We start from the raw sequence: 113,719 nt of genomic DNA, 5'->3' as shown, positions 1-113,719 counted from the left end.
TCCTCGCCAGCCTCGAGCGGGCGCGGGACAGCGGCGTAGTGGTCGTGGCGGTAACCCAATGCCATGAAGGTGGCGTCGAGCTGGATGTGTATGAGGCTGGCAGTCGTTTACGCGGCGTGGGCGTGCTCTCCGGCGGCGGCATGACCCGCGAGGCCGCGTTCGGCAAGTTGCAGGCGTTGATTGGCGCGGGGCTGCCGGTGGAAGAGGTTCGGCGGCTGGTAGAGCTGGACCTGTGTGGCGAGCTGAGCTGATCGAACCTGCATCGACTTGTGGTGAGGAGCTTTTGTGGTGTCCTGGCAAACACCGCTCGGCATGCAACTTGCTCCATTTCCAGCCTCCCCAGGCTGGAAACGGACATGCTGCATTCCCACCTCACCACCCTCAACGCCGTTTCACTGGTACTGAGCACCTTTAAAAGCGAAGGGCTGTCCAGTGATGCCTTGTTGGCCGGCAGCGGCATCAGCGCCGCGGACCTGAGCCGGGCCGATACGCGCATCACCACCAACCAGGAGATGCAGGTCTGCGCCAACGCCGTGGCCCTCAAGCGCGACATCGGCCTGGAACTGGGCCTGCGCATGCACGTTTCGTCCTACGGCATGCTCGGCTATGCCCTGCTCACCAGTGCCACCTTAGGTGACGCTTTGCGCCTGGCACTGCGTTATCCGGCGCTGTTGGGAACACTCTTCGAATTGAACCTGGACGATGACGGCGAGCACATCTGGTTCAGCGCCAGCGACTATCGGGAGAACCCGGCCCTGGCGGTGTTCAATGCCGAGTTCTGCATGGTTTCGTTGAGGGTGATCTGCAATGACCTCCTCGGCCATGCGCTGCCGTTGCACGCGGCTCGCTTCGAACACCCGGCGCCCGATTACCAGGCACGCTACACCGAGCTCTTCGACTGCCCGGTGCGCTTCGACTGCGTCGACAATGCATTCGCCTTCGAGCGACATTGGCTGGAACACCCCTTGCCCCTGGCCGACCCCATCACCCATCACGCCATGGCCGAACGCTGTCGCCGGCAGAACACCGAGTTCACCGGACGCCAGGCCTGGCTGGGGCGCATCCGCCAGTTGCTCGACGCCCAACTCGACGCCGCCCCAGGGCTGGAGGGCCTGGCCGAACAAATGAACTGCTCGGCGCGCACCTTGCGTCGCCACCTCAAGGACCTGGGCTGCAGCTACCAGGAGCTGTTGGACGAACTGCGCTTCGAGCGGGCCAAGCAGATGCTCTGCGAGGACCAACTGCCGATCTATCGAATCGCCGAACGACTGGGCTTCAGCGAAACCGCCAGCTTCCGCCATGCCTTCGTGCGCTGGAGCGGCGTGGCGCCCAGCCAGTTCAGGGCCTGAGGCGTCGCGTTCATCTATACCCCCTTTGTGGACCGGGATAGGGTTAACCCCTGTGGCGAGGGAGCTTGCTCCCGCTGGGCTGCGCAGCAGCCCCAAAAAGACAACGCATTTCCACAGACAAACCGCATCAGCGAGCTTACGACGGCTGCGCCGCCGAGCGGGAGCAAGCTCCCTCGCCACCAGTGGACGCCTTGAGGTCGGGGGTGTCTGTGCTGCCGCCATCGCGATCCAGTCAACGCCGCAAAAACGCTTGGTGCAACTCATCCACCGTCTGGAAGTGATACGCCGGGCCCTCGATGCTGAGTTCTTCGTGGCTGCCGAACCCATACCCTACCGCCGCCGCATCGAGGCCATTGCTGTGGGCGCCGATCAGGTCGTGTTTGCGGTCGCCGATCATCAGGGTGCTGGCCGGGTCGAGGCCTTCTTCGGCCAGCAGGTGGGCGATCAGCTCGACTTTGTCAGTGCGGGTGCCGTCCAGTTCGCTGCCGTAGATCACCTTGAAGTGCCGGGCGAAGTCGAAGTGGCGGGCGATTTCCCGGGCGAAGACCCAGGGTTTTGAGGTGGCGATGTACAACTGGCGCCCTTGGCCACCCAAGGTATCCAGCAACGGCATCACGCCGTCGAAGACGCGGTTTTCGTAAAGGCCGGTGACCTTGAAGCGCTCACGATAGAAATTCACCGCCTCCCAGGCCTTCGCTTCGTCGAAGTCGTAGAACTGCATGAACGCCTGCAACAGCGGCGGGCCGATGAAGTGTTCGAGGCGGGTCAGGTCGGGTTCGTCGATGCCCAGTTTGCTCAAGGCGAACTGGATCGAGCGGGTGATTCCTTCCCGGGGGTCGGTGAGGGTGCCGTCGAGGTCGAAGAGTACGGTCTGGTAGTGCATGGCAGGTCCTGGCAGTGGCATCACGTGGCGAGGGAGCTTGCTCCCGCTGGGCCGGTCCGACGCTTCGGACGCGGCAGACCCATTATTTGTGAGCGCTTCGCGCTCAAGCGGGAGCAAGCTCCCTCGCCACGATGAATCAAACAAGTAGGAACAGTAACGAACCCATCAAGGCTGGTCGTAACCTTCGGCTAAGTGCAGGTCCTTGAGCTTCACGTAGTTCGCCGCGCTGTAGGTGAAGAACGCGCGCTCCTTGTCTGTCAGCGGCCGGGCCTGTTTCACTGGACTGCCCACATACAAAAAGCCGCTCTCCAGGCGCTTGCCCGGCGGTACGAGGCTGCCGGCGCCGATGATCACATCGTCTTCGACCACCGCGCCGTCCATGACGATGCTGCCCATGCCGATCAGGATCCGGCTGCCCACCGAGCAACCGTGGAGCATGACCTTGTGGGCGATGGTCACGTCGTCGCCGATCAGCAACGGGAAGCCATCCGGGTTGAACGGCCCGGCGTGGGTGATGTGCAGCACGCAACCGTCCTGGACGCTGGTGCGCGCACCGACACGGATGCGGTGCATGTCGCCGCGAATGACCGTCAGCGGCCAGACGGAGCTGTCTTCGCCGATTTCGACGTCGCCGATCACCACCGCGGTGCTGTCGACAAAAGCCCCACGGGCAAGCCGCGGGCTGTGGTTCTGGTACGTGCGAAGGGTCACGATAGGCTCTCTCTTATCCGGTGATAGGCGCTGCTAGCTGCGGTGAACGCCGATTGTAATTAAGATGGGCCGATGTTTCTTCCAGCCAAGGTGTCGACCGTGAGCGTGAACAACCCTCTTTTGCAGCCCTATGACCTGCCGCCATTCTCGGCGATCCGTGCCGAGCACGTGCAACCGGCCATCGAGCAGATCCTGGCGGACAACCGCGCGGCCATTGCCGAAATTCTCAAGACCCAAGTCCAACAGCCTACCTGGGCCGGCCTGGTATTGGCCATGGACGAGCTCAATGATCGTCTCGGCGCGGCCTGGAGCCCGGTCAGCCATTTGAACGCCGTGCGCAACAGCCCGGAACTGCGCGAGGCCTACGAGGCCTGCCTGCCGGCGCTGAGTGCCTACTCCACCGAGCTGGGCCAGAACCGCGAGCTGTTCCAGGCCTTCGAAGCCCTGGCGAACAGCCCCGAAGCCGCCGGCTTCGACGTGGCGCAGAAAACCATCCTGGAACATTCCCTGCGCGATTTCCGCCTGTCGGGCATCGACCTGCCGCCCGAGCAGCAGAAGCGCTACGCCGAGGTGCAGAGCAAACTGTCCGAGCTGGGCAGCCGCTTCTCCAATCAACTGCTGGACGCGACCCAGGCCTGGACCAAGCACGTCACAGACGAAGCCGCCCTTGCCGGCCTGACCGACTCGGCCAAGGCCCAAATGGCCGCCGCTGCCCAGGCCAAGGAGCTGGACGGCTGGCTGATCAACCTGGAATTCCCCAGCTACTACGCGGTGATGACCTACGCCGAAGACCGCGCCCTGCGTGAAGAAGTCTACGCCGCCTACTGCACCCGCGCCTCGGACCAAGGCCCGAATGCCGGCCAGAACGACAACGGCCCGGTGATGGAGCAGATCCTCGACCTGCGCCAGGAACTGGCCCAACTGCTCGGTTTCGCCAACTTCGCCGAGTTGAGCCTGGCGACCAAGATGACCGAATCCAGCGATCAGGTCCTCAGCTTCCTGCGTGACCTGGCCAAGCGCAGCAAGCCGTTCGCCGCCCTGGATCTGGAACAGCTCAAAGCCTATGCCGCCGAGCAGGGCTGCCCCGACCTGCAAAGCTGGGACAGCGGTTTCTACGGTGAAAAACTGCGCCAGCAGCGCTACAGCGTGGCCCAGGAAGCCCTGCGCGCCTACTTCCCGATCGACAAGGTATTGAGCGGCCTGTTCGCCATCGTCCAGCGCCTCTATGGCATCGAAATCGCCGAACTGAAAGGCTTCGACGCCTGGCACCCGGACGTGCGCCTGTTCGAGATCAAGGAGAACGGCCAGCACGTCGGCCGCTTCTTCTTCGACCTCTACGCCCGCGCCAACAAGCGTGGCGGAGCCTGGATGGACGGTGCCCGCGACCGTCGCCGCACCTTCGACGGCGTGCTGCAAAGCCCGGTCGCCAACCTGGTGTGCAACTTCACCCCGGCCGACAGCGGCAAACCGGCGCTGCTGACCCACGATGAAGTCACCACCCTGTTCCACGAGTTCGGCCATGGCTTGCACCACCTGTTGACCCGCGTCGAACACGCTGGTGTGTCCGGCATCAATGGCGTGGCCTGGGATGCCGTGGAGCTGCCGAGCCAGTTCATGGAAAACTGGTGCTGGGAGCCTGAAGGCCTGGCGCTGATTTCCGGCCACTACGAGACCGGCGAACCGCTGCCCCAGGACCTGCTGGAAAAAATGCTCGCGGCGAAAAACTTCCAGTCCGGCCTGATGATGGTTCGTCAGTTGGAGTTCTCGCTGTTCGACTTCGAGCTGCACGCCACCCACGGCGATGGCCGCAGCGTGCTGCAAGTGCTCGAAGGCGTGCGTGACGAGGTGTCGGTCATGCGTCCGCCGGCCTACAACCGCTTCCCCAACAGCTTCGCCCACATCTTCGCCGGCGGGTATGCGGCGGGCTACTACAGCTACAAGTGGGCGGAAGTGCTCTCGGCGGATGCGTTCTCCAAGTTCGAAGAAGACGGCGTGCTCAATGCCGACACCGGTCGCGCCTTCCGCGAGGCGATCCTGGCCCGTGGCGGCTCCCAGGAACCGATGGTGCTGTTCGTCGACTTCCGTGGCCGTGAGCCGTCGATTGACGCACTCTTGCGCCATAGCGGCCTGACCGAGGACGCGGCAGCATGAGTGAGGGGCCTGTGATTACCAAGCGACGCTTTATCGCCGGGGCGGTCTGCCCGGCCTGCAGCGAACCGGACAAGTTGATGATGTGGAACGAAGACGGCGTGCCGCACCGCGAGTGCGTGGCCTGCGGTTATTCCGACACGCTCAACGAGCAAGGCCTGTCGGTGCCCAAGGAATTGGGCACCCGGGTCAACACCTCGGCGCTCAAGGCGCCGGACGCCAAGGTCCAGGCGGTGCAGTTTTTCCCCAACCCCAAGTTGAAGAAAAAAACCGACTGAATGATCCAGTATCACCTTCCGGGCCCCACGGCCCGGAAGCGATACATATATACCGCCATGCCGTCCCCCGGCCTGCCCAGACTGTTCATCCCGTTCAGTCCATGGAAGGCTTCCGATGCCCGCCGATGACAATCCGCTGTTGCAGGCCCATGACCTGCCGCCCTTTTCCCAGATCCAAGCCAGGCACTTCTCACCCGCCCTCGACCAGATCATTGCCGAGAGCCGCGCTCAAGTGGCCGAGATCATCAAGACCCAGACACCGTTTCCCACCTGGGACGACCTCGTGCTGGCGATGGACGAAATCCACGCCCGCTTGAAGAGCTTCGGCTATGTGCTGGAGCGGCTGACCTTGACCCGGACAGGCGACGCCTGGACACAGGCGTCGCTCGACTGTCGCGAACGACTTCACGATTACCAACGGTCGCTGAGGCAAAACCCCGAACTGTTTCACCTCTACCAGCGCTTGGCGAACAGCCAGATCGCCCGGCATTTCTCACCGGCGAGAACAAGAGCGCTGGAAAAGATCCTCCGGGAGCTTCGCCACAATGGCTTCGGCGCTACCGCCCAGGCCGACCTGCAAGACGTGAAACTACGTATCCAGGGCGCCCGCAGCCTATTCATGGAACACCTGCACGAAGCCAATAAAACCTGGAGCAAGACCTTTGACGATGAGGCCCGCTTGATTGGCCTGCCGGCATCTTTCAGACAACGCCTGGCCGACCAGGCCCGTGAAGCCGGGCGCAACGGCTGGTTGCTGACGCTCAATGAGGAATCGTTTCGCGTCGTCACCCGCTACGCTGACGATCGCCTCTTGCGCCGACAGATGTATGTCGCCTACAGCACACGGGCATCGGATCAAGGGCCACTGGCCGGCGTGTTCGACAACGGCGAAGTGCTCGCGCAATTGCTCAGGGATCGTCACCAGTACGCCGCGTTATTGGGCTATTCGAATTACGCGCAAATGGCCATCGAGCCAGAGCAGGCTGAATCGCCGGAACAGGTCATGGCGTTCCTGCACGAGCGGCTCGCACGGCAGCGCCAGGTCTTTACTCGGGACGCCCAGCGACTGGAGGCCTTTGCCGTAACGCAAGGTTTCAGCGGGCTGCAGCCTTGGGACTATCAATACCTGGCCGAAAAGCTGCGGCGGCAAACGGCAGGAGTTTCAGAACAGGCCGCCAGCGCCTGGTTTGCGCTGGAATCGACGTTTTCACAGCTGCTGTTGATCGCCAAGGACCTGTTCGGCGTGGACATCGTTGAACGCCGGGATGTGGCGACCTGGCACCCAGACGTGCGGCTTTTTGAAGTTCGCGAACGGGACGAGACCCTTGGCTACCTCTATTTTGACCCGTTTGAAGTGGCGCACCAGGACGGTTTTCCCAACACCACCACCCTGCGCAACCGCCGCATCACCGCCGAAGGCCGACCGCGTCACCCTATCGCCGTTTTACATGGCTGGTTGCCGCGCGGCTCAGGTACAAATCCCGTGTTGCTGGATCATCGGCAATTGCGAATCCTTTTCCATGAGTTCGGCCACTGCCTGCATCACGTCTTGACCCAGGCCGAATACCGCGACGTTTCGGGCATCACCGAGCTTTCCCGGGATACCGCCGAGTTTGCCGGGGTACTGTTCGAGCAATGGTGCTTTACCAAGCCCTGCCTGCTCCGTGTAGCGAAACATCACCAGACCGGCGAGCCCCTGCCGGACAACATCGCCGATCAGTTGCTGCTTTACCTCAATACCCAGACCAGTTGGGACACCGCACTGTTCTTGCGCGATGCGCTGTTCGACATGGAATTGCACCGCAGCCACGACGACGGACGCACCGCCCAGCAGGTGTTCGATCATGTCAGCGTGCAAATAGGGCATCTGCCGGTATCCGCAAACGAGCGCTGGCCCAATGGCCTGGACTATCTGGTGACTGGCTATGGGGCCGGAATCTATGCCTATGCCTGGTCGAAAGAACTGGCCAGAAACGTGTTCCAGAAGTTCGAACGCGACGGGCTGTTCAATCCAGCAACCGGGCGGGCGCTGCGCGAGATGATTTTCGGGCCGGGCGACTCGCGACCGCTGGCGGAATCGATCCAGGCGTTTCTCGCGCATGACGATCATCGCTCGGGAAGCACCGCCTGAGGGTCCAGGTGATGGGCCATGGTGGTCGAGTTGACCCAACTTTTCAGGGAGCAAAGGGCAAACACACTGGTGCTGCAATCACCGTTCGCCAACGCCACGCGGAGTTTGTCGACATCGGCCTGCATCATGTAGCGCACCCCGTCCTTGAAGTGATGGCTGTCACCGAAGCCACCTTCGGTCATTTCGTTCAGCGCGTCCTCTTTGCTCCAGCCCTGGACCACCACCCGGTACATGGCGGCCACCAACCCGGTGCGGTCCGAGCCATGCTTGCAGTGCATCAACACCGGCCCCTTGGTTTCGGCCGCCTGGACAGCGCGCAGGGCCCTGAGGATGTCGCTGTCGTCGACGTGATTGGTGCGATAGGGCAATTGCACCTGCTCGATGCCGGGGGCGGACAACCAGCGCTGGTCCGACTCCGGCAGGAAGGTGATGACCGTGCCGATCCGGAGCTTGGTCAGCAAGGGCACCGCGCCGCCGTCCGGTAGCGAGCTGCGGTAGAGCGTCGGCGACATCTGGTAGAGGTTGTATTGCTTACCCACTGGCTGCGCCCACTCAGCGGGCCTCGCCTCAGTGGAATCGGCCGCTTGGGCGGGCGCCTCGGCCAGCCCGATGAGCAGGACCAGGCAAAGCAGTGAACGGGAACAGAGCTTGAGCATGCACGGACGACCGAGAACGAAGGGATACGGGAGATGGAGTGTCGGCTCGCTCCGGTTAAAAGCCCGTGAGCGGAACGTCAAAGCGTTGTGAAGGTTGATCCGCTATTTGCGCTGCCGAATGGCACTGGCCTTAATCGAACACAGCGAATACTGTATGTACATACAGCCTACGGAGTACTCCCATGCCAGCCTCCCTTCCACCGCGCGGCCGCGGCACCGCCGCCAACCCGCACAACCGCTTCGCCCCGAGTCGCTCGGTGGTCGAAGATGACGGCTGGTATCAGGAAGTCCCGCCGACCCAGGGCACCGAAGTGCGCATCGAAACGGCGAAGACCATCATTACCCGCAACACCTCATCCGATATCCCGTTCGACCGCTCGATCAACCCGTACCGAGGCTGCGAACACGGTTGCATCTACTGCTATGCGCGGCCCAGCCATGCCTATTGGGACCTGTCGCCAGGGCTGGATTTCGAAACGAAGCTGATCGCCAAGACCAATGCCGCCGACGTGCTGGAAGAGCAATTGTCCCGCCGCGGCTATCAATGCGCGCCGATCGCACTGGGGTCCAACACCGACCCCTATCAGCCTATCGAACGCGAACAACGGATAACCCGCCGGATCCTCGAAGTGCTGCTGCGTTATCGGCATCCGGTGACCATCGTCACCAAGGGCTCGCTGATCCTGCGCGACCTGGACTTGCTAACCGAGCTGGCGCAGCAACGCCTGGTGCATGTAATGATCAGCCTCACCACCCTGGACGATGAGCTCAAGCGTATCCTCGAGCCCCGCGCGGCGGCGCCCAAGGCGCGATTGCGGGCGATCAAGGTCATGCGTGAGGCAGGCATCAACGTGGGTGTGCTCTGCGCACCGATGATCCCGATGATCAACGACAGCGAGATCGAAAGCCTGCTGGCCGAAGCCCACGCCGCCGGCGCGCAGAATGCCGCCTACGTCATGCTGCGCCTGCCGCTGGAAGTCGCGCCGCTGTTCGAGGAGTGGCTGCAGGCGCACTACCCGCAACGCGCCGCCCATGTGCTGAGCCTGGTGCGCCAGAGCCGCGGTGGCGAACTGTACGACAGCCGCTTCGGGGCGCGAATGCGCGGCGAAGGTCCGTTCGCCGACTTGCTGGCCCAGCGATTTGCCAAGGCACTCAAGCGCCTGGGGCTGGAGCGCCGCGACGGCTACAATCTCGATTGCGATGCCTTCTGTCCGCCGGGCCGACAGATGTCGTTGATTTGATTAAAGTTGACTCTGGAAAGGCCACTGGACATGAGCTGCGCCAGTGTTTCGCCACCTCTGGAATCGTTGTCCTAGAGCCTTCGATTTCAGTTTGAGTTAAGTTTCGGCCGCTACCTTGTTCAGCGAGTGACTGACGGGTCGAAGATGTCGACCTGGATGTTTTAGCCACTGGCGTCATACCGTCAAAAGAGGATGAATCATGAGTGACAAGGATAAACAGCCGTTGGCTGCGTCGGCTTCAGCCCAACCTGTGGCGGAAACCGCCGATGCAGCGCTGCAGCATATTGTTGACGGCTTTTTGCATTTCCATCACGAGATCTTTCCCCAGCAGGAAGAACTCTTCAAGAAACTCGCCACCGCCCAGGCGCCCCGGGCGATGTTCATCACCTGCGCCGATTCGCGCATCGTGCCCGAGTTGATCACCCATAGCTCCCCCGGCGACCTGTTCGTGACCCGTAACGTCGGCAACGTCGTTCCACCTTATGGGCAGATGAACGGCGGCGTCTCCACCGCCATCGAATACGCCGTGCTGGCCCTCGGTGTGCAGCACATCATTGTCTGTGGCCATTCCGACTGTGGCGCCATGCGTGCCGTGCTGAACCCGGACACCCTGGAAAAAATGCCCACGGTAAAAGCCTGGCTGCGCCACGCCGAAGTGGCCAAGACCATGGTCCACGACAACTGTCCGTGCGGCGATGAAAAACAGACCATGCCCATCCTCACCGAAGAGAACGTGATCGCGCAGTTGCAGCACTTGCGAACGCATCCCTCGGTCGCATCGCGCATGGCCAGCGGTCAGTTGTTCATCCATGGCTGGGTGTACAACATCGAGACCAGCGAGATCAAAGCCTTTGACGCGGACCAGGGACGTTTCCTGCCGCTCGATGGCAGCCATCCGATACCGGTGGCGACGCCCAAAGCGCGCTTCTAACCACTCCTAATCATCCTTGTGTGGTTCAAGCCTTACCGCTATTTGCGCGGTAGGGCCTCGCCATGCCTGAAGAAACTTCGGGAGAGTCGCCATGCGTGCTGCTCAACTAAAAGCTGTTCTGCCACGGGAGCTATTGGCTTCGGTGGTTGTGTTCCTGGTGGCGCTGCCCCTGTGCATGGGCATTGCCATCGCCTCCGGCCTGCCACCGGCCAAGGGCCTGATTACCGGCATCATCGGTGGTCTGGTAGTCGGTTTCCTGGCCGGCTCGAAGCTGCAAGTCAGCGGCCCGGCCGCCGGGTTGGCGGTGTTGGTCTTCGAATTGGTGCGCCAGCATGGCGTGGCCATGCTCGGGCCAATCCTGTTGCTGGCCGGTCTCCTGCAATTGCTGGCCGGGCGCTTTCGCCTGGGCTGCTGGTTCCGGGTCACCGCACCTGCCGTGGTGTACGGGATGCTCGCCGGTATCGGCGTGCTGATCGTGTTGTCCCAGGTCCATGTCATGCTCGACGCCGCGCCCAAGCCGTCAGGGCTGGATAACCTGGCGGCGTTCCCGGCGGCAGTGGCCCAGGCATTGCCGTCCTTCGGCTGGCAGGCCGGCCTGCTCGGTCTGTCGACGATTGCGGTGATGTGGCTGTGGGAAAAGCTTCGCCCCCACAGCCTGCGCTTCATTCCGGGCGCCTTGCTGGGTGTGGGCCTGGCGACCGTCGCCAGCCTGATGCTGGCCTTGCAGGTCAAGCGCGTGGAGGTTCCGGAGAACCTGGCCGAAGCCATTGATTGGCTGCGCCCGGCGGACCTGCTGAACCTGGCTGATCCGACGCTGCTGATCGCCGCGTTCGCGGTCGCCTTCATCGCCAGCGCCGAAACCTTGTTGTCGGCAGCCGCCGTGGATCGCATGCACAGCGGCGAGCGTGCGGACTTCGACCGGGAACTGTCGGCGCAAGGCATCGGCAACATGCTCTGCGGCCTGCTCGGCGCCTTGCCAATGACCGGGGTGATCGTGCGCAGCTCAGCCAACGTCCAGGCCGGCGCCACCACGCGGATGTCGACGATTTTCCACGGCCTGTGGTTGCTGCTGTTCGTGCTGTTGCTGTCCAGCGTGCTGCAAAGCATTCCGGTGGCGAGCCTGGCGGGTGTGCTGGTCTACACCGGTTTCAAACTGGTGGACCTCAAGGCGTTTCGAAGCCTGGGCCGTTATGGCCGGATGCCGATGTTTACCTACGCCGCGACGGCGCTGGCGATCATCTTCACCGACCTGCTGACGGGTGTGCTGATCGGCTTCGGCCTGACCCTGGTGAAACTGGCCTGGAAAGCCTCGCGCCTGAAAATCAGCCTGATCGACCTGCCCCAGGAAGGCGAGATGGAACTGCGACTGGTCGGGGCCGCCACCTTCCTCAAAGTGCCGGCGCTGACCCAAGTGCTGGGCACCATCCCGACGGGCGCGACCGTGCATGTGCCGCTCAATAACCTGAGCTACATCGATCACTCGTGCCTGGAGTTGCTGGAAGAATGGGGCCGGGCGAATGCCAGCAAGGGGTCGAAGCTGCTGATCGAATCCCGCGGGCTCAAGCGCCGGTTGGAAGGGCGGTTGCGGACTACCGTAGGGGTGGGTGCAGCGGCGGGGTAATCCACAGCCCTTGTGGGAGCGAGCCTGCTCGCGATGGCGGTGGATCAGTCGACATCAATGTTGAATGTCCAACCGCTATCGCGAGCAGGCTCGCTCCCACAGGATTTTGCGGTGAACACAATGATTGTGAACACCCTCAGGGGTTGTGTGTTTCAGCAGGATCAAGCCGCCGGCTGATCCAGCTCCAGCCCAACGCCCAACTGGCGCGACAGGCAAGGCCAGCGCTTCCAGGCCGCGCCCGTGTCCGGGCTGCCGAGTTTCTCCCGGTAAGACTCCACCGACTCCAGCGCAAAGCTGTCTTCGTCGAGCATTTCATCCACGGCGTGATGCACGGCTTCGTCCAGCTGGTTGGCGAACGGTTCGCCGATCAGGTGGTGAGCGATCAGGTTGGCGACCGTCATGTCCAGCGGGATCAGCGGCTGGCTGAAGTGCTTGATGTACAAATCGTTCACCTCCTCCACCAACCGGTGGGCCAGGTAGGCCTCGTCCAGCAGGCTGTCCAGGCCCACGTGGCCCTCCATCAACTTCGGTGGCTGCAGGAAAAACTGTTCGGCGATTTTCAGCACGGGCTTGATCTGCGATTCGATCCCGGCTTCGCGGGCCACCTCGTTGGCGGCGTCCAGCAGGTCCGGCACTTGCTCGATGTAAGCGGTGACAAAACGGGTCATGACGCCCTTCGCGTCGATGTCTGGCAATTGGATCGCGGCATGCAGATGCGGTAACTGGGCCTCCAGCTGACGGGTCAATTGGCCGGTCTCGGCTTCGTGTTGTTGGGCTTTTTGGATCTGCTCGCGCAATGCGGCGGTGTTCATGACAACTCCAGGAAACAAAGGCAATGAAATAGGGAAGACATAACTTAGCTGGCGCAAAAACACTCCTAAGACCTATTTTTCATAACCGCCTCATCCTTGCTGCGTCACAGTTATATCGGTTTGCCATCACACAGTTCGCATCCTTCTCCATTCGTGGGCTCTAGCGCAAGCCCCGGCTGTTTCAAACGATTTACGCCATCGCGTTGCGAGGTTGCAGGTGCTGTCTATACTCGGTTTGGAATGGAGTTAGCTGATGACACCCGATTGCATGTGCAGCAAGGCGCGGCGAGTCAATTAAGCAGTCTGAATAGCCGATCCCTTGCCGCAGGCTTTACGCCTACGGGATAACAAGAACGATAAGGGGAACCCGCAATGACGCGACATCCACACGTATGGATGGGCCTCCTGTTGTGGTCGATTTTCAGTCAGGCGCAAGCGGCCTGGACTGTGAATATGGCGCCTGGAGCGACACAGATCAGCAACGCAGTGTTCGACCTGCACATGACCATCTTCTGGATCTGTGTGGTCATCGGCATCATCGTCTTCGGCGCCATGTTCTGGTCGATGATGATGCACCGCCGCTCAACCGGCCAGAATGCCGCGCACTTCCACGAAAACACCCGCGTCGAAATCCTCTGGACCATCGTGCCCTTCGTGATCCTGGTGCTGATGGCGATTCCTGCCACCGCGACCCTGATCAAGATGTACGACTCCAGTGAGTCGGACATCGATATCCAGGTCACCGGCTACCAGTGGAAGTGGCACTACAAGTACCTGGGCCAGGACGTCGAGTTCTTCAGCAATCTGGCGACCCCCGCCGAACAGATCCATAACCAGAGCGCCAAGGGCGAGCACTACCTGCTGGAAGTCGACAAGCCGCTGGTGCTGCCGGTCGATGCCAAGGTGCGTTTTCTGGTGACGTCCGCCGACGTGATCCACTCCTGGTGGGTGCCGGCCTTCGCGGTCAAGCGCGATGCAATCCCCGGGTTCGTCAACGAAGCCTGGACCCGCGTCGACAAGCCCGGCCTGTACCGCGGCCAATGCGCCGAGCTGTGCGGCAAGGACCACGGCTTCATGCCGATCGTGGTGGAGGTCAAGAGCAAGCCCGACTACGAGAAATGGCTCGGTGAACGCAAGGCCGAAGCCGCGCAGCTGAAAGAGCTGACCAGCAAGGAATGGACCCGCGAAGAACTCGTCGAGCGTGGCGACAAGGTCTATCACACCACCTGCGTGGCCTGTCACCAGGCCGAAGGCCAGGGCTTGCCGCCGATGTTCCCGGCGCTCAAGGGCTCGAAGATCGCCACCGGACCGATCAAGGATCACCTGAACATCGTCTTCCACGGCAAACCCGGCACCTCCATGGCCGCCTTTGGTAAACAGTTGTCGGAAGTCGATATCGCCGCGGTCGTGACCTATGAACGCAACGCCTGGGGCAACAACAAGGGCGACATGGTGACGCCTAAAGAAGTGCTGGAACTCAAACAGGCAGAAAGCCAATGAGCCGGCCTGACGATCGTTCTCGCAACCGGTCGGGGCTCAGCGCCCCGGGCCGCCCAGCCCACTCGTTCGAAGGAGACAGGACATGAGTGCTGTGATCGATGACCACGGTCATGCCGACCACGCCCACGGCCCCGCCAAGGGCCTGATGCGCTGGGTACTGACCACCAACCACAAGGATATCGGCACGCTGTACCTGTGGTTCGCCTTCTCGATGTTCCTGTTGGGCGGCTCGTTCGCCATGGTGATCCGCGCCGAGCTGTTCCAGCCCGGCCTGCAGATTGTCCAGCCGGAATTTTTCAACCAGATGACCACCATGCACGGCCTGGTGATGGTCTTCGGCGCGGTGATGCCGGCGTTCGTCGGCCTTGCCAACTGGATGATCCCGCTGATGATCGGCGCGCCGGACATGGCCTTGCCGCGCATGAACAACTTCAGTTTCTGGCTGTTGCCGGCGGCGTTCCTGATGTTGGTGTCGACGCTGTTCACTCCGGGGGGCGGGCCGAACTTCGGCTGGACCTTCTATGCGCCACTCTCAACCACCTATGCGCCGGAAAGCGTGACGTTCTTCATCTTCGCCATCCACCTGATGGGCATCAGCTCGATCATGGGCGCGATCAACGTGGTCGCCACCATCCTCAACCTGCGTGCCCCCGGCATGACCCTGATGAAAATGCCGCTGTTCGTCTGGACCTGGCTGATCACCGCGTTCCTGCTGATCGCGGTGATGCCGGTGCTGGCCGGCTGCGTGACGATGATGCTGATGGACATCCACTTCGGCACCAGCTTCTTCAGTGCCGCCGGTGGCGGTGACCCGGTCTTGTTCCAGCACGTGTTCTGGTTCTTCGGCCACCCCGAGGTGTACATCATGATCCTGCCGGCCTTCGGTGCGGTCAGCTCGATCATCCCGGCGTTCTCGCGCAAGCCGCTGTTCGGCTACACCTCGATGGTCTACGCCACGGCCGCCATTGCGTTCCTGTCGTTCATCGTCTGGGCGCACCACATGTTCGTGGTCGGCATCCCGCTGGTGGGCGAGCTGTTCTTCATGTACGCCACCCTGCTGATCGCCGTGCCCACCGGGGTGAAGGTGTTCAACTGGGCCAGCACCATGTGGCAAGGCTCGCTGACCTTCGAGACGCCGATGCTGTTCGCCGTGGCGTTCGTGATCCTGTTTTCCATCGGCGGTTTCTCCGGGCTGATGCTGGCCATCGCCCCGGCGGACTTCCAGTACCAGGACACCTACTTCGTGGTCGCCCACTTCCACTATGTGCTGGTGCCCGGCGCGATCTTCGGGATCTTCGCCTCGGCCTACTACTGGCTGCCGAAATGGACCGGCCACATGTACGACGAAACCCTCGGCAAGCTGCACTTCTGGCTGTCCTTCATCGGCATGAACATGGCGTTCTTCCCGATGCACTTCGTCGGCCTGGCGGGCATGCCCCGGCGGATTCCCGACTACAACCTGCAGTTCGCCGACTTCAACATGGTCTCGTCCATCGGCGCGTTCATGTTCGGCACCACGCAGATCTTCTTCCTGTTCATCGTGATCAAGACCATCCGCGGCGGCGAGCCGGCACCAGCCAAGCCGTGGGATGGGGCCGAAGGGTTGGAGTGGAGCGTGCCGTCGCCGGCGCCGTATCACACGTTTACTACGCCGCCGGAAGTGAAATGAACACCGCAGCTTTTGTGGGAGCGAGCCTGCTCGCGATAGATGCGACTCGGTGTGTCAGACATACCGCCATCGCGAGCAGGCTCGCTCCCACAGGGCTCGGTGCAAGGAGCTGCATCCATGGCTGATTCGATTTCGCTGAAGAAACTGGTCACCCGCCTGCTGCTAGTGGTGGTGGCCATGTTCATCTTCGGGTTTGCCCTGGTGCCGATCTACGACGTGATGTGCAAGGCGTTCGGTATCAACGGCAAGACCGGCGGGCAGTACGAAGGCGAGCAGGTCGTCGATGAGTCACGGCAGGTGCGCGTGCAGTTCCTGTCGACCAATGCCGTGGACATGGTTTGGGATTTCTACCCCAAGGGCGACCAATTGGTGGTCAAGCCCGGGGCAGTCAACGAGATGGTGTTCGTCGCCCACAACCCCACCGACCGGCCGATGAGCGCCCAGGCGGTGCCGAGCATCTCGCCGAGCACGGCGGCGGCGTATTTCCACAAGACCGAATGTTTTTGTTTTACCCAGCAAGTGCTGCAACCCGGCGAACGCATCGAAATGCCCATGCGCTTCATCGTTGACCGGGACATGCCCAAGGAAGTGAAGCATCTGACGCTGTCCTACACGCTGTTCGACATCACCGCTCGTCATCCACCGGTGGCTCTAAACACTGACCGATAGCGTGCCCGATAAGGAGAACAATAAATGGCAACTCACGAACACTATTACGTTCCGGCCCAGAGCAAATGGCCGATCATCGCCACGGTCGGGATGTTCGTCACGGTGTACGGCCTGGCGACCTGGTTCAACGACCTGAAGGCGGCGCGCCCGGAATCCCACGGCCCGCTGATCTTCTTCGTCGGCGGCCTGCTGGTGGCCTACATGCTGTTCGGCTGGTTCGGCGCGGTGATCAAGGAAAGCCGCGCCGGGCTGTACAGCGCCCAGCTCGACCGCTCGTTCCGCTGGGGCATGAGCTGGTTCATCTTTTCCGAAGTGATGTTCTTCATCGCCTTCTTCGGTGCGCTGTTCTACGTGCGCACGATCTCCGCGCCGGGCTTGGCCGGTGAAGGCAGCAAGGGCTTGTCGGAGATGCTCTGGCCGAACTTCGAATACGTCTGGCCGTTGTTGAACAACCCCGATCCCAAACTCTTCCCGCCGCCCAAGGATGTGATCAGCCCTTGGGGCTTGCCGCTGCTCAACACCATCCTGCTGGTCAGTTCCAGCGTCACCGTGACCATCGCCCACCACGCGCTGAAAAAAGGCCATCGCGGCGCGCTGAAAATCTGGCTGGCGATCACCGTGCTGCTGGGGTGCGCCTTCCTGGGCTTCCAGGCCGAGGAATACATCCACGCCTATAAAGAGCTGGGCCTGACGTTGGGCTCGGGGATCTACGGCGCGACGTTCTTCATGCTCACGGGCTTCCACGGCGCCCACGTCACCATCGGCACGATCATTTTGTTCGTGATGCTGATGCGCATCATGCGCGGGCACTTCGACAACGAGCATCAGTTCGGCTTCGAGGCGGCGAGCTGGTATTGGCACTTCGTCGATGTGGTGTGGATCGGCTTGTTCTTCTTCGTCTACATCCTCTGAGGCAGCCGTTATCAGGGCGGCTCTTTACCAAGGAGCATGCGACACCAACTGGCCGCTGAAAAAACCCCAGGCAATCAAGCCGACGGTGACAGCGGCCAAGGCGACACGAATCGCCAGGGCGATGACCAGGCGATTGGAACTGCTGTCGTCCTTGACCAGAAAAAACAGGCCGCTGAACAGGCTGGCAACCGTGGCGATCAGCATCAGGGCGATGGCTGCTTTAAGCATTAGGGACACTCCGGGGGGACGCGATGCACGTGAGTATAGCTATCCCGATGAACCGCTTTCGGGCGACGCCATGAAAGGCTTCCGGCCAGGCATCGTGCCGTCATTGGTGGTGGCCGTGCTGGTGCCGATGATGGTGTGCCTGGGGTTCTGGCAATTGAGCCGGGGCGAGCAGAAGCGTGTGCTCATGGACACTTACGCCGAGCGCCGCGTGGCGCCGCCGATGGACAGCGCCGAGCTGGCGCACACCGCCGACCCGGCCTTTCGACCGGTCACGCTGCAAGGCCAGTTCGACGCCGAGCACAGCATCCTGCTGGACAACCGCCAACACGACGGCAAGGTCGGCGTCGAGTTGCTGCAACCGTTCCTCGACCACCGCACCGGGCTCTGGCTGCTGGTCAATCGCGGTTGGCTGCCGTGGCCAGACCGGCGCACGCCGCCAGTGTTCACCACGCCGGAACAACCGGTGAGCCTTCAGGCCTGGGTCTATGTCGCACCGGGCGCGACGTTCCAGCTCCACGCCGACCCGGCCGGCGCGCCCTGGCCGCGACTGGTCACCGCCATCGAACCGGACAAGCTCTGGGCCGACCTCGACCGCAACGGCTTCGCCTATGAATTACGCCAACAAAGCGGCCCTGGCGCCTACCGGACCGATTGGCCGGTGGTGGCCATGGGGCCGGAAAAACACCTCGGTTATGCCGTGCAGTGGTTCGCCATGGCGGCGGCGCTGTTCGGCCTGTTCCTTTATCTCGGATGGCACAACGCAGGGAGACACCATGGGAAGCACCATGAATCCAACCAACACGTCTGAGGCGCCTGCGGTGCCTAACCGTCGCAAGGGCCGCGTGCAATTGCTGCTGATCGTGCTCGGGGTGATCGGCCCGATGATCCTCGCCACCGGCATGTACAAGTTCCAGTTCTGGGTGCCCGACAGCCGCAGCTACCACGGCGAACTGATCGGCAACGGCCAGACCCGCGCCGAGATTGGTGTGCAGGCCGATGAACAGCGCTGGCAGATCCTCGTCACGGCGCCGCAGGAATGTTCGGTGGATTGCCGACAACTGGTGTACCTGGCCCGCCAAGTCCAGATCGGCCTCGGTCGCGAAGCCGGCCGCGCCAGCCATGCCCTGGCGATCGCACAACCGCTGGACGCCGAGTACGACGCCCAACTGCAGCGCGAATACCCACAACTGCAACGCTATCCACTGGACATGCCGGCGTATCAGAAAGGCGCCCAAGGCTCCGGCGGCGCCCAACTGTGGATCATCGATCCCCACAGCAACCTGGTGCTGCGCTACGACGCCCGGGTCAAGGGCAAGGACCTGCTCAACGACCTGCGCCATCTGCTGAAACTGTCGAACATCGGATGAGGGCATCGACATGGCCAAACCTGGATTTCGCCTCGCGCTGTTTGCCACGCTGCTGGCACTGATCGTCGTCCTGCTGGGCGCCTATACCCGGCTCACCCACGCCGGCCTCGGTTGCCCGGACTGGCCCGGTTGCTACGGTTTCATCAGCGTGCCCAAGAGCGAAGCCCAACTGGCCCATGCCGAACTTCACTTTCCCGACACCCCGGTGGAAGCCCACAAAGGCTGGAACGAGATGGTCCATCGCTACTTTGCCGGGGCCCTGGGGCTGATGATTACCGTGCTGGCCGCCCGGGCCTGGATGAACCGTCGCCACCCCGGTTTGCCGTTGAAACTGCCGCTGTTCCTGCTCGCCGTGGTCTTCGCCCAAGCGGCGTTCGGTATGTGGACCGTGACCCTCAAGCTTTGGCCGCAGGTGGTCACCGGCCATTTGCTGGGCGGGTTCGCGACGTTGAGCCTGCTGTTCCTGCTGACGCTGAGATTGTCTGGCGTATTACCCGCGCTGACCGTGCCCAAGCGCCTGCAACATTGGGCCACCGCCGGACTGCTGTTGGTGATCGGCCAGATCGCCTTGGGCGGTTGGGTCAGCTCCAACTATGCCGCCGTGGCCTGCATCGACTTCCCCACCTGCCACGGCCAATGGCTGCCACCGGCCGATTTCGCCAATGGCTTCCACCTGACCCAGCACATCGGCCCCAACTACCTGGGCGGGCAACTGGACAGCGACGCCCGCACCGCCATCCACCTGACCCACCGCATCGGCGCCTTGCTGGTGACGGTGGTGCTGCTGGGGCTGGCCTGGCAGTTGAAGAGCGTCGGCATGACCCGGCTCGCCGGGCTGGTGCTGGCTGCATTGGCGGCGCAGATCACCCTTGGCATCAGCAACGTGCTGTTCCATCTGCCCTTGCCGGTGGCCGTCGCCCACAACGCCGGGGGCGCCGCATTGCTGCTGACCCTGGTGCTGGTCAACTATCACGCCCGTACCAGCCTGGTCCGGGTCAAGCATCAGGTCCCGCTGCGCTGGCGGTTCAACCCGCATAAACACAGCGTCAGCCCTATAACAATAAAAGGAGAGATGCCATGGCAACCTTGACCGGTGAACGCCACAGCCAAGCGATCTGGCGCGATTACCTGGAGCTGACCAAGCCGAAAGTGGTGGTGTTGATGCTGATCACCTCGCTGGTCGGCATGTTCCTCGCCACCCGTGCCGGCGTGCCGTGGACGGTGCTGGTGTTCGGCAACCTCGGCATCGCCCTGTGTGCCGGCGGCGCGGCGGCGGTCAACCACGTGGTGGACCGGCGCATCGATGCAGTGATGGCGCGCACCCATAAGCGACCTTTGGCCGAGGGCCGGGTCTCGCCAGCCGCCGCCCTGACCTTCGCCCTGGCCCTGGCCGTGGCCGGCCAAGCCATGCTGCTGGCGTTCACCAACCCGCTGACGGCCTGGCTGACCCTCGCCTCGTTGCTGGGGTACGCGGTGGTCTATACCGGTTTCCTGAAACGGGCAACGCCACAGAACATCGTCATCGGCGGTCTCGCCGGCGCCGCGCCGCCCCTGCTGGGCTGGGTCGCGGCCACCGGTCATGTCAGCGCCGAACCGCTGTTGCTGGTGCTGATCATCTTCGCCTGGACCCCGCCCCACTTCTGGGCCCTGGCGATTCACCGCAAGGAGGAATACGCCAAGGCCGACATCCCGATGCTGCCAGTGACCCACGGCGAGCACTACACCAAGATCCATATCCTGCTGTACACCCTGGTGCTGCTGGCGGTGAGCCTGATGCCGTTCGTGATCCAGATGAGCGGGATGCTCTACCTGATTTGTGCCCTGGTACTGGGCGCCCAGTTCCTGCAATGGGCCGTGGTGTTGTACCGTGGCAGTCGGCCGCACGCGGCGATCAACACCTTCAAGTACTCTATCTGGTACTTGTTCCTACTGTTCATCGCCCTGCTTGTAGATCACTACTTACTGTTGAGCCTATGACTCGAACCCAGAAAACCGTCTTCATCCTCGCGGCCGTGATCGCAGTGATCCTCGGCCTGACCATCAATAAAGTGCTTTCCAGCAAAGGCCAGGGCGACCCGACCGCGCTGATCGACGCCGGTATCATCCTGCTCCCGCAAAGCCGCAACCTGCCGGACGTGAAAATGACCGACCAGGATGGCCAGCCCGTGGCGATGGACGGGTTGAAAGACAAATGGAGCCTGCTGTTCTTCGGCTACACCTTCTGCCCGGACATCTGCCCAACCACCCTCGCCCAACTGCGCCAGATCAAAAGCGAACTGCCGCCCGAGGCTGTGGCCAAGTTGCAGATCGTACTGGTGAGCGTCGACCCGAACCGCGACACGCCCAAGCAACTCAAGCAGTACCTGGGTTACTTCGACCCGCAATTCAAAGGCCTGACTGCCGCTTCGGTGGAAGACCTGCAGAAACTGGCGAATGCGGTGAGCATCCCGTTCATCCCGGCGGACACCAGCAAACCCAACTACACGGTTGATCACAGCGGCAACCTCGCCGTGATTGGCCCGGACGGCACCCAACGTGGGTTTATTCGGGCGCCGTTGAATAATCAGAAGCTGGTGGCGCAGTTGCCGGAGATGCTCAAGCGTAAATAACGGGCGCACCCGTTGTAGCGTGGGGACTCGCCCCACCTGTAGGAGCTGACGAGTGAAACGAGGCTGCGATCTTGCCCCAGACAATTGAGTCATGAGTGAAAGATCAAAATCAAAAGATCGCAGCCTCGTTTCACTCGACAGCTCCTACCAGCCCCTACCAGCGCCTGCCAATCCAGTTGTTTCAGGAACACCGTCATTTCCGCTAGATAGCTATCGCGAGCAAGCCCCCTCCCACCCCGGACGGTGGTGAACACAGTCTCCGCCCCCCCCCAATCCCCTGTGGGAGCGAGCTTGCTCGCGATGACGCACGCCCAGACAACCCCGTGGCGAGGGAGCTTGCTCCCGCTCGGCTGCGCAGCAGCCGCAAAACCGGACAATGCAGTTTGCCTGGAAAAATGCAGGGGCCTGCTGCGCAGGCCAGCGGGAGCAAGCTCCCTCGCCACGGAGGGTTGGGTTCCCCTCTTCAGTCTCGATATTCCAAGCCTTCCTCAAATGAATATTTAGAAATCAACAGTCCCCGAAAACTTCACCAACCGCGGATCACCCTGCGAGAGGTAGCCGCCGTTCGCCGAGGCCCAATAGTTCTTATCGGTAATGTTTTCCACATTGACGCGCAACGTCAGGTCTTTCTCCACGAATTTCATCTTATAACGTGCGCCGGCGTCGAAACGGTTCCAGGTCGGCAAGCTCAAGTTGTTAGCCTGATCAGCGTACTGTCCGCCAGTGCGCAACATCCTCGCGCTGAGCGCGGCACCTTCGATACCCGGCACATCCCAATCCACGCTGGCATTGAGCTGAAACGTTGGCACGCCAATGGCGTGGTTGCCATCGTTGAGGCCGCCTGCGGTGTTTTTGAGTTCGGACGTCATGCGGGTACCGCCGGCCATCAACCGGAGGCCTTCGATGGGCTCGCCGAAAACGCTGATCTCCAGTCCTTTGTTGACCTGCTCACCATCACGCACATAGAGGTTCTGCGCGTTGTCGACGTAACCATCGGACGGTTTCTCGATGCGGAAAACACCCACGTTGGCGCCGAAGGTTTGCATGTCCAGCTTGATGCCCGCTTCCAACTGTTTTGTGCGGCCAGGGGGAAAGGCTTGGCCCAGGTTCGTAATGCCTGTACCGGACGCCACGGGCCCTTTGGCAAGGCCTTCGATTCGGTTGGCGTAGAGCGACACGCTTTCCACAGGCTTGTAGACGATGCCGTAGACCGGCGTGGTAACGGCTTCATCGTAGAGCGTGCTACGGCTGCCATCGTTTGCTGGATTGGCGACACCGTTTGAAGTGGTGCCATCGTACTTATAGTTTTCGACACGCAACTGCTGACGACGGACACCGTAAGTGACCAGCAATTTGTCATCGAACAAGCCCACCGTGTCGGAAATCGCCAGGCTACGGTTGCGGGTTTTGCCGGTCACCCCGGGATCGCCCATTTCACCGCCGGTGCTGGACACCGCAGTCGGCTTGGGAAGCTTCGGGGTGTCGTAAATATTGCTGTTGCCGGTAACAGAGCGATAGAACGTGTAGGCGTTTTCCTGCTCGGTCCAGATCGTTGAGCCGCCGATCGCAACCTGGTGAGAAACAGGGCCCGTGTCAAAGCGCCCGTTCAACCCTCCACTGAACGTTGTGTTGTCTTCATTGTGAGGAATTTCCGAGCCACCGATCGTAGCCACGCCGTTATTGCCGACCAGTGTTGGTGTGGCGTACACCCCAGTTTCTCGGGTGTGCTTTACACCGCCAGCCAGGTAGGCGGTCCAGTTTTCGTTCAAATCCCAATCGCCACGAACCATGCCGAAGGTGTCTTCGGTTTCGGAGTAAGTCCAATCCTGGCCAAAATTGTGGCTCGCGTGCGGAGCCGTGGGAATGCGGGTGGCGCTGCCGATATTCACCGAGTTACGCAGGCCGTTGATACGCTGTTTCTGATAGCCGAAATCGGTGGAAACGCGGAAATCATCACCTCGATAGTCCAAGCCCGCCACGAACAACTTTGTCCGCTGGTCCTGGTTGTCGATCGCTGTTTCACCTTCCCGCTGGCTCAGATTCAACCGGGCACCAAAGCGGTTATCTTCGCCGAATCGCTGCCCGATATCCAAATGCTCGCCAATGCGGCCATCGGTGCTGATGTCCTGGGTATAACGACGAGTCGGGACATCCCCTGCGCGTTTGGGCTGCAAGTTGACGCCGCCCCCAAGCCCCGAGCCCGTCGGACTGACACCGTTGATAAACGCGTTCGGGCCTTTGAACACTTCGACACGCTCGATCGCATCCGTCGACAGGATTTGACGGGGTAAAACGCCATACAGCCCGTTATAGGAAATGTCGTCGCTGGCAAGCGGCAGGCCTCGAATCACGAACACCTGGGATTGGTTACCAAACCCATAGGACTGACGCACCGACGGATCATTGAGCAGCACATCGCCCACGTCTTCAGCTTGTTGATCTTCAATCAACTGCGAGGTGTAACTGGTCATCACGAACGGGACATCCATATTGTCCTGATTACCCAGCACCCCCATCTGGCCTCCGCTCGCCACCTGACCGCCCGCGTAGGGCGCTGGTAGTGTGTTGGAGTTGGGTTTGATCGCATCGGCAGTCACGTCGGTCACGCCCAATTCAATAGGCTCTGCCGCCTGGGCAAGAAAACTGACTGAGCAGCACATAGCAAGCAAGGTAAGGCGAGATGGAAATAGCATGAAGTGAATACCTACGGAAACGGGAAGCCAATGCCGCTAATGCTAATGATTCGCAGATGGATTATCCATACCAATGGCTCGTTGCCATAAACATTTGGACAGCGGTTTGGTCAGCCCAGACAGCCCCCGTGGCGAGGGAGCTTGCTCCCGCTCGACTGCGCAGCAGTCGCAAAAAAGGGCGATGCGGTTTGCCTGGAGGAATGCAGGGGCCTGCTGCGCAGGCCAGCGGGAGCAAGCTCCCTCGCCACAGGGGTTAGTGTCGAGCCGAACATCCAGCCCAACGCCACCCTGTGGGGAGCTTGCTCGCGAAAGCGGCGGGTCAGCTAGCTTCAATATTGAATGTGCCACCCTCTTCGCGAGCAAGCTCGCTCCCACACCGGGCAGCGGTGAACACAGTATCTGCAACAGCCCCGATTCCCTGTGGGAGCGAGCCTGCTCGCGATGACGCCAGCCCAGACACCGCCCGTGGCGAGGGAGCTTGCTCCCGCTCGGCTGCGCAGCAGTCGCAAAACCAGGCGGTGCGGTTTGCCTGGAGATTTCCCCAACAAAAAAACCCGACGTTTTGCGTCGGGTTTTTGGTTCTTCTCGAAGAGCCGCTTTACGTGGTCATCCTTTTGAACTGCCTTGTGCCGCTTCAATAATCAGCTCTGCAACTTTCTGCGGATTGGACGTCATCACCACATGGGAAGCCCCTTGAACGGTAACGGTCTTTTTTGAGCCGGCGCGTTCGGCCATGAACTTCAGGGCCGCCTCGGGGATGTTCTTGTCCGCCGAGCCGTAGATGAACCAGGACGGCAGTTTTTTCCAGGCCGGGTCGCCAGACGCTTCCTTCAATGCCGCCTCGCTGATGGGGCGTTGGGTCGCGGCCATCAGGGCGGAGTCCGCCGCTGGGACGTCGGCGGCAAACTGTTGGCCGAATTTGTCCTGCTGGATGTAGAGATCCTTATTGCCGTCGTCCAACTGCACCGGAGCCGCCAAGGTCGGTCCAAGGGTGCCGCCAGGGTAGCGACCGGACAGTTCGATGGCGGTTTCGCCTTTGTCCGGCGCGAAGGCCGCGACGTAGACAAGCCCCTTGACCTTGGGGTTGTTATGCACGGCGTTAGTGATCACGGCGCCGCCGTAGGAATGACCCACCAGGATCACCGGGCCGGCGGTTTGCTCGACGATATCGGCGACATAATCGGCGTCCTGCTTCACGCCCCGCAGCGGGTTGGCCGCGGCAACGACCGGATAACCCTGGGTCAGCAATTGGGCAGCAACGCCATTCCAGCTGGACGATTCGGCGAAGGCGCCATGCACCAGCACGATGGTGGGCTTGGTGGCGTCGGGTTGCGCGGCGGTTGCGTTTTGAACGGATGTCAGTGCCAGCGCAGCGGTGATGGTAACGGCCAACAGCGATTTGATAGTGAGCATGATCATTCCTTTTTTCATTGATTAGTGGGGTGACGCTGCAGCGATGGGTTCACTTGGCCAGGAAGTCCAACAGATCCTGGTTGAGGCGGTCCTTGTGGGTGTCGGTCAGGCCGTGGGGCGCACCCGGATAGACGATCAACTCGGCGTTCTGCACCCGCTCGGCGGCGGCATGGGCGGAGGCGTCGATGGGGACGATCTGGTCGTCGTCGCCATGTACGATCAGTGTCGGTACATCGAACTTGGCCAGGTCGGCGCGGAAGTCTGTCGCCGAGAACGCCGCGATGCAGTCATAGGTGTTTTTGTGGCCCGCTTGCATGCCCTGCACCCAGAACGAATCGATCAACCCCTGGGAGACGTTCGCCCCGTCGCGGTTGAAGCCGAAGAACGGGCCAGACGCGATGTCGCGATACAGCTGCGAGCGGTTGTCCAGCGAGGCCTTGCGCAGGCCGTCGAACACCTCGATCGGCAGGCCGCCTGGGTAGTCTTCAGTCTGGAGCATCATCGGCGGAACGGCGCTGATCAGTGCGGCCTTCTTCACCCGATCGGTGCCGTGGCGGCCGATGTAGCGGGTGATTTCCCCACCGCCGGTCGAGAAACCCACCAGGGTGACGTCGTTAAGGTCCAGGGTGTTGATCACAGCGGCCAGGTCATCGGCATAGTGATCCATGTCGTTGCCTTCCCACGGCTGGCTGGAACGGCCATGGCCGCGGCGGTCGTGGGCGATGACCCGATAGCCTTGGTCCGCCAGGAACAGCATCTGCGATTCCCAGCTATCCGAGTTCAGCGGCCAGCCGTGGCTGAAGGTGACAACTGGCCCATCTTTCGGACCCCAGTCCTTGTAATAGAGCTGTACGCCGTCCGGGGTGGTGATGTAGCTGGCTGCTTGAGCGCGGGAGGACTGGGTATTCATGGCAAGATCTCCTTAGGTCAGGGCTCGCCACCGGGGATCCGATGGCGACTTGATGGGGAGCATTCTTGCAGCGGCATGTATACCGGAAATGTTCGACACCCGGCCGTTATGCGTTGTTTTGAGTCTGTAGATGCGCTGGATACAGTGGCTTACAAATGCATGCCACTGGTCCTGACGTTCAGCCAGCGCGGCCTACTGATCGCCGCCGAAGTCGAGGGTCACGCAAAGCCCGCCGCCGTCGCGGTTGCGCAGGCTCAGCGTTCCACCAATCGCGACGGTCAACTGCTGGGCGATGGCAAGGCCCAAACCGGTGCCGCCAGAGCTGCGGTTGCGTGAGCTTTCCACCCGATAGAACGGCTTGACCACCTCGGCCAGGATCTCCTCGGGAATGCCCGGCCCTCGGTCAAGCACACTGATGGAAACGCCGGTGCTCGCATGGCCGCCGATTTCCACCTCGGCGGTGCCGGCGTACTTCAGCGCGTTATCCACCAGATTCACCAGAATACGCCGCAGGGCATGGGGCCTAGTCTCGATGATCGCGCCGTTCTGGCCGCGCAGGCTGACCTCGCGGCCGGTGTCCTGGTAATCGCACACCAGGCTGTCGAGAAAAGAATCCAGGCTGATGCGGCAACTGGTCTCCGTCGCACCATGGACACTGCGCGCATACGCGACACCCTCGCGCACCAGGTGCTCGATTTCGTTCAGGTCGTTGCCCAGTTTGTCTTTCTCGACCGAGTCGTCCATGAACTCGGCGCGCAGCTTCATGCGCGTGATGGGCGTCTGCAAGTCATGGGAAATCGCCGCGAGCAATTGCATGCGCTCTTTCAGGTAAGCGGCAATGCGTGCCTGCATGCTGTTGAAGGCGCGGGCGGCGTAGGCCACTTCCCGTGGACCGGTTTCATCCAACGGCACGGGATGGGCGTTCGGGTCCAGGTTCTCGACCGCCTCGGCCAGGCGACTGAGCGGGCGTATGGCGATGCGCACGGCCAGCCAGGTGCAGCCGATCATCAACAGCAACTGACCGAACAGGACAAAGGGCAACCAGGGCGACAACGGCCTGACCGAGGGGCGCACATCGATGGTCACCGGGCTGCCGTCAGCCAGTCGCACCTGGGCTTGGAAATGCTGGCGCGGCTCCGGGATCTCGACAAAGGTCAGGTCATAATTGCTGCCCAGCGCGACTTGCAGGGATTGCGCCGCCGTCGCCGCGAGATCGTTGGAGGTGAGCGGAATGCCGGGATCGTGTTCCCGCAGCAAATAATCATAGTTGCGACGCTGCAGGCGTTTGGTCCATGCCAGGCGCTCGTCGGCGGGCAGGCGGTCGAGGATGGCGATGGAGGTCGCTGTGTCGTGCTCGAAGTTGCCCAACATCGCCGTCTTGGTGCTTTCGTAGCGTTCGTAGTACTGGGCTGCGAAGGTCAAGGCCTGGGCGAGAATCAGACCGACCAGGAACACCAGCCACAGCCGCGAGGCCAGCGTGCGAGGCCATTGCAACGCGAGTTTCATGCCTGCTCCTCAAGCATTTCCACCGCAAAGGTAAAGACGTAGCCTTCATTGCGCACCGTCTTCAAGTAGAGCGGTTCGCGGGCGTCATCCAGCAAGCGCTGGCGCACGCGGCTGACCAGCAGATCGATGGAACGGTCGAAGATGTCCGCGTCACGGCCCTGCGTCAGGTTGAGCAATTGGTCGCGGCTCAGCACCCGCTGAGGATGATCGAGAAAGACCCGCAGCAGCCTGTATTCGGCGCCACTCAGCGAGACCAGCGTGTCGTCTTCATCGAGCAGATGGCGGGCGGTGGTGTCGAGGCGCCAGCGGCCGAACTTGAGCATGCGGCCGCTTTCGCTGACAACAAAGTTGGGCGGCAGCATGCGGGTGCGCCGCAGCACCGCGTTGATGCGCGCCAGCAGCTCCCGGGCCGCGAAAGGTTTCGCCAGGTAATCATCGGCGCCCATTTCCAGGCCAATGATGCGGTCGGTCTCGTCGCTGCGAGCCGTCAGCATCAGCACGGGCGTCGCCTTATGCTTGCCGGCGCGCAGCTCGCGGCACAACAGCAGCCCGTCATCCCCCGGCATCATGATGTCGAGCACGATCAGGTCCACCTGATTGGCTTCGAGAAAGGCCCGCATCTGACGACCATCGGCGACCACCGTGGTGCGCAGGCCATTCTTCACCAAGTAGTTGCCGACCAGCTCCCTGATTTCCCGATCATCATCCACGATCAATACGTGATCGACATGTTCCATGCCCTGCTCTCCGAAATGCGCGCATCGATTGCGCAGTGTGACGATGCCCGGTTGCCGGTTGGCTACGCACCGTGCGTTCAGCTTATCCAGCCTTGAATCAAGCCAGAGCGAAGCGAAAACAGTGGCGATTGTATCGATCTGTATCGCTATTCACCTCAGATACGTACGCATCCAATCACGGCGTTTTTCGACATAGCCGGGATACCTCACGGGCTTTTAATGAGCGCCATCGAGACAACAAGCATCGCCTCGACGACGCCATCGAACTCATTGAAGGGAAACGACCATGAACCTGAAAACCATCGCTACCGCTTGCCTGATCACCGCCCTGAGCGCCGGCGCATTACCCGCCTTGGCCCAGGACAAAGCAGCCAGCGAAAGCTATTCCTACGGCACCCACCTGGACATCGACAAAGTGATCTCGCTGACTGAAGACAGTGGCCAGACCTGCGGGTTGGTGAACGCGCAAATCACCTACCTTGATTCGATGGGAGAGGAGAAAGCCCTGACGTATCTCAAGCACGGGGCCAACTGCAACAATCAAGGGGGCTGAGGGGTGGCTCAGGGGTGGCGATCCGGTTTTTTCAGGAACGCCCTCATTTTCGCAGATAGCTATCGCAAGCGAGCTAGCTCGCATTCTGATCAGGAGGTGAGTTCGATTTCCCTGGCTACCGCAAATCCCCTGTGGGAGCGGGCTTGCTCGCGAATACGGTGGGTCAGCTTGCATCAATGTTGAATGTGCCGACGCCTTCGCGAGCAAGCCCGCTCCCACACTTTTTCGGTGGTGTTCATCAATACTGTGTGCCACACAAAACCCTGTGGGAGCGAGCCTGCTCGCGATGAAATCACCCCAGTTCCAGCGCAGAACACCCCACCCGCATCGCCAAAAAACCTCCCTCCTACAGCCCCCACCTACACCCTACTATCAAGCTACGCATCCTTGCGCCTTTGCCTACAACTACGCCAGAATCCGCCCGCTTGTGCGCCTTGTCCCGGGGTTCTATTGTCTTCCTGCCACTGCCCATCAGTGGTCGGGTTTAGTAGCCCAGATGACATATCGGCTGCATGAGTCTCATCAGTTAGGCATTCGCCTGCACTCGATGGTGGCTGTGCGCATGGCGCCCTCGGGCGCGCCGGTTTTAGGTATGTCACCGGTCTACTAACCTGCGCACAGCCGCCACCCTATCGTTTAGTAGCGAAATGGTTGCGGCCTAACTAAGGAAGACATACCTATGTACAAAATTACCCCGAATCCGCCAGAAGCAGATTCCACCTCGCAATCCGCAAAATCCAAAGCCAAGCAGCAAGACGAAACCACCAAACGGGTGCTCGATCACTACCTGCTACCGAAACCGGATAAATCCCAAGACGACCCCAAACCGGGGCAGCTGTACGCCGTCGTGAAAGGCCTCGATAACGAATGCTTGCTTGCCAACCTCACTGAGACGTTGGCTTCGGCTGATGCGATGGTGAGTGATTTGGCGTTTGATCTGGAGGGATCGAGACGTCATGTGGCACAGGGGATTCAGCAGTTGATTGAGCTGAGTTCGTTGTTGGCGAATCGGGTGTTGGATAACGTGGAGCCTCGGCAGTAGGATTTTACTCCGATGAAAAAACCCGACGTTTTGCGTCGGGTTTTGGTTTTTCTATCCGCAGAAGCGGAAGAATAAGCTCTAAATATTCTCAGACTCCTTTCCGCATATCCCATCCCCTTCCTACCTAGCGATAGGCCGCAACGGCCAAAAGCTGTCTCACCCAAGCACTCGACAGAACTAGGTAGATTCAATTTTTTAAGTAGCCGTCTCCGACATAACCAGGAGATAAAAATCTTATTGGTGTCTTATCTATAGTGATTATGGTTGCCACAGGGTGGCTTTCTGGCTCTCGTGGAAAGTGAACAACTAACGCTTTATCTTCAAAAATTGTCAGAACTGACCATTTCTTGGAACCAATATCTACTGACGGAAGATTACCTCCGTAGTTTCGCATCGTCTCAATTGCTCTAACCTCACCTTTCAAAGAAGACGCGGTGTAAAAAATCAAAATCGTGGAAATAACCATTATTACCCCCAAGAATTTATTGCTGAGAAAGTCCTCGTATTTAACTACGACTGCAGCGATGCCAAGGCCAACTACGTAAGTCGACGGACCCAAAATTATGTTGCACAAGTTCATTGCCTCAGATGCAAATTGATAGCTTTTTTCACGCATGAAATATGTTGTGATGAGCATTAACGCCAGATAAATTAATATTATAATTTGGGCTACTTTATCAAGGAAATAAGAAGAGATAATTTTGAGCGAGACCCCAAAGGCTAGACTCATAAGCATGATGCCGCTCATGGTCGCTGCTGAGTGCATAGAAAAATAGCTTGTCGGTAAAAATGGCGTGTACCACTTCAACCCAAGCGCCGCGTAGAAAGTTTGTATTTCAAGAAAACCATAAATGAAGGATGCCAAATAAAGTAAAGCTGCTGCCCCGCCAAGCTCAGCCACTTTTGCTAATATATTTGCCTCGGTATTCATATATTATTTGACCTTAATGCTACTTAAATTCGCGAGCGCTATGAATTACCTAGGCTTCATCCCAATACAAAACAGTGCCTTTTGGCACTTGCGCCGCAGCCCTTATTGCAGAGCTTGCTTCACAGCCGCAACAAATTGTCGAGGAAGCGCATCATCTTCTCGAATCCAAACCTTAGTCACGCCTTTAACAAACGTTGGCTGCTCCAAGTTCAGTGCCCTCGATACAGTTCGAGCCCAGTCATGAAAGTCTACGCCAGCAGCTGAAGCTGCAGCAACTAAGAGATCTTGTCGATCCACTCGAAGTTCTCGAGCGACGGCTTCTTGGTCCAAGCGACCAAAATTATCTTTTAAGATTTTATCCGGGGCATCAGTTCCAGGTAAAAAAACATGAGGCCATGGTAAGTTAAGCCCTTTATGGCGTTGCCGCTGATCTCCGTCAAAGCATCCTATTATGGTTGCCCAGCCTTTAACACGTGGCATAGTACTAAGTATCTTAACTATTTCAGATTCGCCATCCCCGGTTATTGCATAGCTTATTTGCCTAGCAAAGTCAGGATCTATATGCTCAACAATGGTTTCACAAAAGATCTTTGCCGTATCATCTTCTGTCACGATTAGCGCTTTATATGAAACTCCACCTCCTAGTAAAGAGGAGATATGATGTGAGCGTGGCGGAGTTAAAATACTTGAGCGTGCACCGTTCGCCAACAACAAATAAATATTAGGTAATGGTATATTTTGGAGAATGACCGGCGAATGCGTAGTTAAAAAAAAGCTAATTCCCCGCCCCCTCCCTTCTCGTGCTAAAAAATCCATAAAGGCAAGCTGCGATCGCGAAGATACGTGAGTTTCAGGCTCTTCCAAAATCACGAGAGAATTATCCGGTGATCGTTGAATGGTCCATAACGCAGAAAGCAAAGCCAATTCTCCCTGCCCCATAGTTTCGCTACCATAAGTAACGCCGTTAGTCGTAACTTTAAAGTACGGCCAAACTTCGAACGGACCATATTCTGAAATCTCCCACACCTCACAAGAGTCGTAGTCTTTTCCTACGACGTAGGATGCTAGTTGAAGCTGCTCATCTGTAAAAACCTTTGCGGTAACGCCATCTAATACTTCCTCAAAAGCTTTGTCTCCATGAACTTGTTGACGGCACATAGTTGAAAACATGGATGGATCAATCCAAATACAGCTTACTGTTTCTGCACCCTCTATATCCTTTAAGCCATTATCAAAAGATACCCGTCGCGTGTAAATGATCCCATTTTTGTTAATCGCGAAACTTATAACTGAACCGTAAATTCTCCCCTGCTGAGCTAAAAGATCAGGCGTACCCAGGGAGTTCAGCAATCCCTCGACGACAGTATGGGCAAACGTAGATTTTCCGACTCCGTTCCCCCCAACAAGAGCCACGATTCCTTTCTCTAAAACAATATTAGTATCTGCAATTGTTTGAGAGTTCGAGATCGAAACAGATTGAACGCGTTCTGGGTAGTTTCGCTGATAGACGCGCCGCCAATCATCTCCGAAACTAGCTGCACGAACGCTCATTTTAGTTCTCCCCACCCAGAGCTCAAAATATGGCGCCCTAACACATCAGGGTCGAGCCCTGCACTAGAGAGAATGCTGCTTATCGTTTCATCAATACTCTCAAGTTCCGCATTGTCGAATGCCACCACGTTAGCAAAGTCTAAGAACGCGCACCAAATAATAAAGTCGCGCAAGATGATTGAAGACACATCTGCCACACGGGAAGTCGCACGATCATCGTGAATAGGTATTAATAAATGCAAAGGAAAGCGGCTTGAGTTGGTGTCATCTTGACCAAGATTTAGACTGATGTAGAAAAAATAACGAAGGAAACTTGCAATAATTTCAGAGTTCGAGAGGTCAAACACGCCTAAAGAAATTCCTCGGACCGAAAAAATCAACCAGGAATACAAAGTTGCCTTGTTGAACTTTGGCTTTGGATCAGTCATGCATGCTTCAGCAAATATACCTAAGCATTGTTCTAGGTGCTGATAATCTCGTTCACTCAAGGCCTCTTCACTTCTGTAGAGCTCAACTAAATCGTTACCAATAATTTTCGTAGCAATCGTACCGCGCTTTACGGTCAAGGCAACTCTACAAATAACATCGTCGTAAGCCATGCGCGCATTAGAAAAGCCAAACTGCTCTTTCCCGATGCCGCGAGATTCGAGAGAATGCACTAGCTCTCGAATTTGATCTCTGACAGGTCCATAAAATGCATTTCTCTGTTCAGCGCCTGTGAGATTAGATGGCTGATTAAGTCGGTAGAAAAGCTCTGCGGGTTCCGATGGTTTGAAGTCAACAATTCGGTATAGACGAAGTGTGAATTGATCAAATTGGCGCTGGACTTCATCTGGAAGGGATCTATATTTCACTCCGTCAAGGTTCTGAATTTTAGAGTCCAACGGCTCTATCGATCCGTCTACTGCGAACTCCCCCCTAACGAAGTCCCTAATAGCGACGAGGCGTTGCTGACCGTCCAAAACCTCTTGCTTTCGCGTGTCTGGGTTTTCTATAACGTGAATTGGCGGAACGTGCCATTCACGCAATACACTATCAATTAACCTCTGTTTTTTAGATTTAGGCCAAACTTCACCACGTTGGAAATTTGGTTGTAGGTCCAAAGCAGCTGACTCGATGCGAGTCATAACAGTTTGAATATCTGGATCCCATGGCACCAGCCGCATACATTCTCCTTAAATGGATGAAATTTGACATGCGAGCATAACCGATTCCCAAGATAAAACTCATATGCGATCAGCAGGCCTGAGGGACTGAAAAACGTAGGGATGGTGGACGATGCAATATTTTTTCTGCGCATAGCATTTCCCAGCCTCCAGAATAAGGAGACAGATTTATTTTCCGCAGATTTCGCCCCTTCAATAGCACTCGCAATGGATGCTTGCTCCTGCTTCTCCACCTTTTTGTGGGCCAAGTCAGGACCTGACCACCGCACAAGCCACGTATTCTCGCGCCTTTGCCTACAACTGCACAGAATCCGCCGGCTTTGCAGCCTTGCCCTCAGGCTCTATCGTTTCTTACCACTGGCCGAGCCGGTATCGATAACACACAGGTACGCTAGGGTCTGTACGAAATGTGTTCGCGCGAAGGCCAGACAAGGCGAAACGGGGCGAGGAAGCGGAGTGTACTGGAGTACATGAGCATTCCGAGCCCCGTTTCAACGCAGTATGGGTGAGTGCGGATACATTTCGTACAGAGCCTAAGAGCCCTCGGGCAAGTTATTGGCCCGGGGGAGTGGGAGGACGCCGACCCTTTTGTCCGTGACGCTAATGTGGCCTAGCTTGGGCAAAGAAGCGCTGCTATCCACTCTCGTACACTGCCCATCTGCGACCTTAATACCTGTAGTAAAAAGGAGGTTTACATCGCCATGGAAATCCAGGAAATCAAGCAACGCCTGGCCCGCCCCGCCGTGAAGCTCATTGCCGGCGGCTTTCGTCCTGCGGGCACCGATGAAGAAAGCTGGCTGGGCAATGTCTTCCTGTTCCGGCCGGATGAAGAGGTGCCCACTAATCAGGCGGGGCAACAGTTGCTCCCCTATGCGCAGTTTTACCTACCCGCCCTGCCCATCAACAGCCCTCTGCTAGCAGGCGTTCGTGTGCTGACGGTGTTCATTTCAAACCCGTTCCCCGAGCACTTTGAGCCGATGGGGGATAATTGGGTTATCCGCGAGTACGGGCCGGATGATGTGTTGGTGCGCAAGTCTCTGTCGGTGGCAGGTACATTCCTCAAACCCTTCCCACTGACAGCGCAAGCGGTGCCGGAGGACTTTCCATTGTGGGATGGCGGTGGTGTCCCGGAAGACCTTGAGCAAGCAATCCTCACGCTGGAACGCGCGGGCAAGATTCAGAGCTATTACGACTTGGTCACCCATACCTACGAACACAAGATCGGCGGTTATCCCTCGTTCTGCCAGTCGGGTGTTGATCCGGGTGAAGGCTTCGAGTTTGTGTTCCAGATCTCATCGGACTCGAAGATCAATCTGAACGTGGTCGACAGTGGGAGCCTGATGTTCTGGAAGCACAACAAAACTGGGGAGTGGGCGCTTTATTACGACTTTTACTAGGCGTCGGGGGGCAGATTTATTTTCAGGTTCAATCAGCCCCTTTCTTCCCTACACCAACCTCCTCAAACCGCCGCCGCTTCATGAACAACCCCATCCCTATCGGCACGGCAAAAACCGACAGCAACCCCAGATCAAACCCCAACACGCGGGTCTGACCGGCCAAAACGCAGCCAACCGCACCCGCGACCACCATCACCACGCCTAGCCACTTGCGTAGCAGATACGGCTTGAGAAACTTATCGAGCAAAAAGGACAACACCAAGGCAATAACCAATTGAGTAATTTCGGACATGTACGGTTCCAGTCAGGTCTTGGTGATCAGTGTCGAGAGGGTGCGTTGGGGGCCGATGCCGCCGTTTACCTGCGCCTCGATGCTGACTAGCGCGTCACTACAGCGAGCGGATTGGGTTCAGATTGTTTCATTTTACTGGACCGGGGAGCGGGGGAATGCCGGTCAGTTCAGCCGCAAACCCTGTGGGAGCAAAGCTTGCTCGCGATTGGGGCAGGTCTGTCGATAACGGGTTTGGCTGGTCTACCGCTATCGCGAGCAAGCTTTGCTCCCACAGATTTTGCGCTGGCTGAGCTTTTAGCGGATTGGCAGTGGGTTGGGGGGCTTTTTTGTGAGTGCTGCGCACTGGAGCGCCAGCCCGGTCAAGCGGGAGCAAGCTCCCTCGCCACAAAAGCAGTTTTGTGTGAAGTCAGGGGTGGCGGTCCAGTTTTTTGAGGAACACGGTCATTTCTTTTTCGGCTTGTTTGTCGCCGTGGGCGCGGGCGGCTTCCAGGCCTTGTTCCCAGGCTTGGCGGGCTGCCGGTAGGTCGCCTTGGCCTTGGTGGGCCTTGCCTAGGAGTTTCCAGGCTGCCGAGTACTTGGGGTCGAGTTCGACGCAGCGCTGGAAGTGTTCGGCGGCGCGGGCGAATTCGCCGAGGTCCAGGTAGCCCTTGCCCAGGCCGAAGCGCAGCAGGGCGTTATCCACACCCTTGGCGAGCATTTTTTCCAGGGAATCGAGCATTTTAAAAACTCCTCATGACTAAGATCGTTCCCACGCTCTGCGTGGGAATGCAGCCCGGGACGCTCTGCGTCCCCTCAAGAGCCGAACGCAGAGCGTCCGTAGAGGCATTCCCACGCAGAGCGTGGGAACGATCCGTGGTGGTCAGAAGAAACTCAACCCCACATGAAACAGCTTCTCGACATCGCGAATGTGCTTCTTGTCCACCAGGAACAGGATCACATGGTCGCCGGTCTGGATCATGGTGTCGTCGTGGGCGATCAGCACTTCTTCGTCGCGGATGATCGCGCCGATGGTGGTGCCGGGCGGCAGGCCGATGTCGCGGATGGCTTTGCCGATCACTTTGCTGGACTTGGCGTCGCCGTGGGCGATGGCTTCGATGGCTTCGGCCGCACCGCGGCGCAGGGAGTGGACGCTGACGATGTCGCCGCGGCGTACGTGGGCGAGCAAGGTGCCGATGGTTGCCAGTTGCGGGCTGATGGCGATGTCGATGTCGCCGCCCTGGATCAGGTCGACGTAGGCCGGGTTGTTGATGATGGTCATGACCTTTTTCGCGCCCAGGCGCTTGGCCAGTAGCGAGGACATGATGTTGGCTTCGTCGTCGTTGGTCAGGGCCAGGAAGATGTCGGCGTCGGCGATGTTTTCTTCCAGCAGCAGGTCGCGGTCCGAGGCGCTGCCTTGCAGCACCACGGTGCTGTCGAGGGTGTCGGAGAGGTAGCGGCAGCGTGCCGGGTTCATCTCGATGATCTTGACCTGGTAGCGGCTTTCGATGGCTTCGGCCAGGCGTTCGCCGATCTGGCCGCCGCCGGCGATGACGATGCGTTTGTAGTTCTCGTCGAGGCGGCGCATTTCGCTCATGACGGCGCGAATATTCGCTTTGGCGGCGATGAAAAAGACTTCGTCGTCGGCTTCGATCACCGTGTCGCCCTGGGGCAGGATCGGCCGGTCACGGCGGAAAATCGCTGCGACCCGGGTCTCGACATTGGGCATGTGCTCGCGCAACTGGCGCAGTTGCTGGCCCACCAATGGGCCGCCGTAGTAGGCCTTGACCGCCACCAGTTGCGCCTTGCCTTCGGCAAAGTCGATCACCTGCAAGGCGCCGGGGTGTTCGATCAGGCGCTTGATGTAGTTGGTCACCACCTGCTCGGGGCTGATCAGCACGTCCACCGGGATCGCTTCGTTGTCGAAGAGGTCGGCGCGGGTCAGGTAGGCGGCTTCGCGCACCCGGGCGATTTTGGTCGGTGTGTGGAACAACGTGTGGGCGACCTGGCAGGCGACCATGTTGGTTTCGTCGCTGTTGGTCACGGCCACGAGCATGTCGGCGTCGTCGGCGCCGGCCTGGCGCAGCACGGTCGGCAAGGAGCCGCGCCCTTGTACCGTGCGAATGTCGAGACGGTCGCCGAGGTCGCGCAGGCGTTCGCCGTCGGTGTCGACCACGGTGATGTCGTTGGCCTCGCTGGCCAAATGTTCCGCCAGCGAACCGCCGACCTGCCCTGCACCCAGGATGATGATTTTCATCCATTCACTCCTATCGAATCGGTTTTAACCGCGTGCGGCGGCGATTTTGATCAACTTGGCGTAATAGAACCCGTCGTGGCCGCCTTCCTGGGCCAGCAACTGCCGGCCATGAGGCTGCTTGAGGCCGGCCTGGGTGGCGATGTCCAGCTCCCGGGCGCCCGGCGTGCGGGCGAGGAAGGCTTCGATCACTTCGGTGTTTTCGGTCGGCAAGGTCGAGCAGGTGGCGTAGAGCAGCATGCCGCCCACGTCCAGGGTCGACCACAGGGCGTCGAGCAGTTCGCCTTGCAACACGGCCAGTGCGGCGATGTCGTCCGGCTGGCGGGTGAGCTTGATGTCCGGATGCCGACGGATCACGCCGGTAGCCGAGCACGGCGCGTCGAGGAGGATGCGCTGGAACGGCTTGCCGTCCCACCAGGTCGCGGTGTCGCGGCCATCGGCGGCGATCAGTTGGGCTTCAAGGCCCAGGCGTTCGAGGTTTTCCTTCACGCGCACCAGGCGCTTGGCTTCCAGGTCCACCGCCACCACGCCGGCCAGCTTCGGCTCGGCCTCGAGGATGTGACAGGTCTTGCCACCCGGTGCGCAGCAGGCGTCCAGCACTCGTTGGCCGGGCGCCAGCTCCAGCAGGTCGGCGGCCAGTTGCGCGGCTTCGTCCTGGACGCTGATCCAGCCTTCGGCAAAACCCGGCAAGGCACGCACATCGCCCGGGGTTTCCAGGACGATGCCGTCGCGGCTGTACTGGCACGGGATGGCCGGGATGCCCGCCTCGCCCAGCAACGCCAGGTAGCCATCGCGGCTCTGGTGGCGACGGTTGACCCGCAGGATCATCGGCGGATGGGCGTTGTTGGCGGCGCAGATGGCTTCCCATTGCTCGGGCCAGAAGGCCTTGAGGGATTTCTGCAGCCAGCGCGGGTGCGCCGTGCGTACTACCGGGTCGTGCTCCAGCTCGGCCAACAGGGTTTCGCTTTCCCGCTGGGCGCGGCGCAACACGGCATTGAGCAGGGCCTTGGCCCACGGTTTTTTCAGCTTGTCGGCACAGCCCACGGTTTCGCCGATGGCGGCGTGGGCGGGCACGCGGGTGTAGAGCAATTGATAGAGGCCCACCAGCAGCAACGCTTCGACGTCGGCATCGGCGGCCTTGAACGGCTTCTGCAACAGCTTCGCCGCGAGGGCCGACAGGCGCGGCTGCCAACGGGCGGTGCCGAACGCCAGGTCCTGGGTGAAGCCGCGATCACGGTCTTCGACCTTGTCCAGTTGGGTCGGCAGGGAACTGTTCAGCGAGGCTTTGCCGCTGAGTACGGCGGCAAGTGCCTTGGCGGCGGCCAGACGCGGGTTCATGAGGCGTCCGCCGCTTGGCCGAGGACGGTGCCGACGGCGAATTTCTCACGGCGGCTGTTGAACAAATCGCTGAAGTTCAGCGCCTTGCCGCCGGGCAGTTGCAGACGTGTCAGGCACAAGGCCTGATCGCCACAGGCGACGATGAGGCCGTCCTTGCTGGCGCTGAGGATTTCTCCCGGCGCGCCCTTCCCTTCAGCCAAGTCGGCGGCCAAGACTTTCAAGGCTTCGCCGTTCAAGGTGCTGTGGCAGATCGGCCAAGGATTGAAGGCCCGCACCAGGCGTTCCAGCTCGACGGCTGGGCGGCTCCAGTCGATGCGCGCTTCGTCCTTGTTCAGTTTGTGCGCGTAGGTGGCGAGGCTGTCGTCCTGCACTTCGCCCTCCAAGGTGCCAGCGGCCAGGCCGGCAATCGCCTGGACCACGGCCGGCGGGCCAATGAGCGCGAGGCGGTCGTGAAGGCTGCCACCGGTGTCGTCGGCGCTGATGGGGGTGCTGACCTTGAGCAGCATCGGCCCGGTGTCCAGGCCGGCTTCCATGCGCATCACGGTCACGCCGCTCTCGGCATCGCCCGCTTCCACGGCGCGCTGGATCGGCGCGGCACCGCGCCAGCGCGGCAGCAGCGACGCGTGGCTGTTGATGCAACCCAGGCGCGGGATATCGAGCACCACTTGCGGCAGGATCAGGCCGTAGGCGACCACCACCATCAAGTCCGGCTGCAGCGCGGCCAGTTCGGCTTGGGCCTGGGCATCGCGCAGGGTCGGCGGTTGCAGGACTGGCAGGCCGTTTTCCAGAGCCAATTGCTTGACCGGGCTGGGCATCAGTTTTTGTCCGCGACCGGCAGGACGGTCCGGCTGGGTGTAGACCGCGACGATTTCATGGGGGCTGGCCAGCAGGGCCTTGAGGTGTTCGGCGGCAAATTCGGGAGTGCCGGCAAAGACGATGCGCAGTGGCTCAGTCATGGGAAGCTCTCAGTTACAAAGCAGTCGCAAAAAGAAAAAGGCTTGCCGCAGCAAGCCTTTGAAGAAGGGCATCAAGCGTTCTGGCGATGGATCTTTTCCAGTTTTTTCTTGATCCGGTCACGCTTGAGATTAGACAGGTAATCGACGAACAACTTGCCGTTGAGGTGGTCGCATTCGTGCTGGATGCACACCGCCAGAAGGCCTTCGGCGATCAGTTCGTAAGGCTGGCCGTCACGGTCCAGGGCCTTGATCTTGACCTTTTGCGGGCGATCGACGTTTTCGTAGAAGCCCGGCACCGAGAGGCAGCCTTCCTGGTATTGCTCCATCTCGTCGGTCAGGGTTTCGAACTCGGGGTTGATGAACACCCGCGGCTCGCTGCGGTCTTCGGAGAGGTCCATGACGACGATACGCTTGTGCACGTTGACCTGGGTCGCGGCGAGGCCGATGCCTGGCGCCTCATACATTGTTTCAAACATGTCATCGACCAGCTGACGCACTTCGTCGTCCACTACGGCCACCGGTTTGGCGATAGTGCGCAGGCGCGGGTCCGGAAATTCGAGAATGTTCAAAATGGCCATAAGCTTGATAAATGCACGTGTGAGGTAAAGTCGGGTGGCTGGCCTGGCGTGTCTTGGGATGCAGGCTACCGTTGTAAAACGTTGCTCTTTTGCAGAACAGCTCCGCAAGGTAGCGAGCCACGGGGGCTCTGGCGTTTTACGCGAACGCACATAATAAAGGGATTCACCGCATGAGGAAATCACTACTCGCCCTGCTGCTCCTGGCCTCGGCCGGTATCGCGCACGGGCAAGTGCAACTTCGGGAAGGTTTTCCCCAGCAATACACGGTGGTGACGGGGGACACACTGTGGGACATTTCCGGCAAATACCTGCGCGAGCCGTGGAAATGGCCGGAGCTGTGGCAGGCCAACCCACAGATCGAAAACCCCAACCTGATCTATCCGGGCGACACCCTGTCGCTGGTCTACGTCAACGGCCAGCCGCGCCTGACCCTCAATCGCGGCGCCTCGCGCGGCACCATCAAGCTGTCGCCGCGCATTCGCAGTTCGCCGGTGGCCGACGCCATCCCGAGCATTCCGCTGCAGGCCATCAACAGTTTCCTGCTGAGCAACCGCATCGTCGACACGCCTGAAGATTTCAACAAGGCCCCGTACATCGTCGCCGGCAATGCCGAGCGGGTGCTCAGCGGCATGGGAGACCGGGTCTTTGCCCGGGGCAGCTTCGACGCGAATCAGTCGGCCTACGGCATCTTCCGCCAGGGCAAGGTCTACACCGATCCCGAGACCAAGGAGTTCCTCGGCATCAACGCCGACGACATCGGCGGCGGCGAAGTGGTCGCCAGCGAGGGCGATGTCACCACCCTGGCCCTGCAACGCACCACCCAGGAAGTGCGCCTGGGCGATCGGCTGTTCAGCGGCGAAGAACGCTCGATCAATTCGACCTTCATGCCCAGCGCGCCGAAATCGGACATCCAGGGGCTGATCCTCGACGTGCCCCGGGGCGTGACGCAGATCGGCGCGCTGGACGTGGTCACCCTGAACAAAGGCCGGCGCGACGGGCTGGTCGAAGGCAACGTGCTGGCGGTGATGAAGACCGGTGAAACCGTGCGCGACCGCATCACCGGCGAACCGGTGAAAATCCCCGATGAGCGCGCCGGCCTGCTGATGGTGTTCCGCACCTACGACAAGCTCAGTTATGGCTTGGTGCTGTACGCCTCGCGCTCGCTGGCGATCCTCGACAAGGTGCGCAATCCGTAACGGGTCTCACAAGTTACCAACAGAGTTATCCACAGCTTGTTCCCGTTTCAACGGGACGATAATGATCAAGGATTGATCACATGCCATTGCCTGAATCTGCTTCGGTTCCGCCTGCGGAACTGGAGGCCCGTCTGCGCTTGCATCGCTTGCCGGAGCTGGGCCCCAAACGTTTCATGACCCTGATGGAGGCCTTCGGCTCGGCCTCCAAAGCCATCAGCGCCCCGGCCAGCGCATGGCGGGCGCTCGGGTTGCCGGCCAAGTGCGCCGAGGCCCGGCGCGCCCCGGAAATACGTGACGGCACCGTCCATGCAATGGCCTGGCTAAAGGGCCCGGCCCAGCATTTACTGATGTGGGACCAGCCTGACTACCCGGCGCTGCTGGCACAGATCAGCGACGCGCCGCCGCTGCTGTTCGTCGCGGGCGACCCCTCGATCCTGGAAAAACCGCAGCTGGCAATGGTCGGCAGTCGCCGGGCATCACGACCCGGCATGGACACTGCGGCGGCGTTTTCCCGCAGCCTGGCCGGGGCCGGTTTTGTCATCACCAGCGGCCTGGCCCTAGGCATCGACGCGGCGGCCCATCAGGCGGCGTTGGACGTCGGGGGCTGCACCGTCGGCGTGCTCGGCACTGGCCTGGAAAATTTTTATCCACAGCGCAATCGGCGGTTGGCAGACGCGATGATTGCCCAGGGTAGCGCAGTGTTGTCGGAGTTCCCGTTGGACGCACCGCCCCACGCCAGCAACTTTCCGCGCCGCAACCGGATCATCAGTGGTTTGTCCCTGGGGGTGCTGGTGGTCGAGGCCAGTGTCGCCAGCGGCTCGCTGATCACCGCCCGGCTGGCGGCGGAGCAGGGTCGCGAGGTCTACGCCATCCCTGGATCGATCCATCATCCTGGAGCCAGAGGCTGTCATCAACTGATCCGCGACGGTGCGGCGCTGGTGGAAACCGTCGAGCACATCCTCGAAGCGCTGCGGGGTTGGCAACGACTGCCGCTGGCTGCGGAGCCCGTGCCCGTGACTCATCCGCTGCTGCGCCTGCTGCATGCCGCGCCGCTGAGCAGCGAGGCGTTGGCCGACGCCAGTGGCTGGGGCTTGCCCAAAGTGCTGGCGGCATTGACCGAGCTGGAGATGGAGGGACGCGCCACCTGTGACAGCGGACGCTGGTTTGCGCGCTAGGTTTTATGGGGAAGATCGGTAAACTGCCCACAGCCTTATTTGCGTTGCGGGAGAATCTTTCATGGTCAACAGTTGGCGTGTGCAACAAGCCGCGCGAGAAATTCGTGCCGGGGCGGTGATTGCCTATCCAACCGAAGCGGTCTGGGGCCTGGGTTGCGACCCTTGGAACGAGGAGGCGGTGGAACGCCTGCTGGCGATCAAGTCGCGGCTGCCCGACAAAGGCTTGATCCTGGTGGCGGACAACATCCGCCAGTTCGACTTTCTGTTCGAAGACTTCCCCGAAACCTGGATGGACCGCATGGCCAGCACCTGGCCGGGGCCCAACACCTGGCTGGTGCCGCACCAGAACCTGTTGCCGGAATGGATCACTGGCGTGCACGACACCGTCGCGCTGCGGGTCAGCGACCATCCCACCGTGCGCGACTTGTGCTCGTTGGTCGGGCCGCTGGTGTCCACCTCGGCCAACCCGCAGGGGCGCCCGGCAGCGCGCACGCGGATTCGCGTCGAGCAGTATTTCCGCGGGCAGATCGACCTGGTGCTGGGCGGCAACCTGGGCGGGCGCAAGAACCCCAGCGTGATTCGCGATCTCGCTACCGGCAAGGTAGTGCGCCCGGACTGACTTTTTGCCAGTGCACAACCCACTGTGGGAGCATCATGCTGTTCACTTAGGAAAAACGATGAACCCGTGGCGAGGGAGCTTGCTCCCGCTGGGCTGCGTAGCGGCCCCTTTTTGTGAGCGCTTCGCACTCAAGCGGGAGCAAGCTCCCTCGCCACGGGTTTTTCGACAGCCTTAAATGAACCGCTCCCACAGGTTCTTTGGCAGCCTTTTAATCAAGGCAACAGGATGGTCGACCCCGTCGTCCGCCGCGCCGACAATTCGGTATGGGCCTTGGCCGCTTCCGCCAGTGAATAACGCTGGTTGATGTCCACCACAAGCTTGCCGCTGGCGATCATCCCGAACAGTTCATCAGCCATGCGCTGCAGGTTCTCGGCGTTGTTGGCGTAAGTCGCCAATGTCGGGCGGGTGACGTACAGCGAGCCCTTGGCCGAGAGAATCCCCAGGTTCACACCGTCCACCGCACCCGAGGCATTGCCGAAGCTCACCACCAGGCCACGAGGGGCGACGCTGTCCAGGGAGGTCAGCCAGGTGTCCTTGCCAACCCCGTCGTACACCACGGGCACTTTCTTGCCGTCAGTCAATTCCAACACCCGCTGCGGGACGTTTTCCTTGCTGTAGTCGATGGTTTCCCAGGCGCCGTGGGATTTGGCGATGGCGGCTTTTTCCGGCGAGCTGACGGTGCCGATCAGCTTCACGCCCAAGGCCTTGGCCCACTGACAGGCCAAGGAGCCCACGCCACCGGCGGCGGCGTGGAACAGGATGGTTTCACCGCCCTTGAGTTCATAGGTCTGGCGCAACAGGTATTGCACGGTCAGGCCCTTGAGCATCACCCCGGCCGCCTGTTCGAAACTGATGGATTCGGGCAGATGCACCAGGTTGGCTTCGGGCAACACATGCACATCGCTGTAAGCCCCCAGCGGGCCGCTGCCGTACGCCACCCGGTCGCCGACCTTGAACCGCTTGACGTCCGAGCCGACCGCCTCGACCACGCCAGCGCCTTCGGCGCCCAGGCCCGAAGGCAGCGCCGGTGGCGGATACAGACCGCTGCGGTAGTAGGTGTCGATGAAATTCAGGCCGATCGCCTTGTTGCTGACGCGCACCTGCTGCGGGCCAGGCTCGGCAGGCGAATAGTCGACGTACTCGAGCACTTCGGGACCGCCGTGGGAACTGAACTGGATACGTTTGGCCATCTTCACTTTCTCCTTGTCGCAGGACTTTTTACCAAGCCTGCTATCGGACTCCTAAGCTTGACCGTCGTCAACTGTGGTGTGGGCAAGTGCGGTGGTATCCTGTGCGCCCATTTGCCACCGGCCCGCTATACGCCGCGTAGCGTAGCCCTGATCAAGGTGATGTCATGTCCACTCGCACCGAGGCCGTGAAAGCCTATCTGCTCGACCTGCAAGACCGTATCTGCGCCGCCCTGGAAACCGAGGATGGCGGCACGCGCTTCGTCGAAGACGCCTGGACCCGGCCTGCCGGCGGTGGCGGTCGTACGCGAGTGATCGAAAATGGCACGGTGATCGAAAAGGGCGGCGTCAACTTTTCCCACGTCTTCGGCAGCGGTCTCCCACCTTCGGCCAGTGCCCATCGACCGGAACTGGCCGGACGCGGCTTCGAAGCCCTGGGCGTGTCGCTGGTGATCCACCCGCACAACCCCCACGTGCCGACTTCCCACGCCAATGTGCGCTTTTTCATCGCCGAGAAGGAAGGCGAAGAGCCGGTCTGGTGGTTCGGCGGTGGCTTCGACCTGACGCCTTACTACGGCGTGGAGGAAGACTGCGTGCATTGGCACCGTGTCGCCGAGCAGGCCTGCGCGCCGTTCGGCCCCGAGGTGTACCCGCGCTACAAGGCTTGGTGCGACAGCTACTTCCACCTCAAGCATCGCAACGAACCCCGGGGCATCGGCGGCCTGTTTTTCGACGACCTGAACGCGTGGGATTTCGACACTTGTTTCGCCTTTATCCGCGCCATCGGCGACGCTTACATCGATGCGTACCTGCCGATCGTGCGTCGCCGCAAGCACGACGCGTTCACCGCCCAGCAGCGGGAATTCCAGGAATACCGCCGTGGGCGCTACGTGGAATTCAACCTGGTCTACGACCGCGGCACCCTGTTCGGGCTGCAGTCGGGTGGACGTACCGAATCGATCCTGATGTCCCTGCCGCCGCAAGTGCGCTGGGGCTACGACTGGAAAGCCGAGCCGGGCAGCGAAGAGGCACGGCTGACCGAGTATTTCCTGCAGGATCGCGATTGGCTGGCAACGGCCTGAACGGGGATTATCCATGGACCGCTACGTTGTAATGGGTAACCCGATCGGCCACAGCAAGTCGCCGTTGATCCATCGCCTGTTTGCCGAGCAGACCGGGCAAAACCTGGACTACAGCACGCTGCTGGCTCCCCTGGAGGATTTCGCCGGTTGCGCCCAGGCATTTTTCCGCGAGGGGCGTGGGGCGAACGTCACGGTGCCGTTCAAGGAAGACGCCTATCGCCTGGCCGACGACCTGACCGAGCGGGCCCAGCGGGCCGGGGCGGTCAACACGTTGAGCAAGCTGGCGGACGGTCGTCTGTTGGGTGACAACACCGACGGCGCCGGGCTGGTCCGAGACCTGACCGTCAATGCCGGCTTCAGCCTCAACGGCAAGCGCATCCTGTTGCTCGGCGCCGGCGGTGCAGTGCGCGGTGCCCTGGAACCGCTGCTGGCCGAAGCGCCGGCCTCGGTGATCATCGCCAACCGCACAGTGGAGAAAGCCGAATTGCTCGCCGAGTTGTTCGCCGACCTGGGGCCGGTCTCGGCCAGTGGCTTCGACTGGCTGCAAGAGCCGGTGGACCTGATCATCAACGCCACCTCCGCGAGCCTGTCGGGGGATGTACCACCGATTGCCGCCAGCTTGATCGAGCCTGGCAAAACGGTTTGCTACGACATGATGTATGGCAAGGAACCGACGTCGTTTTGCCGTTGGGCCAAGGAACACGGGGCGGTGGTGGCGATGGATGGCCTGGGCATGCTCGCCGAGCAGGCGGGCGAAGCCTTCTACCTGTGGCGCGGGGTACGCCCGGACACCGCGCCAGTACTGGCCGAACTGCGCCGCCAGTTGGCGCTGTAGGAGCTATTTAGGAGCTGTGTAGGAGCTGTGTAGGAGCTGTGTAGGAGCTGTCGAGTGCAACGAGGCTGCGATCTTTCCCCAGACACTTGAATCTCAAGCGAAAGATCAAAATCAAAAGATCGCAGCCTTCGGCAGCTCCTACAGAGGTTGAATCAATTCAATCCTCGAAGTGAATCGGGCACTTCTGCGCCCCCTCCAGCTTCAACAACTCCTCCACCACCTGTGGCCGGGCCATGCGCAAGGTCAGGCTTCGCCCCTGGCTGCGCAGGCGCCGGGCTTCCTGGTGGAGCATTTCCACCCCGGAATAATCGATGAAGTTGATCTGCTGGGCATCGATGACCACCCGTTGCGCCTGCAACCGTTGCAGGCGCACTTGCAGGTAATGGCTGGCGCCGAAAAAGATCGACCCGCCGACCCGCAGGATCTCCGCCTCCCCTTCGCGAAAATGCTGCACCCGCGGCTGCGAGGTGCGCTTGAGGTAAAAGAACAGCGAAGCCAGCACGCCGGCATAGATGGCGGTTTGCAGCTCCAGCAGCAACGTGGCCAGGCAGGTCAGGCTCATTACCACGAATTCGGCGCGGCTCACACGGTACAACGCCCGGATACCCCGGTGGTCCACCAGCCCCCAAGCGATCAGCAGGATGCTGCCGGCCATGGCTGGAATCGGGATGTGCGCGATCAGTTTCGCCCCGGCGACGGCAAACAACGCCACCCACAACGCTGAGAACACCCCAGCCAGGGGCGAACAGGCCCCGGCCTCATAGCTGAGGCCGGAACGGGTAAAGGAGCCGGCTGACAACGATCCGGAGAAAAATCCGCCAACGATGTTGGAAAGCCCCTGCGCCCTCACCTCCTGATTCGCATCGAGCAATTGCCCTGACCGTACCGACAACGAGCGGGCGATGGACAGGCTGGTGACCAGCCCGAGCATGCCCACCGCCACGGCGCCGGGCAGTAGACGCAGGATCAGCTCCAGATCCAGCGGCAGCAGCGTGAGCGGCGGCAGGCGCCCGGCGAAAGCGCTGACCAACGCCACATGCCCGAACATCGCCGGCCACAACCAGACCACCAGACTGCTGATGATTAGAGTTATCAACAGGCTCGGCCAACGCGGCAGCAAGCGCTTGAGCACGACACCCAGGACCAGCGTCCCCAACCCCAGCAACAGCGAAGGCTTATCCACAGCCCCGATGTGCTCGACCAGCATCAGCAGGCCCCGCAGCGCCGTGGCTTCGTTCGGCAGGTCGAGGCCCAGCAGGTTCGGTAGCTGCCCCAGGGCGATGACCACCGCCGCACCCAGGGTGAACCCCAGCACCACCGAGTGGGAGACGAAATTCACCAGCGCCCCGAAACGCAACAAGCCCAGCAACCATTGGAAGATTCCCGCCAGCACCGTCAGCAGCAGGATCAAGGTGATGTAGTCCTCGCTGGCGGGGACGGCCAGCGGGCTGACGGTGGCGTACAAGACGATGGAAATCGCCGCCGTGGGACCGCAGATCAGGTGCCACGACGAACCCCACAGGCAGGCGATCAGCACCGGCATGATCGCCGCGTACAAGCCGTACTCGGGGGGCAGACCGGCAATCAGGGCGTAGGCAATGGACTGCGGCAACGCGAGAATCGCGCCGCTCAGGCCGACGATCAGGTCACGGCCGACACTGGCGCGGGTCTGCCGGGGCAGCCAGCTCAGGAAAGGAAAGAGTGAATGGCGCGTGGGGATTGCCATGGGGCCTCAAGGAATGGGGTTTGGCGCAAGAGTACCAGCTGAGCCCACGTGGCGAGGGAGCTTGCTCCCGCTGAGCCTGTAGGAGCTGTGTAGGAGCTGTGTAGGAGCTGTCGAGTGTAACGAGGCTGCGATCTTTCCCCAGACACTTGAGTTTCAAGCGAAAGATCAAAAGATCGCAGGCTTCGCCAGCTCCTACAGAGTCCAGCGGGAGCAAGCTCCCTCGCCACAAGAGCTTGTCAGAGCTTGGCCTTCACCGCCGCCAACGCATCCTTGCCATCCAGGGTCTTCACACCGTCGAGCCATTTATCCAGCACCGCCGGGTTGGCCTTGATCCACGCCTTGGCCGCGTCGGCATTGCTGACCTTGTTGTTCACTACCTCGGCCATGATGCTGTTTTCCATTTCCTGGGTGAAACTCAGGTTGGTCAACAGCTTGCCCACGTTCGGGCAGGCCTGTGCATAACCCTTGCGGGTCAAGGTATAGACGCTGCCGGTGTCACCGAAGTATTTCTCGCCGCCCTTGAGGTAGTGCATTTTCAATTGCACGTTCATCGGGTGCGGGGTCCAGCCGAGGAAGGTCACGAATTTCTGCTTCTTCACCGCCCGGGAGACTTCCGCCAGCATCGCCTGCTCACTGGACTCCACCAGCTTCCACTCGCCCATGCCGAAGTCATTGGTCTTGATGATTTCTTTCAGTGAGAGGTTGGCCGGGGCGCCGGAACCGATGCCGTAGATCTTCTTGTCGAACTTGTCGGCGAATTTGTTCAGGTCGGCAAAGTTATGCACACCCGCATCCCAGACGTAGTCCGGGACCGCCAGGGTGAACTCGGTGCCGTCCAGGTTCTTCGCCAGTTGCGTGACGTCGCCATTGGCCACGAATTTATCATAGAAGCCTTGCTGTGCCGGCATCCAGTTACCCAGGAACACATCCACCTGGCCGTCCTTGAGGCCACCGAAGGTGATCGGCACGGCGAGGGTGTCGACCTTGGCCTTGTAGCCCATCCCGTCCAGCAGGAAACCGGTGATGGCGTTGGTCGCGGCAATGTCGCTCCAGCCCGGATCGGCCATCTTCACCGTTTCGCAGCTCTGCTCGGCCCAGGCCGAAACACTGCTCAACGCCAACAGTCCAGCGGTCAGTACTGTGGATAACTTTTGCATGTGCGTGCCCCTTACGTTATTGGTTTTGGCAGGGTTGTGGATAACGGGCCTTGCGCTCCAGATCGTCGAGGTCGATGTGGTTGCGCATGTATTGCTGGCTGGCGTCCACCAGCGGCTGGTGGTCCCAGCTCTTGAGTTTGCCCAGGGTCAGCGCCTGGGCGACAAAACGGCGGCGGCGCTGGCTGGCGAGCACCTGTTGGTGAATCGTCGGAATATCCCATTTAGCGCGGGCTTCGGCGAGAAAATCGGCGAACAGGGCTTGATGCTCCGCAGATTGGCTGAGATTTTCCAATTCCTTGGAGTCATTGCGTACATCGAACAGCAGGCACGGATCGTCTTCGCTGTAGATGAATTTCCACGGGCCACGACGGATCATCATCAACGGGCTGACGGTGCCCTCGGCCATGTACTCACCGAAGACTTCGTCATGGCCGCCCTGCCCTTGCAGATGCGGCACCAGCGAACGGCCATCCAGCGGCAAGCCCGGTTCCAGCGTGCCACCGGCCAGTTCCACCAGGGTCGGCAGTAAGTCGGCGGTGGACACGGCCGCGCTCACCCGGCCGCTGGCGAACTGCCCCGGTGCGCTGATCAGCAACGGTACGCGAGCGGCCATTTCGAACCAGTGCATTTTGTACCAGAGGCCCTTTTCGCCGAGCATGTCCCCGTGATCGCCGGAGAATACGATGATCGTGTCGTCCAGCAGACCGGTGTCCTCCAAGGTTTGCAGGAGCTTGCCGACGTTGCTGTCAATGTAGCTGCACGCGCCGAAATAGGCGCGGCGGGCGTCGCGAATATTATCCACAGGCAGTGGCTTGTCCCACAGGTCATAGACCTTCAGCAGCCGCTGGGAGTGTGGATCAAGGTCCACTTGCGCCGGGGTCTGGGGCAACGGGATGTCATTGTCGTCATACAAATCCCAGAAGGCCTTGGGAATCGTGTACGGGTCGTGTGGGTGGGTCATCGACACGGTCAGGCAGAACGGCTGGTCACCGTCCTCGCGGATGTGATCGAACAGGTACTGCTGGGCCTTGAACACCACTTCTTCATCGAAATCCAGCTGGTTGGTGCGCACGCAAGGCCCTGCCTGCAACACCGACGACATGTTGTGATACCAGCTCGGCCGCACGTCCGGCTCGTCCCAGTTCACCGCCCAACCGTAGTCGGCCGGGTAAATGTCACTGGTCAGGCGCTCTTCGTAGCCGTGCAGTTGGTCGGGGCCGCAAAAGTGCATCTTGCCGGACAACGCCGTGCGGTAGCCGAGGCGGCGCAGGTAATGGGCGTAGGTCGGCACGTCTGCGGGAAAGTCCGCCGCGTTGTCGTAGGCGCCGATCTTGCTCGGCAACTGGCCGCTCACCAGGGTAAAACGCGACGGCGCACACAACGGGCTGTTGCAATAGGCGGCGTCGAACACCACGCCCTCGGCGGCCAGGCGCGACAGGTTCGGCAGCTTGATCGGCGAAGGACCGTAGATCGGCAACATTGGCGCGGCCATTTGATCGGCCATGATGAAAAGAATGTTCTTGCGCTTCATGTAATCGCGGCATTCCATAGTAGGCAGTTATGCGACATTGCTGCGATTGAGCATGTAGCCCCCGGGTTTTGGGGTAAAGCCCATGCAGGATAATGACTAGGATAAGCACAGCTTATGTATGACGCCCTGGGTAACCTGTCCCTGGAACTGTTCCGAGCCTTTGAAGCCGCCGCCCGCCAACAGAGCTTTACGGCGGCAGCGATTGAGCTGGGCACCACGCAACCGGCCATCAGCCAGCAGATCAAGCGCCTGGAAGAGCAACTGGGTACGCGATTATTCGACCGCATCTACCGCGGCATCGAACTGACCGAGGCGGGCACGATCCTGTTCGAGCAGGTACAGGCCGGTTTGCAGAGCATCGACGCCGGACTGAGCGCGATCACCGCACAGCACCAGCATGAAGTGCTGCAGGTCGCCACGGACTTTGCCTTCGCCGCCTATTGGCTGATGCCGCGCCTGCATCGCTTTCATGCCGCCAATCCGCAGGTGGATGTCAGCCTGGTGACCAGCGAACGCAACCACAACATGCTCCGTACCGATATCGACGTTGCCGTACTGTTCGGCGACGGTCGCTTCAAACAAGGCGAAAGTCGCTGGCTGTTCAGCGAAGAAGTCTTTCCCGTATGCAGTCCGCTGCTGCTCAAGGAGCGTCCCCTGCCCTTGCCCGCCCAAGCCTTGGCGGAATTTCCATTGCTGCACCTGCGCGCGGGCAACAGCAACAGCTGGTTCGACTGGAGTGGCGTATTTCGCGAATTGGGCATTACCTCGCCGCCGGCACCCGGGCAGTTGCGCTTCGACAACTACACGCTACTCATCCAGGCAGCGATTGGCGGCCAAGGTGTCGCCATCGGCTGGCGACACCTTGTGGATAACTTATTGGCCCAGGGCCTGTTGTGCCGTCCGATTGCGGAAACGGTGTTGTCGCGACTGGGCTATTACGTGGTCTTGCCCCAGCGTAAACGGCGCGGTGTGTTGATCCGGCAATTCGTCGATTGGCTGATGGAAGAACAGGCCAACAGTGCCGAATCGTTGACGGGATTGCCGTTGCCGTCGATTGCCGTATGAGATTGCTCTGATTTTCGAGGGCCGCTACGCGGCCCAGCGCGAGCAAGCTCCCTCGCCACAGGGTTTGCCTCTAGATGGCGGGCACGAAATCCACGTGCTCACCCACATGCAGGTTCAGGCGCAGTTCGTCGGCGATACCGACCGCCACACGGTTGAGCCGCTGCAGGGATTCGGCCAGGCCCGGTTCGAGGCTGGTGCTGACCTGGCTGAAATGTTCGATGCCCAGGCCAGGCGCGGCATAGGGCGCGTTGATCAAGGTCCACTGCAACGTGCTGTGCTTCAGGGCGTCGAGCACTTCTTCGGCGGCATGGCGCTGCAAATCGTCATCGGCCTGTTCTTCGTCGAGCATCGCAAAGTCGCCCACCAGGAACAGCCGTGTAATGTTCACCGCTTGCATGCCAGCGATCAGTGCGTCCACCGCCAGGACTTGCTCCACCGGGCCGGGAATCAAGGTGCGCTCCACGTGCTCGCTGTTCATCGGCAGCCCCGGTGCGTTCAATAGACACACCACGGCGCTGGCACCGGCGACACTTTGCTTGACCCGCTCCGGGTCGAACAGATCGCCGGTCTTGGTCCGCAGGCCCGGGCGTGGAGCCAGGGCAGTAAGATCGTCGAGAATGGCGATGACCTCATGCTGGCGCCGCAGCAATTCAGCCATCAACGCACTGCCGAGGCTGCTCATGGCACCATAGAGCACCACTTTGATGACCGGGGTTTCGGCGTTTTTCATGGCTGTTTTTCCTCGTTGTCCCGCCTGTAAAGGCTCTGACCCGCAGGAAACCAAGAGGGTTCGCCTCTTTATCAAGGAGTGACCGATGCAACGGATCAAGGGTTACCACGCCCACGTGTATTTCGACGCCAACACCCTCGACCAGGCGCGAGCCCTGTGTGAGGAAGCGGCGCAGTTGTTCCCGCTGAAAATGGGCCGCGTCCACCAACGCCCGGTCGGCCCGCACCCGGACTGGAGCTGTCAGTTGGCGTTCGATCCGCAGTACATCGGCGTGGTCCTGCCGTGGCTGGCGCTCAATCGCAAGGGCCTGGTGATTTTCCTGCACCCGGAAACCGGCGATGACCTGATCGACCATACCGAACATGCGATCTGGATGGGCGCGGTGCGACCGTTGAATCTTTCAGCCTTCAAAGCAAAAACCTGATTTACCCCTTGTGGCGAGGGAGCTTGCTCCCGCTCGGTCGCGCAGCGGCCGCAAAATCCTGGGGCCGCTTCGCAGCCCAGCGGGAGCAAGCTCCCTCGCCACAAAAGCACTGCAACCACCAGCAACATCAGCAACATCAGCAACATCAGCAACATCAGCAACATCAGCAACATCAGCAACATCAGCAACATCAGCAACATCAGCAACATCAGCAACATCAGCAACACAGCAACACAGCAACACAGCAACACCAGCAACACCAGCAACACCAGCAACACAGCAACACACAGCAACACAGGCTCGCTTGGCCAGCCATCAGCCATTGCTGCGGCGAAAGGCTGCTGAAAGCTTGCGCGATTAGGATCGCCCCACCTACCGGCAATAGACCGGTGGCCTACAGCGAGCTTTCCTGATGCTCGTGCGGCCTTTTTAACAACAACAATGGTGATTCCGATGTCCGCTGCTACCCGTCCCGCTGCACCCACTCCATCCGTCCGCCCCGTGCTCTGCATCCTGCGCTGACCTGTCCGGTTCGCATTTCATAGCCGCGCCACGCCTGGAGTATTTCCCATGCTGACTTTCCTTGGCTTCGCCATGGTCATCACGTTCATGTTCCTGATCATGACCAAGCGCCTGTCCGCGCTGATCGCCCTGATCATCATCCCGATTTTGTTCGCCCTGTTCGGTGGTTTCGCGCCGAAGATCGGCCCGATGATGCTCGAAGGCATCACCAAGCTCGCCCCGACCGGGGTGATGCTGATGTTCGCAATTCTCTATTTCGCCCTGATGATCGATTCCGGCCTGTTCGACCCGGCCGTGCGCAAGATCCTCAAGCTGGTCAAGGGCGACCCGTTGAAAGTTTCGGTCGGTACCGCCGTCCTGGCGCTCGTCGTTTCCCTTGATGGTGACGGCGCGACCACTTACATGATCTGCGTGGCCGCGATGCTGCCGCTCTACAGCCGCATCGGCATGAGCCCGCGCATCATGGCCGGCCTGATCATCCTCGCCGGCGGCGTGATGAACATGACCCCGTGGGGCGGCCCGACGGCCCGGGCAGCCAGTGCGCTGCACGTGGACCCGTCCGACATCTTCGTGCCGATGATCCCCGCCATGCTGGCCGGTGTTGCCGCGATCCTGGCGATTTCCTACATGTACGGCAAACGCGAGCGTGCGCGCCTGGGTGAATTGCACCTGGCGGGCGACGAGATCGATCACAGCGAAATCAGCGTGTCCCAGTTCCCGGACGCCCGCCGTCCGAAGCTGATCTGGTTCAACGGCGCGCTGACCCTGGCTCTGATGTGCACCTTGATCGCCGGCTTGTTGCCGTTGCCGGTGCTGTTCATGGTGGCCTTCAGTATCGCGATGATCGTCAACTACCCGTGCCTGCAACAGCAGAAAGACCGCGTCGCGGCGCACGCCGGCAGCGTATTGGCGGTGGTCGGGCTGATTTTCGCGGCGGGGATCTTCACCGGCATCCTGTCCGGTACTGGCATGGTCGACGCCATGTCCAAGAGCCTGTTGGCGGTCATCCCGGATTTCCTCGGTCCTTACCTGGCGGTGATCACCGCATTGGTGAGCATGCCGTTCACTTTCTTCATGTCTAACGATGCATTTTATTACGGGGTGTTACCGGTTTTGGCCGAAGCAGCCAGCCATTACGGCATCACCGCCGTGGAAATGGCCCGTGCCTCCATCGTCGGCCAGCCCGTCCACCTGTTGAGCCCACTGGTTCCGTCGACTTACCTGCTGGTAGCCTTGGCCGGGATCGAGTTCGGCGATCACCAGCGCTTCACCTTGAAGTGGGCAGTACTGGTTTGCCTGTGCATAATGTTCGCCGCCTTGCTGATGGGGATTTTTCCGCTGTTCAGCACTCTATAAAAGCAATGCCCGCTGCGCCGCCCCTGTCGGGTCACCGAAGGCGCGGCGCGGCCTAACACTCGCTCAAAGGAACTCACATGGAATGGCTGACCAACCCGGAAATCTGGGTTGCCTTCTTTACCCTGACCGCCCTGGAAATCGTCCTGGGCATCGACAACATCATCATGATCTCGATCCTGGTCAGCCGCATGCCCAAGCACATGCAGGCGCGCACCCGAATCTTCGGCCTGGCGCTGGCCATGGTCACGCGGATCCTGTTGCTGCTGTCCATCACCTGGGTCATGCGCCTGACGGCCGATTTGTTCGAAGTGTTCGGCCAGGGCATCTCCGGTCGTGACCTGATCCTGTTCTTCGGTGGCCTGTTCCTGCTGTGGAAAAGCTCCCAGGAGATGTACCACGCGCTGGAAGGCGAAGATGAAAGCAACGACGAGCCTTCAGGCAAGGGCGGCAATTTCATCTACACCATCATCCAGATCGCGATCATCGACATCGTGTTCTCCCTGGACTCGGTCATTACCGCGGTCGGCATGGTCTCCCACGTACCGGTCATGGTCGCGGCAATCGTCGTCGCCGTGCTGGTGATGATGCTGGCTTCGGGCACCATCAGCACGTTCATCGACAAGCACCCGTCGCTGAAGATGCTGGCGCTGTCGTTCCTGCTGGTGGTCGGTACCGTCCTGATCGCCGAGTCGTTCGACGTGCACGTGCCAAAAGGCTATGTCTACTTCGCCATGGCGTTCTCCCTGGCGGTGGAAGCGGTCAACATCAAGATGCGCACCGCGATTGCACGCAAGCGCAAGCAGCAGGATCCGGTGAAACTGCGCAAGGACATGCCGGGTCAGTAACGGTATGGGGCAGTGAATGAAAGGGGCTCTTGGAGCCCCTTTTTCATGCCAGCAGGAAAGCGGCCGGAAGCAATACCTGTGGGAGCGAGCTTGCTCGCGATGAGGCCATGACCGTCAATATCTTCCTTGGCTTTCAGACCGCTATCGCGAGCAGGCTCGCTCCCACAGGGGGTTTGGGTGTTTTCGAGGAATGTATTTTCATGACAGTTTTGTTTCAATCGATTCTTTAGCTGTGCAATGCTGGCGCCCGAACCGTTCGCCAACTACAGCTTAAGTACAAGAACGAAGAATGTGGCATCGTCAATTTGTTCCTTTGGGACGCTAACAGGGGGCCTCTCATGCTGACCCTGCTCAATTTGCTCTCCGCCGTGGCCCTGCTGATCTGGGGCACGCATATCGTGCGTACCGGCATCCTGCGGGTCTACGGCTCGAACCTGCGCCATGTCATTGGCCAGAATATGTCCCGGCGCTGGCTGGCGTTTATCGCGGGGATCATGGTCACGGCCATGGTCCAGAGCAGCAACGCCACGGCCATGCTCGTCACCTCGTTCGTCGGCCAAGGCCTGATGGCGCTGACCCCCGCCCTGGCGACCATGCTCGGCGCCGACGTCGGTACCGCGCTGATGGCACGGGTGCTGACCCTCGACCTGTCGTGGCTGTCACCGCTGCTGATTTTCCTCGGGGTGATTTTTTTCCTCTCGCGCAAACAGACCCGCGTCGGGCAAATGGGCCGGGTCAGTATCGGGCTGGGCCTGATCATCCTGGCGCTGCAATTGATCGTCGAAGCCGCCGCGCCCATCACCCATGCCCAAGGCGTGAAAGTGATCTTCGCCTCGCTGACCGGCGACATCCTGCTCGATGCCCTGGTCGGCGCGCTGTTCGCGATGATCTCCTATTCCAGCCTGGCCGCCGTGCTGCTGACCGCGACACTGGCCGGCGCCGCGGTGATCAGCCTGCCGGTGGCCATCGGTCTGGTGATCGGTGCCAACATCGGCAGCGGCATCCTGGCGTTCCTCAGCACCAGCATGCAGAACACCGCCGGACGCCAAGTGGCGCTGGGCAGCTTGTTGTACAAGCTGATCGGGCTGGTGTTGATCATTCCGGTGCTCGATCCGCTGGTGGGCTGGCTCGATAGCCTGGATTTCAGCCCCCAGGAAACGGTGATCGGCTTTCATCTGCTCTACAACTCCGTGCGCTGCCTGGTGTTGCTGCCCAGCGTCGGCCCGATGGCCCGGCTCTGTGCCTGGCTGCTGCCGGAACGGCCCGAAACCAACGGCACGGCCAAGCCTCGCCACCTTGACCCTACGGCGCTCGCCACCCCGAGCCTGGCCCTGGCAAACGCGGCCCGGGAGACCTTGCGCATTGGCGACCTGATCGAAAACATGCTCGAAGCCATGCTGGACGTGCTGCGCGGTGCGCAAACGGCGGTGACCCAGGACGTGCGGCGCATGAGCGATGACGTCGAGGCGCTGTGCAGTGCCATCAAGTTGTACATGGCGCAGATGCCCCGTGAGGACCTCAGCGAACAGGACAGCCGCCGCTGGGCGGAAATCATCGAGTTGGCGATCAACCTCAAGCTGGCCAGCGACCTCATCGAGCGCATGTTGCGCAAGGTCCAGCAGCAGAAAACCTCGCAGCGCCGCTCCTTTTCCGAGGTCGGCCTGGAGGAATTGGCGGGGCTGCACAGCCACTTGATCGCCAACCTGCGGCTGGGCTTGTCGGTATTCCTCAGCGCCGACCGGGAAAGCGCCCGGCAGTTGCTGCGTGAGAAACGTCGCTTTCGGGCGCAGGAACGGCGCATGGCCCACGCCCATGTCAGCCGCTTGCAGCGCAAAGTCGTACAAAGCCTGGAGACCAGTTCCCTGCACTTGGAGCTGATCGCCGACATGAGGCGCCTCAATTCGCTGTTTTGCGGCAGTGCCTATGTGGTGTTGGAAACGTCCGAGATCGGCGCGCTGGCGGTCGATGAAATTTCCGACATTACCCATTCGCCGTGAACGACTGGCGCATTGGTCAGTCAGTAACAATGTCAGTCAAAAACAGTGGCCCGGGCCTGAAAGCGTTCACCGGCCCGCCTGCTCCCGTTGTCATGAACACCGCATAGATTCGATAGGGGGAGCGAGCCGACTCCGGGCGACACTCCGCCGATGACGGCCCGCCCGGCACCATGGACCACTCAGCCGCCAGGAAGCCCTTATGCGTTGTCTGTTGCTCGCCTTTCTTTTGCTCGGCTCACTGCCCGTGGTTGCCCTGGACCGGTTCCAGGTCGAAGGCTATACGCTGCCCAACGGCATGCAACTGCTGCTCAAGCCTGGCACCGAGCGCGGGCATGTGGCGATCCGGCTGGTGGTCGGCGTGGGCCTGGACGATTTCAATTGCGCCGACAAAGAGCTGCCGCACCTGCTCGAACACCTGCTGTTCAGCGGTGTCGACGAAAGTGGCGAAGGCGGCCTGGAAGAGCGCATGCAGGCCTTGGGTGGCGAGTGGAACGCCTTCACCAGCAACGCCGACACCACGTTCGTCATCGAGGCGCCGGCACGCAATCAACGCAAGGTCCTGGACCTGCTGCTGGCGCTGTTGACCCGCACCCGTATCGATGAAAAGGCCCTGGAAGCAGCCAAGCGGGTGGTGGAACGCGAAGACGGCGGCCACTACACCCACCTGCAACGCTGGCTCGATCACCAGGATCTGGGGCACAAGGCCAGCAACCAGCTTGCGGTTGAGTTGGGCCTGCGCTGCGCGGAACGGGCCGAGGTCCAGCGCCATACCCTCGCCCGCCTCGAACACGTGCGCAAGACCTGGTACGCACCGAACAACATGACCCTGATCGTGGTCGGCGATCTCGACCGCCTGCTGCCGGCCTATCTGGAACGCGCCTTTGGCGAACTCGAGCCGGTGGAGCCCAGCGCCCACGAGGCGCTGTCGCAGATCCGCTACAAGGCGGTCACCAAGCGCAACCTGACCCGTGGCCTGGTCGGCGACAGCGCCAAGCTGCATTGGCTGTTCCCGGAACCGGTGCTGGACGAGCAGCATGACGAGACGTTCGACCTGCTCAAGGATTACCTGGATTGGGCGCTCTATCGCCAATTGCGCCTGGACCGCAGCCTGTCCTACGGACCGTGGACCGAACGTGAAGTGTTCGGCGGCGTCGGCTTTTTCAGCCTGAACGCCGACCTGTCCCGCGAAGACTTGCCCGAAGCCGAGCAGGCGCTGGAGGAAATGCGCAAGGCCTTGCTCAAGGATGGCCTGGACCCCGCCAGTTTCGTGCGCATCAAACGCGCGGCCATTGCCCATCAGTCCTGGGCGGTTCAAGGCAACAGCGCATTGGCCGATTACTACTGGGGCGCACTGGGGGACTACGAAGACGGCCGCTTCGCCAACCCGGCCGTCCGCCTGCAGGAGGTGAGCCTGGAACAGGCCAACGTGGCCCTGCGCGAACTGCTCAAGGACCCGGGTTACCTGCGCATCGAGAAGCCGTTGCTCAGTGATGACGAGTTCGTTTGGGGGATGGCTGGTTTGCTGGGGTTGTTGTTGCTCGGATTGGTGATGTGGAGGGTACGCCGGCGTAGGAGCTGACGAGTGCAACGAGGCTGCGATCTTTCCCCTGACGCTTGAATCTCAAGTGAAAGATCAAGATCAAAAGATCGCAGTCTTCGGCAGCTCCTACAGGGCGGTGCCAAGCCACAAGAGCACTCGTCACATCGCTGTCCTGGCGATACTCTGTCAGGGATATTTCCTACGACTTACTGTGAAACCACTGAATGCAAAACCTGACGGTCTATATCCAGCGCATCCTTGAATTGATGAAGCGCTACCCAGGGGTCATTGCGCTCGGGGGGTTCATCTCCGGGGTCGGCAGTTTCATGCTGGTGGACCGCCAGCAGGGCCTGGCGACCTGGATCGCCATCATGATGCTGGTGAGCTGGCTCTGGCTGATGGTGGAGAACAGCATGACCCGGCTGTTCACGCGGATTTTCAAGCGAGAAATTCCCCAGCCGCTGTTGCGCTACGCCACGCAGATGATTCACCAGGAAAGCCTGTTTTTCGTCCTGCCGTTTTTCTTCATCACCACCACCTGGAACAGCAGCCAGCTGCTTTTCACTGGCCTGCTGACGATCGCGGCGCTGATCTCGATCACCGACCCGCTGTATTACAAATGGCTGGCGCCCCGGCGCTGGGCGTTCCTGGCGTTGCACACGCTGACGCTGTTCGCCGCCCTGCTCACCGCGTTGCCGGTCATCTTGCACCTGACCACCGACCAGAGCTTCAAGCTGGCCCTGGGCATTGCCATGCTGCTGTCGTTCCCCAGCCTGGCCTCGATCTTCCCGATCCGCACCGTGCGCAACGCCCTGGCGATCCTCTGCATCACCGTGGGAATTGGCGCCGCCGGCTGGGTGCTGCGCTCCTGGGTGCCGCCGGCCACGCTGTGGATGACCGAAGTGGCGATCAGCACTCAAGTGGAGGACCGCACGCCGGGCGCCAGTCTCAAGCAGGTCAGCGCGGCGCAGATTCGCGGCAATGGCCTGTACGCCTACACGGCCATCAACGCACCGCGTGGGCTCGACGAGCGGATTTATCACGTCTGGCAGTTCAACGGCAAAGAAGTCGACCGCATCGCCCTGGACATCCACGGCGGGCGCAAGGAAGGCTATCGCGCCTGGACCCACAAGCAGAACTTCCCGGACAACCCGACCGGCAAATGGCAGGTGCGGGTGCTCACGGAAAACGGCCAGATGATCGGCGTGCTGCGTTTCGAGGTGACGGACTGAAGGTCCTTCGGACCCTATCGCGAGCAAACCCACCGGTCAGCCAAAGAACCAGTAGCAAACGCCAATCGCTGCCACGACCCCGGCCAACTCCGCCAGCAGCGCACAGCCCACGGCATGCCGCGCCCGCTGGATGCCCACGGCGCCGAAATAGACCGCCAGTACGTAGAACGTGGTCTCGGTGCTGCCCTGGATGGTCGCCGCCACCAGGGCCGGGAAGCTGTCCACGCCGGAGGTTTTCATGGTCTCGATCAACATCGCCCGGGCGGCGCTGCCGGAGAACGGCTTGACCATGGCAGTCGGCAAGGCATCGACGAAACGCGTGTCCAGGCCGGCCCACTGCACCAGGTGGCGAATGCCGTCCAGGCCGAAATCCAGCGCCCCCGACGCCCGCAACACACCGACGGCGCAGAGCATGGCCACCAAGTAGGGCAGCAAGCTCTTGGCAACGTCGAACCCTTCTTTGGCGCCTTCGACAAAGGCTTCATACACCTTGACCTTGCGCAGTGCGCCCACCACCAGGAACAGGATGATCAGGCCAAACAGCGTCAGGTTGCCGAGGATCGATGACAGCCCGGCCAGCGCCGTGGCCGAGAGCGTCGCCAGCAGTGCCATGAAACCGCCCAACACCAACGCGCCCGGAATCAGGTAAGCGAGCACCACCGGGTCCCACAGGCGCAGGCGCTGCATGAACGCCACGGACAGCAGCCCCATCAGGGTCGAGGCGCTGGTGGCGAGCAGGATCGGCAGGAACACCAGGGTCGGGTCCGGCGCGCCTTGCTGGGCGCGGTACATGAAGATGGTCACCGGTAGCAGCGTCAGCGACGAGGCGTTGAGCACCAGGAACAGGATCTGCGCATTGCTGGCGATGGTCGGGCTGGGGTTGAGGTCTTGCAGGGCGCGCATGGCCTTGAGGCCGATGGGGGTGGCCGCGTTGTCCAGCCCCAGGCCGTTGGCGGCGAAGTTGAGGGTGATCAGGCCGATCGCCGGGTGGCCGGCGGGCACTTCCGGCATCAAGCGCAAGAACAGCGGGCCGAGGGCCTTGGCCAGCCAGTCGACGATGCCGGCTTTTTCAGCGATGCGCAGGAAGCCCAGCCACAGGGTCAAGGTGCCGAACAGCAGGACCATCACCTCCACCGACAGCTTGGCCATGGCGAAAATGCTTTCCACCATGGCCGCGAAGATCCCGGCGTTGCCGCCGATCAACCACTGCGCCAGCGCCGACACGGCTGCCACGATAAAGAAGCCAAGCCACAGGCCATTGAGCATCGGTTAAATCCCCCGGAAGATGCCGCGAATGATAGCGGGGCTGGCAGAAACGACAAACCCCGGATTGCTCCGGGGTTTGCTTGGCTTGATGTTGAATGTGCCGCCGCCATCGCGAGCAGGCTCGCTCCCACAGGGAACACTCGTCAGTGTGGGAGCGAGCCTGCTCGCGATGGCGGCCTCAAGGCAGGCATCAATTGCTGGAAGTTTCCCCCGCCGGCAGCGGCTCCTTGCTGCGCCAGTGCGGCAGGGAGTTCCAGTAGCGCTGACCCTTGGCATCGTCGTACATGCCTTCCCAACGGGCGATGACCAACACGGCCAGGGCGTTACCGATGACGTTCAGCGCGGTACGGGCCATGTCCATGATGCGGTCGACACCGGCGATGAAGGCCAGGCCTTCCAACGGAATGCCCACGCTGCCCAAGGTGGCCAGCAGCACCACGAACGACACGCCCGGCACGCCGGCGATGCCTTTGGAGGTGACCATCAAGGTCAGCACCAGCAACAATTGCTGGCTGATGGACAGGTCGATGCCGTATAGCTGGGCGATGAAAATCGCCGCGATGCTCTGGTACAAGGTCGAACCGTCGAGGTTGAACGAATAACCGGTCGGCACCACGAAGCTGCAGATGGCTTTCGGCGCACCGTAGGCTTCCATCTTCTCGATCACCCGTGGCAGCACGGTTTCGGAGCTAGCGGTGGAGTAGGCCAATACCAGCTCATCCTTGAAGATGCGCATCAGCTTGAGCACCGAGAAGCCGAACAGGCGAGCAATCAGGCCCAGCACCACGAAGGCGAAGAAGGCGATGGCGACGTAAACCAGGATCACCAGTTTCGCCAACGGCAGCAGGGACGCGAAGCCGAAGTTGGCGACCGTCACCGCGATCAGGGCAAACACGCCGATCGGGGCGTATTGCATGATCATGTGGGTGACCTTGAACATGCTTTCCGACACGCCCTGGAACATTTTCACCAGCGGGTCACGCAGGTCCGATTGCAGGCTGGACAGACCCAGGCCAAACAAGACGGAGAAGAAAATGATCGGCAGCATCTCGCCACGGGCGACAGCGGCAAAGATGTTCGACGGGATCAGGTTGAGGAGGGTCTGGATGAACGCGTGTTCATGCTGGACTTCCGCCGCCGTGGCCTGGTACTTGGAAATATCCACCGTGCCCAGGGTGCTCATGTCGATGCCACTGCCCGGTTGGAAGAAGTTGGCCAGCAGCAGGCCGACGACGATGGCGATGGTGGTGACGATTTCGAAGTAAAGAATGGTCTTGAGACCAATACGCCCGAGCTTCTTGGCATCACCCACCCCGGCGATCCCGACGATCAGCGAGGAAATCACGATCGGGATCACGATCATCTTGATCAGACGGATAAAGATGTCGCCCGCCGGTTGCAACACGTTGCTGATCCACCAGGCCTTCTCGGCACTGAAATGGTTGAGCAGCGCGCCCAATGCAATCCCCAGCACCAGACCGATGAGGATCTGCCAGGCGAGGCTTAGTCGTGCCTTCTTCATATCGTTACCCTTACTTCAGTTGGACTCGGGCAGTGGCGCGAATGGCTCGTCGATGACGAAAAACATTCACGCCGCTGCCCCCGTATAAGGTCACCCCGAGCGCGCGAGCGGCTTACTGGCAGGCGAAAAAAGGCGCAACTATTGCGATGCCAGGGAGGCCCGTCTAATGCCGTAAACGCCTACCCCATGCCGAATCGGCATGAGATTTTCCAAACGAAACCCGCGCTACAAGCGGTTCGAATGCGACATTTGTGCAGGCATAAGTGCCGTGAAGCGGCCATTTCAGCGTAGCTGGGCTATTTCAGCCAAGGGTGAGAAACCGATGAAACGGCGACGAATCGAGGCATGACCGACGAGATAAATTCTCTCGGCATTCTCCGATATACGGTCAGGGAAAGGGCAATAAATTGGCGGGAGGAGACAAAATGCCGCATCACGGGCCGAACCAAGCTCTCCGCAAGTTCGCCAAGCCGTGAGGGCTTCGCGAACCTGCGTCGCAGCTTTTACCTGACCCGGCCCTTTCGCAGGCACCCCTTGTGCCCGTAGGTCACTCCGACGCTCATCCGTCAGAACGTCCCGGCCCCCTGGTCATGCACCGGCCCTCCTCGGGCTGTGCAGCAGAGAAAAGCAGGGCTGCTTTTCCCATTTTCAGAATCAGTACCAGTTCGGATCTTTCTTGAGTTGTTCCATTAACAGTTTCTGCATACCTTCATCGGGCTTGCCGAGAAACCGGTAGTTGGCATGACGGGTCGGGGACTTGTCGGCCGGTAGCCCCGCAGGGACTTCCACCAACATGGCATAGGCCTCGTCCTTATCGAAACGGAAGGCGACGAACAGGCGTGCGCTGCGGCACGTCGCCTGGGTTTCACACAGTGGGCCCACCAGGTACTTGTCGCCGTCTTCCTCGACAGCATTCATCTGTTCCGAATCGCCTGTCAGGTTCATTACCCATTCGGGCAGGCGTTCTTCTTTTTTCACGACGTGCTGCCAAGTCTCGCGGTACTGCGGGTCTGCCTGCAGCAACTGGTTGACGCGCATCTGTCCGTCATTGGCAGCCATTGCCATGGCACTGCCGCCCAGTAACAGGGCGGCGGCCAGTCCTTTTAATGAAACGCTCATGGTCAGCCTCGGCCACGACGGCCAAAGAAGAAGGAAGCGATGAACATCACCAGAAACACGACAAAGAGAATCTTGGCGATGCCCGTGGCGGTGCCTGCGATACCACCGAAGCCCAGTACGGCGGCGATGATGGCAATGATCAGGAAGGTAATTGCCCAGCTCAACATGGTGATTCTCCTTACGCTTTTCTATTTAGTGAGGGTCTGGCGGTGATGGTTCCGGCGCGGTGGACGACCGGTACATCGGGGTTAAAACACCCAGCGCTCTTCACGCGGCATGTCGGTCACCGGCTGAACCTGATCGACATCCATCATGCGCATGGAAGCGGCAGCATCCTTGAGGCTGCTGACGGCGCTGAAATGGGTTTGTGGGGCACGCTGGATCGACACTTGCGGCGCCTCTGGTTGTTGACGCTCATGCCAGAGCAGCCATTGCTGGCCAATCACGAGCGTGACCAGCAATGCCAGGGCAGCCCATAAGCCCTGCTGGAGGTGCAGAGAAGAGATTCTGAATAGGGCGGCACGTTGACGATTCATCCTGGAATTCCTCCCCACCCGGGTGTGGTGATCTGGTTGAGGCGCTCTTACGCCACGTTGACCAGAGTATTGCAGCCGGCGTGCCAGGAATTTTTATCGGTAAAATATCTTTAAAATCAATAAGTTATAAAAATACCAGAGAACGATGGGAAAGCATCCTGCACGATGCCCCATGCGAACGTCGTGCGTATTGCACGAATGGAAGGAAAAAGACGTTAGGTTGTTTTGGAATTGCCTGTCAGACGCAGCCGTCGGAATCAGCGATACGAACCGTCCGACCCGCAGGAATCATAAAAAAAGGAACTCAAATCAGTCTTTTAGGAGTCAGACGTCCACAGAGGCATTCTCGGTGGGTAATATCCCCTCAGAATTGACCATGCAACTTGCCCGATTTTTCTGACACTAACCAACATCATTCATTAAAGGAGCGTAGGAAAAATGGAATCCGCCACTGAGCACCAAGGCCGCATTCTGCTGGTAGACGATGAGTCTGCCATCCTGCGTACGTTCCGTTACTGCCTGGAAGATGAAGGCTATACCGTCGCCACCGCCAACAGCGCCGCCCAGGCCGACACATTGCTGCAACGCCAGGTGTTCGACCTGTGTTTTCTCGACCTGCGCCTGGGGGAAGACAACGGCCTGGACGTCCTGGCACAAATGCGTATCCAAGCGCCCTGGATGCGGGTGGTGATCGTCACCGCTCACTCGGCCGTCGACACTGCAGTCGATGCCATCCAGGCCGGCGCCGCCGACTACCTGGTCAAGCCTTGCAGCCCGGATCAACTGCGCCTCGCCACCGCCAAGCAACTGGAAGTGCGCCAATTGTCAGCAAGGCTCGAAGCCTTGGAAGGGGAGGTGCGCAAACCCAAGGACGGCCTCGACTCCCACAGCCCGGCAATGAAAGTCGTCCTGGAAACCGCACGCCAGGTCGCCAGCACCGATGCCAACATCCTGATCCTCGGCGAATCCGGCACCGGTAAAGGCGAGCTGGCCCGGGCGATTCATGGCTGGAGCAAGCGCGCGAAGAAATCCTGCGTCACCATCAATTGCCCGTCGCTGACCGCCGAATTGATGGAAAGCGAATTGTTCGGCCACAGCCGTGGGGCCTTCACCGGCGCCAGCGAAAGTACCTTGGGGCGCGTCAACCAGGCTGACGGCGGCACGCTGTTTCTCGACGAGATCGGCGATTTTCCCCTGACGTTGCAACCCAAGTTGTTACGCTTCATCCAAGACAAGGAATATGAGCGGGTAGGGGACCCGGTCACGCGCCGGGCCGATGTGCGGATTCTCGCTGCCACCAACCTCAACCTCGAAGACATGGTGCGCGACGGGCGTTTTCGCGAAGACCTGCTGTATCGCCTGAACGTCATCACCCTGCACCTGCCGCCGCTGCGTGAGCGCGCCGAAGACATCCTGACCCTGGCCGACCGCTTCCTGGCCCGCTTCGTCAAGGAGTACGCGCGCCCGGCCCGGGGCTTCAGCGACGAAGCTCGCGAAGCGCTGCTAGGCTACCGCTGGCCCGGCAACATCCGCGAACTGCGCAACGTGGTCGAACGCGCCAGCATCATTTGCCCACAGGAAAAAGTCGAAATCAGTCACCTGGGCATGGCCGAGCAGCCGGTCAACAATGCACCGCGCATCGGTGCCGCGTTGAGCCTCGACGAATTGGAAAAAGCCCACATCGGCGCGGTGCTGGCCACGGCCGACACCCTCGACCAGGCGGCCAAGACCCTGGGCATCGATGCCTCCACGCTGTATCGCAAACGCAAGCAGTACAACCTGTGAGCGACACCTTATGAAACTGGCGATGAAGCTGCGCACACGACTGTTTCTCAGTATCTCAGCCCTGATCACCGTGGCGTTGCTGGGGCTGGTGCTGGGCCTGGTCAGCGTGATGCAGATGGCCAATACCCAGGAACAATCGGTACGCGACAACTTCATCTTGCTGGACCTGGGCCTCAAGCTGCGCCAGACCCTTGGCGATCAGTTGATGATCATGCTCGACGACAAGCCCGACTTGACTGCGCTGGAGGCATCCAAGCAGCAATACCTGGCGTTGATCGACGAAGGGATCGCCCACGAACGGCAATTGGATGATTCGGCGGTCAGCTTCAGCCGGGCCAAGGCCGACTATGTCGAGTTTCTCGAAGCCTTCACCGCATCGCGCCAGCAGCCGAGCCAGCTCACCGGAATCAAGGAACTGACGGAAAAATTCAACGTGCTGCGTAACGGACTGATCGAGGGTTATCGCGAAGCCTTGACCAACATCAGTGAAACCCAGGACCGCGCCCGTGAACGTGCGATGTGGATTTCCGGACTGCTGGGGCTGGTGGGGTTCGCGGTGCTGATCATCGGCTTCATCACGGCCCATGGTATTGCCCGGCGCTTTGGCGCGCCGATCGAAGCCCTGGCCGCGGCGGCGGATGACATCGGCCAGGGCAATTTCGAGGTCACGCTGCCCATTTCTTCCGCCGCCGAGTTGAATCTGCTGACCCGTCGTTTCGGGGTCATGGCCCAGGCACTGCGCGAACACCAGGCCACCAATGTCGATGAACTGCTCGCCGGCCAGCAACGTTTGCAAGCCGTGCTCGACAGCATCGACGACGGCTTGCTGATGATCGACCGCCAAGGGCGACTGGAGCACCTCAACCCGGTGGCCCAGCGCCAACTGGGCTGGGATGAGGCGCGCTTGGGCCAAGGGCTGGGCGAAGCGCTGGAACGCCTTGAACTCGATGAGGAGTTGCAGCTGGTGCTGCGGGGCGGAAGCCTGGAGCGCGCGCCGGAAGACTTGAGTATCGAGGTCGATGGCGAGTCGCGGGTGCTGACCTACAGCCTCACGCCGGTCTGTCATACCCAGGGTCACATCCTCGGCGCGGTCATGGTGCTGCATGACGTCACTGAACAGCGCGCCTTCGAACGGGTGCGCAGCGAGTTCGTCCTGCGGGCGTCCCACGAGCTGCGCACGCCCGTGACGGGCATGCACATGGCGTTTGGCCTGTTGCAGGAGCGCCTGCATTTTTCCCAGGAATCGCGCGAAGCGGACCTGCTCAACACCGTCACTGAAGAAATGCAGCGGCTGATGCAGCTCATCAATGACTTGCTGAACTTTTCCCGCTACCAGAACGGCCTGCAGAAACTGACCCTGGCGCCTTGCTCCATCGACGATCTGTTGGAAGAGGCCCGGTTGCGCTTCGCCGAACAGGCCCAAGCCAAGGGTGTCGAGCTGCTGGTGGCGATCCAGGGCCCGCTGCCGCGATTGCATGCCGACGCTGCGCAACTGGAGCGAGTGCTCGATAACCTGATCGACAACGCCCTGCGCCACACCGGTGAAGACGGCCAGATCCGCTTGCAGGCCCGGCGCCATGGTGAGCGGGTGATCATCAGTGTCGAAGACAACGGTGAAGGCATTGCCTATGGCCAGCAGGGCCGGATCTTCGAACCGTTCGTCCAGGTCGGACGCAAGAAGGGCGGCGCCGGCCTCGGCCTGGCCCTGTGCAAGGAGATCGTCCAGCTCCATGGTGGACGCATGGGCGTTTATTCAAGGCCGGGGCAGGGCACGCAGTTCTATATGGCGCTGACGGTCTGAGCGGATTCAGGCCTCGTCATCGAGACGGCGCCCGCGCAGGCGCCGTCCCCGAGTAATCAACTCAATGAGCTGCACCGCACTGAGGGCATGGGCGAACAGCCAGCCCTGGCCGAACCTCACCCCTTCGCTGCTCAAGTAGGAGGCCTGGGCTTCATGCTCGATGCCTTCGGCAATCACCTTGAGCTCCAGCGCGTGGGCCATACGGATGATGTGCGGGGCCACACCGCTGCTGGCGGCGTCGTGCCCCAAGGCATCAATGAAGGCCTTGTCGATTTTCAGGCAGTCCACCGGCAGGGTTTGCAGGTAGGCCAGGCTGCAATAACCGGTGCCGAAATCGTCGATCAGCACCTGATGCCCAACGTCACGCAGCGATTGCAGGTTATCCCGGGCGACCAACACATCGATCAGCCCGCGCTCGGTCACTTCGAAAGCAATCTGGTTCGCCGAGACCCGATGCAGGGCCAACAGGCGCGCGATGACTTCGCCAATGCGCGGCACCATCACGTCGCAGGCCGCCAGATTGACCGAGATATACAGCTGCGGATTGGCCCGCAGCAGTTGGCCCAATTGGTCGAACAGTCGTTGCAGCACGAAATCGGTGATCTGGCGGATCTGCCCCGTGTTTTCCGCCATCGGGATAAACAAATCCGGGCTGGTCAGGGTACCGTCCGGTCGTCGCCAACGCAGCAAGGCCTCGGCACCGACGCAGTTGCGGCTGTTCAGGTCGAAAATCGGCTGGTACAGCACCTGCAATTCGCCGCGCCGGATGGCCCCGTGCAGTTCGGCATCGATGGACTGGCGATGGCGTGCCAGCAGAAATACCTGGAAACCAATCCCCAGGCCCAGCACCAGGCTGACGGGCAGCATCCACCAGGCATTGGCCGGGACGTCGAAACCTTTGCGCTGGGCAATCAGCACCAGTTGATATTCCGGGCTGTCGGTGGGCATCCGATAGATCAAACGGGTTTGCGTCACCTGCAAGGCATTTTTGCTTTTCGGTGGCCAAGGCTCCGCGGGCGGCCAGCGTTGTTGGGTGCCCAACACGGGAATGGCTCGCTCGCCGTGATCCAGGACTACCAACAGGCTGCTGCCCGGTGGCAGGTCGACCACGTCGGCCAAGTGCCCACGGGAGGTGGCGACGCGGAAATTGCCACGCCCCAGCATCAAAGCGGCGCGGTCTTCATCGGGTTCGGTGGTGGTATTGAGCCAATAGCTGTAGGTCGGGCCTCGGAGGTCGGGCGGGCGGGTCACCGACAATCCGCTCGCACGCGGACGATTGGTACAGACGCCACTGCCATCGATGTACACCGCTTCATAAACGAAACGGTAATTGAAGCTGACCTCTCGCAACGTCGCGATCATGTCATCGTTGCACCCGCGCAACGGCTGGTTTTGCAGGTCGTCGAGACTTTCACGCAATTGCCCGAAGAGCTGTTCCAGGCGGTGCAGGAAGCGCTCGCCCTGGGCATTCATCTGGTCGCTTTCACGCTGCTGGATCTGCTGCACGACCACGAACAGACTGCCCGCCAGCAGCAGGACGGTACTCAGGGCAGCCGCCACCATCGCCAGGAACAGGGGGCGATGGAGCCAGCTCTGCAGGGTTTCACGGGCAGCCGTCATCATGGGTAATCCGAAAGTTACCAATGAGTTATAGCTTCTGATTTGGATTTGGCCCGATAAGTCGGACGGGCGTCATTATTTTGTCTGGTTGAGCACCTGCAGGATCGCTGCGCTTTGCGCATCCGGCGTGCCATCGAAGCGGGTCGGCCGGTAGTGCATTTGGAAGGCGGCCAGCACATGGTGAGTGGCCACGTCCCATTCGCCGCTCTGGGGCGTCGGGTAGCCCAGGCGGGCCAGTTCGGCCTGGAACCAGCTGGCAGGCGGCACCTGCGCTGCGAAGAGAGCCTGCTGGCGCGCGACTGCCTGCTCGTCCGGCCATACCCCCAAGCCCGCCTGCGCCAGGCGCTTCCAAGGGAACAGCGGCCCGGGGTCGAGCTTGCGCAGGGGCGCGATGTCGCTGTGGCCGATGATACTGCGCGGATTGAGCCCGTTGCGCTGGACGATGTCCTTGAGCAAGACGGTCAAGGCCTGGACCTGGGCTTCGCTGTAGGGATACCAGAGGCGCCCGGTGGGCGTGTCGACGAAACCCGGATTGACGATTTCAATGCCGATGGAGCTGGAATTGAGCCAGGTCCGGCCTTCCCACTCACTCTCACCGGCGTGCCAGGCGCGTCGGCTCTCATCCACCAGTTTATAGATGGTCGCGTCTTTATCGTCGCCGATCAGGTAATGGGCACTCACCTCGCCATGGGTCAGCAGGGCCAGGGACCGCTCCAGGGAAGCCGAGGTGTAATGCACCACCACGAATTGGATGCGGTTGTCATGATTGACGGAAGGGTGGCTTGTGTCGAGCCGGGGGCCGCTGGTGCAGCCGGCCAGGATAAATAAAGCAGCGATGAGCGAAAAGAATTTCATGGCGGAAGGCATTACGCGCTGGAAGTAATGCAACAGTGTAACGTATCGCCCCGCGATGATCCGGTGCGCGGGACGATAATAAACAAATTGGAACAATTAGCCCTCAGCCCAGCTCCACACGGTTGCGTCCGGCATTTTTCGCCCGGTAGAGCGCCTGATCGGCTCTTTTAAGCACCGAATCGCTGTGTTCGCCCGGTTTGAAGGCCGTCATGCCCACCGACACCGTCACGGTCACCGGCTCGCCCTTGAAATGGAATGGGCAGGCTTCGATGGCCAGGCGCAACGCCTCGGCCAGTTTCGCACCGGCCGCCAGGGGCGTATCCGGCACCAGCAGGACAAACTCTTCGCCACCAAAACGCGCAATGAAATCGCTGCCACGCAGGCGCTTGCGCAGGACCGAGGCGATCAGTTTCAACACCCGGTCACCGGCCAAGTGGCCGTAGTTGTCATTGATGCGCTTGAAATGGTCGAGATCGAGCATCGCCAGCAGCAAGCTGTTGCCGTGCTGCTGCCACTGGACGACTTCATGCTCCAGGCGCTCGGACCAGGCGGCGCGGTTGGGCAGCCCGGTGAGCGGATCGATCAGCGCTTTTTGCCGCTGCTCTTCGAGATTCTCCCGTACTACCTGGGCGTCCTGCTCCATCAGCGCGACGCGATCGGCCAGGCTTTTCAAGCGCGTCGAGACTTCCTGCTCGCGTTGATCACGTTGCTGGCGGTGCTGGTCCATCGTGCCGAGCAAGCCTTCGAGGTGATTCTCCAGCACCTGCTTGAGGCCTTCCAAGTCGTCGGCCTGTTGAACGCTGCTTTGCAGGCCGTCCACCTGTTCGCGAATCTGGGTGTCCATTTCCCGGGAGGCTGACAGGTTGTCGGCGTGGTCTTCGCTGGCGGCTTGCAGGCTGCTCTGGAATGACTCCAGCCGATCGTTGAGGCGTTGCAGGTATGCTTCGAATTCATGCTGGCCGGTGTCGGTAATGGCCAGCATCAGCACCGCAAGATCATCGAGGATCGGCAGCAGTTCGTACCAGTTCAAGCCATTTCGCAGCCGCTCACGCATGGCTTCGGCTTGTGGCCGATGGCGCTCGGGCAAGGTCAGGTCACCCAACAGGCCCAACAAGGTGTCTTCGATGTGCTTGGCGACGGAGCTGTAGGACGGCTCCGGCGAGTCGGGCAGGGCATATTGGGCGTCAGCGGCATCGGCGGCCGTCAGGGGCGCGTCGGGCTCGGCTTCTGCTGGAGGCGGCGAAGGGTGGTCGAGGAAGGCCTGTGGCGCCTCCTCGGGCATCAGTTCGTCGGGATTCTCCGGGGTGGGTGTCACTACCGGGGGTTCGTCAGCGACCGGCGACTGCAATGGCGCCGCCTCAGGGACTTCGTCCGGTTCGCTGATCGGCTGGACCACTTCGGCTGTTGGAGCGGGCGCTGGAGCGGCCTCGATCTGCGGCGCAGCCAGATCGACCGGTTCAGATTTCATCTCCAACGAGGGCGCTTGCTCCGCAACCGATGGCTGCGGTACTGGTGCTGGCGCGATAGACGCTGTATCAGTTACCGGCTCAACGGCTATCGGCAGGGTCGTTTCTGACGAAGGCGCCACGCCGGCCTGGGCAGGCTCGTGGGGCTGCAGTGTCGCGTCCTCATGGCCATGACCACCAAACAACCGTTGCAGCAGGCCGGGTCGATTCGGTTCGACAGGGGCGTCCAGGACGCTCAGGGCCTTGCCTTGCAAGCCGCTCAATTCGCTGAGCAGCAACGGAATCTCCCGGGCCTGGCTGGCCCGATCCTCCAGTTGCTTGGCAAACTTCTTCAACGACCGGCTGACTTCCTTCGGCAGCGGCAGCCTCTGCAACTGGGTAACCAGGGCCGTCAACGCGGCGCTCGTCTGCTCGACCCGGGTTTCGCGGCGTTGCTCGGAATCGAGTACGGCTTTCTCCAGGCGCGGTAGCAGGGCGGCGAGGCCGGCGTCCATGTCATCGGTGCGCACCACCTCGCGCATCTCTTTCATGCATTGGTCGACGGCCCGGTCAGTGCCCTCGGCGGCCAGGGTGCTGCGCACCAGGCCACGACGCAGCAGGTCGAGCCGAGCATCCCAGCGGCGCTCGAGTTTTTCCTGTTGTTCGATACTCTTGAGGTACTTCTCTCTCCAGCGTTCGGCGTCGTCGCTCATTCATCGGATCCGCGAGGGGCAGTATTCAGCGCGGGAAATGCATCGGCCGTGAGCGAACCCGGCAAACGAATTTCTACCGCGACCGGCAGGTGATCGGAAATGGGTTGGGCCAACACCTCGACGCGTTCGAGGGTCAGGGTCGGGCTCAACAGGATATGGTCCAGGCAGCGCTGGGGGCGCCAACTGGGGAACGTCGCTTCCACTTGTGGCGCGAGCAGACCGAGGTCGCGCAGGGGCGAGGTCTGCAGCAAGTCGGTGGCGTGGGTGTTCATGTCACCCATCAGTACCTGATGCTTGTAGCCGCCGATCAGCTCGCGAATGTACGCCAGTTGCATCGTCCGGGTACGCGCCCCGAGCGCCAGGTGCATCATGACCACGATCAGCGCCTCCGGACCTTCACCGAAACGCGCCAGGATCGCCCCGCGCCCCTTGGGGCCCGGCAACGGATGATCTTCGATCGCCCACGGGCGTAGGCGACTCAGCACACCATTACTGTGCTGGCCGAGGCGGCCGAGGTTGCGATTGAGCTGCTGGTACCAGTAGGGGAAGGCGCCCAATTGGGCCAGGTATTCCACCTGATTGACGTAGCCTGACCGCAAGCTTCCGCCGTCGGCCTCTTGCAGGGCCACCAGGTCGAAGTCCTTGAGCAGGTCGCCGATTTTCTGCAGGTTGCCGGCACGCCCGGTGTGCGGCAGCAAATGTTGCCAGCCGCGGGTCAGGTAATGCCGGTAGCGTTCGGTGCTGATGCCCACCTGGATATTGAAGCTGAGCAGCCGCAAGCGGCTGTCGCCAGGCAGGCCCGTGGACGTGACATGATGCTCGTTGACCCGTGGTTCATGCAGGCCAACGATGCGTTCGGTACTCCAGCGGGCCATGGGCGTGGACCGCGCTTAGTTGGCGGCAGCCTTGGTGGCCGCTCGCTCTTTGGCGATCAGTTGGTCGGCCAGTTGCAGTGCTTGTTCGGCACCGCCGGCAGAGCCGATGTCAAAGCGGTATTTGCCGTTGACGATCATGGTCGGTACGCCGGTGATTTCGTATTTCTTCGCCAGTTCGCGGGCCTTCTTGATCTGGCCCTGGATGGCAAAGGAGTCGAAGGTGGCGATGAACTTGTCTTTATCGACGCCTTGGGTCGCGAGGAAATCCGCCATGTCGTCTTTCTTGACCAGCTTCTTGCCTTCCTTCTGGATCGCATTGAATACCGCCGCGTGAACCTTGTGCTCGACGCCCATGGCTTCGAGGGTCAGGAACATCTGGCCGTGGGCGTCCCATGGGCCACCGAACATCGCGGGGATGCGGACGAAGTTGACGTCCGACGGCAACTTCTCGACCCATGGGTTGATGACCGGTTCGAAAGCGTAGCAATGCGGGCAGCCGTACCAGAACAGTTCCACGACTTCGATCTTGCCTGGCGCTGCCACCGGAACGGGGTTGGTCAATTCGACATAGGGGGCAGCGGGCTTTTCAGCCGCTTGGGCAGTCATGCCGAACAGGCTGGCGGCGACGAGCGCGGCGCTGATGATCAGATTACGCATGCTTTACTCCTGGACAATGAGGGGGCCTCGCGAGGCCTGTTTCTAAGACAGAGCGTCGCGGGTTCAAGTTCTCTAGTGTAACGGCAGCGGCCACAAAAAAGGGCGGCCAAAGCCACCCTTTTGATGCTCGCATCGACAGATTAATCGAGCGTTAACGTTGCAAGAGGTGTATCCCCTCGCAACGGCCTTAGTGCAGGCCCTGGATGTAGCTGGAGACGGCCGCGATATCTTCGTCGCTCAGCTTGCGGGCAATGGTGCGCATGGTCATCGCGTCACCGTCGTTGGCACGACCGCCTTCTTCCTTGCGGAAATCGGTCAGTTGCTTGGTGATGTACTGGGCATGCTGGCCGCCCAAGTGCGGGAAACCGGCAGCGGCGTTGCCCTTGCCGTCAGGGGAGTGGCAGCCGGTGCAGGCTGGCAGGCCTTTTTCCAGGTTGCCGCCGCGGAACAGCGCTTCACCGCGAGCCACGAGTTTTGGATCGGCGGCGCCGACGCTGCCCTTCTGGCTGGCGAAATAGGCCGCGATGTCTTCCAGGTCCTGATCGCTCAGGTTGGTCAGCAGGCCGGTCATTTCCAGCACGACACGCTTGCCGTCCTTGATGTCCTTCAACTGCTTGGTCAAGTAGCGCTCGCCCTGGCCCGCCAGTTTCGGAAAGTTGGGCGCCATGCTATTGCCATCCGGGCCGTGGCAGGCCCCGCATACGGCCGCTTTCGCCTGACCGGCAGCGGCGTTGCCAGCGGCGTGGGCTACGCCGGATATCCCCAAGGTCAACAGCAGACTCACGATCAGTTTGTTCATCAGCTAATCCAACTACGGCTAAGGGTTAAAGAGTTATGGACCGGGTTCACTCGCTCATCCACTGGATGATGGCGCGGTAATCCTCGGCACTGCAGTCCATGCACAAACCACGCGGCGGCATCGCCTTGAAACCCTGGGTCACGTGTTGCACCAGCGTCTCCATACCTTTCGCCAACCTCGGCGTCCAAGCTTCCTGATCGCCCTTGCGGGGCGCCATGGGGAGTTGGCCGGAATGACAGGCACCACAAACACGGTTGTACACAGCTTCCGGATCCTGTGTAGCCTGAGCGCTGTAAAGCGGCATCAAGACACCGGCAGCTAGCAGCCATTTCGTCATAAAACGACCTTTTCAGGGTTGGGAACGAGCTGCGTTCTAATGCGCAATTTCGGTCGGTCGCTCCCGTGAGCTTCATCCTACGCTGGGACAAAGCGCACACAAAATCTGCGGCATTATATACTGGCGTCACTGAAACGGAAACGACACAGCTTGCCGCGTCCATTCCCGACGCCGCCCACATCGGAAATCCCATGCAACTGAAGAACCCCATCCTTGGCCTGTGCCAACAGTCCACCTTCATGCTCAGCGCCGCCAAAGTCGATCAATGCCCAGACGACGAAGGCTTCGAAGTGGCTTTTGCCGGGCGCTCCAACGCCGGTAAATCCAGCGCGCTGAACACCCTGACCCATGCGAGCCTGGCACGCACCTCGAAAACGCCGGGGCGCACGCAGCTCTTGAACTTCTTCAAGCTAGACGATGAACGGCGTTTGGTCGACCTGCCCGGCTACGGCTACGCCAAGGTACCGATCCCGCTCAAGCAACACTGGCAGCGTCACTTGGAAGCCTACCTGGGCAGCCGCGAGAGTCTGAAAGGCCTGATCCTGATGATGGACATTCGCCATCCGATGACCGACTTCGACCTGTTGATGCTCGATTGGGCGGTCGCCAGCGGCATGCCGATGCACATCCTGCTGACCAAGGCCGACAAGCTCACCTACGGCGCGGCAAAAAACACCTTGCTCAAAGTGCAGTCGGAGATTCGCAAGGGCTGGGGCGACACGATCACCATCCAGCTATTTTCGGCGCCCAAGCGCATGGGCCTGGAAGAGGCCTATACGGTGCTGGCCGACTGGATGGAATTGGCGGACAAGGGCAGCGAAGAGGCCGAGTAAGCCAAATCGCAGGCAAAAAAAACCCCGGACTTCTTATGGGGAGGGGGAAGTTCGGGGTCCAAGTTCCGGACCGCTAGGGCGGGGTCCAGATATCTGCCAACACTTAACACAACATAGGAGCATTGAAGGGCTTCACCAGCCATTCAGAATCTCTGAGTGGCGATTCACGGGTTTAGTTCAGATTATTTTTGGAAATAACCTTAGGAATTTTCCGAGCTAACGAAGCCGCGCCTTGGTTTGCGGCGACTGCATACGGCATGGGTGTCTGGGCTGACGCTATCGCGAGCAAGCTCGCTCCCACAGTGGGTTGGCGTTGAACTCGATATCCGGCTCGACGCAAAGCCCGTGTGGGAGCGAGCTTGCTCGCGATGGCAATCTCCATCCCTCTGCGGATAGATCAGCCGCCACCAATCCCCTGTGGCGAGGGAGCTTGCTCCCGCTGGCCTGCACAGCAGGCCCCCTGCATTTTTTCAGGCAAACCGCATCGCCCGGTTTACGGCTGCTGCGCAGCCGAGCGGGAGCAAGCTCCCTCGCCACAAAAGCTCGGAGGCCTCAGGATGAAAAGATCAGTGCGCCTCGTCCCAGTTATTGCCCACGCCCACTTCCACCAGCAGCGGCACGTCCAGTGTGGCGGCGGCGCTCATGTGCTGGCGGATCTCTTCGCGCACTTGGTCGACCAGGTCTTCACGCACTTCCAGCACCAGTTCGTCGTGGACCTGCAGGATGACTTTTGCATCCAGCCCTGACGCGGTCAGCCAGCGGTCCACGGCAACCATGGCTTTCTTGATGATGTCAGCCGCCGTGCCTTGCATCGGCGCGTTGATGGCGGTGCGCTCGGCGCCTTTGCGCAGGGCCGGGTTTTTCGCGTTGATGTCCGGCAGGTACAGTCGGCGACCGAAAATGGTTTCGACGAACCCTTGCTCGGCGGCCTGGGCGCGGGTGCGCTCCATGTAGGCCAGCACTCCCGGGTAGCGGGCAAAGTAGCGGTCGATATAAGCCTGGGATTGCTTGCGATCGACGCCGATCTGCTTGGCCAGGCCGAACGCACTCATGCCGTAGATCAAGCCGAAGTTGATCGCCTTGGCGCTGCGGCGCTGGTCGTGGGTGACGGCTTCCAGATCGACGCCGAATACCTCGGCCGCCGTGGCCCGGTGCACATCCAGGTCATTGCGAAACGCGTGGAGCAGCCCTTCGTCCTTGGCCAGGTGCGCCATGATCCGCAGTTCGATCTGCGAATAGTCCGCCGCCAGCAGCTTGTAGCCTTTGGGCGCGACGAACGCCTGGCGGATGCGTCGGCCTTCAGCCGTGCGAATCGGAATGTTCTGCAGGTTCGGGTCGATGGACGACAAGCGCCCGGTCGCGGCGACAGCCTGCTGGTAATTGGTGTGGACGCGACCGGTGCGGCTGTTGATCTGTTCCGGCAGGCGATCGGTGTAGGTGCTCTTGAGCTTGCTCAGCGAGCGGTACTGCATCAGCACCTTCGGCAGCGGATAATCCTGCTCCGCCAACTCGGCGAGCACCGCTTCGGCGGTGGAGGCCTGGCCCTTGGCGGTTTTGCTGAGCACCGGCAAGCCGAGTTTTTCGTACAGGATCACGCCCAATTGCTTCGGCGAACCCAGGTTGAACTCCTCACCGGCGATGGCAAACGCCTCACGCTCCAGGGCGACCAGTTTCTCGCCCAACTCGACGCTCTGTACCCCAAGCAGATTGGCATCGACCAGCGCGCCCTGGCGCTCGATACGTGCCAGGACCGGCATCAGCGGCATTTCGATGTCGTTGAGCACCGGACCCAGGCTTGGCGTAGCGGCCAGTTTTTCCTGCAAGGCCTGGTGCAGGCGGAAGGTCACGTCGGCGTCTTCGGCGGCATAAGGGCCGGCCAGTTCCAGGGAAATCTGGTCGAAGGTCAGTTGCTTGACCCCTTTGCCCGCGATGTCCTGGAAATCGGTCTTGCTTTGGCCCAGGTACTTGAGCGCCAGGCTGTCCATGTCGTGACGGGTCGCGGTGGAGTCCAGCACGTAGGACTCCAACATGGTGTCGAAAGCGATGCCCTGGACCAGGATGCCGTTGTTCTGATCGCCACCGATGGCGCAGTTGGCCAGAATGTTGGTTTCGAACTTGGCGTGCTGGCCGACCTTGAGCTTGTCCGGGTTTTCCAGCAGCGGCTTGAGCGCCTTGAGCACCGTGTCGCGGTCCAGTTGCTCCGGCACGCCCATGTAGGAGTGGGTCAACGGGATGTAGGCCGCCTCGAAAGGGGCCACGGCGAACGACAGGCCGACGAGTTGCGAATGCTGGGCATCGCCGCCGTTGGTTTCGGTGACAAAGGCAAACAGCGGCGCTTTGTCGAGTTTCGCCAGCCACGCTTCGAAGCGCGCCTGATCGAGGATGACTTCGTACTTGGCCTCGGCAGCGCCGGGCTGTTCTTCGGCAACTTCGACGATGTCCTGGCCGGCACGCTTGGCGTCCCGCTGGTTTTCTTCGAACCAGCTCTTGAACTCCAGCAAGGTGTACAGCTCGGCGAGTTTCTCGTGGTCGGGCATGCCCATTTGCAGGTCGTCGAGGCCGACATCCAACGGTACGTCGGTCTTGATGGTCGCCAGCTCGTAGGACAGGAATGCCATTTCCTTGTGCTCTTCGAGTTTGGCGGCCAAGGTCTTGGCGCCACGAATCGGCAAGGTGGCGACGATGTCCAGTTGCGCGTACAGCTCGGTCAGACCGCCATTGACGCCCACCAGCAAGCCGGAAGCGGTCTTCGGCCCGATGCCCGGGACGCCCGGGATGTTGTCGGACGAATCGCCCATCAACGCCAGGTAATCGATGATCTGCTCGGGAGCGACGCCAAACTTCTCCTTCACGCCAGCCACGTCCAGGGCGCTACCGGTCATGGTATTGACCAAGGTAATGTGCCCATCGACCAACTGCGCCATGTCCTTGTCGCCGGTGGAGATCACCACCGGGCGATCGGCCGCCGCGCTGCTGCGGGCCAGGGTGCCGATCACGTCATCGGCTTCGACGTTGTCCACGCACAGCAGCGGGAAGCCCAGGGCCTTGACGCTGGCATGCAGCGGTTCGATCTGCACGCGCATGTCGTCGGGCATGCTCGGGCGGTTGGCCTTGTATTCGGCGTACAGCGCATCGCGAAACGTCCCACCCTTGGCGTCGAACACCACGGCGAACGGACTGTCCGGATACTGCTTGCGCAGGCTCTTGAGCATGTTCAGCACGCCCTTGACCGCACCGGTCGGCAGGCCTTTGGACGTGGTCAGCGGTGGCAGCGCGTGAAAGGCGCGGTACAGATAAGAAGAACCGTCCACCAGGACGAGGGGGGCTTGGCTCATGAGCAGGATCAACCTTTTCGGCGGGTCCGGGGCTAGAATAGCGGGACCGTTGACGACAAAGGGACAAGGTTATCATGCGTACACTAAATCGCCTGTTACTGGCTGGCTTGTTTGCATTCACCCCGTTGGCCGTCATGGCGGCGGATGACGCGCCCTCGGCGGACCCGGACGTTACCATCCGCACCGAAGGCGATAAAACCATTCAGGAGTATCGGCAAAACGGCTTTTTGTACGCGATCAAGGTCACGCCCAAGAACGGCAAGCCGTATTTCCTGGTACGCGCCGATGGCACTGATGCAAACTTCATCCGCTCGGACCAGCCGGATATGCTGATCCCTTCGTGGAAAATCTTTGAGTGGTAGTCCCGCTCGCGACTTCAACCGGCGCCCGCTGAGGGGCGCCCGTACTGGCAGTTTTAACCATGTCTGTGTTCACGCCCCTGGCTCGGCCCGAGCTGGAAACTTTTCTCGCCCCTTACGGGCTCGGCCGCCTGCTTGATTTCCAGGGGATCGCCGCTGGCAGCGAAAACACCAATTTCTTTATCAGCCTGGAGCAGGGCGAGTTCGTCCTGACCCTGGTCGAGCGCGGCCCGGTCCAGGAAATGCCGTTCTTCATCGAGCTGCTGGACGTGCTGCACGACGCCGACCTGCCGGTGCCTTACGCCTTGCGCACCACCGATGGCGTCGCACTGCGGGAACTGGCGGGCAAGCCGGCGCTGCTGCAACCGCGCCTGGCCGGCAAGCACATCAAGCAGGCCAACGCCCAGCACTGCGCCCAAGTCGGCGAGTTGCTGGCGCATCTGCACCTGGCGACCCGCGACAACATGATCAAGCGCAAGACCGATCGCGGCCTGGACTGGATGCAGGAGGAGGGCGGCAAACTGCTGTCGCACCTCGACGCCGAACCGCGTCAGTTGCTGGAGGCGGCGCTGGAAGAAATTTCCTTGAAGAAGGTCGGCATCCTGGCGCTGCCTCGGGCCAACATTCATGCCGATCTGTTTCGCGACAACGCGATGTTCGAAGGCACGCACCTGACCGGGCTGATCGACTTCTACAACGCCTGCTCCGGGCCGATGCTGTATGACGTCGCCATCGCCTTGAATGACTGGTGCTCGGATGACGACGGCGTGCTCGATGGCGCCCGGGCGCGGGCGTTGCTGGGCGCCTATGCGGCGCTGCGGCCGTTCACGGCTGCCGAGGCCGAGCTCTGGCCGACCCTGCTGCGCGTGGCGTGCGTGCGATTCTGGCTGTCGCGGTTGATCGCCGCTGAGTCGTTTGCCGGGCAGGATGTGTTGATTCACGATCCGATGGAGTTCCAGCAGCGCTTGGCGCAGCGGCAGGCGGTTCACACGGTGTTGCCTTTCGCCCTCTGACCCCTCGGTGGATCTGAATGCCTTTGTGGCGAGGGAGCTTGCTCCCGCTCGGTTGCGTAGCGACCGCAAGATTTTGGGGCCGCTGCGCAGCCCAGCGGGAGCAAGCTCCCTCGCCACAGGTTCTGTGTTGGCAGGCTATAGCGACTCCAGGCACCCCGCCAAATCATTCCCCAACTTCTCCAACAACAGCTCATACCCCTGCGCCGTCGCCGGGGTATAGCCGCCCAGTGCATCCAGCTCAGCCAGCTTCACCGGCAACCCGGCCACCAGGGTTTCGGCCAGGCGCGGGCGCAGGGGCGGTTCGCTAAAGACGCAGGTCTTGCCCACCGCCTGCAAGCGCGTGCGCATCGCCGCCACATGTTGGGCACCGGGCTGGACTTCGGCGGCCACGGCGAATACCCCGGCGTGCTTGAGGCCGTAGTTGTCTTCGAAATAGTCGAACGCTTCGTGGAACACGAAATACGGCTTGCCCGCGACCCCGGCCAGGCGCGTCTTGAGGCGCGAGTCCAAGGCATCGAGGCGCTCGTTGAAGCCCTTGAGGTTGCTCTGATAGCGAGCCGCGTTGGCCGGATCCGCCGCGCTCAGGTCAGCCGCCATTTTCGCAGCGATCACCCGCGCATTGAGCGGCGATAGCCACAGGTGAGCATCCACAGTGCCAGGGCGATGGTCGTGATCGTGCTCATCGCCGTCATGGTCATCATCCTCGTGGGACGCGCTGTCCTGGGCGAAGTGACGCAACTTAAGGCCCGGCAGCTCCTGCACTGCGACCGACGGCAGGGTACGACCGTTCAACACGCGCGGTAGGAAACCTTCCATGTCCGGCCCGATCCAGTACAGCAGGTCCACCGATTGCACCTTGCGCACATCCGATGGCCGCAACGCATAGTGATGCGGCGAAGCGCCTGGCGGCAGCAGCACTTCCGGAACGGCCACGCCATCCTGCACGGCGGCGGCAATCAACTGCAGCGGTTTGATGCTGGTGAGCACCTTGACGTCGGCCTGGGCCGAACCAATCAGTAGGAAACTTGCGACAAAAGCGACAAAGAGCGAAAAAAATCGGGACACGATGACCACTCGTAGAGGCGAGAACGGGTAACATAATAACGTCTCTCACTAAACTCGTCGCTGCCCATGCCTATTACACCCCTTGCCAGTCGTCCCCACGATCACTCCCACTGCGTGCACAGCGCGCTGTCCGAGGCCGACGCCATCTGCGCGCGCCAAGGGTTGCGCCTGACCGCCCTGCGTCGGCGCGTGCTGGAATTGGTCTGGCAAAGCCACAAGCCGCTGGGCGCCTACGACATCCTCGCCGTGCTCAGCGAGCAGGACGGCCGCCGTGCCGCGCCGCCAACCGTCTATCGGGCGCTGGATTTCCTCTTGGAAAACGGCCTGGTGCATCGCATTTCGTCGCTGAACGCCTTCGTCGGCTGCAACCATCCGGAGCACGCCCACCAAGGCCAGTTCCTGATCTGCCGCGAATGCCACGCGGCCATCGAGCTGGAACAGAAGTCCATCAGCGATGCCATCGTCGCCAGCGCCAAGGACGTCGGCTTCGTCGTCGACACTCAGACCGTCGAAGTGGTCGGCCTCTGCTCCGGCTGCCAGGGGGCCTGATGAGCAACGCGCTGATCCGCCTCGAGCAGGTGGCCGTGACGTTCGCCGGGCAGAACGTGCTGGACAACATTCACTTGAGCGTCGAGCCGGGGCAGATCGTGACCTTGATCGGCCCCAACGGTGCCGGCAAGACCACCCTGGTGCGCGCCGTGCTGGGTTTGCTCAAGCCCGACAGCGGCAGCGTCTGGCGCAAACCCAAGTTGCGTATCGGCTACATGCCGCAAAAACTCCACGTCGACCCGACGCTGCCACTGTCGGTGCTGCGCTTCCTGCGCCTGGTGCCTGGCGTGGATCGCGCACGGGCCTTGGCCGCGCTCAACGAAGTCGGCGCCGAACAGGTGATCGACAGCCCGGTGCAAAGTGTTTCCGGCGGTGAGATGCAACGGGTATTGCTCGCTCGCGCCCTGCTGCGTGAGCCGGAGCTGCTGGTGCTCGACGAACCGGTGCAAGGCGTCGATGTGGCGGGCCAGGCCGAGCTGTACAGCCTGATCACGCGTCTGCGCGACCGCCACGGTTGCGGTGTGCTGATGGTGTCCCACGATTTGCACCTGGTGATGAGCACCACCGACCAAGTGGTGTGCCTCAACCGCCATGTCTGCTGCTCCGGGCATCCCGAGCAAGTCAGCGGCGATCCGGCCTTCGTCGAGCTGTTCGGAAAGAACGCACAGAGCCTGGCGATTTATCACCACCACCATGACCACGCCCATGATCTGCACGGCTCGGTGGTCAGCGCCCCTTCTGCTTCCAAACATGTTCATGGAGACGGCTGCAAGCATGGCTGATTTTCTGTTGTACGCCCTGCTCGCAGGCCTTGCCCTTGCCCTGGTAGCCGGTCCGCTGGGTTCGTTCGTGGTCTGGCGGCGCATGGCCTATTTCGGCGACACCTTGTCCCACGCGGCGTTGCTCGGCGTGGCCCTGGGGTTTCTGCTGGATGTCAGCCCGGCCATCGCGGTGACCGTTGGCTGCCTGTTGCTGGCGGTGGTGCTGGTCACCCTGCAGCAGCGCCAGCCGCTGGCGTCCGACACGCTGCTGGGCATCCTGGCGCCGAGCACCTTGTCCCTCGGGCTGGTGGTGCTGAGCTTCATGCGTGATGTGCGGATCGACCTGATGGCCTATCTGTTCGGCGATCTGCTGGCGATCAGTCCGACGGATCTTGACTGGATCCTCGGCGGCAGCGCGGCGGTGTTGCTGTTGCTGGTGGCGCTGTGGCGGCCATTGCTGGCGGTCACCGTCCATGAAGAGCTGGCACGGGTCGAGGGTTTGCCCGTGGTCAGCCTGCGCTTGGCGCTGATGCTGTTGATCGCGGTGGTCATCGCCGTGGCGATGAAGATTGTCGGCGTGTTGCTGATTACTTCGTTGCTGATCATTCCAGCGGCTGCGGCACAGCGTCACGCCCGCTCGCCCGAGCAGATGGCCTTGGGCGCAAGCCTGCTGGGCATGCTCGCGGTGTGTGGCGGCCTGGCGCTTTCCTGGTTCAAGGACACCCCGGCCGGCCCATCGATCGTGGTCAGCGCCGCGGCGTTGTTTCTGCTGAGTTTTGTTCTGCCCCGTCGAGGGGTGTAGACTTGCTCGCTTTTTGCGCAAATAGAGAGTCGCAGGAATGAAGCCGTTCGCCTCCCGTTATCTGCTCCTTGTCGCATTTTCCCTGCTGCTGGGCGCGTGCCAGAGTACACCGCCGGTCACCCAGGCCCCCGATACACGGGGCCCGGCCATCGCGCAGCTCGAGCAAAGCCTGGCCAGCAATGAGCTAGCCACCGCAGAAGACCAATTGGCCGCCTTGCAAGCCCAGTCGCCTGAAGACCGCTCGCTGGAACCCTACCAGCGGCAACTGGCCGAGGCGTACTTGCGTCGCAGCCAGATCGACTTGCAAAAAGGCGATGTCAACGCCGCCGCCACCGCCCTGAGCCGTGCCCGAGCGTTGATGCCCAAGGCCCCCGCCCTCACCGGCGAGGTCAACAGCGCCATCGCCGAAGCCCGCAAGGCCGAGCTGGAAAAAGCCGAGGCCGACCTCAAGGCTGCCGAAGCCAAACCGGTCGCCAAAGTGATCGATCCGAGCGCTCCCAGCACCACGATTGCGCTTAACCTCGCCGATATCCAGCAAATGCGTCGGCAATTGGACGCCATCGCTGCCGATGTGGTGAATTATCAGTGCGACGTCAGCATCCAGGCGCCGCGTACTGATGACTATCCATGGTTGGCGACGTTCCTGAGCAAGCGGGTCAAAAAACTGGACCCGGGATTTGACCTGAAGCTGCAGAAGCAGATTTTGCGCAGTGTGCCGGCGCAGGTGGTGTTGACACCGCGTAAGCCCTAAGAAGCTTCGCGAGCAGGCTCGCTCCCACAATGGTTTTGTGTCGATCACAAAATCTCATGTGGGAGCGAGCCTGCTCGCGAAGGCGTCCCTACTAGCAACAAGCTTCTTTCAGGCAGCCATCAAGCCGGAACCGCCTTCGCCTTGGGCTCCCGCGCCCAAACCCGATGCTGAGCAATCGCCGCGAAAAACCGCGAAAAACCGCTCGCATCCGCATCTTCGATCAACCCCGCATCCACCTCCAGCTTCAGCTCGACCAACAACTGCCGGGCCTCACCATGAAGCCCAATGGCTTTCAGATGCTTGTAGGCCTCCAGCACGTAATGCAACGCCACGCCATCGCGACTCAAGGCCCTGATCGACTCCGCGCCGCCCGGTACGAACACCGCGTCAAAGGCAATGGACGGCAAGCCTTCCATGGACGCATCCACCGCCAGCTTTTGTCCATCGACCGTGGTGACCGGCGCCGAAGTCGGCCCCAGCACTTTAGCGTGGGCGCCCTCAGCCTCCAGAGCCTGCTTGAGCGCATCGATGATCGCCCCATCGACACCGTTGGCCACCAACACCGCCACTTTGCGCGTCTTGATGTCCCCGGACAGCAGGTTCGCCTGGCTCAAGGCCGGGGATTGTTCCAGCGATGGCGTTGGTACATCGACGGTACCGGCGGTAGGCTCCGGCAAACCCAGGTTCTTGGCGACCCGCCCGGCCAATTCCAGGTCAATGTTGGCGAGGATCTCATTCACCTGTCGCGCCCGGATGAACTCCCGTTCCACCTTGCCCAGCTCGAAGCTGTAGGCGGCGATGATGTGCTCCTGCTCATGCGGGCTCATGCTCTTGTAGAACAGCCGCGCCTGGGAGAAATGATCAGAGAACGAATCACTGCGCTGGCGAATCTTGTAGGCGTCGATGCGCTCTGGATAACTTTCGAAACCACCGTCCTGCGGACCAGGCGGGGTTTCCTTCGGCCAACCGCTGTCGATGGAGTTCGGCTCGTAGGACGCCCGCCCCTTGTCGATGGTGGTGCGGTGCATCGCATCGCGCTGGCCGTTGTGCACCGGCGTGATCGCCCGGTTGATCGGCAGCTCATGAAAATTCGGCCCACCGAGTCGGCTGATCTGTGTATCGGTGTAGGAAAACAGCCGGCCTTGCAGCAGCGGATCGTTGGAAAAGTCGATGCCCGGCACGATGTGCCCAGGGCAGAAGGCAATCTGTTCGACTTCAGCGAAGAAGTTATCCGGGTTGCGGTTCAGCACCATCTTGCCCAGGGGCGTGATAGGCACCAGCTCTTCAGGGATGATCTTGGTCGGGTCGAGCAAGTCGAAGTCGAACGTGTGCTCGTCTTCCTCGGCAACGATTTGCACACCGAACTCCCATTCCGGGTAGTCGCCCATCTCGATCGACTCCCAGAGGTCGCGACGGTGGTAGTCGGTGTCCTTGCCCGCGAGTTTCTGGGCTTCGTCCCACACCAGGGAACAGGTCCCGGCCTTGGGCCGCCAGTGGAACTTGACGAAGCTGCTCTGGCCTTCGGCGTTGATCATACGGAAGGTATGCACGCCAAAGCCCTGCATGGTGCGTAGGCTTTTTGGGATGGCCCGGTCAGACATCGCCCAGATCACCATGTGAGCCGATTCCGGCACCAGCGAAACAAAATCCCAGAACGTATCGTGGGCCGAACCGCCGGTAGGAATTTCGTTATGAGGCTCGGGTTTTACCGCGTGGACAAAGTCCGGAAACTTCACCGCGTCCTGAATGAAAAACACCGGCATGTTGTTGCCCACCAGGTCGAAGTTGCCTTCGTCGGTGAAGAACTTCACCGCAAAGCCACGCACGTCCCGCACGGTGTCACCCGAGCCGCGTGGACCTTGCACGGTGGAAAAGCGCACGAACACTGGCGTCTTTTTACTCGGGTCTTGTAGGAAACCGGCCTTGGTCAGGGCCGCATGTGATTCATAGGCCTGAAAGTAGCCGTGGGCGCCGGTGCCGCGGGCATGGACGATGCGCTCCGGGATCCGCTCATGGTCAAAGTGCGTGATTTTTTCACGCATGATGAAGTCTTCCAGCAGCGAGGGCCCGCGGGGGCCGGCGCGCAATGTGTTCTGGTTGTCGGCGATCTTCACGCCCTGGTTGGTGCGCAGGGCCTGTTCAGTGGCGTCGGAGCGAAACTGTTCCAGGCTGTCGAGCTTGGCGTTGGTGTTGCCGCGATCCAGGGTGTCGGTCCCGGCCAGTTGGCTCTTGTCGACCGTGGGCTTGTTGGTACTCATCAGGCATGACTCCTCTTTGCGTTCCCTGTGGCGAGGGAGCTTGCTCCCGCTTGAGCGCAAAGCGCTCACAAAGGGCTGCTACGCATCCCAGCGGGAGCAAGCTCCCTCGCCACGGTCATTTCATTCAATGAACAACGTCTACGCCGTAGACTGGACTGTGGAGTTCGACGCAGTTTCGAGTGGCTTAATGAGTGACCCATGCCGTTTGGCTGTGTTCCTTTTTTATGGCCTTTGATCGCGTTATTGCCAAATGACTGGTCCGATCGCAAATAAATGCTAAGAACCTCTATACGGACAGGCTAAAATGCGCGCCCGGCTAACCGCTGATCCTTTTCCAACGCGCCCCACAAGGTTCGCTACGTGATCGAGTTTCAAGACGTCCATAAAACCTACCGAGTCGCCGGTAGGGATATCCCCGCCCTGCATCCGACCAGTCTGACGATTGAGAACGGTCAGGTCTTCGGCCTGATTGGCCATTCCGGTGCAGGAAAAAGTACCCTGCTGCGCCTGATCAATCGCCTGGAAGATTCCACGGGCGGCAAGATCATCGTCGACGGCGAAGAAGTCACCGCCCTGGACGCCAGCGGCCTGCGCCGCTTCCGCCAGCAAGTCGGGATGATCTTCCAGCACTTCAACCTGCTGGCCTCCAAGACCGTGGCCGACAACGTCGCGCTGCCACTGACATTGGCCGGTGAATTGTCCCGCAGCGAAATCGACCGCCGCGTCGCCGAGCTGCTGGCGCGGGTAGGGCTGTCCGACCACGCTCGCAAATACCCGGCGCAACTGTCCGGCGGCCAGAAGCAGCGCGTCGGCATTGCCCGCGCCCTGGCGACCAAACCCAAGATCCTGCTGTGCGACGAGGCCACCAGCGCCCTCGACCCGCAGACCACCGCCTCGGTCCTGCAACTGCTGGCGGAGATCAACCGCGAGCTGAAGCTGACCATCGTGCTGATCACCCATGAAATGGACGTGATCCGCCGGGTTTGCGATCAAGTGGCCGTGATGGACGCCGGCGTGATCGTCGAGCAAGGTCCGGTGGCCGAGGTGTTCCTGCACCCCAAGCACCCGACCACCAAGCGTTTCGTCCAGGAAGACGAGCAGATCGACGAAAGCGAACAGCGCGACGATTTCGCCCACGTCCCAGGGCGCATCGTGCGTCTGACGTTCCAGGGCGACGCGACCTACGCGCCATTGCTCGGCACCGTCGCCCGGGAAACCGGCGTGGACTACAGCATCCTGGCCGGTCGCATCGACCGCATCAAAGACACCCCCTACGGGCAACTGACCCTCGCCATCACCGGCGGTGACATGGAGGCGGCGTTTGCCCGCTTCACCGCGGCCGATGTCCACATGGAGGTGCTGCGCTAATGGAACTGTTGAGTTCGTTCTTCTCCAACATCGACTGGCTGGAAATCTGGCTGGCCACCGGCGATACCTTCCTGATGCTGTTCGGCTCGCTGTTGTTCACCGTGCTGCTCGGCTTGCCCCTGGGGGTTTTGCTGTTCCTCTGCAGCCCGCGTCAACTGCTCGAAGCCCGGGGCGTTTATGCGCTGCTGTCGCTGATCGTCAACATCCTGCGTTCGCTGCCGTTCATCATCCTGTTGATCGTGATGATTCCGTTCACGGTGTTGATCACCGGCACCTCCCTGGGCGTGGCTGGCGCGATCCCACCGCTGGTGGTCGGCGCCACACCGTTCTTCGCCCGCCTGGTGGAAACCGCCCTGCGCGAAGTCGACCGCGGCATCATCGAAGCCACCCAAGCCATGGGCGCGACCACGCGGCAGATCATCGTCAACGCCTTGCTGCCAGAAGCCCGCCCAGGCATTTTTGCAGCGATTACGGTGACAGCGATTACGCTGGTGTCCTACACGGCCATGGCCGGTGTGGTCGGCGCCGGTGGTTTGGGCGACCTGGCGATCCGCTTCGGTTACCAGCGTTTCCAGACCGATGTGATGGTGGTTACGGTGGTATTGCTGCTGGTGCTGGTCCAGGTCCTACAGACCGTGGGCGACAAGTTGGTTGTGCATTTTTCTAGAAAATAAGGCCTCGCGGCCAATAAACATGAGCCGGCCATTCGCTGGCAGGCGCCAAGAGCAGGCGCCCCACAAGGAGTTAGCTGAATGAAAAAACTACTGGTTGCCTTCGCTGCCGCCGCAGCGTTTTCCGCCCACGCCGAGACACTGACTGTCGCTGCCACCCCGGTGCCGCACGCGGAAATCCTCGAATTCGTCAAACCGGCCCTGGCCAAAGAAGGCGTGGACCTCAAGGTCAAGGTCTTCACCGACTACATCCAGCCGAACGTACAAGTCGCCGAAAAGCGCCTGGACGCCAACTTCTTCCAGCACCAGCCGTACCTGGATGAGTTCAACAAGGCCAAGGGCACGCACCTGGTGAGTGTGGCCGGTGTGCACCTGGAACCACTGGGCGCGTATTCCAGTAAGTACAAGACACTCGCCGAATTGCCAGGTGGTGGCAACGTGGTGATCCCGAACGACGCCACCAACGGCGGCCGTGCGCTGTTGCTGCTGGCTAAGGCTGGGGTGATCGAGTTGAAGGATTCGAACAACATCCTGTCGACTACCAAGGACATCACCGGAAATCCGAAGGATCTGAAATTCCGTGAGTTGGAAGCGGCGACCATTCCGCGGGTGCTGACTCAGGTGGATTTGGCGCTGATCAATACCAACTATGCGTTGGAAGCCAAGCTTGATCCTTCCAAGGATGCGCTGGTGATTGAAGGTAACGACTCGCCTTATGTGAACATCTTGGTGGCCCGTCCGGACGACAAGGACAGCGAGGCGATGAAGAAACTGGTTGCGGCGCTGCATACGCCGGAAGTGAAGGCTTTTATTCTTGAGAAGTACAAAGGCGCGGTTTTGCCGGCGTTTTGAGCTGATTAGGTGATGAAAGAACGGGGCTGCGTGGGAATGCAGGCCCGTTTTTTTTATGCTCGGAAATGTACCCGTCGCGCAAAGATCTGCAAGATCACGGGCATTCATCAAATTTGATTGACCTAGTGATTGTCCCGCAACAATACTTATCCCAACGCATGAGGGGTGACTCTCGTGCCTACCTTCCGAGGCCCGCTTGAGAGAAATCTCTGCGGGCTTTCGTGTTTCTGGAACATTAATAGAGCGAACCCGACACACAAGATGTCGGGTTTGCTTTTGGGAAGGATATATACCTGCTATCGCGGATCAACGTTATCCAACACCCGATTCGCCAGCAATGAACTCAATTCAATCAACTGTTGAATGCCGAGGAGGATGTGACGGCGCGGACCTTCCAGGTCGAAGGCCAGGTTGCTGACCATCGCATCGGCTGCCGCCAGGGTTTCGCTGAGGTTGGCGAGGAGGGATTCGTTGTCGGCGTTTTTGGCGACGGTGAAGAGCTGACCCGGTTGGGACGCATCTTCGGACTTTTCCGGTTTTGGTAGCAGGTAGTAATCCAAGGCGCGATTGGTGGCTTCGTCGTGTTTCTTGGCTTTGGATTTGGTTCGCGGGGTAGCTTGGTCCGCCTCTGGCGGATTCGGGGTAGGCTTGAACATGTGCTAAGTCCTGTAGGTGACGCCGCAACCCTCTAGCTACTAAACAAGGGGTGGCAGCTGTACGCAGGTTAGTAGACCGGGGACTTAGCAAGCCGGCGCGCCCGAGGGCGCCCTGCGCACAACCGCCATCAAATACAGGCATGGAAATACCTGACTGATAGGAGCCTTGCACCTTACTAAATACCAACGGGCTACTAAACCCGACCACTGATGGGCAGTGGCAGGAAAACAATAGAACCCGGGGGCAAGGCACACAAGCGGGCGGATTCTGGCGTAGTTGTAGGCAATGGCGCAAGGATTCGTAGCTTGATGGAAAGGTGGCTGTGGCGAAATAAACAAGGCTGCGTTTTGCCTTGGAATTCGGAGCCAGGGGGCCGGTTTTCGCTATGGCACCTGACGTTGTTGTAACGCATCACAAAACGCTGCAAGTCGACCTGCCCCTCATGATTTACTGACGTCCTGTCACGTCCAAGCTGTAACGTTTGCTCACGCACCGAGAGCCGTATCAATCATGTCCTTCGCCGAGCTGAAATCCTTCCACATGGTCGCCCGCCTGGGCAGCATCACCCAGGCGGCGAAGAAGCTCGGCCTCAGCCAGCCCACGGTCACCACGCAGATCCGCAACCTCGAAGGACAATACGGCGTCGAGCTGTTCTACCGTGGCGGTCGGCGTCTGACCCTGAGCGATGAAGGCGTGCGCCTGCTGCCCATGGTGCAGCAGTTGCTGCAGCAGGAGGCGGACATCGAGTTCTTCTTGCGCAACTGCGGTCAGGTACAGGGCGCCCTGCGCATCGGCGCCACTGCGCCTTATTACATGCTCGACCTGGTGCGGCGCTTCCGCGAGCAACTGCCGCAGTGTGAGGTGACGCTGGAGATCGGCAACTCGCAGCAGGTGATCGAAGCGCTGGAGGACTACCGCGTCGACCTTGCCGCTTCCTCGCTGCTGGTCGAGGACCCGCGACTGACTCGCCTGTTGTTGGGCCACGATCCACTGGTGTTGGCCGTACACCGCAGTCATCCACTGGCCGCGCGGGAGCGTGTGCCGCTCGCGGCCCTGGCCGGGCACTGCCTCTTGATGCGAGAGAAAGGTTCGACCACTCGCGTGCTCACCGAGCAGTTGCTGCGCGACGCCGGTGTGGCGCTCGGCTCGTTGCTGGAGATTGGCAGCCGCGAGTCGATCCGCGAAGCGGTGCTGCGCGATATCGGCATCAGTATCATCGCCCGCCACGAAGTACCGACCAGTACCGAGTTGCGGGTGATCGAGCTGGAAGGGGCGCCGCTGATTGCCGAATACCTCTACTGCCTCAAGGAGCGCCGCAGCGCGCGCCTGCCGGCGGTCTTTCTGGCGTTGGCGCGGGAAGCCGCGAGCACCTCGTAGGGTGCCTTGCGCTCGCCTTTTGGGTGAAAGCACTGCATAAATCCACCGATACCACTATCGGCAGCTTTTGCCCAATTGCCATAAAGCCTTAGCACCCCGTGTCCAAAATGAGCCTCGTATTCCACCGACGAGGTTCCGCCATGGCTACGGTCAGCTTGCAATTGCGCGACATCCACAAGGCCTTCGGTGCCTTTCAGGCGCTGGATGGCGTGTCGCTGGACGTCTCTGCCGGTGAGCTGGTGTGCCTGCTCGGCCCCTCGGGCTGCGGCAAGACCACGCTGCTGCGCTGCATCGCCGGGCTGGAGCGCCAGGATGGCGGCAAGATCTTCTTTGGCGATCGGGATGTCTCCACGCTGCCACCGCAGGCCCGCGACTACGGCATCCTGTTCCAATCCTACGCGCTGTTTCCCAACCTCACGGTGGCGCAGAACATTGGTTACGGCCTGGCCGGCAACAGTCGCGAGACGATACGTGCGCGGGTCGCCGAGATGCTCGAACTGGTCGGCCTCAAGGGCAGCGAGCAGAAATACCCCGGACAGCTCTCCGGGGGTCAGCAACAGCGTGTGGCCCTGGCCCGCGCCTTGGCGCCGGCGCCCAAGTTGCTGCTGTTGGACGAACCGATGTCAGCGCTCGACGCTCGCGTGCGCGAACACCTGTGCGGCGAGCTGCGTCGATTGCAGAAGAGCCTGGGCATCACCACCGTGATGGTGACCCACAACCAGGACGAGGCCATGCTCATGGCCGACCGCATCGCGGTGATCAACCACGGCCGGGTCGAGCAGTACGCCACGCCCCAGGAGATCTATCGCGCGCCGGCCACACCCTTCGTCGCCGAGTTTGTCGGCCAGGGCAACTGGCTGCCTTACGAGCGCGACGGCGAGCATGCTCGGGTCGGCGCGCTGAACCTGCGTCTGCATGGCGTCCGGCCGGCTGAGCGCGGCCGTTTGTTCTGCCGCCCCGAAGCGGTGGTGATCAATCCGTCGATGCACGAAGACAACCTGTTCAGCGCACAGATGCGCGAGATCACCTACCTTGGCAATCGCTGCCGCCTGAGTTTCGAGCTGGACGCCCTGCCGGGTCACACCCTGCTGGCCGAGCTGGCGCCGGAAGCCATGCCGCGCCTGGCTGCTCCGGACATCTGGGTGGCCCTGCCGCCGCGCAGCTTGCAGGTGTTCGTCTGATGGAACAGGTGTTGCTGGGCAAGCCCCGGGCCGGCGCGCGGCGCATGCCGGCCGACCTGGCCGACCGTCTATTCATCCACGGTGGCCAGTGGTTGCTGCTGGTGCTGCTGATCCTCGCCGTGCTGCTGCCGTTGCTGGCCATGCTGTGGCGCGGCTTCGCCAGCGAGCCGGGGCAGGGCGGTGGGCTGACGGCGGCGGCCGAGCTGTTCGGCAGCGCCAACTTCCGCTGGTTGCTGGGCAACAGCCTGACGGTCTCGCTGACCGTGGCCGCCATCGTCGTGCCGCTGGCCTACGCCTTTGCCTATGCGTTGCAGCGGACCTGCGTGCCGGCCAAGGGCCTGTGGCGCGGCATTTCCCTGCTGCCGCTGCTGGCGCCGTCGATATTGCCGGGCATCGCGCTGATCTACCTGTTCGGCAACCAGGGCGTGCTTCGGCATCTGCTCACGGACAATATCTATGGCTTCTGGGGCATCGTCATCGGCGAGGCCATCTACACCTTCCCCCATGCGCTGATGGTGCTGGTTTCGGCCCTGGCCCTGGCCGATGCGCGGCTGTTCGACGCCGCCTCGAGCATGGGCGCTTCACCGTGGCGGGCCTTTCGCAGCATCACCTGGCCGGGCAGCCGACAAGGCGTGTTCGCTGCCTTCTGCCTGGTGTTTACGCTGTGCATCACCGATTTCGGCGTGCCGGTGGTGGTCGGCGGCGATTATCAGGTGCTGGCGCTGGAGGCCTATAAGGCGGTGGTCGGGCAGCAGCAGTTCGGCCGCGGCGCGCTGATCGGCATGGTCCTGCTGCTACCGGCGCTGTTCAGTTTCGCTGTCGACCTGTGGCTACGCCGCCGTCAGCGCGAAGCCATGAGCGGTCGCGCCCAGGTTTATCACCCGCATCCGTCACGCCGTCGCGACCTGGCCTTCCTCGTTGTGGTGCTGCTGACTTGCGCGGCGCTGCTTGGGGTATTCGGCATGGCGGTGTACTCATCGCTGGTCAAGTTCTGGCCCTACGATCTGTCGCTGTCGCTGCACCACTACGCCTTCGCCGAACTGCCCGGCGGCTGGCAGGTGTACCGCAACAGCCTGTTGCTGGCCGGTTGCACGGCCGTGTTCGGCAGCCTGCTGACTTTCACCGGCGCCTACCTGCTGGAGAAGACCCGGCAGAGCCCGCTGACCCAGGCACTGCGCCTGCTCAGCTTCGTGCCGATGGCGGTGCCGGGGCTGGTGTTGGGCCTGGGCTACGTGTTCTTTTTCAACCTGCCGGGCAACCCGCTGCATGGCTTGTATGGCAGCCTGACCCTGCTGGTGGCGTGCACCATCGCGCACTTCCTGACCACCGCGCAGTTGACCGCCAGCGCCGCGCTGCGCCAGTTGGATGGCGAGTTCGAGGCCGCCGCGCTGTCGCTGAAGGTGCCGCTGCTGCGCCACTTTCTGCGCGTCACCCTGCCGATCTGTCTGCCAGCGTTGCTCGACATCCTGCGATACCTGTTCGTCTCGGCGATGACCACGGTGTCGGCGGTGATCTTCCTCTACAGCCCGGACAGCCTGCTCGCCGCCATCGCCGTGCTGAACATGGACGACGCCGGCAACGTCGGCGGCGCCGCCGCCATGTCCACCCTGATTCTGCTCACCTCGGCTGCGGTGTCGCTGCTGCTGGCGGGAGCCTCGCGCGGCTTGCTGCGTCGGGCCCAAGCCTGGCGCGCAACCGCCGGCCATTGATTACCCTGGAGACTGCCATGCACTACCAACACCCCGACCGCCTGCACGCCGCCATTCTCGACTGGGCCGGCACCGTGGTCGATTTCGGCTCCTTCGCGCCGACCCGCATCTTCGTCGAGGCCTTCGCCAGTTTCGACATCGAGATCAGCCTGGACGAGGCACGCGGGCCGATGGGCATGGGCAAGTGGGACCACATCCGCGCCCTCTGCGACCTGCCGACAATTGCCGAGCGCTACCAGCGCCGCTTCGGCCGTCTGCCGAGCGATGACGATGTGACGGCGATTTATGAGCGCTTCATGCCCTTGCAGATCGCCAAGGTCGGCGAGCACTCGGCGTTGATTCCCGGTGCGCTGGCGTGCATCGCCGCCCTGCGCGAACGCGGTCTCAAGCTCGGCAGTTGTTCCGGCTACCCCCGGCAGGTGATGGACAAGGTCGTCGAACTGGCCGCCGCCAATGGCTATAGCCCGGACCATGTGGTCGCCACCGACGAGGTGCCGAAAGGTCGGCCGAGCCCGGCCCAGGCGCTGGCCAACGTCATCGCCCTGGGTCTCGACGATGTCGCCGCCTGCGTCAAGGTCGACGACACCGAGCCGGGCATCCTCGAAGGCCGCAGCGCCGGCATGTGGACGGTGGCGCTGCGCTTCTCCGGCAATTTCCTCGGCCTCGACTGGGCGCAGTACCAGGCCCTGACGCCCGTCCAGCGCGCAGCCGAACGCACGCGCATCGATGCGCTGTTCGCGCCGAGCCGGCCGCACTACCTGATCGACACCCTCGCCGAGTTGCCGACGGTGATAGACGCGATCAACGCCCGCCTGGCCCGGGGCGAAAGCCCGCAAGCCTGCTGAATTCGAACAACCAACGCCACGCAATGCCAACCCAGGAGCTTCCCATGTTCAAACGTACCGCTCTGGCCGCAGGCCTGCTCGCCGCTTGCGCCCTGCAGGCCCAGGCCAATACCGAGCTGACCGTGTACACCGCCCTCGAAGTGGAACAACTGGCCGCCTACAAGGCCGCCTTCGAGAAGCTGCACCCGGATATCGAGATCAAGTGGGTACGCGACTCCACCGGCATCGTCACCGCCAAGCTGCTGGCCGAGAAGGATCGCCCGCAGGCCGACGTGGTCTGGGGCCTGGCTGGCTCCAGCCTGGCCGTGCTCAAGCAGCAGGGCATGCTCCAAGCTTACGCCCCGGCCAACCTGGACAAGATCGGCGCCAATTACCGCGATGCCGCCAACCCGCCGGCCTGGGTGGGCATGGACGTATGGGCCGCGACCATTTGCTTCAACACCGTCGAGGCCGAGAAACAGGGCCTGCCCAAGCCGACCAAATGGGAAGACCTGACCAACCCGGTGTACAAGGGCAAGATCGTCATGCCCAACCCAGCCTCGTCCGGCACCGGCTACCTCGACGTCAGCGCCTGGCTGCAGACCTTCGGCGAGCCACAGGGCTGGGCCTACATGGACAAGCTGCACCAGAACATCGGCCAGTACACCCATTCCGGCTCCAAGCCGTGCAAGCTGGCCGCCGCCGGCGAGTTCCCCATCGGCATCTCTTTCGAGTACCCAGCCGTGCAGCTCAAGCGCAAGGGCGCACCGCTGGACATCGTGCTGCCCAAAGAGGGCCTGGGTTGGGAGATCGAGGCCACTGGAATCATCAAGGGCACCGAGCAGTTGGACGCGGCGAAGAAGCTTGCCGACTTTTCCGCCAGTCGCGAGGCCATGGACCTCTACAAGGCGAATTTCGCAGTGCTGGCCCAGCCGGGCATCGCCGAGCGCTTTCAGGAACTGCCGGCCGACTATGAGCAGCGCCTGATCAAGAACGACTTCGCCTGGGCCTCGGAGAATCGCGACAAGATCCTTGCCGAGTGGCGCAAGCGTTACGACGGCAAGTCCGAGCCGGTCGCCAAGTAAGCGGTCGCAGTTACTTCCTTCTTGGCGCAAGGGTTCGTCCCGTGGAAAACCATAGCGCGTTTTCCACCTTCGCCCGGTGGATGGACTTCGCGACATCCACCTGCGCCATTCATCTTCGGCGGCCTCGTTTGGTGGGCGCCGTGATCGCTTCAGGAGTTTCCTCATGAGTCAGCACAACTGCGATTTATTGATCGTCGGCGCCGGCATGCTCGGCCTCGCCCATGCCTGGGCTGGCGCCAAGCGTGGCCTCAAGGTACGCGTGTTCGAGCGCAGCCACACGCCGCTCGGCGCGTCCATCCGCAACTTCGGCCAGGCCCTGGTCACCGGCCAGGCGCCAGGGGTGATGCTCGACCTGGCCCGCCAGTCCCACCGCCTATGGGCCGAGCTGGGCCAGGCCGCCGGCCTGCAGCTCAAGCAACAGGGCTCACTGCTGTTCGCCCGCAGCGAAGCCGAAGAAGCCTTGCTCGAAGCGTTCTGCGCCGGCCGCGCCCGCGAGCAAGGCTACCGCGTCGAGTTGCTGCGCGGCGCCGCGCTGGACGGGCTCTATGGTGGCCGTTTCGCCCACCATCGCGCCGCCCTGCACGGCCTCGATGACCAGCAGTTGTATTCGCGTGAGGCGCTGCCGCAGATCGTCGATTACCTGCGCACGCTGGGCGTGCAGTTCCACTTTTCCACCCTGGTGCGTGACGTCGAGCCAGGCAGCGCCCTGACCAGCACCGGGCGTTTCAGTGCCAGGCACATCGTGGTCTGCTCCGGACACGACTATCAGACCTTGCTGGCCGAGCCGCTGGCCGCGCTCCAGCCTTCAGTGTGTCGCCTGCAAATGCTGCGCGCCCGCTTGCAACAGCCGCTGGACCTGCAGCACGCGGTGCTCACCGGTCTCAGTTGCGTGCATTACGGCGCCTTCGCCGACCTGCCGGAAGCCGAGGCCATCCGCGCGCAGATCCGCCGCGAGCAGCCGGAACTGGAAACCCACGGCATCCACCTGCTGGTCAGCCCGACGCCCCATGGCGAGTTGATCATCGGCGATTCCCACGACTACGGCAGCGACGCCTCGCCATTCAACGCCGAGGGCGTGGACGACATCATGCTGGCGCTGGCCGAGCACACCCTGGGCGGCAAGCTGCACGTGCTGGAACGCTGGCAGGGCGTATACGGTTCACGCGGGCCCGGCCCGTTCAGCGTGTTGCAAGCCGGAGCAGGGGTCAGCGCGGTATTGATGCACACCGGCCTGGGCATGAGCGTCGGCCTCGGACTCGGCGAACGCAGCCTGTCAGCCTTGCTCGGCGAAGGAGAATGGCCACAGGCCAGCGTCGCATAGGATCTGCTTCATTGTTCTACGACCCTCATGATAAATTCGCGCCGCGACCTCTAATCAATAGAGGGCATTCAGGGAGAGAAGTAAGTGATCAAGTCTTTGTTGGTTGGGGCATTGCTGGCAATGGCATCCGCATCGGCATCTGCGATGAGTTGCGATAACCCTAGAAACGCCTATGACAGAACCTATTGCGCATCGCTGAAAATGGTTCAGTCGGATCAGGACATCAATGATCAATACAAGAAGACGATGAGTGCCCTGAACCCGGATCAAAAGAAAAAAGTGAAAGCAGCTCAAATCCAGTGGATCAAAAATCGTGACAGCGCCTGTTCCAACGATGGCCTGCTCTACCTGGATTGTGCCAACGAGAAGACCGAGGCGCGTATCGTCATACTCAAGGCTGTCGAGCGCGAGTGCCGTGCTGCCGGTTGCGACGACGCCAAGCTGTCGCAAGTCGAGTAACCCGATAAGCGGGTCGGGCTTGCAGTCGTACGCCATGAAAAACCCGACGTAAAGCGTCGGGTTTTTCTTTGGCGAATTCATCCGCTGTCACGGCTCAGCGCCACGCTCGACCATCGCGCGCCATACCTGGACGCTGGGGCGCTCCTGCAGCCTGGCGTGCCAGGCTCGAAGCGCCACGCACTCTTCAGGCACGGGGAGTTGCACCAGCGAGGCGAAGATCATGCCGCCCAGCACTGCAATGTCCGCCATCGAGAACCTGTCCCCCGCCACAAACGGCTGGTCTTTGAGCAGGTTGTCGAAATAGCGCATGCCTCTGATCGCCTTATCGCGCATCCGACCGCCCCACTCGGCATTCTGGTACAGCTCGACCTCTGGGCCGAGGCCCGGCGTGGCATGGTGGAAGTATGTGCTGACGGCATCGAGAAACTCGATCTCGGCGCGCTTGGTCATCATGTGGATGAGGCCTTTTTCAACAGGCGTTTCGCCCGTCAGCGTCGGATGACCGTCCAGGCTATCCAGGTATTGGGTAATCGCCGTGCACTCGGCGATCCGCGTTCCATCGTTCAGCTCCAGCACGGGCAATGTCCCGGAGTAGTTGATGGCCAGGAACTCGGGTTTCTTGTGCTCACCGTTCCAGAGATCCACCGGCACGAATTCGATGTTCGGTAGCAATCCTTTTTCCGCCAGCGCAATGCGTACTCGGGCGGGGTAGGGGCCGTTGAACCAGTCGTAGATTTTCATTGTAGGAACAGTGGAAACGTCAACGCGCTGCTGTGAAGAGGTCATGAGTCGATCACCTGCCTGTCAATTGGTAGGTAAAGATTGAGCCGGCGATTTAGCGCTGTCAATCCCCTACCTGACAATTGGCAGGTAAACGGATCTGCGCGTAGAATCGCGGTTATCTGAGTGAATCGATTTCGAAACGAGGCTGCAACGTGAACGAAAATGCTCGAGAAGCCATCCTGGCGGCGGCGAAATCCGCTGCCCAACTGCACGGTTACAGCGGCATCAATTTCCGTAGCATTGCCGACCAGGTGGGCATCAAGAACGCCAGCATTTACTACCACTTTCCGAGCAAGGCGGGGCTGGCCGCGGCGGTTGCTGAACGCTACTGGCAGGACGTGCAGCGGGTACTTGACGGGATACGCGTCGCCAATGCCGAGCCGAAAGTGTGCGTGCAGTTGTATCCGTCCGTTTTTCGCAAGTCGCTTGAGGACGGTAACAAGCTTTGCCTGTCCAGCTTTATGGCAGCCGAATACGAAGACCTTCCTGAAGAGGTGTCGCGGGAGATCAAGGCATTTGTGGACGTTAACGTGACGTGGCTCGCCCAGGTGTTGGCGGATGCTGGAGTGGGCAGAGCAGAAGAATGTGAACGCCGGGCGCGCGCTATTTACAGCGCCGTTGCGGGTGCGCAGTTGATCGCGAGGACTCGGGCGGATGTCGGGCTGTTTGATGATTTGATATTGAGCTATCGGGAAGCGGGGTTGATTCCTGCCTGATTCCTGTAAAGAAGATGATGCCGTTTGTCTGTAGCAATGGTTGGGGCTGCTTTGCAGCCCAGCGGGAGCAAGCTCCCTCGCCACGAGGCTCGGTTCAATCGGGGCCGTGGACGTAATTCAGTTGTTTGCGTTGGTGGCAGGGTGCCACAATCGCCGTTTTCGTTGCGTCACGATCAGGTGGATCAAATGGATGGCCCAAGATCTCGGAACGGCCAAGATTTTTGCATAAACGAGCAGGTGCGAACTGACCGATTGCAGCAACTGTTTCGCCAGTCCGTTTCTGCGGTATTCGGCAGTTACCTGGCTGCCATCATGCTGAGTTGGCTGTGTTGGGATCGGTTCGAGCACAGCGTCATTCTTTGGTGGCTGGCCATCCTGACCGCATCGACGCTGTTGCGTATCGCGATGTTCGTCGCCTATTTCCGCAGCAACGAAAGTGAGCGTACACCTCAACGCTGGGAGCGCAGGTATTGGATCACCCTGGTGTTATCCGCCAGCATCTGGGGCGGCGGCGCGTTTGTGGTCATGCCGGCGGACGATCTGTTGTCCCAGGCGTTGGTCATGCTCTTCACTGTCGGGATGTCCGTCAGCGCGGTGTCCTGCTACTCGGCTTACCGCGATATGACCCTGGTCTCCATTGGCGTGGTGTTGTTGCCGTGCACGGTCTGGCTGCTGTTTCAACCGTCGCCGATTCAAGTCGGCATGGCCCTTTCGATTCTGGTGTTCGCGGCATTTGCGGCCCGTGCCACACACAAAATGTCCCAGGCATTGGAAATCGCCTTTCGTCTTACCCGTGAAATGGAACAGGCGAACAGCATTTCGACCCGTGCCGCACAAACCGATGAACTGACCGGCCTGAAGAGTCGACGGGCTTTTTTCGAGCATGCCCAGCAGCTTTATGACGAATGTAAGAGCAACCGGTTGGGGTTGTGCGCGGTCATGTTGGACATGGATCACTTCAAGCACATCAACGACACCTACGGCCATCAGGTCGGGGATCAGGTTTTACGCGAGATGGGAACGGTGATCAGTTCGTCGTTTCGGGCGACGGATATACATGGCCGGCTCGGTGGGGAAGAGTTCGCCATTCTGCTTCCGGACACGTCTATTGAGGTCGCTACCCAGATTGCAGAACAGCTCATCGATACGATCGCGGGTTTGATGATCGAGCCTGTTCACTGCATAACCGCCAGCCTTGGCGTCGCGTCGACGGAGGCCTGTAATAAGGATCTTCACAGCTTGATGAACGATGCGGATAAAGCCCTGTATCGGGCGAAGGCGTTGGGGCGTAATCGGGTGGCTGTTGCTTAGTCGGGTTGGCTTTACATCGTTAATCAGGTGCTGATCGTTCCCACGCTCTGCGTGGGCATGCATCCCGTGACGCTCTGCGTCACACGCCAGAAGCGGAACGCGGAGCGTCCCTGACGGCATTCCCACGCGGAGCGTGGGAACGATCCAGAAGAGCGTCATTCTGCTTTGAACTCCCTCTCTCCGAAGGTCTGCAATTGCGTTGGACCTGCTGATCTCCCTGGCACCTCCTTCCCCTTGGCTTACCTCGCGGCCCACGCGGGCTGGCGACACTGCTTTGCCTGAAAAATAAATCTCTTTTTAGATCAAACAGTTAAATCAAAACCGATAATTTTTTAAAAATTTATCTTGCGCGCTAATTATTCATCCGTTAACTTTATCTCAACTGGTTAGCGCACAAACATTTAGCGCAATCCAAAACGATCAAATCAATCAGCAAAAGAGGAAACACCATGAACGTTCTTTACACCGCAGTCGCAACCTCCACCGGTGGCCGTGATGGCCGTGCTGTTTCAAGCGATAAGATTCTCGACGTGAAACTGGCCACGCCAAAAGCCCTGGGCGGCGCCGGTGGTGAAGCCACCAACCCTGAGCAGTTGTTCGCCGCTGGCTACTCCGCCTGCTTCATCGGCGCATTGAAGTTTGTCGCCAGCCAGAGCAAACGCAGCATTCCTGCTGACGCTTCGATCACGGCCCACGTTGGCATCGGCCAGATTCCTGGCGGTTTCGGTCTGGACATCGACCTGCACATCAGCCTGCCAGGACTGGATCAAGCCGATGCTCAAGCGCTGGTCGACGCGGCTCACCAGGTTTGCCCGTACTCCAACGCGACTCGCGGCAACGTCGACGTCCGTTTGCACGTCACCGTCTAACTCACTTCATCTACGAATAAAAAGGATCAGGACATGAACACGCTCAGCAAAACGCTCGTTGGCTCGCTTCTGGCTCTGTCGCTTAGCAATGCGTTCGCGACTTCTTTTGTTCAACCTACGTTCGCTGAGGGCGGTTCGGATCGACTGATCGAAAACCGTGTCGCTGAAGGCGGCTCGGATCGACTCATCGAAAACCGTGTAGCCGAAGGCGGCTCGGATCGACTGATCGAAAACCGCGTAGCTGAAGGGGGCTCGGATCGACTAATGAAAAACAGAGTGGGCTGAACAATCCCTTCACCGCTCCAAAAGCGAGTCGAATCAACCCGTGCTGCTTCCAAAACAAAAAACGCCGCTTACCTTTCATAAGGAAGCGGCGTTTTTTGCAGCGTGTCCCAGGGCCCTAAACGATGCTATCCACCACACCCCCATCAACACGCAGCGCCGCGCCAGTGGTGGCCGAGGCCTGTTCCGAGCTGGCGTAGATGATCATGTTGGCGACTTCCTCGACCCGTGCCGCACGCTGGATGATCGAAGTGCTGCGGTGCTCGTTGACGAAGTCTGCCGCGACCTTTTCCAGGCTTTCCCCGCTGCGCTCGACGTCTGCCTGGAGCATCTGGGCAACACCTTCGGAAAGCGTCGGCCCAGGCAGCACCGAGTTCACCGTCACGCCCGTGCCGGCGAGGCGCTTGGCCAGGCCGCGAGCGATGGACAGTTGGGCCGTTTTGGTGAAGCCGTAGTGGATCATGTCGGCGGGAATGTTCACGCCGGATTCCGATGAGATAAACACAATCCGCCCCCAACCGCGCTCGACCATGCCCTGGGCGTAGGCCCTGGAAACACGCACGCCCGACATCACGTTGGTTTCGAAGAAGCGCTGCCATTCGCTGTCCGGCGTTTCAAAAAAATCTTCCTGTTTGAAGATGCCCAGGTTGTTGATGACGATATCGAAGCTTGGGTGCTGGGCGATGAGTGCCTCGCAGCCAGGCGCATCACTGAGATCGCCGACAAAGCCAGTTGCCCTTGAAGAGAGGGCACCCAAACGCTGCATCGCGTCCTCCACGCTGCTCTCGCTGCGACCATTGATGACCACGTGGGCGCCGGCTTCCAGAAAGCCTTTGGCGGTCGCAAAGCCGATACCGCTGGTGGAACCGGTGACCAGTACGTGACGTCCGGTGAAGTCGATGTTCATGAGGGGACTCCTTGATTAATGAACCATAGGAAGTGCGATCGTTCTGGCTGGACGCTCGTTCAACGAACTTGGAGATGACCTTGCCATCTCAACGTCGCCGATATCGCAGGCCCTTAATCATGGACACGATTGAGGCTTTGCGCCTCTTTGTGATCAATCAGTCATCAGGAAGCGGACCACACCGCCAGCTCATAGCCATCCGGATCGATGAAGTGGAAACGTCGGCCACCCGGGAAAGCGAATACTTCACGGCTGATGGTCGCTCCCGCCGCTTCGAGCCTGAGTTGAGTAGCTTCGAGGTCATCGGCGTACAGGATGATCAACGGGCCACCCGGGCGCACGGGTTCACCGGTCGTGAAACCACCGGTCAGGCGACCGTCGCTGAATTCGGTGTAGGTCGGGCCATACTCGACGAAATTCCAGACGAATACATCGCCATAGCAACAGGCCCTCAGTACCACCGCGCCTCGCCCGGCGGGCGTTTCTTGAAGCGTTTCATGCTCCACATGTACTGGCTCGGGTAGGCCCGTACGTAGCGCTCAACCACTTGACTCATGGCTGCGCAGGAGGTTTCGGTGTCGGTGCTGTACATCGCCTCCGGGGCGGCTTCGAGGATGACTTTGTAGCCCGAACCGTCCGGCAGGCGCAGGGCGTGGAGGAAGACGCCGACGGCCTTGCCGCCGGCGAGCATGTTGGGCACAAACTTGCTGGTCAGGGCCTGGGTGGCGAAGAAGGGCACGAAGATGCCGGCGGATTCGGACGGCTCCGGGTCGGCGGGGATGCCCACCTGGCCGCCCTTGCGCACTTCCTTGATGACGCTGAGGATGCCTTCCTTGGTGGAGGCCGCGACTTTGTTGCCCAACTGCACGCGCTGCTTCTGCAGCAATTCATCCACCGCCTTGAGCTTGGGCGGACGGTAGAAAATGATCGGTTTGCACTGGCTGCAATAGAAGTGATTCAGCACTTCCCAGTTGCCCAGGTGGCTGGTGATGCCGACCACGCCTTTGCCGGAGGCCAGGGCTTCTTTCAGTACTTCCAGACCTTCGACTTCGCGCACCAGTTCGATGGAGCGCTGGGCCGGCCAGATCCAGGCGCAGGCGCTTTCGGTCAAGGATTTGCCGATGTCCTTGAGGCTCTGGCCCACCAGGCGTTCGCGCTCGGCCGGGTCCATCTCGGGAAAACACTTGGCGAGGTTGATCCGCACCACGTCGCGGGAACGGTTGGGCAATTTCCACATGAGCCAGCCAATGGCCGAGCCCACCGCTTGCACCGCTCGCCAGGGCAGCAACGCAAACAACCGCAGAGCGCCGACCAGCAAGGCGCCTTTCAACTTATCCACAGGTCACTCCTGAATGTATGGGCCGTGTTGCGAGCCGGCTATTCTAACCGCCGTTTGCCAACTCGGCGTAGCGGTCGCAGTCCTGAGTGTGGTCCATGACCATGCCCGAGGCCTGCATCAAGGCGTAGCAAATGGTCGGCCCGACGAAGGTGAACCCGGCTTTTTTCAGGCCTTTGCTCATTGCCAGCGCCTCGGGCGTGATGGCCGGCACTTCGGTGCGGTCCTTGAAATGGTTGATGATGGGTTTGCCGCCGACGAACGACCAGAGGAACGCCACAGGGTCTTCCAGCGCCAGCCAGGCCTGGGCGTTGCGGCGGGCGGCCTTGAGCTTGAGACGGTTGCGGATGATGCCCGGGTCGAGCATCAGCTCATCGATTTCGGCGTCGCTCATTTGCGCCACCCGTTGCACATCGAAGCCGTACAACACTTCCCGGTAGCGCTCGCGTTTGCGCAAAACGGTGATCCAGGACAACCCGGCCTGGAACCCTTCGAGCAAAAGCAACTCGAACAAACCCTGCGCATCGCGCAGCGGCGTGCCCCACTCCTGATCGTGATAAGCCATGTACAACGGATCGTCAGAACACCAAAAGCAGCGTGGCATAAGGCTCCAGGGGGCGTGCGCACGAACGAATCGGGTATACTCCCGCTCTTTAAATCGCAGCCCAAGAAACAGGTGAATTTCGTGAGCCAGCCTACGCCAGCCGTGCGTACCTTCCAAGACTTGATCCTCGCCCTCCAGCAATACTGGGCCGAGCAAGGTTGCGTGGTACTTCAGCCCTACGATATGGAAGTAGGCGCCGGCACTTTCCACACTGCCACGTTTCTGCGTGCCATCGGCCCGGAAACCTGGAACGCCGCTTATGTGCAGCCCAGCCGCCGCCCGACTGACGGCCGCTACGGCGAAAACCCGAACCGCCTGCAGCACTACTACCAGTTCCAGGTGGTTCTGAAGCCGAACCCGGAAAACTTCCAGGAACTGTACCTGGGCTCCCTCAAGCATGTCGGCCTCGACCCGCTCGTGCACGACATTCGTTTTGTCGAAGACAACTGGGAATCGCCAACCCTGGGCGCCTGGGGCCTGGGCTGGGAAGTCTGGCTCAACGGCATGGAAGTGACCCAGTTCACCTACTTCCAGCAGGCGGGCGGCATCGAGTGCTACCCGGTCACCGGCGAGATCACCTATGGCCTGGAACGCCTGGCCATGTACCTGCAGGGCGTGGACTCGGTCTACGACCTGGTGTGGGCCGACGGCCCGTTCGGCAAAGTGACCTATGGCGACGTGTTCCACCAGAACGAAGTGGAGCAGTCGACCTACAACTTCGAACACGCCAACGTCGAGAAGCTGTTCGAACTGTTCGACTTCTATGAAAGCGAAGCCAAGCGCCTGATCGAACTGGACCAGCCGCTGCCGTTGCCGAGTTATGAAATGGTGTTGAAGGCGTCCCATACCTTCAACCTGCTGGATGCACGCCGGGCGATTTCCGTGACCGCGCGCCAGCAATACATCCTGCGTGTACGCACCCTGGCGCGCTCCGTTGCGCAAGCCTACCTGCTGGCCCGTGCCAAGCTGGGCTTCCCGATGGCGACCCCGGACCTGCGTGATGAAGTGTTGGCTAAGCTGGAGGCTGCACAATGAGTGCTCAAGATTTTCTGGTTGAACTGGGCACCGAAGAACTGCCACCCAAAGCCCTGAACACTCTGGCCGACGCGTTCCTGGCCGGTATCGACAAGGGCCTGCAAGCCGCCGGCCTGAGCTACGAAGCCAAACAGGTCTACGCCGCGCCGCGCCGCCTGGCCGTGCTGATCACCGCCCTGGCGACCCAACAGCCGGACCGCAGCATCAACCTCGATGGCCCGCCACGCCAGGCTGCGTTCGATGCCGACGGCAACCCGACCCAGGCCGCCCTGGGCTTCGCCAAGAAGTGTGGCGTGGACCTGAGCGAAATCGACCAGAGCGGTCCGAAGCTGCGCTACAGCCAGAGCATCAAGGGCAAGCCGACCGCCAGCCTGTTGCCGACCATCGTCGAAGACTCCCTCAATGACTTGCCGATCCCCAAGCGCATGCGCTGGGCGGCGCGCAAGGAAGAGTTCGTGCGTCCGACCCAATGGCTGGTGATGCTGCTCGGTGACCAGGTCATCGATTGCACGATCCTGGCCCAGACGGCCGGGCGTGATTCTCGCGGCCACCGCTTCCATCATCCGCAAAGCGTACGCATCACCTCGCCGGCCAACTACCTGGCCGACCTGCGTGCCGCCTACGTGCTGGCCGACGCCAACGAGCGCCGCGAGCTGATCAGCAAGCGAACCGAAGAGCTGGCCACCCTGCAGGAAGGCACCGCTATCGTGCCGGCCAACCTGCTGGACGAGGTGACCGCGCTGGTGGAATGGCCAGTGCCGCTGGTGTGCTCGTTCGAGGAACGTTTCCTTGAAGTGCCGCAGGAAGCGTTGATCACCACCATGCAGGACAACCAGAAGTACTTCTGCCTGCTGGACGCCGAAGGCAAGTTGCTGCCGCGCTTCATCACGGTCGCCAACATCGAAAGCAAGGACCCGCAGCAGATCATCGCCGGTAACGAAAAAGTCGTTCGCCCGCGCCTGACCGATGCCGAGTTCTTCTTCAAGCAAGACAAGAAACAGCCCCTGGAAAGCTTCAACGAGCGCCTGCGCAACGTGGTGTTCCAGGAGAAACTCGGCAGCGTCTACGACAAGGCCGAGCGCGTTTCGAAACTGGCGGCGTTCATCGCCCCACGCATCGGCGGCGATGCCCAGCGCGCAGCCCGTGCCGGCATCCTGTCCAAGTGCGACCTGTCGACCGAGATGGTCGGTGAGTTCCCGGAGATGCAAGGCGTCGCCGGTTACTACTACGCCCTCAACGATGGCGAGCCGCAAGACGTGGCCTTGGCACTGAACGAGCAGTACATGCCCCGCGGTGCCGGCGCTGAACTGCCCACCACCCTGACCGGTGCGGCCGTGGCGATCGCCGACAAGCTCGATACCCTGGTCGGCATCTTCGGCATCGGCATGCTGCCCACCGGCAGCAAAGACCCGTATGCACTGCGTCGTGCGGCGCTGGGCGTGTTGCGGATCCTGATCGACAAGCAGTTGGACCTGGACCTGAACGACGCCGTGGCGTTCGCCGTCAATGCGTTCGGCAGCAAGGTCAAGGCTGCCGGCCTGGCCGATGCGGTGCTGGAGTTCATCTTCGACCGCCTGCGTGCGCGTTATGAAGACGAAGGCGTCGACGTCGCCACCTACCTGTCGGTGCGTGCCCTGAAGCCGGGCTCGGCCCTGGACTTCGACCAGCGCGTACAAGCGGTGCAGGCGTTCCGCAAATTGCCGGAAGCGGCTGCGCTGGCGGCGGTGAACAAGCGGGTTTCGAACCTGCTGGGCAAGGCCGAGCCTTCAATCAAAGCCGTTGAAGCACGTTACTTTGATAACGCCGCCGAGTTTTCGCTCAACTCGGCGATTCAACAGGCGTATTCGTCCGTGCAACCGCTCATGGAAAAACGCGATTATGCCGAAGCATTGGCACGCCTGGCGGCACTGCGTGAACCGGTCGATGCGTTCTTTGAAGCGGTGATGGTGAACGCGGACAACGAAGACGTTCGCAAGAATCGTTATGCATTGCTGACTCGCCTGCGCAGCCTGTTCCTCAATATTGCCGATATTTCCGTGCTGGGTTGAGGAGTTGCTGTTGAAACTGCTGATTCTCGATCGGGACGGGGTGATCAATCACGACTCCGACGCTTACATCAAATCGGTGGAGGAGTGGTTACCGCTGCCCGGTTCGATCGAAGCCATCGCGCAGTTGAGCAAGGCCGGCTGGACGGTGGCGGTGGCCACCAACCAGTCGGGCATTGCCCGCGGTTATTATGACCTCGCCGTCCTCAACGCCATGCATGAGCGCTTGCGCGCCCTGGTGGCGGAGCAGGGCGGGGAAGTCGGCTTGATCGTCCATTGCCCGCACGGGCCGGACGACGGCTGCGATTGCCGCAAGCCCAAGCCGGGCATGTTGAAAACCATTGCCGCGCATTACGATGTGGCTTTGGCAGGTGTGTGGTTCGTCGGTGACAGTCTCGGTGACCTGGAGGCGGCCAAGGCCGTCGATTGTCAGCCAGTTTTGGTAAGGACCGGGAAAGGCGAGAAGACTCTGGGCAAGACCCTACCGGTGGGCACCTTGATTTTTGACGACCTGGCGGCGATTGCCGCTGAACTTATCCACAATTAGAGCTCCCAAGACATCCTGATCAAGGACTGTTCGGGAAGCGCTTAAACAGGCGGGCATTGCCCGCAACGGTAAATGCCGCTATGTCGATATTGCAGGCCATCAGAAGCTTTCTCTTTTACCTGCTGCTGGGCACCAGTTCCTTATTGTGGTGTTCCCTGAGTTTTTTTATCGCGCCCTTCCTGCCGTTCCGGGCGCGCTACCGTTTCATCAACGTGTACTGGTGCCGCTGCGCACTGTGGCTGAGCAAGGTGTTCCTGGGCATTCGCTACGAAGTGAAGGGCGCCGAGAACGTGCCGGACCGGCCCTGCGTGATCCAGTCCAACCACCAGAGCACCTGGGAGACGTTCTTTCTCTCGGCCTACTTCGAGCCGTTGAGCCAGGTCCTCAAGCGTGAACTGCTGTTCGTGCCGTTCTTCGGCTGGGCCATGGCGATGCTGCGCCCGATTGCCATCGATCGCGACAACCCCAAATTGGCGCTCAAGCAAGTGGCGAAGAAGGGTGACGAACTGCTCAAGGACAATACGTGGGTGCTGATTTTCCCCGAGGGCACCCGTGTTCCTTACGGGACGGTTGGAAAGTTCTCCCGCAGCGGTTCCGCTTTGGCGGTGAACGCGAACCTGCCGGTGCTGCCGATTGCACACAATGCCGGAAAATTCTGGCCCAAGGCAGGCTGGATCAGGACACCGGGCGTCATCACCGTGGTGATCGGCGCGCCGATGTATGCCGAAGGTACCGGGCCCCGCGCCATCGCCGAGCTCAATGACCGCGTACAAGCCTGGAATGAACAGGCACAACGGGACATGGGCTCGCTTCCTCCCGGCCCTGTGGCGGAAGTCCCCACGGAACAAGCCGCTGTTTGAGATCTGTGGATAACCTGTGTACCGTTTTTTTGGAATTCGTCGCTTTTATGCTGTATGTGTATGTTTTTAATACATATTTCCTAAACACATAAAACCGACGGTTAGGTGCATAAGTTTTTATAGCACCCAAAGATCGCCGCCTTCGGCAGTGCCTGTAATCCCGTAGGCTGCAATCTTTTCAATCTTCCAATAACGGGAAGCGCAGGCTGAACGTCGTGCCTTTACCCACCACGCTGTGGCACTCGATTTTCCCCTCGTGATGGTCCACCACGGCCTTGACCATCGATAACCCCAAGCCAATGCCATCGACCCCTTGGGCCGACGAAAACCGTCGGTACTGACTGAACAGTTCCGGCAGTTCTTCAGCGCTGATGCCCTTGCCTTGGTCGGCAACAGCGCAGACCAACCACCCCGACGCGCAGTGCACCTGCAGGGAAATGCAGGCGTCGGACGGGCTGTACTTGATGGCGTTTTCCAGCAGATTGAACAGCGCACGGGTCAGCAACGATTGATCCGCCCTGACCATCGCCTCCTCATCCTCTATTTCATGAACCAACTGGATGCGTTTTGCCTGGGCGATGGGCAGTGCCTGGTCCAGCACGTCCAGCACCAGCATGGCGAACAGCGTCGGCTGGAATTGATACGCCTCGGACTCGGCCTTGGCCAGTTGCACGAACCCCTCGGTCAGCTCCAGGGCGCGACGTACCTGGCGCTCAATCTGGTCGAACAACGGATGATCGCCACCGGCCTGGTACCGCTGCACATCGAGCAGGGCAAGGATCGCCGAGTGAGGCGCGCGCAGGTCATGGGAGAGGAAGCGCAGCATGACGCTACGCTGTTCTTCCGCCTCGCGTTCGGCGCTCAGGTCCGTGAGGCTCAACAACCAGCCAATCGGCGCATCGCCATCAACCGGCAACAACGCCGCCCGTTCCAGACGCAAGCTGCGCTCGCGAATGTCGCGAAACTCCACCAAGGGCAATGTGGATAACCGGTGATGCGCCCCGTGCTCCAACCCCGGATAACCCAATTGCCCAAGGTGCTCCAGCACGTCGCCGCCCGCCAGGCCATGGCCGAACAACTCGCGTGCCTTGCGATTACCGAGCAGCAACTTGCCTTGGGGATCGCTGATCATGGTTGCCACGGGCAGGTATTCCAAACCGTCGGCGATGAAGCGCCGGGTGTCGCGGGTTCGGCTCATGGCTTGTTCCAGGGCCATGATCTGGCCCTGCAGACGGTCGCTGCCGGTGTAGGAGGCACGGCGACGTTCCGGGAAAACCTTGGGCTCGGCGTCCAAGCGGGCCAGCTCCCAGCCAAAATAGGCCAGCACCACGCTCAGGCGCCGCCAGTTCCAGATCAGGTAGCCGAACATGATGCCCAGCACACTGGCCATGGGCGACCACCACCAACCCTGCGCACCCAATACGGCGCTGATCAAGAGGGCCAGACTCATGCCACCCACTGTTGTCCACAGGGCCAGGCGCGGGCGCAACAACAGCAAGCCCAACGCACATCCCACCAGGCACACCGACATCAATGCGGCGCCTGAACGGTCACCCGTTGTTTGACTGCTCAATGACAGCAAGGCCGTCAGCGGCAACAGCAACAGGCTTATCCACAACCATTCCCTTACCAACTGACGAAACAACCGCTGGACCTGGGTGGGTTCACGACTTTCACGACGACGCTGGTTACTCAATAGGCCTCCTGACCGAACTCAAGGACTGTGGATATCTTCACTGCCTGCACAAGTCGCCCGGCTTAAAGCCCACGACTATAGCGAACTCGATGGTGGCGCGCTGCTGCCTTTCCCTCTGTGCCGCGAGCCGGTATTGTCGCAGCCAGCGACGGGTCAACAACGAATCAGCCACTGGCTGCCGTTCATTGCCACATGAAGATGTCCGTTATTTTCGAGATCAAGGAATCGCATTCCATGCGTGTCGCCATACTGGACGATGAACCGGCCGAGCTGCGCCGGGTAGAACAGACACTGCAACAAATCCCTGGCAGGAACGAGCAAGCCTGGACCCTGCACAGTTTTGAACGAGGCGAAGACCTGTTGCGGCAATTGCGCCGGGAAACCTTCGACCTGTTGATCCTCGACTGGCAATTGCCCGACATCAGTGGGCTTTCGCTACTGCGCTGGACCCGCGAGCACATGGATTCGCCACCGGCCGCCATCATGCTGACCAGCCGCGACGGCGAACATGACATCGTCCAAGCCCTCAACGCCGGCGCCGACGACTACGTGAGCAAACCCTTCAGGCCCAACGAGCTCAAGGCCCGGGTCACCGCCGTGCTACGCCGTCACAACCTGCAACGCGCGCCTGCCAGCGATGTGCTGGTGCTCAACGACCTGGCGTTCGACGACGCCGAACTGACCATCACCCGCGCCGGCATCCCCATCAGTCTGACCGAACGGGAATACCGCCTGGCCCGGTGCCTGTTCGCCAACCTGGGCCGGCCGCTGTCCCGGGAATACTTCTACGAACGCTTCTGGACCCACGAGGAAATGACCTCGTCCAGGCCGCTCGACACCCACATCTATCGCCTGCGGAACAAGCTCGGGCTGACGGCGGATCGGGGGTGGCAATTGCTGACGATCTACGGGTATGGGTATCGGTTGGAGAGTGTCGCGGC

Annotated in this window: 106 protein-coding genes (2 of these 106 running past the window's edge); 60 read left to right on the top strand and 46 right to left on the bottom strand. The window is 61.0% G+C overall.

All coding sequences use genetic code 11. From position 1 onward, the window contains the following. A protein-coding gene (locus AD659_RS28515) for an asparaginase (protein ID WP_053127015.1) crosses the window boundary here: on the top strand, positions 1-251 show its final stretch. 754 nt of this gene lie to the left of the window's left edge; only the last 251 of its 1,005 coding nucleotides appear in the window; the start codon falls outside the window, past its left edge; it ends in the stop codon at positions 249-251. Between the two features lie 105 nt (positions 252-356). Then, positions 357-1,349, top strand: coding sequence for an AraC family transcriptional regulator (locus AD659_RS28510; RefSeq protein ID WP_053127014.1), 993 nt, complete (start codon positions 357-359; stop codon positions 1,347-1,349). A gap of 232 nt (positions 1,350-1,581) precedes the next feature. On the opposite strand, the gene AD659_RS28505 is transcribed toward AD659_RS28510, so the two are convergent. Further along, complete coding sequence (locus AD659_RS28505) at positions 1,582-2,232, bottom strand: HAD family hydrolase (RefSeq protein WP_053127012.1); 651 nt, start codon at positions 2,230-2,232, stop codon at positions 1,582-1,584. A gap of 165 nt (positions 2,233-2,397) precedes the next feature. Further along, positions 2,398-2,943 (bottom strand): gamma carbonic anhydrase family protein, encoded by a 546-nt coding sequence (locus AD659_RS28500; protein WP_053127010.1) that lies wholly within the window; start codon positions 2,941-2,943, stop codon positions 2,398-2,400. Between the two features lie 72 nt (positions 2,944-3,015). Here AD659_RS28500 and prlC point away from each other — a divergent pair, with 72 nt between their 5' ends. The 3 genes from prlC to AD659_RS28485 all read left to right on the top strand — a co-directional run bounded on the left by prlC (position 3,016) and on the right by AD659_RS28485 (position 7,500). After that, a complete protein-coding gene (gene prlC, locus AD659_RS28495; RefSeq protein WP_167352854.1) occupies positions 3,016-5,094 on the top strand; it encodes an oligopeptidase A in 2,079 nt (692 codons plus the stop codon). After that, entirely contained in the window at positions 5,091-5,369 is a 279-nt protein-coding gene (locus AD659_RS28490; RefSeq protein ID WP_018600854.1) for a YheV family putative zinc ribbon protein, read from the top strand. The genes prlC and AD659_RS28490 overlap by 4 nt, the downstream gene beginning before the upstream one ends. A 115-nt stretch (positions 5,370-5,484) precedes the next feature. Then, a complete protein-coding gene (locus AD659_RS28485; protein WP_053127008.1) occupies positions 5,485-7,500 on the top strand; it encodes a M3 family metallopeptidase in 2,016 nt (671 codons plus the stop codon). On the opposite strand, the gene AD659_RS28480 is transcribed toward AD659_RS28485, so the two are convergent. After that, positions 7,476-8,156, bottom strand: coding sequence for a phosphatase domain-containing protein (locus AD659_RS28480; RefSeq protein WP_053127006.1), 681 nt, complete (start codon positions 8,154-8,156; stop codon positions 7,476-7,478). The genes AD659_RS28485 and AD659_RS28480 overlap by 25 nt on opposite strands. A gap of 182 nt (positions 8,157-8,338) precedes the next feature. On the opposite strand from AD659_RS28480, the gene AD659_RS28475 reads away from it, so the two are divergent. The 3 genes from AD659_RS28475 to AD659_RS28465 all read left to right on the top strand — a co-directional run bounded on the left by AD659_RS28475 (position 8,339) and on the right by AD659_RS28465 (position 11,949). After that, positions 8,339-9,397, top strand: a complete 1,059-nt coding sequence (locus AD659_RS28475; RefSeq protein WP_053127004.1) for a PA0069 family radical SAM protein — start codon at positions 8,339-8,341, stop codon at positions 9,395-9,397. Between the two features lie 199 nt (positions 9,398-9,596). Continuing rightward, positions 9,597-10,328, top strand: a complete 732-nt coding sequence (locus AD659_RS28470) for a carbonic anhydrase (RefSeq protein ID WP_053127002.1) — start codon at positions 9,597-9,599, stop codon at positions 10,326-10,328. 91 nt (positions 10,329-10,419) lie between these two features. Then, positions 10,420-11,949: a SulP family inorganic anion transporter gene (locus AD659_RS28465; protein ID WP_053127000.1), complete on the top strand. Its 1,530-nt coding sequence runs from the start codon at positions 10,420-10,422 to the stop codon at positions 11,947-11,949. Between the two features lie 161 nt (positions 11,950-12,110). Here AD659_RS28465 and AD659_RS28460 read toward each other — a convergent pair whose 3' ends face one another. Further along, on the bottom strand, positions 12,111-12,761 hold the full coding sequence (locus AD659_RS28460) for a hypothetical protein (RefSeq protein WP_014335872.1): 651 nt from the start codon (positions 12,759-12,761) through the stop codon (positions 12,111-12,113). A gap of 372 nt (positions 12,762-13,133) precedes the next feature. Between AD659_RS28460 and coxB the strand changes: the two genes are divergently transcribed. The 4 genes from coxB to AD659_RS28440 all read left to right on the top strand — a co-directional run bounded on the left by coxB (position 13,134) and on the right by AD659_RS28440 (position 17,511). Further along, complete coding sequence (gene coxB, locus AD659_RS28455) at positions 13,134-14,261, top strand: cytochrome c oxidase subunit II (protein ID WP_053126998.1); 1,128 nt, start codon at positions 13,134-13,136, stop codon at positions 14,259-14,261. A gap of 82 nt (positions 14,262-14,343) precedes the next feature. Next, positions 14,344-15,930 carry a cytochrome c oxidase subunit I gene (gene ctaD, locus AD659_RS28450; protein WP_053126996.1) on the top strand — a complete coding sequence of 529 codons (1,587 nt, stop codon included), beginning with the start codon at positions 14,344-14,346 and terminating at the stop codon, positions 15,928-15,930. Positions 15,931-16,047: 117 nt separating this feature from the next. Next, a complete protein-coding gene (locus tag AD659_RS28445; RefSeq protein ID WP_053126995.1) occupies positions 16,048-16,599 on the top strand; it encodes a cytochrome c oxidase assembly protein in 552 nt (183 codons plus the stop codon). Between the two features lie 24 nt (positions 16,600-16,623). Further along, the gene (locus AD659_RS28440) at positions 16,624-17,511 is read left to right on the top strand and encodes a cytochrome c oxidase subunit 3 (protein ID WP_030139146.1); all 888 of its coding nucleotides are present in this window, start codon (positions 16,624-16,626) and stop codon (positions 17,509-17,511) included. Between the two features lie 24 nt (positions 17,512-17,535). On the opposite strand, the gene AD659_RS28435 is transcribed toward AD659_RS28440, so the two are convergent. After that, on the bottom strand, positions 17,536-17,739 hold the full coding sequence (locus AD659_RS28435) for a twin transmembrane helix small protein (RefSeq protein ID WP_053126992.1): 204 nt from the start codon (positions 17,737-17,739) through the stop codon (positions 17,536-17,538). 70 nt (positions 17,740-17,809) lie between these two features. On the opposite strand from AD659_RS28435, the gene AD659_RS28430 reads away from it, so the two are divergent. From AD659_RS28430 to AD659_RS28410, 5 genes are read left to right on the top strand one after another with little or no spacing between them, the layout of a single operon-like run. Beyond that, on the top strand, positions 17,810-18,547 hold the full coding sequence (locus AD659_RS28430; protein ID WP_053126990.1) for an SURF1 family protein: 738 nt from the start codon (positions 17,810-17,812) through the stop codon (positions 18,545-18,547). After that, entirely contained in the window at positions 18,513-19,106 is a 594-nt protein-coding gene (locus AD659_RS28425; RefSeq protein ID WP_053126988.1) for a hypothetical protein, read from the top strand. Before AD659_RS28430 ends, AD659_RS28425 begins: the two co-directional genes overlap by 35 nt. 10 nt (positions 19,107-19,116) lie before the next feature. Continuing rightward, positions 19,117-20,196, top strand: coding sequence for a COX15/CtaA family protein (locus AD659_RS28420; protein ID WP_053126986.1), 1,080 nt, complete (start codon positions 19,117-19,119; stop codon positions 20,194-20,196). Continuing rightward, positions 20,184-21,083, top strand: coding sequence for a heme o synthase (cyoE, locus tag AD659_RS28415; RefSeq protein WP_053126984.1), 900 nt, complete (start codon positions 20,184-20,186; stop codon positions 21,081-21,083). The genes AD659_RS28420 and cyoE overlap by 13 nt, the downstream gene beginning before the upstream one ends. After that, on the top strand, positions 21,080-21,715 hold the full coding sequence (locus AD659_RS28410; protein WP_053126982.1) for an SCO family protein: 636 nt from the start codon (positions 21,080-21,082) through the stop codon (positions 21,713-21,715). Before cyoE ends, AD659_RS28410 begins: the two co-directional genes overlap by 4 nt. A 500-nt stretch (positions 21,716-22,215) precedes the next feature. Here AD659_RS28410 and AD659_RS28400 read toward each other — a convergent pair whose 3' ends face one another. The 5 genes from AD659_RS28400 to AD659_RS28380 form a co-directional block, all read right to left on the bottom strand. Beyond that, positions 22,216-24,408 (bottom strand): TonB-dependent receptor, encoded by a 2,193-nt coding sequence (locus AD659_RS28400; protein ID WP_053126978.1) that lies wholly within the window; start codon positions 24,406-24,408, stop codon positions 22,216-22,218. 606 nt (positions 24,409-25,014) lie between these two features. After that, positions 25,015-25,827 carry an alpha/beta fold hydrolase gene (locus tag AD659_RS28395; RefSeq protein ID WP_153043968.1) on the bottom strand — a complete coding sequence of 271 codons (813 nt, stop codon included), beginning with the start codon at positions 25,825-25,827 and terminating at the stop codon, positions 25,015-25,017. A 43-nt stretch (positions 25,828-25,870) separates the two neighbouring features. Continuing rightward, a complete protein-coding gene (locus AD659_RS28390) occupies positions 25,871-26,731 on the bottom strand; it encodes an alpha/beta fold hydrolase (RefSeq protein ID WP_053126974.1) in 861 nt (286 codons plus the stop codon). Positions 26,732-26,923: 192 nt separating this feature from the next. Then, positions 26,924-28,237: an ATP-binding protein gene (locus tag AD659_RS28385; RefSeq protein ID WP_053126971.1), complete on the bottom strand. Its 1,314-nt coding sequence runs from the start codon at positions 28,235-28,237 to the stop codon at positions 26,924-26,926. Next, complete coding sequence (locus AD659_RS28380; RefSeq protein WP_018600898.1) at positions 28,234-28,974, bottom strand: response regulator; 741 nt, start codon at positions 28,972-28,974, stop codon at positions 28,234-28,236. The genes AD659_RS28385 and AD659_RS28380 overlap by 4 nt, the downstream gene beginning before the upstream one ends. Before the next feature lie 286 nt (positions 28,975-29,260). Here AD659_RS28380 and AD659_RS28375 point away from each other — a divergent pair, with 286 nt between their 5' ends. Beyond that, positions 29,261-29,527 carry a DUF2790 domain-containing protein gene (locus tag AD659_RS28375; RefSeq protein WP_053126969.1) on the top strand — a complete coding sequence of 89 codons (267 nt, stop codon included), beginning with the start codon at positions 29,261-29,263 and terminating at the stop codon, positions 29,525-29,527. 679 nt (positions 29,528-30,206) lie between these two features. Then, complete coding sequence (locus AD659_RS28370; protein ID WP_053126967.1) at positions 30,207-30,569, top strand: DUF6124 family protein; 363 nt, start codon at positions 30,207-30,209, stop codon at positions 30,567-30,569. A 187-nt stretch (positions 30,570-30,756) separates the two neighbouring features. Here the strand turns inward: AD659_RS28370 and AD659_RS28365 are convergent, their stop codons facing one another. The 3 genes from AD659_RS28365 to AD659_RS28360 form a co-directional block, all read right to left on the bottom strand. After that, positions 30,757-31,500, bottom strand: a complete 744-nt coding sequence (locus tag AD659_RS28365) for a hypothetical protein (protein WP_053126965.1) — start codon at positions 31,498-31,500, stop codon at positions 30,757-30,759. A gap of 102 nt (positions 31,501-31,602) precedes the next feature. Continuing rightward, on the bottom strand, positions 31,603-33,051 hold the full coding sequence (locus tag AD659_RS29680) for an ATP-dependent nuclease (protein ID WP_082343625.1): 1,449 nt from the start codon (positions 33,049-33,051) through the stop codon (positions 31,603-31,605). Further along, a complete protein-coding gene (locus AD659_RS28360) occupies positions 33,048-34,217 on the bottom strand; it encodes a DUF262 domain-containing protein (protein WP_053126963.1) in 1,170 nt (389 codons plus the stop codon). The genes AD659_RS29680 and AD659_RS28360 overlap by 4 nt, the downstream gene beginning before the upstream one ends. Before the next feature lie 701 nt (positions 34,218-34,918). On the opposite strand from AD659_RS28360, the gene AD659_RS28355 reads away from it, so the two are divergent. After that, positions 34,919-35,614 carry a DUF1963 domain-containing protein gene (locus tag AD659_RS28355; RefSeq protein WP_053126962.1) on the top strand — a complete coding sequence of 232 codons (696 nt, stop codon included), beginning with the start codon at positions 34,919-34,921 and terminating at the stop codon, positions 35,612-35,614. Positions 35,615-35,642: 28 nt separating this feature from the next. On the opposite strand, the gene AD659_RS28350 is transcribed toward AD659_RS28355, so the two are convergent. The 6 genes from AD659_RS28350 to def all read right to left on the bottom strand — a co-directional run bounded on the left by AD659_RS28350 (position 35,643) and on the right by def (position 41,008). After that, a complete protein-coding gene (locus AD659_RS28350) occupies positions 35,643-35,906 on the bottom strand; it encodes a hypothetical protein (RefSeq protein WP_053126960.1) in 264 nt (87 codons plus the stop codon). A 406-nt stretch (positions 35,907-36,312) separates the two neighbouring features. Further along, the gene (locus AD659_RS28345) at positions 36,313-36,624 is read right to left on the bottom strand and encodes a tetratricopeptide repeat protein (RefSeq protein ID WP_053126958.1); all 312 of its coding nucleotides are present in this window, start codon (positions 36,622-36,624) and stop codon (positions 36,313-36,315) included. A 141-nt stretch (positions 36,625-36,765) separates the two neighbouring features. Further along, positions 36,766-38,139 (bottom strand): Trk system potassium transporter TrkA, encoded by a 1,374-nt coding sequence (trkA, locus tag AD659_RS28340; RefSeq protein ID WP_053126957.1) that lies wholly within the window; start codon positions 38,137-38,139, stop codon positions 36,766-36,768. A gap of 24 nt (positions 38,140-38,163) precedes the next feature. Further along, positions 38,164-39,474: a 16S rRNA (cytosine(967)-C(5))-methyltransferase RsmB gene (gene rsmB, locus AD659_RS28335; protein WP_053126955.1), complete on the bottom strand. Its 1,311-nt coding sequence runs from the start codon at positions 39,472-39,474 to the stop codon at positions 38,164-38,166. Further along, positions 39,471-40,430, bottom strand: a complete 960-nt coding sequence (gene fmt, locus AD659_RS28330) for a methionyl-tRNA formyltransferase (RefSeq protein WP_053126953.1) — start codon at positions 40,428-40,430, stop codon at positions 39,471-39,473. The genes rsmB and fmt overlap by 4 nt, the downstream gene beginning before the upstream one ends. Before the next feature lie 71 nt (positions 40,431-40,501). Beyond that, complete coding sequence (gene def / locus AD659_RS28325) at positions 40,502-41,008, bottom strand: peptide deformylase (RefSeq protein ID WP_053126951.1); 507 nt, start codon at positions 41,006-41,008, stop codon at positions 40,502-40,504. A gap of 170 nt (positions 41,009-41,178) precedes the next feature. Between def and AD659_RS28320 the strand changes: the two genes are divergently transcribed. From AD659_RS28320 to tsaC, 3 genes are all read left to right on the top strand, one after another. Continuing rightward, positions 41,179-42,204 carry a LysM peptidoglycan-binding domain-containing protein gene (locus AD659_RS28320; RefSeq protein WP_053126949.1) on the top strand — a complete coding sequence of 342 codons (1,026 nt, stop codon included), beginning with the start codon at positions 41,179-41,181 and terminating at the stop codon, positions 42,202-42,204. 80 nt (positions 42,205-42,284) lie between these two features. Then, entirely contained in the window at positions 42,285-43,379 is a 1,095-nt protein-coding gene (gene dprA / locus AD659_RS28315; RefSeq protein ID WP_053126947.1) for a DNA-processing protein DprA, read from the top strand. A 61-nt stretch (positions 43,380-43,440) separates the two neighbouring features. Further along, positions 43,441-43,998 (top strand): L-threonylcarbamoyladenylate synthase type 1 TsaC, encoded by a 558-nt coding sequence (gene tsaC, locus AD659_RS28310; protein WP_053126945.1) that lies wholly within the window; start codon positions 43,441-43,443, stop codon positions 43,996-43,998. Between the two features lie 212 nt (positions 43,999-44,210). On the opposite strand, the gene AD659_RS28305 is transcribed toward tsaC, so the two are convergent. Further along, a complete protein-coding gene (locus tag AD659_RS28305) occupies positions 44,211-45,188 on the bottom strand; it encodes an NADPH:quinone reductase (RefSeq protein ID WP_053126942.1) in 978 nt (325 codons plus the stop codon). 164 nt (positions 45,189-45,352) lie between these two features. Between AD659_RS28305 and hemF the strand changes: the two genes are divergently transcribed. Beyond that, positions 45,353-46,267 carry an oxygen-dependent coproporphyrinogen oxidase gene (gene hemF, locus AD659_RS28300; RefSeq protein WP_053126940.1) on the top strand — a complete coding sequence of 305 codons (915 nt, stop codon included), beginning with the start codon at positions 45,353-45,355 and terminating at the stop codon, positions 46,265-46,267. Between the two features lie 13 nt (positions 46,268-46,280). Continuing rightward, a complete protein-coding gene (aroE, locus tag AD659_RS28295; protein ID WP_053126938.1) occupies positions 46,281-47,102 on the top strand; it encodes a shikimate dehydrogenase in 822 nt (273 codons plus the stop codon). 157 nt (positions 47,103-47,259) lie between these two features. Here aroE and AD659_RS28290 read toward each other — a convergent pair whose 3' ends face one another. The 3 genes from AD659_RS28290 to betC all read right to left on the bottom strand — a co-directional run bounded on the left by AD659_RS28290 (position 47,260) and on the right by betC (position 51,516). Next, the gene (locus AD659_RS28290) at positions 47,260-48,828 is read right to left on the bottom strand and encodes a SulP family inorganic anion transporter (protein ID WP_053126937.1); all 1,569 of its coding nucleotides are present in this window, start codon (positions 48,826-48,828) and stop codon (positions 47,260-47,262) included. A 236-nt stretch (positions 48,829-49,064) separates the two neighbouring features. Beyond that, positions 49,065-49,985 carry a choline ABC transporter substrate-binding protein gene (choX, locus tag AD659_RS28285; protein WP_014335844.1) on the bottom strand — a complete coding sequence of 307 codons (921 nt, stop codon included), beginning with the start codon at positions 49,983-49,985 and terminating at the stop codon, positions 49,065-49,067. Positions 49,986-50,001: 16 nt separating this feature from the next. After that, positions 50,002-51,516 carry a choline-sulfatase gene (betC, locus tag AD659_RS28280; RefSeq protein WP_053126935.1) on the bottom strand — a complete coding sequence of 505 codons (1,515 nt, stop codon included), beginning with the start codon at positions 51,514-51,516 and terminating at the stop codon, positions 50,002-50,004. Between the two features lie 114 nt (positions 51,517-51,630). Between betC and AD659_RS28275 the strand changes: the two genes are divergently transcribed. Then, positions 51,631-52,581 (top strand): choline sulfate utilization transcriptional regulator, encoded by a 951-nt coding sequence (locus tag AD659_RS28275; protein ID WP_053126933.1) that lies wholly within the window; start codon positions 51,631-51,633, stop codon positions 52,579-52,581. A gap of 70 nt (positions 52,582-52,651) precedes the next feature. On the opposite strand, the gene AD659_RS28270 is transcribed toward AD659_RS28275, so the two are convergent. Then, positions 52,652-53,311 (bottom strand): NAD(P)-dependent oxidoreductase, encoded by a 660-nt coding sequence (locus AD659_RS28270; RefSeq protein ID WP_053126931.1) that lies wholly within the window; start codon positions 53,309-53,311, stop codon positions 52,652-52,654. 85 nt (positions 53,312-53,396) lie between these two features. Between AD659_RS28270 and AD659_RS28265 the strand changes: the two genes are divergently transcribed. The 6 genes from AD659_RS28265 (at position 53,397) to AD659_RS28235 (ending at position 61,227) form a co-directional block, all read left to right on the top strand. Next, on the top strand, positions 53,397-53,735 hold the full coding sequence (locus AD659_RS28265; protein WP_053126929.1) for a DOPA 4,5-dioxygenase family protein: 339 nt from the start codon (positions 53,397-53,399) through the stop codon (positions 53,733-53,735). Between the two features lie 570 nt (positions 53,736-54,305). Continuing rightward, positions 54,306-55,613 carry a CitMHS family transporter gene (locus AD659_RS28260; protein ID WP_053126927.1) on the top strand — a complete coding sequence of 436 codons (1,308 nt, stop codon included), beginning with the start codon at positions 54,306-54,308 and terminating at the stop codon, positions 55,611-55,613. Between the two features lie 77 nt (positions 55,614-55,690). Beyond that, a complete protein-coding gene (locus tag AD659_RS28255; protein ID WP_053126925.1) occupies positions 55,691-56,458 on the top strand; it encodes a TerC family protein in 768 nt (255 codons plus the stop codon). Positions 56,459-56,796: 338 nt separating this feature from the next. Further along, positions 56,797-58,455, top strand: a complete 1,659-nt coding sequence (locus AD659_RS28245; RefSeq protein WP_053126922.1) for a Na/Pi cotransporter family protein — start codon at positions 56,797-56,799, stop codon at positions 58,453-58,455. Between the two features lie 199 nt (positions 58,456-58,654). Further along, positions 58,655-60,034, top strand: a complete 1,380-nt coding sequence (locus AD659_RS28240; RefSeq protein ID WP_053126920.1) for a M16 family metallopeptidase — start codon at positions 58,655-58,657, stop codon at positions 60,032-60,034. A 185-nt stretch (positions 60,035-60,219) separates the two neighbouring features. Beyond that, positions 60,220-61,227, top strand: a complete 1,008-nt coding sequence (locus tag AD659_RS28235) for a DUF5924 family protein (RefSeq protein WP_053126918.1) — start codon at positions 60,220-60,222, stop codon at positions 61,225-61,227. 36 nt (positions 61,228-61,263) lie between these two features. On the opposite strand, the gene AD659_RS28230 is transcribed toward AD659_RS28235, so the two are convergent. The 5 genes from AD659_RS28230 to AD659_RS28215 all read right to left on the bottom strand — a co-directional run bounded on the left by AD659_RS28230 (position 61,264) and on the right by AD659_RS28215 (position 65,670). After that, complete coding sequence (locus tag AD659_RS28230) at positions 61,264-62,493, bottom strand: nucleoside recognition domain-containing protein (RefSeq protein ID WP_053126916.1); 1,230 nt, start codon at positions 62,491-62,493, stop codon at positions 61,264-61,266. A gap of 190 nt (positions 62,494-62,683) precedes the next feature. Then, the gene (gltP, locus tag AD659_RS28225) at positions 62,684-64,015 is read right to left on the bottom strand and encodes a glutamate/aspartate:proton symporter GltP (RefSeq protein ID WP_053126914.1); all 1,332 of its coding nucleotides are present in this window, start codon (positions 64,013-64,015) and stop codon (positions 62,684-62,686) included. A gap of 654 nt (positions 64,016-64,669) precedes the next feature. Then, positions 64,670-65,134 (bottom strand): inhibitor of vertebrate lysozyme family protein, encoded by a 465-nt coding sequence (locus AD659_RS28220; RefSeq protein WP_053126913.1) that lies wholly within the window; start codon positions 65,132-65,134, stop codon positions 64,670-64,672. A gap of 2 nt (positions 65,135-65,136) precedes the next feature. Continuing rightward, a complete protein-coding gene (locus AD659_RS29670; protein WP_003177151.1) occupies positions 65,137-65,301 on the bottom strand; it encodes a DUF1328 domain-containing protein in 165 nt (54 codons plus the stop codon). Positions 65,302-65,382: 81 nt separating this feature from the next. Further along, positions 65,383-65,670, bottom strand: coding sequence for a hypothetical protein (locus AD659_RS28215; RefSeq protein WP_053126911.1), 288 nt, complete (start codon positions 65,668-65,670; stop codon positions 65,383-65,385). Between the two features lie 438 nt (positions 65,671-66,108). On the opposite strand from AD659_RS28215, the gene algB reads away from it, so the two are divergent. Both algB and AD659_RS28205 read left to right on the top strand, forming a co-directional pair. Beyond that, on the top strand, positions 66,109-67,455 hold the full coding sequence (algB, locus tag AD659_RS28210) for a sigma-54-dependent response regulator transcription factor AlgB (protein WP_053126909.1): 1,347 nt from the start codon (positions 66,109-66,111) through the stop codon (positions 67,453-67,455). A gap of 10 nt (positions 67,456-67,465) precedes the next feature. Then, positions 67,466-69,256 carry an ATP-binding protein gene (locus AD659_RS28205; protein WP_053126907.1) on the top strand — a complete coding sequence of 597 codons (1,791 nt, stop codon included), beginning with the start codon at positions 67,466-67,468 and terminating at the stop codon, positions 69,254-69,256. Between the two features lie 6 nt (positions 69,257-69,262). Here AD659_RS28205 and AD659_RS28200 read toward each other — a convergent pair whose 3' ends face one another. From AD659_RS28200 to AD659_RS28170, 7 genes are all read right to left on the bottom strand, one after another. Further along, positions 69,263-70,876 carry an EAL domain-containing protein gene (locus AD659_RS28200; protein ID WP_053127140.1) on the bottom strand — a complete coding sequence of 538 codons (1,614 nt, stop codon included), beginning with the start codon at positions 70,874-70,876 and terminating at the stop codon, positions 69,263-69,265. A gap of 75 nt (positions 70,877-70,951) precedes the next feature. Next, positions 70,952-71,731, bottom strand: coding sequence for an N-acetylmuramoyl-L-alanine amidase (locus tag AD659_RS28195; protein WP_053126905.1), 780 nt, complete (start codon positions 71,729-71,731; stop codon positions 70,952-70,954). A gap of 103 nt (positions 71,732-71,834) precedes the next feature. Next, positions 71,835-73,889 carry a GGDEF domain-containing protein gene (locus tag AD659_RS28190; protein ID WP_053126903.1) on the bottom strand — a complete coding sequence of 685 codons (2,055 nt, stop codon included), beginning with the start codon at positions 73,887-73,889 and terminating at the stop codon, positions 71,835-71,837. Continuing rightward, on the bottom strand, positions 73,886-74,764 hold the full coding sequence (locus tag AD659_RS28185; protein WP_053126901.1) for an endonuclease/exonuclease/phosphatase family protein: 879 nt from the start codon (positions 74,762-74,764) through the stop codon (positions 73,886-73,888). Before AD659_RS28185 ends, AD659_RS28190 begins: the two co-directional genes overlap by 4 nt. 15 nt (positions 74,765-74,779) lie before the next feature. Beyond that, positions 74,780-75,421, bottom strand: coding sequence for a thiol:disulfide interchange protein DsbA/DsbL (locus AD659_RS28180; RefSeq protein WP_053126900.1), 642 nt, complete (start codon positions 75,419-75,421; stop codon positions 74,780-74,782). Positions 75,422-75,608: 187 nt separating this feature from the next. Next, positions 75,609-76,220, bottom strand: a complete 612-nt coding sequence (locus tag AD659_RS28175; RefSeq protein ID WP_053126898.1) for a c-type cytochrome — start codon at positions 76,218-76,220, stop codon at positions 75,609-75,611. A gap of 46 nt (positions 76,221-76,266) precedes the next feature. Continuing rightward, positions 76,267-76,557, bottom strand: a complete 291-nt coding sequence (locus AD659_RS28170; RefSeq protein ID WP_003196231.1) for a c-type cytochrome — start codon at positions 76,555-76,557, stop codon at positions 76,267-76,269. A gap of 191 nt (positions 76,558-76,748) precedes the next feature. On the opposite strand from AD659_RS28170, the gene yihA reads away from it, so the two are divergent. Beyond that, entirely contained in the window at positions 76,749-77,390 is a 642-nt protein-coding gene (gene yihA / locus AD659_RS28165) for a ribosome biogenesis GTP-binding protein YihA/YsxC (RefSeq protein WP_053126896.1), read from the top strand. Between the two features lie 566 nt (positions 77,391-77,956). On the opposite strand, the gene polA is transcribed toward yihA, so the two are convergent. Beyond that, positions 77,957-80,725, bottom strand: coding sequence for a DNA polymerase I (gene polA, locus AD659_RS28160; protein ID WP_053126894.1), 2,769 nt, complete (start codon positions 80,723-80,725; stop codon positions 77,957-77,959). A gap of 74 nt (positions 80,726-80,799) precedes the next feature. Here polA and AD659_RS28155 point away from each other — a divergent pair, with 74 nt between their 5' ends. Together AD659_RS28155 and AD659_RS28150 are read left to right on the top strand one after the other, a co-directional pair. Then, positions 80,800-81,087 carry a DUF2782 domain-containing protein gene (locus AD659_RS28155; protein WP_053126892.1) on the top strand — a complete coding sequence of 96 codons (288 nt, stop codon included), beginning with the start codon at positions 80,800-80,802 and terminating at the stop codon, positions 81,085-81,087. A gap of 59 nt (positions 81,088-81,146) precedes the next feature. Continuing rightward, positions 81,147-82,097: a homoserine kinase gene (locus tag AD659_RS28150; protein WP_053126890.1), complete on the top strand. Its 951-nt coding sequence runs from the start codon at positions 81,147-81,149 to the stop codon at positions 82,095-82,097. Between the two features lie 135 nt (positions 82,098-82,232). Here the strand turns inward: AD659_RS28150 and AD659_RS28145 are convergent, their stop codons facing one another. Beyond that, positions 82,233-83,162: a zinc ABC transporter substrate-binding protein ZnuA gene (locus AD659_RS28145; protein ID WP_053126888.1), complete on the bottom strand. Its 930-nt coding sequence runs from the start codon at positions 83,160-83,162 to the stop codon at positions 82,233-82,235. Between the two features lie 66 nt (positions 83,163-83,228). On the opposite strand from AD659_RS28145, the gene zur reads away from it, so the two are divergent. From zur to AD659_RS28125, 4 genes are read left to right on the top strand one after another with little or no spacing between them, the layout of a single operon-like run. Next, positions 83,229-83,711, top strand: coding sequence for a zinc uptake transcriptional repressor Zur (gene zur, locus AD659_RS28140; protein WP_053126886.1), 483 nt, complete (start codon positions 83,229-83,231; stop codon positions 83,709-83,711). Then, the gene (gene znuC, locus AD659_RS28135; RefSeq protein ID WP_053126884.1) at positions 83,711-84,493 is read left to right on the top strand and encodes a zinc ABC transporter ATP-binding protein ZnuC; all 783 of its coding nucleotides are present in this window, start codon (positions 83,711-83,713) and stop codon (positions 84,491-84,493) included. Before zur ends, znuC begins: the two co-directional genes overlap by 1 nt. Beyond that, positions 84,486-85,274 (top strand): zinc ABC transporter permease subunit ZnuB, encoded by a 789-nt coding sequence (znuB, locus tag AD659_RS28130; protein ID WP_053126882.1) that lies wholly within the window; start codon positions 84,486-84,488, stop codon positions 85,272-85,274. Before znuC ends, znuB begins: the two co-directional genes overlap by 8 nt. A 37-nt stretch (positions 85,275-85,311) precedes the next feature. Further along, a complete protein-coding gene (locus AD659_RS28125) occupies positions 85,312-86,025 on the top strand; it encodes a PA5502 family lipoprotein (protein WP_053126880.1) in 714 nt (237 codons plus the stop codon). Between the two features lie 119 nt (positions 86,026-86,144). On the opposite strand, the gene katE is transcribed toward AD659_RS28125, so the two are convergent. Continuing rightward, on the bottom strand, positions 86,145-88,283 hold the full coding sequence (katE, locus tag AD659_RS28120) for a catalase HPII (RefSeq protein ID WP_053126878.1): 2,139 nt from the start codon (positions 88,281-88,283) through the stop codon (positions 86,145-86,147). 360 nt (positions 88,284-88,643) lie between these two features. Here katE and AD659_RS28115 point away from each other — a divergent pair, with 360 nt between their 5' ends. The 3 genes from AD659_RS28115 (at position 88,644) to AD659_RS28105 (ending at position 91,174) form a co-directional block, all read left to right on the top strand. After that, entirely contained in the window at positions 88,644-89,651 is a 1,008-nt protein-coding gene (locus AD659_RS28115) for a methionine ABC transporter ATP-binding protein (protein ID WP_053126876.1), read from the top strand. After that, a complete protein-coding gene (locus tag AD659_RS28110; RefSeq protein ID WP_003196204.1) occupies positions 89,651-90,325 on the top strand; it encodes a methionine ABC transporter permease in 675 nt (224 codons plus the stop codon). Before AD659_RS28115 ends, AD659_RS28110 begins: the two co-directional genes overlap by 1 nt. Before the next feature lie 78 nt (positions 90,326-90,403). After that, the gene (locus AD659_RS28105; protein ID WP_053126874.1) at positions 90,404-91,174 is read left to right on the top strand and encodes a MetQ/NlpA family ABC transporter substrate-binding protein; all 771 of its coding nucleotides are present in this window, start codon (positions 90,404-90,406) and stop codon (positions 91,172-91,174) included. Between the two features lie 296 nt (positions 91,175-91,470). On the opposite strand, the gene AD659_RS28100 is transcribed toward AD659_RS28105, so the two are convergent. Continuing rightward, positions 91,471-91,830: a DUF6124 family protein gene (locus AD659_RS28100; protein ID WP_053126872.1), complete on the bottom strand. Its 360-nt coding sequence runs from the start codon at positions 91,828-91,830 to the stop codon at positions 91,471-91,473. Between the two features lie 511 nt (positions 91,831-92,341). Between AD659_RS28100 and AD659_RS28095 the strand changes: the two genes are divergently transcribed. The 7 genes from AD659_RS28095 to AD659_RS28065 all read left to right on the top strand — a co-directional run bounded on the left by AD659_RS28095 (position 92,342) and on the right by AD659_RS28065 (position 99,787). Beyond that, positions 92,342-93,208 carry a LysR family transcriptional regulator gene (locus AD659_RS28095; RefSeq protein WP_053126870.1) on the top strand — a complete coding sequence of 289 codons (867 nt, stop codon included), beginning with the start codon at positions 92,342-92,344 and terminating at the stop codon, positions 93,206-93,208. Positions 93,209-93,348: 140 nt separating this feature from the next. Beyond that, a complete protein-coding gene (locus AD659_RS28090) occupies positions 93,349-94,389 on the top strand; it encodes a putative 2-aminoethylphosphonate ABC transporter ATP-binding protein (RefSeq protein WP_153043966.1) in 1,041 nt (346 codons plus the stop codon). Next, the gene (locus AD659_RS28085; protein WP_053126865.1) at positions 94,389-96,098 is read left to right on the top strand and encodes a putative 2-aminoethylphosphonate ABC transporter permease subunit; all 1,710 of its coding nucleotides are present in this window, start codon (positions 94,389-94,391) and stop codon (positions 96,096-96,098) included. The genes AD659_RS28090 and AD659_RS28085 overlap by 1 nt, the downstream gene beginning before the upstream one ends. Positions 96,099-96,115: 17 nt before the next feature. After that, complete coding sequence (gene phnX / locus AD659_RS28080) at positions 96,116-96,943, top strand: phosphonoacetaldehyde hydrolase (protein ID WP_053126860.1); 828 nt, start codon at positions 96,116-96,118, stop codon at positions 96,941-96,943. A 44-nt stretch (positions 96,944-96,987) separates the two neighbouring features. Continuing rightward, complete coding sequence (locus AD659_RS28075; RefSeq protein ID WP_053126858.1) at positions 96,988-98,007, top strand: putative 2-aminoethylphosphonate ABC transporter substrate-binding protein; 1,020 nt, start codon at positions 96,988-96,990, stop codon at positions 98,005-98,007. A 163-nt stretch (positions 98,008-98,170) separates the two neighbouring features. Then, positions 98,171-99,328 (top strand): TIGR03364 family FAD-dependent oxidoreductase, encoded by a 1,158-nt coding sequence (locus tag AD659_RS28070; protein ID WP_053126856.1) that lies wholly within the window; start codon positions 98,171-98,173, stop codon positions 99,326-99,328. Positions 99,329-99,412: 84 nt separating this feature from the next. Beyond that, positions 99,413-99,787, top strand: coding sequence for a lysozyme inhibitor LprI family protein (locus AD659_RS28065; protein ID WP_033062452.1), 375 nt, complete (start codon positions 99,413-99,415; stop codon positions 99,785-99,787). An 87-nt stretch (positions 99,788-99,874) separates the two neighbouring features. On the opposite strand, the gene AD659_RS28060 is transcribed toward AD659_RS28065, so the two are convergent. Next, positions 99,875-100,573, bottom strand: coding sequence for a glutathione S-transferase (locus AD659_RS28060; RefSeq protein WP_053126854.1), 699 nt, complete (start codon positions 100,571-100,573; stop codon positions 99,875-99,877). A 149-nt stretch (positions 100,574-100,722) separates the two neighbouring features. Between AD659_RS28060 and AD659_RS28055 the strand changes: the two genes are divergently transcribed. The 4 genes from AD659_RS28055 (at position 100,723) to AD659_RS28040 (ending at position 103,751) form a co-directional block, all read left to right on the top strand. Then, positions 100,723-101,286, top strand: a complete 564-nt coding sequence (locus AD659_RS28055; protein WP_053126853.1) for a TetR/AcrR family transcriptional regulator — start codon at positions 100,723-100,725, stop codon at positions 101,284-101,286. Positions 101,287-101,472: 186 nt separating this feature from the next. Next, on the top strand, positions 101,473-102,597 hold the full coding sequence (locus AD659_RS28050; RefSeq protein WP_053126852.1) for a GGDEF domain-containing protein: 1,125 nt from the start codon (positions 101,473-101,475) through the stop codon (positions 102,595-102,597). Positions 102,598-103,046: 449 nt separating this feature from the next. Then, positions 103,047-103,466 (top strand): organic hydroperoxide resistance protein, encoded by a 420-nt coding sequence (locus AD659_RS28045; RefSeq protein WP_030139009.1) that lies wholly within the window; start codon positions 103,047-103,049, stop codon positions 103,464-103,466. A 33-nt stretch (positions 103,467-103,499) separates the two neighbouring features. Further along, on the top strand, positions 103,500-103,751 hold the full coding sequence (locus AD659_RS28040; protein ID WP_053126850.1) for a hypothetical protein: 252 nt from the start codon (positions 103,500-103,502) through the stop codon (positions 103,749-103,751). A gap of 115 nt (positions 103,752-103,866) precedes the next feature. On the opposite strand, the gene AD659_RS28035 is transcribed toward AD659_RS28040, so the two are convergent. The 4 genes from AD659_RS28035 to AD659_RS28020 all read right to left on the bottom strand — a co-directional run bounded on the left by AD659_RS28035 (position 103,867) and on the right by AD659_RS28020 (position 106,595). After that, positions 103,867-104,655, bottom strand: coding sequence for an SDR family NAD(P)-dependent oxidoreductase (locus AD659_RS28035; protein WP_053126848.1), 789 nt, complete (start codon positions 104,653-104,655; stop codon positions 103,867-103,869). Positions 104,656-104,819: 164 nt separating this feature from the next. Continuing rightward, entirely contained in the window at positions 104,820-105,116 is a 297-nt protein-coding gene (locus AD659_RS28030; protein WP_053126846.1) for a glyoxalase/bleomycin resistance/extradiol dioxygenase family protein, read from the bottom strand. Further along, positions 105,107-105,994, bottom strand: a complete 888-nt coding sequence (locus AD659_RS28025) for a lysophospholipid acyltransferase (RefSeq protein ID WP_053126844.1) — start codon at positions 105,992-105,994, stop codon at positions 105,107-105,109. Before AD659_RS28025 ends, AD659_RS28030 begins: the two co-directional genes overlap by 10 nt. A gap of 43 nt (positions 105,995-106,037) precedes the next feature. Then, entirely contained in the window at positions 106,038-106,595 is a 558-nt protein-coding gene (locus tag AD659_RS28020) for a DNA-3-methyladenine glycosylase I (protein ID WP_053126842.1), read from the bottom strand. Between the two features lie 81 nt (positions 106,596-106,676). Here AD659_RS28020 and glyQ point away from each other — a divergent pair, with 81 nt between their 5' ends. From glyQ to AD659_RS28000, 4 genes are all read left to right on the top strand, one after another. Continuing rightward, a complete protein-coding gene (gene glyQ, locus AD659_RS28015; RefSeq protein ID WP_003177094.1) occupies positions 106,677-107,630 on the top strand; it encodes a glycine--tRNA ligase subunit alpha in 954 nt (317 codons plus the stop codon). Continuing rightward, positions 107,627-109,678, top strand: a complete 2,052-nt coding sequence (gene glyS, locus AD659_RS28010) for a glycine--tRNA ligase subunit beta (protein ID WP_053126840.1) — start codon at positions 107,627-107,629, stop codon at positions 109,676-109,678. The genes glyQ and glyS overlap by 4 nt, the downstream gene beginning before the upstream one ends. Before the next feature lie 4 nt (positions 109,679-109,682). After that, positions 109,683-110,222: a D-glycero-beta-D-manno-heptose 1,7-bisphosphate 7-phosphatase gene (gene gmhB / locus AD659_RS28005; protein ID WP_167352853.1), complete on the top strand. Its 540-nt coding sequence runs from the start codon at positions 109,683-109,685 to the stop codon at positions 110,220-110,222. Positions 110,223-110,302: 80 nt separating this feature from the next. Beyond that, a complete protein-coding gene (locus AD659_RS28000; RefSeq protein WP_053126836.1) occupies positions 110,303-111,082 on the top strand; it encodes a lysophospholipid acyltransferase family protein in 780 nt (259 codons plus the stop codon). Between the two features lie 178 nt (positions 111,083-111,260). Here AD659_RS28000 and AD659_RS27995 read toward each other — a convergent pair whose 3' ends face one another. Next, complete coding sequence (locus AD659_RS27995) at positions 111,261-112,778, bottom strand: sensor histidine kinase (protein WP_053126835.1); 1,518 nt, start codon at positions 112,776-112,778, stop codon at positions 111,261-111,263. A 234-nt stretch (positions 112,779-113,012) separates the two neighbouring features. Here AD659_RS27995 and AD659_RS27990 point away from each other — a divergent pair, with 234 nt between their 5' ends. Further along, positions 113,013-113,719 carry the 5' portion of a response regulator transcription factor gene (locus AD659_RS27990; protein ID WP_053127137.1) on the top strand. The gene runs 28 nt beyond the window's last position, so 707 of the gene's 735 nt are visible here — the first part of the coding sequence; the start codon lies at positions 113,013-113,015; its stop codon lies off the right edge, out of view.

Origin of the sequence: Pseudomonas thivervalensis (genome assembly GCF_001269655.1) — a bacterium.
Lineage (GTDB): Bacteria > Pseudomonadota > Gammaproteobacteria > Pseudomonadales > Pseudomonadaceae > Aquipseudomonas > Aquipseudomonas thivervalensis.
Note: the sequence above shows the minus strand (reverse complement) of the source record. Positions and strands in the feature narration are given on the sequence as shown.

Coding starts and splice junctions, on each gene's coding strand:
- AD659_RS28240 (WP_053126920.1), top strand. CDS start 58,655: ATGCGTTGTCTGTTGCTCGCCTTTCTTTTGCTCGGCTCACTGCCCGTG.
- gltP (WP_053126914.1), bottom strand. CDS start 64,015: ATGAAGAAGGCACGACTAAGCCTCGCCTGGCAGATCCTCATCGGTCTG.
- AD659_RS28460 (WP_014335872.1), bottom strand. CDS start 12,761: ATGAACACCGCCGCATTGCGCGAGCAGATCCAAAAAGCCCAACAACAC.
- cyoE (WP_053126984.1), top strand. CDS start 20,184: ATGGCAACCTTGACCGGTGAACGCCACAGCCAAGCGATCTGGCGCGAT.
- AD659_RS28350 (WP_053126960.1), bottom strand. CDS start 35,906: ATGTCCGAAATTACTCAATTGGTTATTGCCTTGGTGTTGTCCTTTTTG.
- hemF (WP_053126940.1), top strand. CDS start 45,353: ATGTCCACTCGCACCGAGGCCGTGAAAGCCTATCTGCTCGACCTGCAA.
- phnX (WP_053126860.1), top strand. CDS start 96,116: ATGCACTACCAACACCCCGACCGCCTGCACGCCGCCATTCTCGACTGG.
- AD659_RS28275 (WP_053126933.1), top strand. CDS start 51,631: ATGTATGACGCCCTGGGTAACCTGTCCCTGGAACTGTTCCGAGCCTTT.
- AD659_RS28305 (WP_053126942.1), bottom strand. CDS start 45,188: ATGGCCAAACGTATCCAGTTCAGTTCCCACGGCGGTCCCGAAGTGCTC.
- AD659_RS28195 (WP_053126905.1), bottom strand. CDS start 71,731: ATGAAATTCTTTTCGCTCATCGCTGCTTTATTTATCCTGGCCGGCTGC.
- AD659_RS28175 (WP_053126898.1), bottom strand. CDS start 76,220: ATGAACAAACTGATCGTGAGTCTGCTGTTGACCTTGGGGATATCCGGC.
- aroE (WP_053126938.1), top strand. CDS start 46,281: ATGGACCGCTACGTTGTAATGGGTAACCCGATCGGCCACAGCAAGTCG.
- AD659_RS28400 (WP_053126978.1), bottom strand. CDS start 24,408: ATGCTATTTCCATCTCGCCTTACCTTGCTTGCTATGTGCTGCTCAGTC.
- zur (WP_053126886.1), top strand. CDS start 83,229: ATGCCTATTACACCCCTTGCCAGTCGTCCCCACGATCACTCCCACTGC.
- AD659_RS28205 (WP_053126907.1), top strand. CDS start 67,466: ATGAAACTGGCGATGAAGCTGCGCACACGACTGTTTCTCAGTATCTCA.
- AD659_RS28410 (WP_053126982.1), top strand. CDS start 21,080: ATGACTCGAACCCAGAAAACCGTCTTCATCCTCGCGGCCGTGATCGCA.
- AD659_RS28105 (WP_053126874.1), top strand. CDS start 90,404: ATGAAAAAACTACTGGTTGCCTTCGCTGCCGCCGCAGCGTTTTCCGCC.
- AD659_RS28170 (WP_003196231.1), bottom strand. CDS start 76,557: ATGACGAAATGGCTGCTAGCTGCCGGTGTCTTGATGCCGCTTTACAGC.
- AD659_RS29680 (WP_082343625.1), bottom strand. CDS start 33,051: ATGAGCGTTCGTGCAGCTAGTTTCGGAGATGATTGGCGGCGCGTCTAT.
- AD659_RS28020 (WP_053126842.1), bottom strand. CDS start 106,595: ATGCCACGCTGCTTTTGGTGTTCTGACGATCCGTTGTACATGGCTTAT.
- AD659_RS28040 (WP_053126850.1), top strand. CDS start 103,500: ATGAACACGCTCAGCAAAACGCTCGTTGGCTCGCTTCTGGCTCTGTCG.
- fmt (WP_053126953.1), bottom strand. CDS start 40,430: ATGACTGAGCCACTGCGCATCGTCTTTGCCGGCACTCCCGAATTTGCC.
- AD659_RS28435 (WP_053126992.1), bottom strand. CDS start 17,739: ATGCTTAAAGCAGCCATCGCCCTGATGCTGATCGCCACGGTTGCCAGC.
- AD659_RS28100 (WP_053126872.1), bottom strand. CDS start 91,830: ATGTTCAAGCCTACCCCGAATCCGCCAGAGGCGGACCAAGCTACCCCG.
- AD659_RS28425 (WP_053126988.1), top strand. CDS start 18,513: ATGGGAAGCACCATGAATCCAACCAACACGTCTGAGGCGCCTGCGGTG.
- AD659_RS29670 (WP_003177151.1), bottom strand. CDS start 65,301: ATGTTGAGCTGGGCAATTACCTTCCTGATCATTGCCATCATCGCCGCC.
- AD659_RS28270 (WP_053126931.1), bottom strand. CDS start 53,311: ATGAAAAACGCCGAAACCCCGGTCATCAAAGTGGTGCTCTATGGTGCC.
- polA (WP_053126894.1), bottom strand. CDS start 80,725: ATGAGCCAAGCCCCCCTCGTCCTGGTGGACGGTTCTTCTTATCTGTAC.
- AD659_RS28480 (WP_053127006.1), bottom strand. CDS start 8,156: ATGCTCAAGCTCTGTTCCCGTTCACTGCTTTGCCTGGTCCTGCTCATC.
- dprA (WP_053126947.1), top strand. CDS start 42,285: ATGCCATTGCCTGAATCTGCTTCGGTTCCGCCTGCGGAACTGGAGGCC.
- AD659_RS28235 (WP_053126918.1), top strand. CDS start 60,220: ATGCAAAACCTGACGGTCTATATCCAGCGCATCCTTGAATTGATGAAG.
- algB (WP_053126909.1), top strand. CDS start 66,109: ATGGAATCCGCCACTGAGCACCAAGGCCGCATTCTGCTGGTAGACGAT.
- AD659_RS28110 (WP_003196204.1), top strand. CDS start 89,651: ATGGAACTGTTGAGTTCGTTCTTCTCCAACATCGACTGGCTGGAAATC.
- glyS (WP_053126840.1), top strand. CDS start 107,627: ATGAGTGCTCAAGATTTTCTGGTTGAACTGGGCACCGAAGAACTGCCA.
- AD659_RS28395 (WP_153043968.1), bottom strand. CDS start 25,827: ATGATCATGCTCACTATCAAATCGCTGTTGGCCGTTACCATCACCGCT.
- coxB (WP_053126998.1), top strand. CDS start 13,134: ATGACGCGACATCCACACGTATGGATGGGCCTCCTGTTGTGGTCGATT.
- AD659_RS28220 (WP_053126913.1), bottom strand. CDS start 65,134: ATGAGCGTTTCATTAAAAGGACTGGCCGCCGCCCTGTTACTGGGCGGC.
- AD659_RS28380 (WP_018600898.1), bottom strand. CDS start 28,974: ATGGAACATGTCGATCACGTATTGATCGTGGATGATGATCGGGAAATC.
- AD659_RS28180 (WP_053126900.1), bottom strand. CDS start 75,421: ATGCGTAATCTGATCATCAGCGCCGCGCTCGTCGCCGCCAGCCTGTTC.
- AD659_RS28230 (WP_053126916.1), bottom strand. CDS start 62,493: ATGCTCAATGGCCTGTGGCTTGGCTTCTTTATCGTGGCAGCCGTGTCG.
- AD659_RS28050 (WP_053126852.1), top strand. CDS start 101,473: ATGGATGGCCCAAGATCTCGGAACGGCCAAGATTTTTGCATAAACGAG.
- AD659_RS28505 (WP_053127012.1), bottom strand. CDS start 2,232: ATGCACTACCAGACCGTACTCTTCGACCTCGACGGCACCCTCACCGAC.
- AD659_RS28430 (WP_053126990.1), top strand. CDS start 17,810: ATGAAAGGCTTCCGGCCAGGCATCGTGCCGTCATTGGTGGTGGCCGTG.
- prlC (WP_167352854.1), top strand. CDS start 3,016: ATGTTTCTTCCAGCCAAGGTGTCGACCGTGAGCGTGAACAACCCTCTT.
- AD659_RS28215 (WP_053126911.1), bottom strand. CDS start 65,670: ATGAATCGTCAACGTGCCGCCCTATTCAGAATCTCTTCTCTGCACCTC.
- AD659_RS28200 (WP_053127140.1), bottom strand. CDS start 70,876: ATGACGGCTGCCCGTGAAACCCTGCAGAGCTGGCTCCATCGCCCCCTG.
- AD659_RS28045 (WP_030139009.1), top strand. CDS start 103,047: ATGAACGTTCTTTACACCGCAGTCGCAACCTCCACCGGTGGCCGTGAT.
- ctaD (WP_053126996.1), top strand. CDS start 14,344: ATGAGTGCTGTGATCGATGACCACGGTCATGCCGACCACGCCCACGGC.
- AD659_RS28510 (WP_053127014.1), top strand. CDS start 357: ATGCTGCATTCCCACCTCACCACCCTCAACGCCGTTTCACTGGTACTG.
- betC (WP_053126935.1), bottom strand. CDS start 51,516: ATGAAGCGCAAGAACATTCTTTTCATCATGGCCGATCAAATGGCCGCG.
- tsaC (WP_053126945.1), top strand. CDS start 43,441: ATGGTCAACAGTTGGCGTGTGCAACAAGCCGCGCGAGAAATTCGTGCC.
- AD659_RS28255 (WP_053126925.1), top strand. CDS start 55,691: ATGGAATGGCTGACCAACCCGGAAATCTGGGTTGCCTTCTTTACCCTG.
- AD659_RS28420 (WP_053126986.1), top strand. CDS start 19,117: ATGGCCAAACCTGGATTTCGCCTCGCGCTGTTTGCCACGCTGCTGGCA.
- AD659_RS28085 (WP_053126865.1), top strand. CDS start 94,389: ATGGAACAGGTGTTGCTGGGCAAGCCCCGGGCCGGCGCGCGGCGCATG.
- AD659_RS28360 (WP_053126963.1), bottom strand. CDS start 34,217: ATGCGGCTGGTGCCATGGGATCCAGATATTCAAACTGTTATGACTCGC.
- AD659_RS28470 (WP_053127002.1), top strand. CDS start 9,597: ATGAGTGACAAGGATAAACAGCCGTTGGCTGCGTCGGCTTCAGCCCAA.
- AD659_RS28390 (WP_053126974.1), bottom strand. CDS start 26,731: ATGAATACCCAGTCCTCCCGCGCTCAAGCAGCCAGCTACATCACCACC.
- AD659_RS28440 (WP_030139146.1), top strand. CDS start 16,624: ATGGCAACTCACGAACACTATTACGTTCCGGCCCAGAGCAAATGGCCG.
- AD659_RS28355 (WP_053126962.1), top strand. CDS start 34,919: ATGGAAATCCAGGAAATCAAGCAACGCCTGGCCCGCCCCGCCGTGAAG.
- AD659_RS28060 (WP_053126854.1), bottom strand. CDS start 100,573: ATGACCTCTTCACAGCAGCGCGTTGACGTTTCCACTGTTCCTACAATG.
- AD659_RS28490 (WP_018600854.1), top strand. CDS start 5,091: ATGAGTGAGGGGCCTGTGATTACCAAGCGACGCTTTATCGCCGGGGCG.
- AD659_RS28370 (WP_053126967.1), top strand. CDS start 30,207: ATGTACAAAATTACCCCGAATCCGCCAGAAGCAGATTCCACCTCGCAA.
- AD659_RS28150 (WP_053126890.1), top strand. CDS start 81,147: ATGTCTGTGTTCACGCCCCTGGCTCGGCCCGAGCTGGAAACTTTTCTC.
- AD659_RS28125 (WP_053126880.1), top strand. CDS start 85,312: ATGAAGCCGTTCGCCTCCCGTTATCTGCTCCTTGTCGCATTTTCCCTG.
- AD659_RS28265 (WP_053126929.1), top strand. CDS start 53,397: ATGCAACGGATCAAGGGTTACCACGCCCACGTGTATTTCGACGCCAAC.
- AD659_RS28090 (WP_153043966.1), top strand. CDS start 93,349: ATGGCTACGGTCAGCTTGCAATTGCGCGACATCCACAAGGCCTTCGGT.
- trkA (WP_053126957.1), bottom strand. CDS start 38,139: ATGAAAATCATCATCCTGGGTGCAGGGCAGGTCGGCGGTTCGCTGGCG.
- AD659_RS28475 (WP_053127004.1), top strand. CDS start 8,339: ATGCCAGCCTCCCTTCCACCGCGCGGCCGCGGCACCGCCGCCAACCCG.
- znuB (WP_053126882.1), top strand. CDS start 84,486: ATGGCTGATTTTCTGTTGTACGCCCTGCTCGCAGGCCTTGCCCTTGCC.
- rsmB (WP_053126955.1), bottom strand. CDS start 39,474: ATGAACCCGCGTCTGGCCGCCGCCAAGGCACTTGCCGCCGTACTCAGC.
- AD659_RS28095 (WP_053126870.1), top strand. CDS start 92,342: ATGTCCTTCGCCGAGCTGAAATCCTTCCACATGGTCGCCCGCCTGGGC.
- AD659_RS28245 (WP_053126922.1), top strand. CDS start 56,797: ATGCTGACCCTGCTCAATTTGCTCTCCGCCGTGGCCCTGCTGATCTGG.
- AD659_RS28445 (WP_053126995.1), top strand. CDS start 16,048: ATGGCTGATTCGATTTCGCTGAAGAAACTGGTCACCCGCCTGCTGCTA.
- AD659_RS28035 (WP_053126848.1), bottom strand. CDS start 104,655: ATGAACATCGACTTCACCGGACGTCACGTACTGGTCACCGGTTCCACC.
- znuC (WP_053126884.1), top strand. CDS start 83,711: ATGAGCAACGCGCTGATCCGCCTCGAGCAGGTGGCCGTGACGTTCGCC.
- choX (WP_014335844.1), bottom strand. CDS start 49,985: ATGCAAAAGTTATCCACAGTACTGACCGCTGGACTGTTGGCGTTGAGC.
- AD659_RS28075 (WP_053126858.1), top strand. CDS start 96,988: ATGTTCAAACGTACCGCTCTGGCCGCAGGCCTGCTCGCCGCTTGCGCC.
- AD659_RS28185 (WP_053126901.1), bottom strand. CDS start 74,764: ATGGCCCGCTGGAGTACCGAACGCATCGTTGGCCTGCATGAACCACGG.
- AD659_RS28345 (WP_053126958.1), bottom strand. CDS start 36,624: ATGCTCGATTCCCTGGAAAAAATGCTCGCCAAGGGTGTGGATAACGCC.
- AD659_RS28070 (WP_053126856.1), top strand. CDS start 98,171: ATGAGTCAGCACAACTGCGATTTATTGATCGTCGGCGCCGGCATGCTC.
- AD659_RS28465 (WP_053127000.1), top strand. CDS start 10,420: ATGCGTGCTGCTCAACTAAAAGCTGTTCTGCCACGGGAGCTATTGGCT.
- AD659_RS28290 (WP_053126937.1), bottom strand. CDS start 48,828: ATGGCAATCCCCACGCGCCATTCACTCTTTCCTTTCCTGAGCTGGCTG.
- AD659_RS28385 (WP_053126971.1), bottom strand. CDS start 28,237: ATGAAACTCGCGTTGCAATGGCCTCGCACGCTGGCCTCGCGGCTGTGG.
- def (WP_053126951.1), bottom strand. CDS start 41,008: ATGGCCATTTTGAACATTCTCGAATTTCCGGACCCGCGCCTGCGCACT.
- AD659_RS28260 (WP_053126927.1), top strand. CDS start 54,306: ATGCTGACTTTCCTTGGCTTCGCCATGGTCATCACGTTCATGTTCCTG.
- AD659_RS28190 (WP_053126903.1), bottom strand. CDS start 73,889: ATGAGCGACGACGCCGAACGCTGGAGAGAGAAGTACCTCAAGAGTATC.
- AD659_RS28375 (WP_053126969.1), top strand. CDS start 29,261: ATGAACCTGAAAACCATCGCTACCGCTTGCCTGATCACCGCCCTGAGC.
- AD659_RS28320 (WP_053126949.1), top strand. CDS start 41,179: ATGAGGAAATCACTACTCGCCCTGCTGCTCCTGGCCTCGGCCGGTATC.
- AD659_RS28485 (WP_053127008.1), top strand. CDS start 5,485: ATGCCCGCCGATGACAATCCGCTGTTGCAGGCCCATGACCTGCCGCCC.
- AD659_RS28000 (WP_053126836.1), top strand. CDS start 110,303: ATGTCGATATTGCAGGCCATCAGAAGCTTTCTCTTTTACCTGCTGCTG.
- AD659_RS28365 (WP_053126965.1), bottom strand. CDS start 31,500: ATGAATACCGAGGCAAATATATTAGCAAAAGTGGCTGAGCTTGGCGGG.
- AD659_RS28155 (WP_053126892.1), top strand. CDS start 80,800: ATGCGTACACTAAATCGCCTGTTACTGGCTGGCTTGTTTGCATTCACC.
- katE (WP_053126878.1), bottom strand. CDS start 88,283: ATGAGTACCAACAAGCCCACGGTCGACAAGAGCCAACTGGCCGGGACC.
- yihA (WP_053126896.1), top strand. CDS start 76,749: ATGCAACTGAAGAACCCCATCCTTGGCCTGTGCCAACAGTCCACCTTC.